Source organism: Gordonia caeni, from assembly GCF_039537105.1.
Lineage (GTDB): Bacteria > Actinomycetota > Actinomycetes > Mycobacteriales > Mycobacteriaceae > Gordonia > Gordonia caeni.
On sequence record NZ_BAAAZW010000002.1, the window covers coordinates 174225 to 289567 of the forward strand.

A 115343-nucleotide genomic window follows, 5' to 3' on the forward strand; every position below is an offset into this window, starting at 1 on the left:
TATGCCCCGGGGACTGATGGTCAGTACACGCCGTTCGTGGTGACTGCGACTGATCCTGAGGGTGCGTCGGCGTCGGTGACGGTCGATCCCGGTGCCGGGATTGTGGCGCCGGTCAATCAGGCTCCGGTTGTCGATGAGTCCAAGGTGGCCGTGGGTGCTCCTGATGCCGAGCACGGTTTGGTGGCTGGCAATGTCACGGATGTGTTCACCGATCCAGAGGGCGGTGATCTGACGTATTCGATCGGTAGTGAGTGGACTGATTCGGGTGAGACGTTCTTCGGGGTGCCGGTGTTTGAGAATGCTGCGACCGGGGAGAAGCTGGCGTTCCGCGGTACCGACGGGATTTTCGTCTATGCCCCGGGGACTGATGGTCAGTACACGCCGTTCGTGGTGACTGCGACTGATCCTGAGGGTGCGTCGGCGTCGGTGACGGTCGATCCCGGTGCCGGGATTGTGCCGACTATCAACTATGAAGTAGATCCGACGATCGAGGGAAACACCCTCACTCTCGTCAGCACGGATGGGGGCGCCCCCATTTCGGTGTCGCTCCCGGGAGACTACGACGATTCGGGATCGTTCTCGGGTCACTTCGGGGAAGACGATAGGTACTACTACGTCACCACCACGGTGTCCGGCGCGAGCGCATTTCATGCCGCCAACTTCTTGTCCGATCAGGACGTTGAGACCCCTGCTGCGGGCACTTGGGTGACGGTTGTCGATCTCCACACTGGCGAGGTCGACCACGTTCATCTGAACGCTCAGCATGGTGACGAGCCCAGAGTTCTCACCTCTCGGAACGGCCAGCACTTTGCGGTGGCCGGAATCCATCCGGGAGGGAGTCAGGCATGGATGGACGGATCGGTCGTCGAGCTCCCTGCAGGCACGAGGGGGGTAAACGCCATTGGTGACAGCGGAAATCTGTACGGGCTTGCGGAGGGTGAACCGGTCACCGGAGTCACCTACGACGGCGATGATCGTCTCATCACTGTAAGCAGCACGCCCTACGCATTCTCGATCGCGGGCCCGGACTCGGACGTCGAGAGGGTGTACGAGGGGGAACTGGCTGGGGTGCTGAGAATCGACCCTGACAGCAACATGACCTATGATTGGCTCGATTACGTGATGCCGGTGGTGATCGGCGATAGCTCTGACGGTCGTGTACTGATTCTTCAGCATCTCAGTGTGTCGGCCGGAAGCGACTCGATAGAGGCGATGAATTCCCGCATTACGCGCATCGTCGTCGGCGCTGATGGCAGTCAGGTGCCGGGGACTGACATCGAACTGTATGACGGGCCGTCTGCCGGCGGCCTTTACGCAGCTGACGAGACCACCTCGATCGCTGCCGCGGTGTTGTCGACTGAGACAGATGGGAACGACGGGATCACCACTTCCACGGTTCGTGTCGTGGACCTGATGTCCGGTGAATACGCCGACTACATCGTCACCGGAGAGGTGACGTCGCTGTCGTTCGACGAGCCCGGGTACGTCACTGCTCATCGTGCGGACAACTCGTCGCAGAATCTGCCGATTCCGACGGCGCCGGAGGTCAACGCCTAACTGACGGCCTCCAGGTAGAAAAAGGTGGGGCGGCTTCGGCCGCCCCACCTTTTTGTGTCACGTCATTCTTCCCCCTCAGCCCAGGCAGCAGCACCCCGAGTTCAGCGTGGGACGCGCAAGTCGGTCAGTTTGGCGTCGGGGTCGACGTCCACGCCGATCCGGTCCCACGGCACCCCGATGGACAGCACCGCGTAGGCGGAGGTGGGGAAGCCGGTGATCTCGGCAGCGCCGTCGAGGGTGAGTGCGGTGCCCGGGAGACCGGGGAAGTGGCCGACCACCAGCACCGTCGATGCGTCGGCGGGGGCATGCGTCCGGATCGCTTCGAGGATGTCCTCGGGCGAGTTTTCGTAGATGTCGTCGGTGAACACGGTCGGGGCGCCGATTCCTGTGCGCTCGAGCGTCTCCCGGGTGCGCTGCGCCGTCGAGCAGATCACGGCGTCGATGTCGAGGCCATGATCTGCGATCCATTGGCCGGCGAGGGCGGCTTGGCGGCGTCCGCGGTCGGCGAGGGGGCGGTCGTGGTCTGCGGCTCCGGCGGGGTACCCGGACTTGCCGTGCCGCAGCAGCACCAGGGTCCGCGGCGCGGTGCTCACGCCGAGCGGGCCTGGCGGACGGAGGTGCCCTGCAGTTCGGCGTTCATCTCGCGCAGCACCCGAGCGGTGTCCCGCCAGGCGGAGGCCTCCTGCATGAAGAAGTCGAAGCGTTCGCTTGTGGCACCGTCGCGGGCTTCCTCAGCGAGTTCGCGCAGCTCGAGGTACTCGTCGTAGCACTGAGTCACGAGGCTGTTGATGCGTTCACCGGCGCAGGCCTGTGCGATCGCGTCGGCCGAGAGCGTCATGAGGCTTTCGAGCTGAGTCCGATACTCCATGCTTTAACGGTAGAGCGTGCCGCCGACAAACCGGGGGAGGCGCACGTGAGTGGTGTCCAGCCCCGGGTGGTGACTTCCCCTGAACCGACTTTGCCGGTTGGCCCCAAATCTGGTGACGGTTTAACAGGTGAATTCGTCGCTCTCGTCGGCCCGACAGCACAAAAATCCTGAGCTGTTCCTGAGAGAAGGTATTGAATGTGACGTACCTCTCACCCGGGTTGAGGCCGGATCAACACCCAGGAGTGACCTCACATGTCGATTCCCAAGAAGCATCGTGCTCGGCTGATCGCTGCGGCTGCTGGTTTCAGCGTCGTGTTCTACGGCGGTCATGGAGTCGCCCAGGCCGAACCGGACGAGCCGACCACATCGATCGTGGACGAGGGTGCCGGTAGCGCCGATCAGGAGAGCGCCGGGGGTACCGGTCTGTCCGGCGATGCGGATGGAACGTCTGATCCGTCGGGCGGCAGCGACGACAGTGCAGTCGGCGCTGACGACGAGGGCGGTGCGGCCGGTGGTTCGGATCCCGGCCAGGCCGGTGTGGGTGGCGATAGCTTTGCCGGGGTCGATGCTGAGGACGAGGACGATCCGTCCGAGCAGAGCGCCGGCGGTGGGCTCGGGACGGTGTTGCCGGATCTGACTGACGGTTCGGGGTCTGCCGGTGAGGGCGGTTCCAGCGGGTCGGGGTCGGGTGAGTCTGCGTTGGATGAGTTGTCGGGTTTGATCGGTGAGTTGACGGCGCCGCCTGCGGGGATTATCACGGCGGATTCTCCGGGTGTGACCTCGACGTCGATCACGCCTGATGGCGGCGAGGCTGTGGACACGTTGGGTGTGGTGCAGACGGTGGGCCTTGCTGAGGAGCCGTCGGGGATTGCCGGGATTTTGCAGGCGATTTTGGGTGGTGCCGGGGGTGAGGGCCTGGTGTTGTTCAATCAGTCTGCGGTGGTGGCGGCGGTGTTGGATCCGCGGCGTCGGTTGGGTGGGCAGTTGTTCGGTGTGCCGGAGGATTTGCGGACGGCGGCGACTCCGGCGGTGGCTGAGCTCAATGCTGGTGATCCGTTGCAGGTGTTGTCGTTGGTGTCGGGTGGTCAGGGGCTGCCGTATATCTTCCAGCAGTTCATTTACGACCCGGTCAACGATATTGGGCAGGCGTGGATCTATTACGCGGCGCCGATCAATCAGGTGATCAACTTCCCGTTCCAGCTGGCACTCGGCCGTGACCTGATCGGCAACGGTGTGAACGGCTACGCCGGTGGTAATACGTCGTTGATCGGGCAGTTCCTGCCCGCCGAGTTGATCGGTGATGCCGGTGACGGCGGCTTCTTGTTCGGTAACGGCGGTGTGGGCGCGGCGGGGCAGGCTGGCGGTATGGCTGGGATGTTCGGTACCGGTGGCGCGGGCGGTGCTGGTGGTGGCGCGGGTGGTACCGGTGGCTGGTTGATGGGTGTGGGTGGTCAGGGTGCGGATGGCACGGCCACCGGCGGTGGTGGTCGTGGCGGTGATGCGGCGGGCTGGATCTTCGGTATCGGCGGTCAGGGCGGTGATGGTTCGGCAGGCGGTGACGGCGGAACCGGTGGTGACACCACGGGTCTGTTCGGGCTCGGGAGCCTGATCGGCGCAGGCGGTAATGGCGGCACCGGTGCGGCCGGCGTCAACGGGGCTGATGGAGCGACGGTGACCGGAGACGGCGTTGACGGCCACGACGGCCTGGACGGCACTGCCGGAGGTGCGGGCGGTGCCGGCGGCAACGGCGGGTGGCTGTTCGGCATCGGCGGCACCGGCGGAGCAGGCGGCCAGGGCGGCTCCGGTGGCGACGGCAGCGACGGCGCCGCCGGTGTGACTCCGGGGCAGGTCGGCGGCAGCGGCGGTTCCGGCGGCACAGGCGGCGATGCCGGTGTCGGCGGTAGCGGCGGGTCCGGCAGTCTTCTTGGCCGATCGGGTAGTGCGGGCTCCAGTTCGAACGCCGGATACGGCGGTAACGGTGGCGCCGGCGGTGCTGGCGCGAACGGTCTTGATGGTGCGATCGCGGGTGCCGACGGCAGTGACGGTGCCGCAGGCGGAACCGGCGGCGACGCAGGCATTGGCGGCCTGAACGCCGACGGCTCGGCCAGCAACTACGACGGAATCGCCGGCGACGGTGGTGCCGGCGGCCACGGCGGCCACGGTCGCGACGGTCTTGACGGTTGGGCTTACGGCGAGAACGGTGGCGCGGGCGGTGACGGCGGTAACGGTGCCGCCGGCGGTGCAGCTGGTGTCGGTGCCGGTGGCACTGACGGCACTGACGGCCGCGGCGGCAACGGTGGTGCCGGTGGTGCCGGTGCTGACGGCCGAAATGGTGACCACGGGTATCCCGCGGGGGTCGCAGGCGAAGACGGCGGTGCCGGCGGCAACGGTGGCGACGGTGGCAACGCCGGTGTGGGCGGTGGCACGGCGGGCGCGGACGGCTCGGCTGGTTCCGGTGGCGCCGGCGGTGTCGGCGGCAACGGTGGCGACGGTGCTGCCGGGTGGGCCTACGGCGAAGACGGTGGTGCTGGCGGTAATGGCGGCACCGGTGGTGCCGGTGGTGTGGCTGGTGTCGGTGCCGGTGGCACTGATGGCGTTGATGGCCGCGGCGGCAACGGTGGATCGGGTGGTGCCGGTGCTGACGGCCGAAATGGTGACCACGGGTATCCCGCGGGTGCCGCAGGCGAAGACGGCGGTGCCGGCGGCAACGGTGGCGACGGTGGCAACGCCGGTGTGGGCGGTGGCACGGAGGGCGCGGACGGCACGGCTGGTTCCGGTGGCGCCGGTGGTGTCGGCGGCAATGGCGGCGACGGTGCTGCCGGGTGGGCTTACGGCGAAGATGGCGGTGCTGGCGGTAATGGCGGCACCGGTGGGGTCGGTGGTCTGGCTGGTGTCGGTGCCGGTGGCACCGATGGTGCTGACGGCGACGGCGGCAACGGTGGATCCGGTGGCGCGGGCGCGGACGGCGCCGATGGCGTTGACGGCTGGGCCTGGGGCGAAGCCGGTGCCGCCGGCGGCGACGGCGGCAGCGGCGGCGCGGGTGGTAACGCCGGCTTGGCCGGTGGAGCGTCGGGTAACGCCGGTAATGCCGGCTACGGCGGAGACGGTGGTCGCGGCGGTGACGGCGGCGACGGCGCCATCGGTGGCAGCAACGTCGATGGTGGTACCGGCGGCGCCGGTGGTAGCGGTGGCAACGCGGGTGCCGGCGGCCTGAACGGCGATGGAACTCCTAGCGATCTCAACGGCACCGCGGGCGCGGGCGGTAACGGCGGAGTCGGCGGAGCGGGTGCGGCCGGCGTTGCCGGAACCCCGACGTCGATCGACGGTGGTGCCGGCGGCGACGGTGGTACCGGCGGTGCTGCCGGGGTCGGCGGGCTGAACGTCGACGGATCCAGCGGTGCCAACGGTCTTGGTGGCGATGGCGGTAGCGGTGGTGCCGGCGGCGTTGGCTACAGCGGTGGCGGCACGACTGTCGCTGGGAGCGGTGGCACAGGAGGTACCGGTGGCAACGGCGGCGCCGGGGTTGGAGGAGTTGGCGGCGGCAACGGCGGGGCCGGCGGTGTTGGCGGCGCCGGCGGTGACGGTGGCGGCGTGAGCGACTGGGTGGTGCCCCAGTCCGGTGGAACCGGTGGAACCGGGGGAACCGGTGGGTACGGCACCGACGGCGGTGCGCACGGTGCGGGTGGCTCTGGTGGGAGCGGTGGTGACGGATACGAATTCGAGGTTCTGAATGGCACTGTGTCCGGCGACTCCGGAGTGGTCGGTGGCCAGGGTGGCGCCGGTGGCTCCGGTAGTGCAGGTACCGCCGCCGCGCCCGGGCTCGGTGGCGGTGGCGGCGGTGGCGGTGGCGGCGCCGCACTCATTGTCGGGAGCGGCGGTGCGGTCGACGGAACTGCGACCGGTGGGGCCGGTGGCCAGGGTGGTGATGCCTCAGACACCGAAACAGGCGGGCATGGAGGTACCGGCGGTGGCGCAGGGATCATCGTGGGAGTGGGGAGCACGGTCAACGGAGACGCAACCGGTGGTGCGGGTGGAGATTCGACCGGCACCGGCACCGGCGGCAACGGCGGCGGCGCCGGATTGGCGGCGGTCAATGGCGGCACAGTCACGACGGCCGGTGCTGCCGGCGGCGACGGCGGTGAGGGAAGCGCTGGCGGTGTAGGTGGCAACGGCGGCGTCGCTGAAGTAATTGCCGATGGTGCGGGCGCGAGTGCTGACGGCACCGCGACAGGTGGCGCGGGCGGTGACGCCGTTGGTGCGGGAAGTGCCGGCGGGGCCGGTGGTGATGCGTGGCTGCAGACATCGGGTGCAAACTCCAGCGCGGCCGGCACTGCGACCGGTGGCGACGGTGGTGACGGTTCCAACGGTGGTACCGGTGGCGATGGTGGCTACGGCCTGGTGATGGCTGTCAATGCTGATTCGTCGTCGTCGGGGACGGCCACCGGTGGCGATGGTGGTGACGCGGATGCTGCTGGCGCCACGGGAGGCGACGGCGGTACGGCCCAGGTCACTGGATTGAACGGCGTGACGACGGGTGGTTCGGCTACCGGAGGTGACGGCGGAAACGGGCTCGGAGGTGACGGTGGCGCCGGCGGTCAGGGCTGGGTCGGCGTGTACGACTACGGCACCCCATCGGGCAGCACCGTCGACGATGCCTCCGCGCAGGGTGGCAATGGCGGTCACGGTGGTCTGAACGACGGTCCTACGCGCGGCGGTGACGGCGGTGCCGGCGGACAGGCGCTGATCGGCGCTGACGGTGGTGGTTCCGCATCGGGGACTGCTCTCGGTGGGGCCGGTGGCGTCGGCGGCAACGCGTCGGGGAGCGATGCAGGTGGCGACGGTGGCAAAGGTGGCAATGGCGAGATCTTTGCTTCCGGTCAGGGGGTTGCCGGAACGACGGCAGGTGGCTCGGCCACCGGTGGCGACGGCGGAGATGCGGTCGGCACCGGCACCGGAGGTGACGGTGCCCGGGGTCGCGTCCTCAGCCAGGCCGGAGGCAGCGCGACCGCTACCGGCGCCGGAGCTGTCGGCGGTGACGGCGGCCGGGGCGAGGATGGCGGTACCGGTGGGGCGGGTGCCGAAGGCCAGGTTCACGCGGGCGGGGTCGGCAGTGAAGCCGCGGGTACCGCGGCCGGCGGCGCGGGAGGTGATGCCACAGGTTCAGGAAGTATCGGCGGCTCCGGCGGTCGTGGTGACGTCGATGCGTCCGCAGCGGGAAGTAGCGCGACCGGCGCTGCCCAGGGTGGCACCGGCGGAGCAGGAACCAACGGCGGCCAGGGCGGAGTCGGCGGCTTCGGCGAGGTCTGGGCCAGCGGCGTCAACAGCACGGCCACGAGCGGTGTCGACGACGATGGCGAGATAGTGCCGTCGGTCGGCGGCGATGGTGGCAACGCCGATGGTGCAGGGAGCGTCGGCGGCAACGGCGGCGCTGGCCGCGTCTGGAGTAGCAGCGAGACCGCGTCGGCGACGGGCGTGGGAACCGGCGGAAACGGCGGTAATGCGACCAACGGTGGCACCGGCGGCAACGGCGCCAACGGCGGTGTGTTCACCTTTGCCGCCGACAGTGCAGCCACCGGTGTCGGTTTCGGCGGCAATGGCGGCAGCGCGAACGGTGCGGCCAGTGTCGGCGGCAACGGCTCAGGTGGATCGGTCCAGGTGGGCTACAGCGGGGGCGGCGCCAACGGTGTGGCCGACGGTGTAGCGGTCGGTGGAGACGGAGGGGACGCGCTCAGTGCCGGAAGCCGGGGTGGAGCCGGCGGGCTAGGCTCGATTCTCGTCGGTGGCGATGCCTATGCCGGTAGCAGTGGTCCGATTCCGACGACCCATGGGCAGGCATCAGGAGAAGCCCGGGGTGGCCGCGGTGGCGACGGAAACAACGGTGGTACGGGTGGTGCCGGGTCGACAGGCCAGATCTATGCCGGTGGCACTTATACAACGGCGACCGGAAAAGCGACCGGCGGCAACGGAGGTCTGGGCGACGGAGACGGGCAAGTCGGCGGTCGCGGCAACAGTGGTGTCGTGGCGACGAACAGACTGTCCTCACCGGGCAGTTCGGCTGATGGCACGGCCACCGGCGGAAAAGGCGGTGTCAACGGTGCCACGGCGGATCCGAGCCTCGGGGAGGGCCTTGGCGGTCAGGGGTCGGTGAACGTCGGTCCTGGCGGAGGGAACATCTACGGTGGCATAGCCACCGGCAGTGATGCTGCCGGGGCGATCAACGGGCAGCAGGGCACGGTCCAGGCCACCGGAGGTACCGTCACGGATAGTTCTGCGATCGCCGGAACCAGCACTGACACTGCGGTGGGCGGTGGTGCAAGAGTGGAGGCAAAGACCGGTGGCACGGTCACCGACAGCCATGCACAAGGTGGAGGCGCCGGTGAAGGCGTGAACGGCGGTACCGGCGGCGCCGGGGGAAGCGCGTCGATCACCGCGTCTGCGGGTGTCGACATCGACGACTCCTCTGCGAGAGGCGGTACCGGTGGCACGGGTACCGGGAGTGGCGCCACCGGCGGAGTCGGCGGCAACGCCTCGCTCACATCGTCGGGCACCGCGATTGGCGGCAATGGCGGCAATGCCTTGGTTCAGGGTTCCGGCGGTGGTCTGGCCGATGACGCGACTGCCACCGGTGGTGCCGGTGGCGCGGGTATCAGCGGCACCGGCGGTAACGGCGGCAACGCTCAGGCCGTCGCCAGCCAACCCGGCAGCGAGGTGAAGGGCGCCGCAACCGGCGGCGCCGGCGGAACGGGAGTCAACGGCGGCCGGGGCGGTAACGGAGGGTTCAGTGAACTGCAGGCCAGTGGGGTTTCCAGCGTGGCGGACGGAACTGCGACCGGCGGTACCGGCGGCATCGCCACCGGTGTCGGCAGCGTCGGTGGTAACGCCGGTGCCGGCCTGATCCGCGCGTACCAGGAAGGTGCTGAAGCAGCGGGCATCGGGCAGGGCGGCCACGGCGGCGCTGCCACCGACGGAGGACGAGGTGGCAATGGCGCCGAGGGCGGGCTCTTTGCCCAGATGAAGGGCAGCACAGCAACGGGTACCGGAATCGGCGGCAACGGCGGCACCGCAGACGGTGCCGGCAGCGTCGGCGGCAACGGCAACGGTGCGGCAGTGCAAGTCGGGTATCAGGGTGGTGGGATCAATGGAACGGCTTCCGGAACCGCGACCGGCGGCAGCGGAGGGTCAGCGACCTCCGGCGGCACGGGCGGCGACGGCGGATACGGAGTAATCCTCGTCGGAACGAACGACGCTGCTGTCGACATCAACGACGGAGGAGAAGCCGGCGGAATCGCCACTGGCGGCAACGGCGGCTCTGGCAGTAATGGCGGCAGGGGCGGCAACGGAGGTCTCGGTCAGGTCTACAGCGCAGGCAGCGACTCGCTCGCACAGGGGGAAGGGCTGGGTGGCGACGGCGGTACCGGTGACGGGCTGGATGCTGGCGGGGCGGCCGTGAAGGGTGGCAATGGTTCTGCCGGCACGGTTCATGCCTGGGGTAAGAACAGCACGGCGGTGGGAGAAGCGCTCGGCGGCAACGGTGGAGCAGGTCAGGGTGGTGTCAACGGTAATGCCGGCGGCGAAGCCAAGATCCGAGCCCATCAGGACAACGATGTGATCGACGACGTCTTCGCCTCGGCCAGTAATGGCGCAACCGGTGCCAGTGGACGTTCCTCGACGATCTATACCAATGGTGGGCAGATCCGCGACAGTGAAGCGATCGCGGGAGAAAGCACGGCCACCAAGGTAGGCGGTAGTGGGAAGATCGAAGCCAACAACGGAGCCGTCGTGTCCGAGGCGATCGTCATAGGCGGATCTGCCGGTGCAGGGCTGAACGCCGGGAATGGTGGTAACGCCAGTCTGACGGCAGACGGAGCAGGCACCGACGTCGAGGGCGTTCGGCTCGAGGGCGGTAACGGTGGTGCCGGCGACGGTGTCGGTTCCACAGCCGGCAATGGCGGTGCGTCGACGCTGAACGCCATGTCGGGGGCGTCCGTCAGCGAAGCGACGGTCCGCGGCGGAGCCGGCGGTGCAAGCAATGCCGGCGGTAAGGGTGCTAATGGCGGCGCCGCCACCCTGACCGCAGATGGTGCAGGTGCGGTAGTCGCCGACGTCACCGCGGACGGCGGATCCGGAGGTTCGGGCACCGGTGTCCATCCCACCTCGAGTGCATTCTCGCAGGGTGGGGTCGGAGGTGCTGCCGCCCTCAATGCCACCGGGCCGGGTGCCAGCATCGTGAGCACCGGTGCAGCCGGCGGCGCGGGTGGAAACGGGGTCGCCACGGCCGCTTCCCATGGAAGGGGTGGCAACGGTGGCGCCGCGACGGTCAGTTCGACGGGGGTGTCCACTCCGGTGGACGTATCGGACGCCACCGGCGGAGCCGGAGGAACCGGCACCGGCAACGGCAATACCACCGGGGCGATGGGTGGACAGTCAGTGACGGTGAACGGGCCTGCCAGCGGCGAGCACCCGGTGGGGCTGAACGGAATCAACAGGCCCTGACCGATCGGGTAACAGCAACCCGGCGAGGCAATAGCCAAGCGCGAGTGCGCGTGGGGCAGTCGTGACAAGCGACTGCCCCACGCGCATTTGCAACGCTGCAGGTGTCGCGGAGCGCCTGGAATGTCCGGAAAACCTCAGAACTGAATAAGAGACGCCTAGGGTGTGACTTACATCTCATCCGCCTGGGGTGGGGTTGCGTGTCCACGCTAGGGGTGTTTTGAGATGTCGACACCGCGTAAGCATCGTGCCCGCCTGATCGCAGCGGCTGCGGGTTTCAGTGTCGTGTTCTACGGCGGTCATGGGGTGGCGCAGGCCGAGCCGGACGGTACGACCACGTCGATTGTGGACGACAGTTCCAGTGGTGCCGGGGAGGCCGGTGGCGGTGACACCGGTGTGCCTGCGGATCTGGGTGGTGGCTCTGACGAGGCGGGTGCCGGTGACGGCAGCGCCGCGGGCGATGGTCCTGGCGTCGGCACTTCCGATTTCAGCGGCGACTCGGATACCGATGGTGGCGCCGCGTCTGATGGTTCGGGTGCCGACCAGGCCGGTGCGGGCGACAACGCTGTCATGGGGGTCGATGGCCAGGACGAGGAGCCGTCCGCTTCGGCGGTCGGGGGTGACGTGGAGTCGGTTCTGCCGGCTCTACCGGGCGATCTGGCCGACGACTCGGAGTCTGCCGGCGGGGGCGGGGCTGGCGCGGCGGGACCGGGTGAGTCTGCGTTAGATGAGTTGTCCGGTCTGATCGGTGAGTTGACGGCGCCGCCTGCGGGGATTATCACGGCGGATTCTCCGGGTGTGACCTCGACGTCGATCACGCCTGATGGCGGCGAGGCTGTGGACACGTTGGGTGTGGTGCAGACGGTGGGCCTTGCTGAGGAGCCGTCGGGTATCGCCGGGATTTTGCAGGCGATTCTGGGTGGCGCCGGGGGCGAGGGGCTGGTGTTGTTCAATCAGGCGGCGGTGGTGGCGGCGGTGCTCGATCCGCGGCGTCGTCTGGGTGGGCAGTTGTTCGGTGCTCCGGAAGATCTGCGTACAGCGGCGGCCCCGGCGGTGGCTGAGCTCAATACCGGTGACCCATTGCAGGTGCTGACCCTGGTGTCCGGTGGTCAGGGGCTGCCGTACATCTTCCAGCAGTTCATCTACGACCCGATCAACGACATCGGGCAGGCGTGGATCTATTACGCGGCGCCGATCAATCAGGTGATCAATATCCCGTTCCGGCTGGCGTTGGGACGGGATCTGATCGGCAATGGTGAGCACGAATACACCAGCGGGAATACGTCGTTGATCGGGCAGTTCTTGCCGGCGGCCTTGATCGGCGATGCCGGTGACGGTGGTTTGTTGTTCGGCAATGGCGGCAGGGGGGCTGCGGGTCAGGCCGGTGGTATGGCCGGGATGTTCGGCACCGGTGGTGACGGGGGCGCCGGTGGCGGTGCGGGTGGTACCGGCGGCTGGTTGATGGGCATCGGGGGTCAGGGTGCGGATGGCACTGACACGGAGGGTGGCGGTCGCGGCGGCGATGCGGCGGGCTGGATCTTCGGTATCGGTGGTCAGGGCGGTAGCGGTTCGGCGGGCGGTGACGGTGGTCGCGGTGGTGACACCACGGGTCTGTTCGGGCTCGGGAGCCTGATCGGCGCCGGCGGGACCGGTGGTGCGGGTATGGCCGGTGTCGACGGGGCTGATGGAGCGACGGTGAACGGAGACGGCGTCAATGGGCTGGCCGGGCAGAACGGAACCGCTGGTGGGCGCGGTGGTGCCGGTGGCAACGGCGGCTTGCTGTTCGGCGTCGGCGGTAACGGAGGTGCCGGCGGTCAAGGTGGTGCCGGTGGTCGTGGCAGTGACGGCAGCGACGGAATCGCTCCCGGTGCCGACGGCGGCAATGGCGGTGCCGGTGGTATGGGAGGTGCCTCGGGGATCGGCGGCGATGCGGGTGCAGGCGGGCTGTTCGGTGGCGCGGGCACAGCCGGTGCGAGCTGGAACTCCGGTGCCGGCGGTGATGGCGGCGCCGGTGGCCGGGGAGCGGCCGGCGCCACGGGAACGCTGGGGTCGCCGACCGGCAGTCAAGGAGGCACCGGCGGTTCCGGCGGTGCGGCGGGTGCCGGTGGACTGAACGCCGGCGGCGACCGCGGACCGAACGGGACCGGCGGAACGGGCGGCGCGGGTGGAGCCGGCGGAGTCGGATTCAGTGGCGGTGTGACGCCGACTGCCGGCAATGGCGGAAGGGGCGGTGACGGCGGGAACGGCGGTGCCGGAATCAACGGCGTCGACGGTGGTGTCGGCGGAACAGGTGGCGCCGGGGGAGGAGGCGGTGATGGCCTGGTGGACAACTACTTGAATTCGCAGGCCGGTGGCGCGGGGGGTGTCGGTGGCGCCGGGGGCTTCGGTATCGACGGGGGTGCACATGGGGACGGCGGCGACGGAGGCGGCGGTGGTGCCGGCAGCGTGGGGGAGGGGCCGGGAGTAGATGACGCTGTGGCCTTAGGTGGCCGGGGCGGGATCGGTGGATCTGGAGGCGGTGCTACTACAGCCGGGCCTGGCCATGGCGGCGGTGGTGGCGGCGGCGGTGGTGGCGCGTCGATCGCCGGAGTTGCTTCCGGGACGGTGGCGGGGACCGTGACCGGCGGTGCGGGCGGAATCGGTGGTGACGGCTCAGATACAGCGGTCGGCGGCCAGGGAGGCACTGGCGGTCGCGCATCCTCCGTCGCTATCGGTAGTGCCGCGCAAACCTCCGGTTCTGTGACCGGGGGTCGGGGTGGTGACGCTGTCGGTACCGGCAATGGTGGCGACGGTGGCGCAGCCGGACTCGTAGCTTCCACTAACTTCCCGGGTGACTTCACCGTGTCGGCCACGGGAGACGGACTGGTCGGGGGTGCCGGTGGCACCGGGACAGACGGTGGTGCCGGTGGGGACGGCGGCTCAGTGAGTGTTAATGGGTTTGTCGAGACGTCCGCCGCCGCGATCGGTGGTGCAGGCGGTGACGCCGTGGGAAGCGGCAGCGTCGGGGGCGATGGCGGAAATGGCACACTCTGGATCTCCAGTTCGGCCAGTACGGGCGGCAAGTTGGCTGACATCGTCCTTCATGGCGGTGCCGGCGGTGGGGGGCTCAACGGTGGCGCAGGTGGCAATGGCGGAGACGCTTCGATCTCCGCGTCTGCCGGCAACCAGATACAGGACAAGACCGCGACCGGTGGGCGCGGTGGTGACGGCGACGGTGCCGGCGCTACCGGTGGTGACGGCGGGGACGCCGAAGCTACCGCGGCCGGGAGCGCGACCGGCGGGGATGGTGGCAATGCCTCGGTGCTGGTCACCGACGGGGCACAAGCTGACGGCTCGACTGCAGCCGGTGGTGCCGGTGGTCAGGGAACGAGTGGGGCCGGTGGAAACGGTGGTGATGCAACTCTGGTGGCCGACGGCACAGGTACCGAAGTGAGTCAGTCACTTGTGCGGGGTGGGGCCGGAGGCACCGGCTATGGTGTCGACTCCGCCGGGGGCGACGGAGGCTCTGCAAGCCTCGCGGCCACGGCGGGGATCGCGGTCGACCGCGCGGATATCTGGGGCGGTCGAGGCGGCGCAGGTAATGGTGGCGGCCAGGGCGGCGATGGCGGTGACGGAGCCCTCGTCGCCGAAGGCGCAGGTGCCGTGGTGGACAGTGTCAATGCCGGCGGAGGTGTCGGTGGAGCGGCCGACGGCACCGGTTCTCGCGGAGGTGACGGTGCGGACGCGACCGTCCAGGCGATCGACGGTGCGCGTGTGACGGGGAGTGTGACGCAGGTGTTCGCGGGTGACGGTGGTTCTGCCGACGCCGGCGGAACCGGCGGAAACGGGGGTGCCGCGAACCTTCTCCTCGCTGGGGCGACTGCAGACACGACTGCCCTCGTCGGGGGCCAGGGCGGGACGGCCGCCGGTACCGATTCCCGCGGCGGCATCGGCGGCGAGGTGACTGTCCAGGCAACGGACGGGGCATTCGTCGAGCGAGGGTTCTCAACCGGGGGTGACGGGGGATCGGGCAGTTCCGGTGGTCGAGGTGGAGGCGGTGGTGCCGCCACCGTGAACGTCTCGGGAGCTGAGTCGACTGCTGCGACCGCCGACGCACGCGGGGGTGACGGCGGAGCCGGGATCGGGGCCGGAACAGAAACGTATTCGGCCGGAGGATCCGGTGGAGTCGCGGTGATCGATGTGAACGGACCGGGAGCACAAGCTGCGCAGGTACTGGCTCGCGGTGGTGGAGGTGGCGATGGCGTCGCCGTATCTGACGTTCACGGAGCGGGCGGTGACGGTGGTGCAGCGACGGTGACGTCCACCGGCCCGGAATCTTCGGTCCTGCTGTCGGACGCGACTGGGGGCCGCGGCGGCATTGGAACAGGCTCTGGTGACGCCATTCCAGAAATGCATGGCGAGGCAGCGACACTGCTCGGCCCCGCGCTCGCTGAAGATGTACTCGGAGAGGACGGGGAGAACCGTCCCTAAAGGGAGGTGCAGGACCGGCGCCGCGCTGTTCACGGTTCGGCGCACGATGACCACAACCCTCGTCGGGCGCGTCCGGCGTACCTAGGGTCCTGAACATGACGACCTCAGAACTGATCGACATCCCCGCCGCGACCGCCGACACCCCGCTCAACGCGATCGCCGCGGCCACCGCGGACGCCGTGGGCAAGAACCCGACGAACGCCGTCGCCGTGTTCGCCGCGGACGGTCTCGCGACCGACGGTGTCGCGTCGGAGATCTCGGCCCGAAAGTTCAGTGTGACCGTCGACGAGCCGGCCACGCTCGGCGGTGCCGACACCGCGCCGAACCCGGTGGAGTACTACCTGGTGGGACTGCTGTCGTGCCAGGTGGTCACCTACCGGTTCTGGGCGCAGCGGCTGGGCATCGTCGTGGACTCGATCAAACTTCACGCTGAAGGCGATCTCGACGTCCGCGGCTTCTTCGGGCTCGACGACGAGGTGCGCCCGGGTTTCACACAGGTGCGCGTGGTGGTGGACGTTCAGGGGCCGGAGACCGCCGACCGCTACGTCGAGTTGCAGCGGGTGGTCGAAGCGCACTGCCCGGTCCTGGATCTCACGGTGAATCCGACGCCGGTGACCAGTGAACTGCGGATCAATCAGGACTGACCTGAACCGTCAGTAGATGGTGACGCCTGCGGACTGCGCGTGCAGCGCGCGGATCTCGTCCAGGAGTTCGGGTGCGGGACCAGCGACGATCAGACTCGGCGCCACCGCATTGATCGGCAACGGGGCCACGGGGGCGTCCGGCAACTCCCACTCGCGGCACCACTGCAGCAGGTGGATCGAGCTGGCGGCGTAGACGATGCGACCCAGCCCCACCCAGGCGTGCGCGGCCGCGCACATCGGGCAGTGTTCGTTGGAGGTGTAGACCATGGCCGCCAGCCGTTGCTCGGGTGTCAGGTTCTCGGCCGCCCAGCGGGCGATCGCGAACTCCGGGTGGCGGGTGTTGTCTCCGCCGGAGACGTGGTTGAAGTCCTCGAACAGGGTGTCGCCGTCGAGCACCAGCAGTGAGCCGAACGGTTCGTCGCCCACCTCCACCGCATGCCGGGCCAGAGTCACGCACCGTCGCAGATACGGGAGATCTTCGGGCGCGGGGTCACGGAGGATCACGAGTCGACCGTATCGCGGTGGCGGCGGCGGTGGTCTCGACTTCGCTCGACCGGCACGACACGCTCGACCGGCACGACACGCTCGACCGGCACGACACGCTCGACCGGCACGACATCGCTCAACCGGATGAGGAGAGGCGGGTAGGGCAGCGGCGGCCGGGTGCGGCCGATAGCCTGAAGAGGATGCATACCTGGGTACCGGCACTCCTTGCCGTGGCAGCGGCAGCGCTGATCGCGACGGGCACCGTGCTGCGCCAGCGGGCCTCCGGGCAGACCGGAGCCATCACCAAGGGATGGTGGCTGGGCGCGGCGGTCGCGATCATCGGATTCAGCTTTCAGGCGTGGGCCCTGGGCCTCGGTTCCATTCTGCTGGTGCAGCCGCTCGTGGTGCTGGCGGTGCTGTTCGCGTTGCCGCTGGAAGCGAAGATCGACAAGCGCAGACCCACGCGTTCGGACTGGGGCTGGGGCGGTGTCCTGGTCGGCTCCGTGGTGCTGTTCCTGGTGATCGCCCGCCCGGTGCCCAGTGACCGTCGTGCGGCACCGGTCCTGATGGCCATCACCGTCACCGTGCTGATCATCGCGCTCATCGCGCTGGTGGTATTCGCCGAACGCTGCCGCAACGCGCACTACCGGTCCCTGCTCTACGGCATCGCCGCCGGTGCCCTGTTCGGTGTGGCCGCGCTGCTCATCAAATCCGTGGCGCTGCACTTCATCGACGATCCGATGAAGTTCATGCAGCACCCCGACATCTACCTGCTGGCCATCGTGCTGGTACTGGCGGTGGTCGCGCAGCAGAGATCCTTCGGCGCGGGCGACATCCAGACGTCGTTCCCGGCCATGAACGTCATCGAACCGGCCGTCTCGATGGGGCTGGCGGTGATCCTGCTCGGGGAGAACCTGCGCGTCGGGATCGGCACCTCGATCTTCCTCGCACTGATCCTTCTGCTGGCCGCGATCGCGGTCGTGAAGCTGGCCCAGCACTCCGCCATTCGCGGAGATGCGAAACCGCGCGACGAGGTCGATCGTCGCGCGGCAGCGTCGCCTCTACAGGCCGGGTAGGTCAGCCTTCGGCGATGACGCTCTTGACGCCGGCAGCCCACTCGGTGGCGGCGGCGGTCGGCTTGATCGTCGACGACGCATCGTGCCGGTGGTGCTCGCCCACCTGCGTGGCGCCCAGCTTGGCCAGCATCTCCGCCATGATCTCGCCGCCGCGGTTGAAGGTGTCGTCGTAGACGCTGTCGCCCATGCCGAAGACGGCGAAGCGCATGCCCGACAGATCCGGCTTCACATCGTCGAGTTCGTCGGCGAACGGCAGTGCGCCCGACGGCAGCTCGCCCTCGCCGTAGGTGGAGCAGACGACCACCAGGAAGTCCTCGGGATCGAGGTCCTCGGCCGCGAACTCGCTCATGTCGTAGATCGACGGATCGAAGTCAGACGCCAGCACGTCGGCGATCGCATCGGCCACGAGCTCCGCGGTGCCGGTCTCTGTGCCGTAAAGAATGACTGCAGCCATGATCGGTGACTCTCCTACCTCGTGGAATGACGAAAATACGGTAGCGTAACCGTTTCGGTTAAGTCGAATCTCCAACAGGGACTTTGTCCCCATAACGCCTGGTAGCGGACGCCCTGAGATGTTGCGCACCCAGGCGAAACGGTGGAGCGTTAGCCGCTAGGCGTGTGATGCACGTCTCGGGGTGCCGGGAGGCGGGATCACGCTTTGACCACGGTTTCGTCAGGTGATTGACGAGATCGCATCGCTGTGGTGCGCTTGCTTGCGCCCACCGAGTGGGGGGCGTTCTTTCGAAGTAGAGGAGGCCCTCCGTGGACTGGGCAAATATGTGGAACGTGCTCTGGTACACCATCGTGATCTTCGCGTTCATCGCGTACCTGATCGTGCTGTTCATGGTCCTGACCGACCTGTTCCGCGATCACACGCTGTCGGTGTGGTGGAAGGTCGTGTGGATCATCTTCCTGGTGATATTCCCGTACCTCACCGCGTTCGCGTACATCGTCTTCCGGGGGCGCGGCATGGCAGAGCGCTCGCAGGCCGCGCAGGTCGCCGCCAACCAGCAGGCGCGCGAGTACATCCGCGAAGCCGCCGGGACGGCGACAGCGGCCGATCAAATCGCGACCGCCAAGTCGCTGCTCGACGCCGGCACCATCACGCAGACCGAGTTCGAGGCGATCAAGGCCAAGGCTCTCGCCTGATCTGTCGTTTCGACGGCCGGGACGCCCGGCGACTCCGTGCGAGTCGCCGGGCGTTCTGCATCTCCGGAGGGCACCGCGCGTCCCTCCTGTCGGTGACGCCGCCCGTCTACAGTGAACGTCAGCGTAGAAGGAAGGGCGACTCATGGCGACGCGCGTCGACAGCTGGATCTGGGGTGTTCGGCTGACCAAGACGCGATCGGCTGCCGGGGCCGCCTGCCGCGGCGGACACGTGCAGGTCAACGGCGTCACCGCGAAGCCGGCGACCACCGTCGGCATCGGCGACGAGGTGCGCGTGCGGATCCACGGGCGCGAACGGATCTTCGAGGTGGTCAAGCTCATCAGCAAACGGACCTCCGCCCCGGCGGCCGCCGAGTGCTACATCGACCGCAGCCCGCCCCCGCCGCCGCGCGAGGTGCTGGCGAGCATTCCGCGCCGCGACCCCGGGGCGGGGCGACCCACCAAACGGGAACGCCGGCAGATCGACCGCCTCCGCGGCGGGACCATGTTGGTCCTGGCGACGGCCGCCGCGCTGGTCCTCGGCGCGTGCGGCGACGGTGCCGACGACCAGGCGGACACCACTGCCACACCGAAGGCCGGGACGGGGCCGTCGTTCGAGCGGTGCGGCGGCCTCACGCTCGAGGACGTCGCCTCGGCCACCACGTTCCAGGGGCTGCAGCTGTTCATCGACAACCCGTCTGTCTGCGAATGGCGGGCCGGTTCCCAGCGCGCCGGGCCGGTGGTGTCGTTCAACTGGTACCGCGGCTCGCCCATCGGCCGCGAACGCGGACACGAGCAGCTGACCCGGGAGAACCCCACCGAAGACATCGAGATCTCCGGATACCCGGGATTCATCGCCAAGCACGAACCCATCTGCGAGGTCGGTGTGCAGTTCGAGAACGACTTCATCGAGATCTCCATCGCCGATCGGCAGACCCTGGGTGCGCAGACCGTGTCCATGACCACCCTCTGCAACGCGGCCAAGGACCTGGCCGCCGCGTCGATCGAGCGTGCCTCGTGAGTCGGGCGGTGCGCCGGCGCGCGGCGGCGGCCGCGGCGGCGGTGGCGGTGCTCCTCGGTGCGACGGCCTGCACCATGACCACCGACGGCACCGCCAAACGAGTGGGCGCCGAAGGCGGGCAGACGGGCAACGTCGACACCAGCCAGTTCGAGGGGCTGCTCACCGAATGCCAGATCCTGACCGAACGCCAGATCGCCGAGGCCGTCGGCGGCACGTTCGCCGACCGCGCCTTCAACGGCGCCATCTGCCGCTGGGTGGTCGGCGGCGGGACGATCATCGACGTCACGCTCGCCTGGTACGAGTGGGGCGACTTCAACCTGGAGAAGCGGACGGCCCAGCGCCTCGGCTTCACCACCGAGAACATTCAGGTGCACAGCCTGGCCGCGTTCACCCAGCGCGATCCGGCGCGGCCGGGCGTGTGCGGCGTGACGGGCAAGTCACCGGGCCGCGGCACCATCACGTGGTGGGTGGAGCCGCACTCGGCGCCGCCCGGCGACCCGTGCCAGGGCGCGATCAAGCTGATGGAGATGGTGCTCGACCGCGCCGGCTGACCTCGTGCGGGCCGGCTGCGGCGAGGCCGGCGGGTGCCGGCGTCAGGGGATCGGGAACACCGAGACCGTCGCCGCGGCCACCAGGTCGTCATCGGACGGAATCATCATCCACACGAACAGGCAGTCGTCGATGCGCTTGCGGCGCAGGGTGATCGGCATGCCCGGGGTGATGGGGCGCAGGTACTCGATCACCAGCCGGTGCGGGCCGTCGATCAGATCCTGGTGGTCGACCAGCTCGTCCTCGATGGCCTCCAGGTAGGCGGCGTTGTTCAGGTGCTTGAACGGATCGAAGTCGGTCGAGCGCAGGATGTGCTCGCGGTCGGGAAGCTCCACCTCTTCGGGGGCCGGTGCCTGCTCGGGATTCATCGACCGCCAGCGCAGCCGGTGCTCGTCGTTCATCTGCGAGAGCATGTCGAACGCAAGATCGGTGATGCGCGAGGGCATCCCCTGCTCGTTGACGTTGATCCAGAACGCTTCGGTCTCGATGTGACCGTTGGGGCGGGGCTCGGGGTTGAAGCGGTTGGTCTTGCCGTCGGCGGTCAGCCGGACGCGCATATTGGTCCAGCGGGTCGACAGCGCCCCGCACCAGCGTTCGGCGTGGAAGTCCGACGGCCAGGTGATCGGCTCGAGGACGTCGATCACGGTCCGCCGCACGATCCAGAACGGATCGGAGTCCCGGAAGTCGGTCGCTTCGATGTTGTCGTTGGCGACGTCCTGCAGGTACCGGGCGAGGGCATCGAGCCGCACGCGCATCTCCTGGTCGACGTCGCCGGTGCGCACCCGGTAGTCCCCTTCGAAGAACCGCGCACCCTCCTTGCGGTCGCCGAGCGGTGAGTACTCGGGCGGCGCCGATGAGGTCGGCTTGCTCGGGGGCATTGGTGGACCTTTCCCTGGGTGGCCGGAAAACCGTTGGTTACGATACTCTCAGGTAGAAAACTAGAACACGTTCTTACACAGTTGGAGTCGAGGAACCGGTCATGGCCCATGTGATCACCAGGCCCTGTTGTAACGATGCCAGTTGCGTCGAGGTATGTCCGGTGAACTGCATTCACCCGACGCCCGACGAACCCGAGTTCCTCACGGCCGAGATGCTGTACATCGATCCGGAGACCTGCATCGACTGCGGCGCCTGTATCGATGAATGTCCCGTCAGCGCGATCCTCCCGGACGATCAGCTCGAACTCAAAGACGAGCCGTATCTGCAGATCAACGCCGACTACTACAAGGACCACGACGTCGACGGCGGCTTCGTCAGTCCGCCGAAGCAACCCAAACTGCCCGCCGACAAGACGCTGGACGTGGCCATCGTCGGCGCCGGTCCGGCCGCTTTCTACGCCGCAGGCGAGCTGGCCAAGCGCGGGCAGATCCGCGTCCACATGTTCGACCGGCTCCCCACCCCCTACGGGCTGGTGCGCGCCGGCGTCGCCCCCGACCACGCCAAGACGAAGGGGGTGGAGGGCACCTTCGCGAGCACCGAGCGCAAGGCGAACTTCACCTATCACCTCAACGTCGACGTCGGCACCCACATCACGCACGACGAGCTGTCGTCGCGGTACGGCGCCATCCTCTACGCGGTGGGCGCCCCGCACGACCGGCGGCTCAACATCCCCGGTGAGGAACTGGCCGGCTCGTTCGCGGCCACCGAGTTCGTCGCCTGGTACAACGGCCACCCCGCCTACACCGACCACACCTTCGACCTGAGCGGCGAGCGTGCGGTGGTGATCGGCAACGGCAACGTCGCCCTCGACGTGGCCCGCATCCTCCTCGAGGACGACGACGTGCTGGGGACCACCGACATCGCCGACCACGCCCTGGCGGCGCTGAGGGAGTCGTCGATCCGCGAGGTGGTGGTACTGGGTCGGCGCGGCATCGAGCACGCCGCCTTCACCAACTCCGAGTTCCTGTCGCTGGGCGACCTGGACGGCATCGACGTCGTCATCGAACCGGAGGAACTCGCCCTGTCCGAGGCGGCGCAGAGCGCGCTCGACGACGACACCCTCGACTCCACCGTCGCCACCAAGATCCGGCTTGCGCGGGAGTTCTCCGAACGCCCGCGCACCGAGGGCAACAAGCGGATCGTCTTCCGTTTCCTGGCCTCGCCGCTGGAGATGGAGGGCGACGGCGCCGTGCAGCGCGTGCACTGCATGCGCAACGAGTACGCCCCCAGCGGTGCGGCCAGCCCCACCTCGGAGACCTTCGAGGTGGACGCGTCGGTGGTGGTGCGGTCGGTGGGCTACCGCGGTCAGCCGATCCCCGGCTTGCCGTTCGACCGCGACCGCAACGTGGTCCCCAACACCGACGCCCGCGTCACCGACGGCCCCGACGGCCCGGTGCTGCCGGGCCTGTACGTGGCCGGATGGATCCGGCGCGGCCCCACCGGCGGCATCGGACGCAACCGGCTGTGCGGCGAGCAGGCCGCGGCCGCGATCATCGCAGACTTCGCAGGCGACGCTCTGGCCGAACCGGAGCTGTCCGCCGACGACGTCGCCGACCTGGTGACCTCGCGCGGTGCCGAGCGCGTCGGCCTGGACGGGTGGAAGCGGATCGATGCCGAGGAGCGAGCCGCAGGGAAGGCAACGGGCCGCCGTAGAGTGAAGCTCGTGACTGTCGACGAACTCGTAGCAACAGCGCGGCGCACCGAGCCCGACGAGGCCGTTGGATGACCCCGGAACCGCCACTGCGGATCGCGCTTCTGTCGTACCGCAGCAAACCCCATTGCGGGGGCCAGGGCGTCTACGTCCGGCATCTCTCGCGCGAACTCGCGCTCCTAGGCCACACCGTCGAGGTGTTCTCCGGGCAGCCGTACCCGGAGCTCGACCAGGCCGCCCTCGACGCCGGTGTGACGCTCACCGAGGTGCCCAGCCTGGACCTCTACGGCGAGCCCGATCCGTTCCGCACGCCGCGGCCGGGGGAGTACCGCGACTGGCTCGACGTCCTGGAAGTGTCCATGATGTGGACCGCCGCTTTCGGGGAGCCGCTCACTTTCAGCCTGCGCGCGGCGCGGCTGCTGAAGGACCGGCGCGACGATTTCGACGTGGTGCACGACAACCAGTGCCTCGGTTACGGCCTGCTGTCGGTGAAGCGGCAGGGCTACCCGATGGTGGCCACCATCCATCACCCGATCACCCGGGACCGGTCGCTGGCCGTGCGAGCGGCCAAGGGCCTCAAGAAGATCACCGCCTGGCGGTGGCATTCGTTCCTGGCCATGCAGGGGCGGGTCGCGCGCCGGATCCCGTCGCTGCTGACGGTGTCCAAGACCAGCGAGGACGACATCCGCGACGCCTTCGGTGTCCGCGAGGGCCGGCTGGCGACCATCCCGCTCGGTGTGGACGTCGACCTGTTCGCCCCGCGCGGGGAACGGATCCCCGGCTCCATCGTGTGCGTCGCCAGCGCCGATGCGCCACTGAAGGGCGTGGCCTACCTGCTGGAGGCTTTCGCCAAGGTGGCCGCGGACCATCCCGTGACGCTGACGCTGGTCTCCAAGCTCGACCCCAACGGGCCGTCGGCCCGGCTGATCGAGAAGCTGTCCATCGGCGACAAGGTCTCCGTGGTCTCCGGGATCGACGACGACCAGCTCGCCGCTCTGCTGGCCAGCGCCGAGATCGCTTGTGTCCCTTCGCTGTACGAGGGCTTCTCGCTGCCTGCTGTGGAAGCGATGAGCTGCGGGACCCCGCTGGTCGCCTCCCGGGCGGGGGCCATCCCCGAGGTGGTCGGCGACGCCGCCCTGCTCGTGGAGCCGCGGGATGCCGAGGGACTTGCCGCTGCGATCCGTTCCCTGCTCGACGACCCCGACCGCGCCGCCCGGCTGGGCGATGCGGGCCGTCGCCGCGTGACCGAGAACTACAGCTGGGCTGCGGTGGCCGCCGCGACCGTCGAGCGCTACCGTGCCGCCATCGCCCAGCAGTCTCCGTCCCTCTCGCCCGTTGAGCCGGGCGGGGAAGCGACCAGTTCGCTCGTTGAGCCGGGCGGGGAAGCGACCAGTTCGCTCGTTGAGCCGGGCGACGAAGGAGCCCGTGTCGAAACGAATGCGGACACGACCCCCCGCGACGACCACAAGGAGAATGCCGCATGCTGACCGTGGACTTCGATCGCCTCGGCGTGGGACCGGGCGTGCGCGCCATCGACATCGGCGCCGGACAGGGACGTCACTCATACGAGATGCTGCGCCGCGGCGCCGAGGTGACCGCCTTCGATCAGAGCGAAAAGGACATGGCAGACGTCGCCGAGATGTTCGGCGCGCTGCAGGTGGCCGGCGAGGCCCCTGAGTACGCCGTCGGCACCACGGAAGTCGGTGACGCGCTTCGCCTTCCGTACGACGACGAGAGCTTCGACGTCGTACTGATGTCGGAGATCCTCGAGCACATCCCGAACGACGAGGCCGCGATCGCCGAGATGGTGCGGATCCTGAAGCCGGGCGGGCTGGCCGCGGTGACGGTGCCCCGCTACTGGCCGGAGAAGATCTGCTGGGCGCTCTCGGACGAGTACCACGAGGTGGAGGGCGGACACGTCCGGATCTACCGTGCCTCCGATCTCGCCGGGAAGCTCGAGGCCGCTGGCCTCGAGGTGACCGGCTCCGATCACGCGCACGCGCTGCACTCCCCGTTCTGGTGGCTCAAGTGCGCGGTCGGCGTCGAGAACGAGAAGAACCCCCTGGTCCGCGGCTACCACAAGATGCTGGTGTGGGACATGATGAGCCAGCCGTGGGTCACCCGGGTGGGCGAACAGCTACTCAATCCTGTCGTCGGCAAGTCCGTCGCGCTGTACCTGCAGAAGCCCGCGGGATGACTGCGTCCCCGGCTGAGCGGACCTCCCCTGTGGGCGAGCGCGGTCGGGAGGCCGTCCGCTATCCGCACGTTCCCGGTGTGCTGGCATCCGTCCAGATCCATGCGACCGGTGCGGCGATCGCACGCATGCAGGAGCAGTCCGGCGCGCTGCCGTGGTTCCCCGGTGGTCAGACCGACCCGTGGGACCACATCGAATCGGCGATGGCGCTCAGCGCCACCGGCTTTCACGCCGAAGCCGAGGCCGCCTACGAATGGTCCTGGCGCACGCAGCGCGAGGACGGGTCGTGGCCGATCAAGACGGTCGTCGGCACCGTCGCCGACCGTGGCATCGACTCCAACTTCTGCGCCTACATCGCCGTCGGCGTGTGGCACCACTTCCTGATCACCGGCGACGGCGCCTTCCTGGAACGCATGTGGCCGACGGTGTGGTCGGCGATCAACCTGGTCTGCAAGTTCCAGCGCGCCGACGGTGCCTTCCGCTGGGGAGCCGACCACGTCACGCACGACATGTTCGACGAGGCCCTGGTGACCGGCAACGCCAGCATCCACCAGGCGCTCGATTGCGCCGTGCGGATCGCCGATGAGATCGGCCGTCCCGAACCCGACTGGGAGACCGCGCTCGCCGACCTCGCGGAGGCCTTCCGGTCGCGCCCCGAGGTCTTCGAGCCGCCGAGCGACCACTCGATGGACTGGTACTACCCGGTCCTGGGCGGTGCGATCCGTGGCCGCCGGGGCGAGGAGATGATCGCCGAACGCTGGGACGAGTTCGTCGTCGACGGTCTCGGCATCCGCTGCGTCGACCACCGTCCGTGGGTGACTGGTGCCGAAACCAGCGAGCTGGCCCTGGCTCTGGAAGCCCTGGGCGACACCGAGGCCGCCATCGGACTGATCGCCTCCATCCAGCACCTGCGCGACCCGGACGGGTCCTACTGGACCGGCCTGGTCTACGACGACGGCAAGCGCTGGCCGGTGGAGAAGAGCTGCTGGACCTCCGCTGCGGTGGTGCTGGCCGCCGACGCCATCAGCCGAGCCACTCCCGGCAACGGCATCTTCCGCGACGTCCGCTCACCGTAGGGGTCGAGTGCCCCTCGCCGGTCGAGTCGCCTCTCGCCGGTCGAGCGAAGTCGAGACCACTCTGAACTGCGATTACGTGCTTCACAAAGCGCTCCTAAGCCGCTGACGCAACATTGTCGGAGGACCGGCGTATCTTCATGAGTACGAACACATGTTCGACCGCATGAGTGGCATCGATCGTCAGGATCGAGCTCGACCGGCGGCGTGAGTGTTCGTACCGCACGACCCGGGGGATACGGGATATGCACGTACAGGAACTGGTCGGTTTCGCCGACAGTCTCTCCGACAATCTGACCGCGCCGCCGCCCGGCGCAGCGGGCACTTCCGGCGGTGGGGCGAGTGCTCGCTGGTCGAGTGCGGTCGAATCCACCACCGACGTCACCCGCCTCATCGGCGCGGCTCGGCCGGTCGACGACGACCGCCACGTACTCGCGCTGATCGCGGCGTTCATCCGGCTGCGCAACGTGGCCGACCACGGCATCGCCGCCGCGGTGGCGATGGCCGAGCAGACAGGGATCCCGACTCGCAAGCATGTGCGCAACGGCGGCACGCTGCTCAAGGAGATGGGGATGGCGCCGTCGGCCGCCTACCGCTCCGCGCGCATCGGCCGGGCCGCCGACGAGGTCCCTGAGGTCACTCGCGGGATGTGCGACGGTGCGGTCTCCGCGGAGTTCGGTGACGCCGTGTGCCGCGGCCTCGCGCTGGTCGGCAAGCGCGTCGACCTGACCGACGGCCAGGCCGCGCAGATCATCCGCTCGCTGATGGTGCAGTCCACGCCGAAAGAGGTGGGCCATCGGGCCCGCGCCTGGGCGATCAGCCTGGCGCCCGAGGGCTCCGCAGACCGCGAGGTGCCGGTCGCCGAAGACGTCGAACTCAACGAGATGACGCTCAACCAGAACGACGAGGGCCGCATCAGTGTGACCCTCGAGCTCGACGTGGTGAGCGGTGAGGAGCTCAGTGCCGCGATCGATCCGCTGACCAGGCCGGTTCCCGAACCCGACGGCTCCAACGATCGCCGGTCGGCCGCACGCCGCCGCGCCGATGCCCTCGCGCAGGTCGTCCGGTCGTATCTGGCCGGCAGTGGGCGCCCCGAGTCCGGTGGGGTGCTCCCGCACGTGACGCTGGTGGTTCCGGTCGGGATCACCCGGAACGGCCGCGTGCTCGCAGACGGCGATGATTCGGTGGTGACGATCCCGGTCGCCGACCTGGACCGGCCGGTCGAGAAGGTTCCGGCGCTCGGCTTCACCGGCCCGGTCAGCGCGCGCACCGCCGAGCTCGTGATGTGCGAGGCGTCGGTGGCCGCCGCGCTGCTCGACGGGGAAGGCGTGCCGCTCAACGTCAGTCGGGAGGAGCGTCTGTTCACCCCGGGCATCCGCAAGGCGCTGATGCTGCGCGACGGCGGCTGCGCCTTCCCCGGGTGCGGGGCGCCGCCGTCGCACTGCGATGCCCACCACGTGGACCACTGGTCCCACGGCGGCGTGACCAGCCTCGCCAACGGCGTGCTCCTCTGTCGCCGGCACCACACCCTCGTGCACCTCGGCGAATGGGTGGTCTACCTGGGGCGCGACGGACACCCGTGGTTCCTGCCGCCGGTCGACGCGCAGGCCCCGAGCAGCCGCCGGGAACCCTTGCGCTCGCACGGTCGGCGCACGCTGAACAACCTGCCCCGCGCGGCCTGAGCCGGTGCGGCTGCGCGGTCCGCAGCCGCCGAGGGTCGTCCACCGAGAACGTCAATGTCGTTGTTCGTCAAGCCTTTCCGCTGACTGACAGCCGAACCCACTAGAACCGATTGACCAGTGCCGGAGCAGTCTTCCGGTGCGATGCGTTGTTTGAGAATTGAATACCTTCCCGCGGCCCGGCCGCGCCCTGCACGCCCGACACGGGGTCGGCCGCGTGTGGTCCGAGGACGCCTGTCGGGCGTCCGGCGCGATCGGCCGGGCCGTGGGGTCCGCCCGGATTCGTCCACCAACTAGACACCTGTCCAGGAAAGTGTCTACTATGCGATGCGAGTCACTTTCATCGCCAACCGGGAGGTTCCGTGGACTTCGGGATCGTGCAGTTCACCAGCGACCGGGGCCTCAAGCCCCAGGTCCTCGCTCCACTGATCGAGCAGGCGGGCTTCGCGTCGTACTTCGTTCCCGAACACGGGCACATCCCCACCAAGCGGGAGGCGGCGCATCCCGGGACGGGGGATTCGTCCCTGCCCGACGACCGCTACCTGCGCACCCTGGATCCGTGGACCACGCTCGCCGCCGCCGCCGCGGTGACCGAACGGATCCGTCTCGCGACGGCCGTGGCGCTGCCGGTGCAGTCCGACCCGATCACGCTGGCCAAGACCATCGCCACGCTCGATCACATCTCCAACGGCCGGGTGAGCCTCGGCGTCGGCTTCGGCTGGAACCTCGACGAGCTCGCCGATCACGGCGTGCCGCCGGGGCGTCGTCGCACGATGCTTCGCGAGTACCTCGAGGCCATGCGCGAACTGTGGACGCAGGACGAGGCGGAGTACCACGGCGAGTTCGTCGAGTTCGGTCCCAGCTGGGCGTGGCCCAAGCCTCCGCAGTCCACCGTCCCGGTACTGGTCGGCGCGGCGGGCAACGAGAAGAACTTCAAGTGGATCACCCGCAGTGCCGACGGCTGGATCACCACGCCGCGCGAGGAGGACATCGAAGGTTCGGTGACTCTCCTGCAACGCATCTGGCGCGACGGTGGGCGCGACGGCGACCCGCAGATCGTCGTCCTGGACTTCAAGCCGATCCCCGAGCGCCTCGAAGCGTGGCGGGAGTTGGGGGTCACCACCGTCCTGTACGGGCTGCCCGACGACACCGTCGAGCGCGCCGGCGGCTACCTGGAGAAGCTGGCCGGCAAACTGCAGTTGCAGGCATGAGCACCCCGCCCACCGCAGCGATCATCGGCGCGGGCATCAGCGGGCTGACCACCGGCAAGATGTTCGCCGACTACGGCGTGCCCTACACCTGCTTCGAGACCTCCGACCGCGTCGGCGGCAACTGGGCGTTCGGCAATCCGAACGGGCACTCGTCGGCGTACCGCTCGCTGCACATCGACACCTCGCGGCACCAGCTGAGCTTCCGCGATTTCCCGATGCCCGACCACTATCCCGACTTCCCGCACCACACCCAGATCAAGCAGTACCTCGACGACTACACCGACGCCTTCGATCTGCGCGAGGCCATCGAGTTCACCAACGGTGTGGAGCAGGCGCACCGCCTCGACGGCGGCGGCTGGGAGTTGACGACGACGCGCGGCGAGCGCCGCCGATTCGATCTGCTGGTGGTGGCCAACGGGCATCACTGGGACCCGCGATGGCCGGACTTCCCCGGCGAGTTCAGCGGCACCGAGATCCACTCGCACCAGTACATCGATCCGCGCGATCCGATCGACTTCGCGGGCAAGTCGATCCTGATCGTCGGACTCGGCAACAGTGCCGCCGACATCGCCGTCGAACTGTCGTCCAAAGCGCTCGACACCCGGGTGACGCTGTCGACCCGGTCGAGCGCGTGGATCGTGCCCAAGTACTTCGCCGGGCAGCCTGCCGACAAGTTCTACAAGACCTCGCCGCACATCCCGTTCGCCTGGCAGCGCAAGTTCGCGCAGGTGATGCAGCCGGTCACCGCAGGCCGTCCCGAGCAGTACGGCCTGCCGACCCCGAATCACAAATTCTTCGAAGCGCATCCCACGCAGTCGGTGGAGCTGCCGTTGCGGCTGGGGTCGGGTGACGTGGTGGCCAAGGGCGACATCGACCGGCTCGACGGCGACACCGTCCACTTCGCCGACGGCACCAGCGACCAGTTCGACGTGATAGTCTACGCCACCGGCTACAACATCACCTTCCCGTTCTTCGACGAAGACCTGATCAGCGCTCCGGACAACCGGATCGACCTGTACAAGCGGATCTTCTATCCGGGCCTGGACGATGTGGTCTTCGCCGGGTTCGCGCAGGCGACGCCGACGCTGTTCCCGTTCGTGGAGGCACAGGCACGCGTGATCGGCGCCTACGCGGTGGGGCAGTATCGGCCGCCGTCGGTCGACACCATGCGGCGGGTGATCGAGGAGGACATGGAGTTCTACACCGGGCACATGCTGCACCGGCCGCGGCACACGCAGCAGCTCGACTACTTTCTGTACGAGCACGATCTGCGTACCAAGGAACTGCCCGCCGGACGTCGCCGCGCGGCACACGCCGGTGGGCGCACCTGGGTGGGGGCCGACCGATGACGCGGCAGGACGTCGACTTCGTCTCGGCAGGGACCCGATGCGCGGGCTGGTTCTTCCCGCCCACGCCCGAGTCGACCTTTGCCAACGACGCCGGCGACGTGCCCGTCGTGGTGATGGCGCACGGCTTCTGTGGCACCAAGGATTCCGGTCTGGAACCGTTCGCCGAGCAGATGGCCGAGGCCGGTCTTGCGGTGTTCGCCTTCGACTTCCGCGGTTTCGGGGAGTCGCGCGGCGAGCCGCGCCAGCGGGTGTCGATGTCCGGTCAGGTGGAGGATTATCACGCGGCGATCACCGCCGCCGTGGCGCAGCCGGGTGTGGATTCGTCGGCCGTCGTCCTCTGGGGTGTGTCCCTGTCCGGCGGACACGTGCTGACCGTGGCGGCCGAGCGCGACGACATCGCGGCGGTGATTTCGATGGCCCCGCTGGTCAGCGGGCTCGCCGCCGGTGTGCACCATTACCCGAGCGTGGGAGCGGTCGCGATGGCGCGGTCGACGGGACGTGCCGTGCGCAGCGCGGTGGGCACCAAGCTCGGCGGCCGGCCGGTACTGATGCCGGTGGTGGGACCGCCGGGCTCACGTGCAGCGCTCACCTCCGACGGCTATCTGGAGAGCTATCTGGCGATCGCCGGACCGTCGTGGCGCAACGAGGTGGACGCGTCCATCGGGCTGGAGCTCGGTGCGTATCGGGCCGACCGTCACGCGGACCGGATCCAGGCGCCGGTGCTGATGCAGATCTGCGACGTCGACCGCGGCGCGCCACCGCACGCCGCCGCCAAGGCGGGCTTCGCCGCCCGCGCCGAGGTCCGCCACTATCCGTGCGACCACTTCGACGTCTTCTCCGGCTTCGACTGGTTCACTCCGGCGGTCACCCACCAGTTGCAGTTCCTGACTCGCCACCTCCGCTGACCCCGGCCGCGCTTGTCGAGCGCTCCGGCTCGCTGGTCGGGCGCACCCTGCTCGCTGGTCGGGCGCACCCTGCTCGCTGGTCGAGCGAAGTCGAGACCACCCACCGAACCTGTGCACAACCGCCCCCGACACCCCGCGACTGTGCAGGATCCTCTCGACCCGACCATCGGCCCGCGGAATGCTCACGGCATGACCGCCTACATGTACATCCTTAAGTGCGCTGACGGCAGCTACTACGTGGGGAGTACCCGAAACCTCGAAGCCCGCGTACGACAGCACGCCATCGGTGCCGGCGCCGAATACACTCGCCGGCGCCTGCCGATCGAGCTGGCTTTCAGCGCCGAGTTCGAAAACGTCGCGGAAGCCCACGGAATGGAGAAGCGAGTGCAGGGGTGGTCGCGGGCGAAGCGTGAGGCGCTCATCCGCGGTGACTTCGCGGCGCTTCACGAGCACGCGCGCCGTCGGAACTCGACTGCCTCCGACCGTCGGAGGTGAATGGTCTCGACTTCGCTCGACCAGCGGATGCAGGGCGCTCGACCAGCGGATGCAGGACGCTCGTGTCAGCTGCTGTGGGGGTCGTGCAGTCGGCGCAGGATACGCAGGGAGCCGGCGGCTCCTTGCTCGCTGAACCTGCCGGAATCCAGTGCCTGCCGATAGATCTCGTACGGCGGCCGGCCGCCGTCGGCGGGGTCGGGGAAGACGTCGTGGATCAGCAGGGCGCCGCCGGGGCGGACCCAGCCCGACCAGCCGTCGTAGTCGTTCTGCGCGGCCTCCATGCTGTGCCCACCGTCGATGAAGACGAAGTCGACCGGGCGGCCCCAGAAACGGGCCGCCAGCGTCGACGGCGCCAGCACGCCCACGACGGTCTGCTCCAGTCCCGCGTCGAACATGGTCCGGCGGAATCGGGCGGATGTGTCCAGGGTGCCGGTGTGCGGGTCGACCAGGGAAGTGTCGTGGTACTCCCAGCCCGGCTGGTGCTCTTCGGAGCCGCGATGGTGGTCGACGGTCGCCAGCACGGCGCCCTCGGACTCGGCGGCGTCGCCCAGAAACACCGTGGACTTGCCGCAGTAGGTGCCGATCTCGACGCCGATGCCCACCGAATCAGGTTCGGAGAGCAGATCTTTCGCCACCTCGTGGAGGGCGAGGGCCTCGTCGAGGGGCATGAAGCCCGGGGCCTCTTCGGCGACGGCGAGTCGTTCGCGAGACGGACCGGAAGTGGCCGTGGCCGGGGGATTGATCATGGTGCCGATCCTATCTCCGCCCCGTCCCGGTCGGACGTAGGGTTGGGGCATGAAGGCACAGGTGTTGATCGCAGAAAACGGCCCTTCGGGTCTCGAGCTCCAGGAAGTCGCGGACCCGGTGCCCGCGCCCGGCCAGGTGGTGGTCGACGTCAAATCGTGCGGCGTCTGCTTCCCCGACCTGCTGATGAGCCAGGGGCTCTACCAGATGCGCGCGCCGCTGCCGTATACGCCGGGCACGGAGGTGGCCGGCGTGGTGCGCACCGCCCCCGACGACTCCGGCTACCGCCCCGGTGACCGCGTTCTGGTGACGTCCTTCCTCGGCGGCTTCGCCGAGCAGGTGGTCGCCGTTCCCGAGATGTTGTTCCCGATCCCCGAGGGCATCAGCTTCGACGAGGGTGCCGCGATGGGCATCAACTTCCAGACCGCCCTGTTCGCCCTGAAGATGCGCGCGCAGACCGCGCCCGGGGAGGTGGTGGCTGTTCTCGGTGCCGCCGGCGGCATCGGCGTCGCCTCGATCCTGGTCGCCAAGGCGATGGGGGCCAAGGTGATCGCCGTGGTGCACCGCACCGGGGCCGAGGAGATGCTGCGCGAGCTCGGCGCGGACGAGGTGGTCCAGCTGACCGACGGCTGGAAAGACCGTGTCCTGGAGGTCTCCGACGGCGGCGTCGACGTCCTGATCGACCCGGTCGGCGGCGAGGTCTTCGACGACGCGCTGCGCACCGTCGCCCCCGACGGACGCTTCGTGGTGATCGGCTTCGCGGCCGGCGGCATCCCGACGGTCAAACTCAACCGTGTGCTGTTCCGCAACATCTCGATCGTCGGCGCCGCCTGGGGCGAGTACATCCGCAAGCACCCGCAGGTCCCGGCTCTGCTGCACGACGAGCTCGTCGAGATGATCGAGGCGGGCATGCGTCCGCCGGTGAACGTCACATACTCCCTGGCAGAGCTGCCGCAGGCGCTCACCGATCTCGCCGAAGGGCGGGTGCGCGGCAAGGCGGTCGTCAAGATCGCGGACTGACTTCCGCGTCCAATGTGACCGATCTTTCCGTTTCATGATCTAGGTCACTAGAACTGGTTACAGTTTGCGGTACCTCATCGACTGAAGGGACCGCATTGTGAATGCATCCATCGACCTCAAACGGGCCGTTCGGTCCACCGTGGCCATCGGCGCTGCCGCCGCTCTGGTCTTCGGTGGACTGACGGCGTGTTCGTCGGACGACGACGAGTCCTCGTCCGCCGGTCCGACCACCACGCTCGCCGACGATCCAGCCACCGGCGACACCATCAAGATCGGCTTCATCGCCCCCGAGGGCGGCCAGGTGTCCCTGCCGAGCGTCCGTGAGGGCGGCGAAGCCGCAGCCAAGTACGTGAATGAGAACGGTGGCGGCATCGGCGGCCACAAGATCGAGCTGGTGGTCTGCAAGCAGCACGAAGAACCCGCCACCGCCACCAAGTGCGCCAACGAAATGGTCGAGAACCAGGTCGCCGCCGTGGTGACCCCGCTCGGCGCACAGGGGGCCGTGATGCTCCCGATCATCGCCGGCGCGGGAATCCCCTACATCGCGCAGGCGCCGGTCTCGCAGGCAGAGATGGTGAACCCGGATGCGTTCATGATCTCCGGCGGCATCGTCGCGGTCCTCGCTGCCGAAGCCGCCACCGCGGCCAAGGACGGCTTGAAGAAGGTCACCGTCCTGATCGGTGACTCGGGCGACGCGGCCGCGTCGGTCAAGGCCCTGGGCGAGCCGATGTTCGCGCAGGCCGGTGTCGAGCTCAAGGTGGTCACCATCCCGGCCGCCACCGCCGACCCGACTCCGCAGATCGCCGCCGGTCTGGCCGACAACCCGGACGCCGTGACCATCCTCGGCGACACCCGCCAGTGCATCCAGGGCATCAAGGCCCTCGAGAGTGCGGCTCCGGACGTGCAGAAGTACCTGATCGCCAGCTGCCTGGATCAGCCGGTCGTCGAGGCCGTGGGCAAGGAGGCGCTGTCCGGCGCCAAGGCCTTCACCACCGTCAACCTGACCTCCGATGACGAGTCGGTGACCCTGTACCGCAGCGTCATGGCGCAGTACGCCCCCGACACCGACCCGCAGGGCCTGGGCTACCTGGGCTACCAGGTCGTCATGTCGGTCGCCGAGGTCGGCGGTTCGCTGCCCGAAGGCGGCGTCGGTCCCGACCAGATGAAGACCGCGCTGCGGACGGCCACCGATGTGCCGGTGCCTGCCGCCCCGGGCCTCACCTTCACCTGCAACGGCCAGGCGATGCCGCAGCTGCCGTCGCTGTGCAGCAAGGCGATGCTGGTCAGCACCGTCGACGATGATCTGAAGTTCACCGACACCGAAGTCGTCAACAACTGATCACACCCTCTGAACGTTCGCCGGGTCGCTGGTGCGGCCCGGCGAACGTTCCCCGGTAGGTCCGCATCGGCACCACTGAACGGCATCTGGACACATGACTGATCATTTGGCCTTCCTCACCCTCGGCCTGGGTAACGGCGCGGTCTTCGCCGCGCTCGGGCTGGCGCTGGTGATGACCTACAAGAGCTCCGGCGTGGTCAACTTCGCCACCGGAGCCATCGCCCTCTACGCGGCCTACACCTACGCCTACCTGCGGCAGGGCGAGTTCCTGAACCCGGTTCCCGGATTCCCGGCCACCATCGACCTGGGCGGGAAGTGGCCGGTGCTGCCGGCGCTGATCGTCGCGGTGCTGGTGGCCGCCCTGCTCGGTGTGGTGCTCTATCTGATCGTCTTCCGGCCGCTGCGCGCGGCGCCCGCACTGGCCAAGGCCGTCGCGGCCATCGGTGTGATGCTGGTGCTGCAGGCGCTGCTGGCCCTGCGGATCGGCGCCGACTCCCCGACGGTGGGCCGGATCTTCCCCAGCGAGACCATCCGCATCGGCGACGTCTCGGTGCCCACCGCCCACTTCTGGCTCGCCGCCGTGATCGTCGGCCTGGCCGTTCTGGCCGCACTGGTCCTGCGCTACACCCGCTTCGGCATCGCCACCGAGGCCGCCGCCGAATCCGAGAAGGGCGCACTGGTCACCGGCCTGTCCCCGGACCGCATCGCCGTCGCCAACTGGGCGCTGTCGTCGGCGACGGCCGGTATCGGCGGTGTGCTGATCGCGCCGATGGTGCCGCTGAACCCGGTCGCCTACACCATGTTCATCGTGCCGGCGCTGGCCGCGGCGCTGGTGGGCAACTTCTCCAGCATCGGCCTGACGGTGGCCGCCGGTCTGCTGATCGGCATGCTCCAGTCGGAGACCACCAAACTGCAGGTCACCTACGAATGGTTCCCCGACGCGGGCGTCGCCGAAGCGGTGCCGCTGCTGCTGATCATCATCTTCCTGCTGGTGCGCGGGCAGCGGCTACCCGGCCGCGGCGCCCTCACCCGCCAGGACCTGGGTCGTTCCCCGCGCCCGAACCACCTGCTGATCGCCACCGTGATCGGTGTCGCCGTCGCCGTCGCTGCACTCTTCGGCACCTCCGGGAGCATGCGCCTGGCCGTGGTGATGAGCCTGATCTACGGCGTCATCGCGCTCTCCCAGGTGGTCGTCACCGGCTACGCCGGCCAGGTCTCGCTGGCGCAGCTCTCTCTCGCCGGTGCCGCGGCCTACTCGCTGTCGCGGTTCTCCACCAGCCTGGACCTGCCGTTCCCGCTGGCGCCCCTGCTGGCCGCCCTGGCGGCGATGGCGATCGGCGTGGTGGTGGGGCTGCCGGCCCTGCGGGTGCGCGGTCTGCCGCTGATGGTCGCGACCCTGGCGCTCGCGGTCTTCCTGGAGGCCTTCTGGTTCCGCAACCCCAGCCTCAACGGCGGTCTGCAGGGCGCGCCCGTCGCCGAGCCGACGCTGTTCGGGCTCGACCTGGGCATCGGCCGCGGCGAAGGCTATCCGCGCATCGCCTTCGGCCTGCTCTGCCTGACTGTGCTGGTGCTGTGCGCGCTCGGCGTCGCCTGGCTGCGGCGCAGCCGGCTGGGCGCGTCGATGCTGGCGGTCCGCGCCAACGAGCGCTCGGCCGCCGCCTCGGGGATCAACGTCGGCGCCACCAAGCTGCTGGCCTTCGCCATCGCGTCGTTCCTGGCCGGTCTCGGCGGCGCGCTGCTGGCGTACCAGCAGACCCTCGCCACCGCCGACACCTACCGCGTCTTCTCCGGCATCGCCCTGTTCGCGGTGTTCTACATCGCCGGTGTCACCTCGGTGTCCGGGGCGCTGCTGGCCGGTGTGCTCGCGCCCGGCGCGGTGCTGTCGTACGTGCTCGACATCGGCGACTACTACCTGCTGATCAGCGGCATCCTGCTGGTGGTCACCGTGGTCGCCAACCCGGACGGCATCATCGGCCAGGTCCAGCGGCTGCCGCGCCCGGCGTTCCTGCGCCGCCCGGCGAAAGCCGGTGCCGCCGAGGACGTTCCGGTCCGCGGTACGCCGGGCGAACCGGCGTCGAGCGAACGCGCGCCGGTCGATGCCTCGGCCGCCCCGGCGCTCACCGTCGACGGCGTCTCGGTGCGCTACGGGCCGGTGGTGGCCGTCGACGACGTCAGCTTCGACCTGCGGCCCGGCGAGATCGTCGGCCTCATCGGCCCCAACGGCGCCGGCAAGACGACCCTGGTCGACGCCATCAGCGGTTTCGCGCCGTCCACCGGCACCATCTCCCTCACCGGCGCCGGACTGGGCGGGCTTCCGCCGCACCGGCGCTCCCGGGCGGGCCTGGGCCGCACCTTCCAGGACATCGAACTGTACGACGAGCTGACCGTCGCCGAGAACGTGACCGTCGGTGTGCGGCGCGACGACCGCAACGCCCCCGCCACCGTCCACCGGGTCCTCGGGCTGCTGGAGATCGGGCACCTGGCGACCGTCGAAGCCGCCGACCTGTCCCAGGGGCAACGGCAGCTGGTGTCGGTGGCGCGCGTGCTCGCGGGCGAACCGCGCGTGGCGCTGCTCGACGAACCGGCCGCCGGCCTCGACTCGGCGGAGAGCCGGTGGCTGGGCGAGCGCCTCGGCGCGGCACGCAGCGGCGGCACCACCATGCTGCTGATCGACCACGACATGGATCTAGTGCTGTCGGTGTGCGACCGGGTGATCGTGCTCGACCTCGGCCGGCTGATCGCCGCCGGGACCCCGGACGAGATCCGCGCGAACGCCGAGGTGATCGCCGCCTATCTCGGTACCCCGGTGACCACTGAAGACGACGGCACCAGAGACGACGGCACCAGAAGCAACGGCACCAGCGAGGAGGTTCAGGCATGAGCGTGCTGGAGGCACTGGCCCTCGACGCCGGCTACCGCAAGGACAGTCCGGTGGTCCGCGGCATCGACCTGGCGGTGGAGCGCGGTGAGATCGTCGCGCTGCTCGGCCCCAACGGCGCCGGGAAGACGACACTGCTGGAGACCTTCGCCGGACTGCTGCCGCGGCTCGACGGTCAGGTGACCGTGGACGACGTCCCCGTCCGTTCCGGCGATCCGCGTGCCGCGGTACGTGCCGGAATGGTGCTGGTGCCCGACGACCGCTCCCTGTTCCGCGGCCTGAGTTGCGAGAAGAACCTCCGCCTGGCGGTGCGTTCGCATCGCCGCTCGGACGTGCGGGCGCGACTGGATCAGGCCCTGGAGTGGTTCCCGGCGCTGGCCAAGCGGATGAAGGTGGACGCCGGACAGGTCTCCGGCGGCGAACAGCAGATGCTGGCGATCTCCCGAGCGCTGCTGCAGCAGCCGAAGGTGCTGCTGATCGACGAGCTCAGCATGGGGCTGGCGCCGGTGATCGTGGAGTCGATCCTGCCGGTGCTGCGCAGCGTCGCGCAGGAGCAGGGCACCGCGATGATCCTGGTGGAACAGCACGTGCGCCTGGCGCTCGAGGCGGCCGACCGTGCCGTGGTCCTGGTGCACGGCAGCATCGCCTTCGAATGCCCGGCCGCCGAGCTCGCTGGAGATCTGCCGCGCCTGGAGCGCGCCTACCTCGGCGAGTCGGCGACCGCCTGACCGGCGAGCGGTTCAGTCGCGCGTTGCCTTGCGGTGCTTCTTGATCACGTCGCCGAACATCATGGTCATCTTGCTGCCCAGCGGCCAGCCGACGTAGTAGCAGAGGAACAGCCCGATCTCGTCGAGTTCCTCGGGCGTCAGCTCGCCGTTGCCCAGGGCGGCGCCGGCCTGCATCTCGGCGATGTCCACGTGACCGCCCGCGGCCAGCGCACCGAGCAGGATCAGCCGGCGGTCGCGGTGGGTGAGCCCCTCGCGGGACCACACCTCGCCGAAGACCTGATCGGCGGTGTGCGCGAAGAAGTCACCGGGCCCGTCGGCCATCTCCCAGCCGTAGACCTCCGACATCATTGCCAGGCCTTTGCGGCGCTGCTCGTTCATGCTTCTCCTCCGTGGTTGTCGGGTTGCTGGTTCCGGTGGGGGACGCCGAGGCCCGCGGCCAGATCGCGCAGGGCCAGTTCGGCCAGCGGCAGGTCGACGCCGAGCTCGCCGCCGAGCGCCAGCGCCAGCCCCAGATCCTTCTCGCCCAGCCCGCGGACGTGGGTGAAGATGTCGTGCCAGAAGTCGTCCGGGTCGATCGGGGCCGTGCTCTCGCGCAGCATGATCGCCCCCGCCCCGCCGGTAATGGCATCGGTGTGCCGGACCACCCGGCCGAGCTTGGCCAGATCGATCCCGGCGGCCTCGGCCAGCCGGGCGGCTTCGGTGGTCGCGGTGAACGAGATGAAGTGAAGCAGGTTGCGCGCCAGCTTCATCCGCGTGCCGGCGCCCACCTGGTCGCCGGCGTGCACCAGCATGTCGCCGGCGAGGGAGAACGGCTCCTTGATCTGCTCGTAGGCGGCGCGCGGACCCCCGACCATGATGGCGAGCCGGCCCTGCTGGGCACCGGCTGCACCGCCGGAGATCGGCGCGTCGAGCACCGTGACACCGCAGTCGGCGCCCGCGGCCGCCAGATCGGCGGCCGTCTCCGGGGAGATGGTGGAGTGCACGGTGATGATGGTGCCCGTCGCGGCCGCCGGCAGCAGCCCGTCGATCACGGTGCGGACCTGGTCGTCGTTCACCACGCAGATGCCGATGACGTCGGCCGCACCGGCGAGGGCCGCGAGATCGGTTGCGGCCGTGGCGCCCTGCTCCACCAGCGACGCCACCGCCTCGGCGTCGAGGTCGAAGACGGTGAGGCCGCCGGGCCAGGCGGCCAGCCGCCCGGCCATGGGAGCGCCGATGTTGCCCAGCCCCACGTAGCCGAGCCGGACCGGGGCGCCGGTGCCGTCCGCGGTCATGAACGGATGACCTGTCCGCCGTCGACGTTGAAGATCTGGCCGGTGATCCAGTCGGCCTCCGGCGACAGCAGGAACAGGCACATGCCGACCAGATCCTCCGGCGTCCCGAATCGTTTGAGCGGCAGACCGTTCACGATGTCCTGCACCATCTCCTTGGGGGTGGTGGTGCGGGTGGCCTCGGTGTCGATGGGGCCGGGGGCGATCGCGTTGACCCGGATGCCCTGGCCGCCGAGCTCGACGGCCAGCTGCTGGGTGAGCCCGTTGATGCCGACCTTCGCCAGCCCGTAGAAGCCGCTGTAGAGCCATGCCGCCGTGGACGACTGGTTGACGATCGCGCTGCCGGAGCTCATGTGCGGGTAGATCGCGCGGGTCACGTTGAGGGCGCCGTCCAGGTTCACGCTCATGAACTTCTTGTAGTAGTCCCACGGCACGGTGATCAGGAAGTCCAGCTGCATGCCGCCGTAGATGGCGGCGTTGTTCACCAGATAGTCCACCGAGCCGTACTTCTCGGTCACGGCGGTGGCCAACGCCTGCGCGGACTCGGGATCGGCGACGTCGGTGTGGACGTACAGACCGCCGATCGACTCGGCGACGGCGGCGCCGGCCTCGTCGTTCACATCGGCGATCACCACATTCGCGCCTTCGGCGGCGAGGGCGCGGGCATAGGCCTCGCCGATGCCGCCGGCGGCACCGGTGACGATCGCAGTCTTGTCGGAGAAACGTTGCATGGGAATGCCTTTCGGTAGGGGGGGGCAACTGGGGGACGGGAAGGTCAGGCGGGCCGTGCGACGGCCTTGGTCTCCAGGTATTCGGCGAAACCGGCGACGCCCATCTCGCGGCCGATACCGGACTGCTTGTAGCCGCCGAACGGGACGTCGGCGGCGTACCAGATGCCGCCGTTGACGCCCATGGTTCCGGTGCGCACACCGTTGACCACGTGGTCGAGCCGCTCCGGATCGGTACCCCACACCTGCCCGGACAGGCCGTAGGGGGAGTCGTTGGCGATCGCGATCGCGTCGTCGTCGCCGTCGTGCGGAAGGATTACCAGCACCGGACCGAAGATCTCCTCCTGCGCCACCCGCGCGGAGTTGTCTAGCCCGGAGATCAGAGTGGGGGAGACGAAGTAGCCGCGCTCGAGGCCCTCGGGCCGGCCGCCGCCGGTCTCGATGGTGCCGCCCTCCTCGACGGCGATGCGCAGGTACTCCTCGACGCGCTCGCGCTGGCGGGCCGAGATCAGCGGTCCGCACACGGTGCCCGGCTTCGTCGGATCGCCTGCGGCCAGGCCGGCCAGCGCGTCGCGGGTGAGGGCGGTGGCCTCGGCCAGCTTCTCCCGCGGAACCACCAGCCGGGTGGTGATGGCGCAGCCCTGACCGGCGTGCGTGACGACGTTGAAGGCGGCCATCGAGCAGGCGGTGGCCAGGTCGGCGTCGTCGAGGACCAGGAAGGCCGACTTGCCGCCCAGTTCCAGGAAGACCTTGGTGAGCGTCTGCGCGGCCGTGGACATCACCGCGCGGCCGGTGGCGGTGGAGCCGGTGAACGAGACCAGGTCCACGCGCGGGTCGGCGGTCAGCTGCTCACCGAGCCGGTGGTCCGTGGAGGTGACGATGTTGATCACGCCGGCGGGGATGTCGGTCTCGGTGGCGATCACCTCGCCCACCAGCGCGGCGCACCAGGGGGTGTCGGGGGCCGGCTTGAGCACCACGGTGCATCCGGCCGCGAGGGCGGGGCCGATCTTGGCGAAGTTGATCTGGTGCGGGAAGTTCCAGGGGGTGATGGCCCCGACGACGCCGACGGCCTCCGAGCGCACCTCGCGATGGTTCTTGATGCCCATCGGTTCGGCCTCGCCCAGATCGACGGTCCAGTCGTAGTTCTCGGCCAGGTCGGCGAAGTAGCCGAGGTCGTCGATAGGACCCTCGAGCTGCGGGCCGTGGGTCAGGAAGGACGGGCAGCCGACCTCGGCGATCGTGAGCTCGCGCAGTTCGTCGACGTGTCCCTTCAGCGCATCGCGGAGCTGGCGCAGACAGCGGGCACGGAAGGCGTGATCGCGGGACCAGTCGGTGGTGTCGAAGGCGCGGCGGGCGGCGGCGATCGCCGCGTCCATATCGGCGGAGGTGGCCTGCGCGGCCTGCCCGATCACCTCCTCGGTCGCGGGGTTGACCACGTCGAAGGTGCCGCCGGATCCGGCGGTCAAGGTGCCGTCGATCAGCAGGCGGGAGGCGGTTTCGGGACGCAAAGGCATGAACTGGAACTCCATCTGGACAGGTGTCTGGACTGTGGTTCAAACCTAGTGTAGCGTCGGTCTCATGTCCAGCAGCACCCTCTCGCAGGAGTCCACCCGCCGCCGCCTCACGCCGCAGCAGGCCGAGACCGTCGCCCGCCTGGCCGACGCGGCCGTCGAGGTACTCAACGCCGACGGCTTCGACGGGCTCACCGTGCGCGCGGTGGCCAAGAAGGCCAGCGTCGCCCCGGCGACCGCCTATACGTACTTCTCGTCCAAGAACCACCTCGTCGCCGAGGTCTTCTGGCGCCGGCTCGCCGCGGGCGTGCCCGAACCCGACCCGGAGCTCGCTCCGATCGAGCGCGTGGCGCAGGTGCTGCGCGGGGTGTCGATGGTGGTCGCCGGCGAAGGCCAGCTCGGCGGCGCCGTGACCGTCGCCCTGCTGGGCGTGGACCCGGACGTGGAACATCTGCGCCTGCGCGTCGGCGGCTTCATCCGCCAGCGCCTGGCGCAGGCCCTCGACGTGGACCCGGCCGATCCCGGGCCCGTCGTCGAAGCACTCGAAATGCTCTACGCCGGTGGCCTGGTGCACGCCGGCATGGGGCACTTGACCTACGAGCAGACTTCGGAGCGGCTGGTCGCCACCGCACGTCTGCTTCTGGAGAACCAGCCCACACTCGACCAGGAGGCATGATGACGGCCGCCGCCGACCGCGGGATGCAGACCTTGATCCCGTTCGACCCCTACTCGTACGACTTCCACGAGGATCCGTACCCCACCTACGAGCGCCTGCGTCGTGAGGCGCCGGTCTACTACAACTCCGACGGCGACTTCTGGGCGCTGTCCCGGCACGCCGACGTGGCCGCCGGCTTCCGCGACAACGTCCGGCTGTCCAACAGCTGGGGCGTCTCGATCGACCCGACGTCGTACAACCCGCACGCCGAGAAGGCGATGAGTTTTCTGGCGATGGACGACCCGCGCCACCTGCGGTTGCGCAAGCTGGTCTCCAAGGGCTTCACGCCGCGCCGCGTCAACGAGCTGACCGGTCGCATCACCGAGCTGACCGCGCAGCACTGGGACAAGTGCCTGCAGATGGGCGAGTTCGACTACATCGCCGACTTCGCCGGTCTGCTGCCGATGGACGTGGTCTCCGAGCTGCTCGGTGTCGGCACCGCCGACCGCGCGCACCTGCGCGTCCAGTCCGACCTGCTGATCCATCGCGAGGAGGGCGTCACCGACGTCCCCGAGGCCGCCATCTACGCCTACCTGGAACTGCACCGCTACTACACCGAGCTGCTGACCGAACGACGCAAGAACCTGGGCGACGACTTGGTCTCCGCGCTGATCGGCGCCGAGATGGTCGGCGACGACGGGGAACTGGCGCGACTCACCGACGACGAGATCATCGGCTTCATGATGCTGATGGTGGTGGCCGGCAACGAGACCACCACCAAGCTGCTGGCCAATTCCGTCTTCTGGGGCAACCGCAACCCGGGCGAGCTGGCGCCGGTCTTCGCCGATCCCGACGAGCAGAACGTGAGCGACTGGGTGGAGGAGACCCTCCGCTACGACACGTCCTCGCAGATGCTGCTGCGCCGAGTGGCCGAAGAAGTCGAGTTCGGCGACTACACCATCGAAGCCGGACAGCGGATCCTGCTGCTGGTCGGCTCGGCGAATCGCGACGAAGAGGTCTTCGGTCCCGACGCCGACGTGTACCGGCTCGGCCGCGATTCGACGCGCGCAATCCTGAGCTTCGGGCTCGGCACCCACTTCTGCCTCGGTGCGCACCTGGCCCGGCTGGAGACCAACATCGGTCTGGCCGAGATGGCCCGCACCGTGAAGAGCTTCGAGATCGACGAAGCCGGCGCCGAACGCGTGCACTCGGTCAACGTCCGCGGCTTCGCCAAGCTGCCGATGAAGGTGCAGGTGCGCTGAATGGCCTTCCTTCCGCATCCCGAACGACGCCCCGTGCTGGTGGCCGGCGCCTCGTCGGGCATCGGTGCGGCGACGGCGCGCTGGTTCGCCGAAGCCGGCTATCCGGTCGCCCTGGCCGCCCGCCGCGTCGACGTGCTCGAGACCCTGGCCGCCGAACTGCGCGCCGGCGGCGCCGAAGCCGTCGCCGTCCCGCTGGACGTGACCGACGACGAGTCGGTGCGCACCTGCGTGGCGCTCGCCGCAGAAGCTCTGGGGGACGTGGAGATCGTCGTCGCCGGCGCCGGGGATCTGGCGATCGGGTTGTCGTACGAGACCAGTCCCGAGGCCTTCAGCGACCAGGTGAACATCCACCTCACCGGCGCCTTCCGCATCTACCGCGCGGTGATCGGCGGCATGATCGACCGCGGCCGCGGGGACATCGTCTTCATCGGCTCCGATGTGGCCAAGCGCCCGCGCCCGTGGTCGTCGGCGTACGTGGCGGCCAAGTCCGGAATCGACGGCCTGGTCACCACCATCGCGATGGAACTGGAGGGCACCGGCGTGCGCGCCGGCGTGGTGCGCCCCGGACAGACGCTCACCGGCATGGGCATGAATCTGGACCAGGCCGACACCGAACGCATGCTCAACGACTGGATCAAGTTCGGGCTGGCCCGCCACGGAAACTTCCTGGGGCCCGAGCACATCGCGCAGGGCATCCACGCCATGGTCACCATGCCGCGCGGGGCGCACCTGCGTGAGCTGGAGATCGAGGCCGAAGGTGCCGTCGCCACGAAAGGAAACATCTGATGACCACTCTGCTCAAGCCGCGGCGCGTGTCCGGCGGCGACGACGAACACGGCCACCTCACCGAGCTCGCCACCGATCCGATCTCGCTGTTCTGGCGAGTCCGCGAAGAGTGCGGCGACGTCGGCATGTTCCAGCTCGCCGACCGCGAGATCGTGCTGGTCTCCGGCGCCGCCGCCAACGAGGAGTTCTTCCGGGCGCCCGACGACCTGCTCGATCAGGCGGCCGCCTACCCGTTCATGACGCCGGTCTTCGGCGAGGGCGTCGTCTTCGACACCAGCCCTGAGCGCCGCAGCGAGATGCTGCACAACCAGGCCCTCAAGGGCGCGCACATGAAGCAGCACGCGGTCACCATCCCCGCCGAGGTGGAGCGGATGATCGCCGACTGGGGCGACGAGGGCGAGATCGACCTGCTGGAGTTCTTCGGCGAGCTGACGCTGTACACGTCGTCGTCGTGCCTCATCGGCCGCAAGTTCCGCGAAGAGCTCGACGGGCACATCGCCGAGCTCTACCACGACCTGGAGAAGGGCACCGACCCCATGGCGTACGTGGACGCGCACGCCGACATCGAGAGCTTCCGCCGCCGCGACGCCGCCCGGGAGGAGCTCGTGGAGTTCATCAGCGGGGTGATGGACGGGCGGATCGCGAGTCCGCCGGCGGACAAGGACGACCGCGACCTGATGGACGTGCTGGTCTCCCTGCGCAACGACGACGGCTCGCTGATGTTCAGTCCGGACACCGTCACCGGGATCTTCATCTCGATGATGTTCGCCGGGCACCACACCACCTCGGGCACCGCGGCGTGGACCCTGCTGGAACTGTTGCGCAACCCGGGCTACCTGGAGCAGGTGGTCGACGAACTCGACGCCATCTACACCCCGGACGACAGCGGCGAACCGGTGGAGTACAGCTTCGCCGCCATGCGGCAGATCCCCAAGCTGGAAGCCTCGCTGAAGGAGGCGCTGCGGCTGCACCCGCCGCTGATCGTCCTGATGCGCGTGGTACAGGAGGACTTCGAGGTGGAGGGCCACGAGGTCAAAGCCGGTCAGACCATCGCCGTCTCCCCGGCCGTCTCCAACCGGCTGCCCGAGGACTTCCCCGAGCCCGACCGCTTCGACCCCGACCGCAACCTGGTGCCGCGCCAGGAGGATCTGGCCAACCGCTGGACGTGGATCCCGTTCGGCGCCGGCCGACACCGCTGCGTCGGTGCACAGTTCGCCGTGATGCAACTCAAAGCCATCTTCTCGGTGCTGCTGCAGAACTACGAGTTCGAGCTGGCGCAGCCGGCCGACTCGTACCACAACGACCACTCGAAGATGGTGGTGCAGCTGGCCAAGCCGTGCAACGTGCGCTACCGCAAGCGAGGCGCGTGATGCGCGTCGAAGTGGACCTGGATCTGTGCCAGGGACATGGGATGTGCGAGATGGAGGCGCCGGACGTCTTCGAGGCGCACCGCGACCACGTGGTGCTCCTGAATCCGAACCCCGACGAATCGCTGCGCGCGGAAGTGACTGCGGCAGTGCAGTACTGCCCGACGCAGGCACTGCGCCTCGTCGAAGACTGACTGAATCCGTTCCCAACAACTGACGAGACATTGGAGATCACGATGACCGAGACCGGATCTTTCGATCGGGCCGAACTGGATGAGATGGTGGAGCGCTGGCTCGCGGCCAACGACGAGGCGGAGCGGGCAGGCGACTGGCGCCCGCTCGCCGAGTTCTACACCGAGGACGCCACCTACGGCTGGAACTACGGGCCGGAGAAGGACTTCATGGCCGTCGGCCGGGACGAGATCCGCGACCTGGCGCTCGGGCAGGAGATGGAAGGCCTGGAGGGATGGACCTACCCGTACCAGGCCTGGGTGATCGACGAGAAGACCGGCGACATGCTGGGCCTGTGGAAGCAGGTCTACGAGGCCACCCGCGAGGACGGGAGTCACTATGCACTCGACGGAATCCAGGGCAGCTGGTTCAAGTACGCCGGCGACTTCCAGTTCTCCTGGCAGCGTGACTTCTTCGACTTCGGGAACGTCACCGCGCTGTTCATCGAGCTGATGAAGGACAAGAAGATGAGCGACGGGATGCTCGCCCGGATCGAGAAGTCCGCGCCCGGTGACCTGCCGGGTTGGTACCCGATCGGCCAGGCACCGGTCGCGCTCTGGTGATCTGACATGACCGACAGCCCCACGCTCGGTCTGGGCTACCCCGATCTGGAGCAGGCGCAGCTGGCAGCCCTGGTCCCGGAGTTGCTCCTGTCCGGGCAGTTGATCGACCGCAGCGGCATGGCGCACCTCATCAGCGCCTTCGGCCGCGAGACCATGACGCGCGTGGCCATCGAGGAATGGATGGCCGCCAGCCCGGTGTACACGCACCGGATGCGCGCCGCCCTCGGCATCGACGGTGACGGCGTGGAGGACATGTTCAAGTGCCTCCAGCTCGACATCGGCGCACCGCCGCAGTTCATGGACTTCCGGTACGAGGTGACCGACCGCAACCACGGTGCCTTCGTGCTGGACCACTGCGGCGCCCTGATGGACGTGGAACCGCTCGGCGACGAGTACGTGACCGCCATGTGCCACGACATCGAGGACCCCACCTTCGATGCGACGGCGATCGCCACCAACCGGCGGGCGCGGATCCGGCCGATCCACCGGCCGCCGCGCACCCCGGCCGACCGGACCCCGCACTGCGCGTGGACGGTCACCATCGAGCCGGACCGCCCGGAGCTGCCGCTGCCCCCCGACGCCGAGCACGTGTTCACCACGCGCGCAGCGACGGTGGAGCTCAGTGCCATCGACCCGGACGACCCCGGCGGGATGACCGACTACCGGGGGCCGCTGGTGCACGATCTGCAGTTCCGCGAGTTCTCGGCGAGTGCGCTGGCCCGGATCGCCGAGGAGGTGGCGCTGGCGCATCATCTGCTGTCCCTGGGCTTCCTGCTGAGCGTGCGGCGCTACGCCGAGAGCGAGGAGCAGGCCCGCGACATCTTCGGCAAACAGCTCACCGGCATCGCGGGCCTGACCGCCGGCCGGTTGCGCGCGGTGCTGGGCCTGTCCGACGACGCCGAGTCCCTGGCGCGGGTGCTGTCGCTGCACCCGATCCTGGGACCGGTCCAGTACACGGGTGCTCGCGTGCACGTCTCCGGCGACGATGTGGAGCTGCGGCTGCCGGCCGACTCGGCGGCGATGATCGACGGCGGGTGGCTGACGCTGCTGACTCCCGACCACCTGGAACCGGTGCAGGCCATGGCCACCGCGGTGGACCCGTACCGCGTCGCCACCGGACGCATGGACGACGGTGACCTGGTGGTGACCTTCGTGCGGGGGGCCGAGGCGCTCCCCGAATCGGGCGAGGTCGCGATCACGCGGTTCTCCTCGGGGTCGGACTTCACCTTCACCGACCGCGGACCGTCCCTGCCGATCACCCCGGTCTGAGCGGGTCGCCGCCTGCGCACCTTCCGCCGGATGTGACCACGGAACGGTCACATCCGGCGGAAGGTCAGCGTGTCCGCGCCTCGCGGCGGCGGGCGACCAGGTCGCGCCAGAAGCGCGCCCCCTCGGCGACGGCCTCGGTGACCGGCCGCGGATGCCAGTCGAGGTCGCGCTCGGCCTTGGCGTGGCTCATCGGGGCCATCACGTGCATCAGGCGCACCGAGTCCAGGCTCAGCTTCTGCGGCGCCCCGGCTCCGGGCAGAGCCCGAGCAGGCGGAAAGACCTGCGGCAGCCGCGTCCACGCGGTGCCGGCGGCCCCGGCCGCATACAGAGCCGGTTTGCCCAGTACCAGCCGGGGCGGCTCGCGATCGACGGCGGCGGCCGCGGTGGCCACCACGTCCCCGAGATCGATGGACCGCTCGGAGACGATGTACCGCTCGCCTGCCACCCCGCGTACCGCGGCGCGGGCGAGCGCGTCGGCGGCGTCGTCGATGCCGACGGCCTCGGCGCGCATGCCCCGCACCGTGAACGGCAACCGGCCCAGCGCGGCCGCGGCGACGAACGAGCCGTGCGGCGTCGGCGCCCAGTCGCCCGGGCCGTACGTGTTGGACACGCACATCGCCACCACCGGCACCCGAGAGTGCTCGGCGTAGCTCAGGGCGAGACGTTCCCCGGCGACCCGGGCCAGCACGTAGTGCGGCGCGCGGTCGGCCCAGTCGAAGCGCTGCGACTCGTCCACCACCGCCCGCCCGGTGCCGCGCCCGATGGTGGCCATGGTGCTGGTGGCCACGAACTTGCGAAGATCGTGGCGGGCGGCCACGTCGAGCACCGAGCGCAGGGCCTCCACGTTGGTGCGGTAGAGCGGCGCCGGATCGGTCAGCCACGCGCGGGTGTCCACAGCGCAGTGAAAGACGGTGTCGCAGCCGGTCATCGCGGCATCGACGGCCGCGGCGTCGAACAGGTCGCCGGTGACGTGCTCGACGTCCATCCCGGCCAGGCTCCGCAGGTCGCTGGTCGGCCGGGTGAGCACACGCACCTGCTCGCCGGCGGCGGCGAGGCGGCGGACCAGGTGTGAGCCGAGGAAGCCGTTGCCGCCGATCACCAGATGCACAGCGCGCTTCTCAGGCCCGGACGTACGACTGGGAGCGCGGCGCCCGCGTCCACAACACGTCCTCGCCCACCTGCAGACCGTCGGACTTCAGGGTCCGCTTGAGGATCTTGTTGGTGGCGGTGGCCGGCAGGTCCTCGGCGATCCGGACGTACGACGGCCACGCCTTCGGCGACAGATCCGGCTGTGCGGCAAGGAATTCGGTCAGCTCGTCCGGGGTGAGAGAGGTGTCGTCGTTGAGCACGACCGCCGCCATCACGGCGTCGCCGACCACCGGATCGGCGGCGGCGTAGACGGCCACCCGGTTGAGTGCCGGCAGCCGCTGCAGGATCCGCTCGATGGGGCCGGCGGCGAGGTTCTCGCCGTCCACACGCATCCAGTCGCCGGTGCGGCCGGCCAGATAGATCCAGCCGTCGTCGTCGGCGTAGGCCAGGTCGCCGGACCAGTACATGCCGTCACGCAGCCGCTCGCCGGTGGAGGCCTCGTCGTTGTAGTAGCCGGTGAACAGGCCGCCGCCGGAGGTGTTCACCAGTTCGCCGATGGCCTCGTCGGCGTTGCTCAGCGCACCTGAGGCGTCGAACTGCGCGCGCGGGCACTCGGTGACCGTCGCCGGGTCGTAGATCGCCACCCCGGGAAAGCCCTTGCCGATCGAACCGGCGGGGGTGCCCGGCTCGCGGGTGATGATGATCGCCAGCTCGGTGGAGCCGAAGCCGTCCCACACCTCGCAGTCGAAACGGCGGGCGAACTCGTCGATGTCCCGGTCGGTGGCCTCGTTGCCGAACGCGGCTCGCAGCGTGGTGTCGGCGTCGCCGGGTTGCTCCGGGGTGGCGAGGATGTAGGCGAGGGGCTTGCCCACGTAGTTCATGTAGGTGACGCCGAAGCGGCGCACGTCGTCGACGAAGGTCGACGCGGAGAACGTGGCGGGCACCATCGCTGCGCCGCCGGCCAGTGCCACGCAGTAGCCGCCGAGGAGGGCGGCGGAGTGGAACAGCGGCATGGACAGGTAGCAGACGTCGTCGGCGGTGACCCCGAAGCGGTCCACCAGCGGCGGCCCGGCGAACGGAATCATCATGTGCGCGAACCGAACCGGCTTGGGATCGCCGCTGGTGCCCGAGGTGAAGATCAGCATGAACGGGTCCATCGCGCCGGGCACCGAACGCGGCTCCAGCGGGCCGGCCGCGCCCAGGCGCTGCGTCCACTCGGGGGAAGAGACGTCGACCACGGTGATCCCGGACAGGTCCAGGCCGTCCAGCAGCGCGCGGTGGCCGGCGTCGGTCAGCAGGATCTGGCAGTCGGCGCGGCGCAGATCTGCGGCCAGGGCCGCACCGCGCCGGGTGTCGTTGACGCCCACCGTCACGTAGCCGCCCAGCGCCCCGGCGGCCAGCGCGATCAGCATGGCCGGGGTGTTGCCCAGGAGCACGCCGACGTGCGCGGGACGGTCCGGGTCGGCGGCTTCCAGGACCGCGGCGGCGGTGCGCCGGGCGTCGGCGATGTACTCGGCCCACGTCCAGGTGCCCTCGTCGGAGATGATCGCGGTGCCGGTGTCGCCGGCCCGCTCTTCCAGCAGTTGCGTCACGGTCTCGGCCATGACTCAAATCTAGAACGTGTTCCAGGTCTATGTGTCCGAATCGGACATCGGGCGGCCGGCGATCAGCGATCGGCGGCCGGTGGCCGGATACCGATCCCGAAGAGCTGCGCCGCGTTGTCGTAGAGGACGGCGCGCAGCCACTCCTCGCCCAGGTCCAGTCGAGCGCAGGCCTGCAGGGCGTGCAGATAGCCGTAGGGGATGTTCGGGAAGTCCGAGCCGAAGAGGATCTTGTCGCCCAGTTCCGCCAGCCGGGGGAGCAGCGACGGCGGATACGGGGCGTCGGCTTCGGAGAAGTCGGTGAAGCTCATCGTCGTGTCCAGCCGCACCTGCGGGTACTGCTCGGCGAGGTCGACGAAGTCTTCGTACTCGGGGGTCCCCATGTGCGCGACGATCAGCGACAGCGACGGGAACCGTTGCAGCAGCGCGCGGATCGGCTCCGGTCCGGTGTGCGTGCCCGGCGCGGGGCCCGAGCCGCAGTGGATGACGATGGGGGTGCCCGAGTCGGCGAGGACGCCCCACACGCCGTCCAGCTGCGGGTCGAGCGGGGAGTACTCGCCGACCTGGATGTGCGACTTGAAGACCCGGGCGCCGGATTCGATTGCCGCGGCGGTGTAATCGGCCGCCCCGGGCTCGGGATAGAAGGTCGCGGTGCGCAGGCAGTCGGGGTGGCGCGCGGCGAAGTCGGCGCCCCAGCCGTTGAGCCACTCCGCCATGCCCGGCTTGTGCGGGTAGATCATCGAGGAGAAGGCGCGCACACCGAACTCGCGCAACGTGGCCACCCGCGTGTCCTCGTCGGCGCGGTAGGCGATCGGCCATTCGCGGCCGATCATCGGGCCCGCCGAGTCGAAGTAGGCCCACACCTTGTCCAGGACGGATTTGGGCATGAAGTGGGTGTGCACGTCGATCAAGCCGTCGAGGCCCACCTGCGCGGTGAAGTCGCGGACCGCTTCGGCCTCGCCGTCGCTGAACGGTGCCGGGCCGGTCTTCTCGTCACACATCGCGATCAGCCCGGGAGTTCGCCGGCGGCGGGAGTGCGTCGCCGGTCGGCAGCTCGAAGCCCTTGGGGGAGATCATGATCGCGTCCGCTTCCACGGTCACGCCGTCGTCGTCGGAGAGGGTGGCGTGGACGAAGGTCTTGCGGCCTTCGCGGCCGGTGACCTCGGCGCGCGCGTTCAGTGCGCCGAGGCGGGTCGGCCGCAGGTACTTGACGGTCAGCGTGCCGGTGAAGCTGGGCAGGCCGTCGGTGCTGGCCGCCTCGCCGACCAGTTGATCGAGCATCAGGGCCGCTACCCCGCCGTGCACGCACCCGCCGGGACCCTCGTACGCGGCGCCGAGCACCATGTCGCATTCGGCCAGACCGGCCGAGCGCGTCACCCGCAGCGGCGGGGCGATCGCATTGCGGGCGCCCACGGCGGCGTTGCCCCAGGGCATGCCGATGAACTCGCGGGTGTACGGCGTGCCGAAACCGCCCGGGCGCTGACGGGTGCGCAGGGAGGCGACCACCTCGTCGATCGTCGCCTTCGCGGCCTGCAGCTCGTCGTCGCTCACCTGCGAGCGGATCACCGCGTCCACCAGGTCGCGTACCGAATCGGTCAGCGGCTCCACCACGGCGAGCCGCCGGTCGATCTCTTCTGGGGTGATGTCCTCGATCCGGAAGTCCACAGATCCGACCATATGCCATGGCGGAACAGCGGAGCGCACGGCGAGTTGATAGGACTTAAGCCATGACGACCCAAGCGCCCACTGATCCCTTCTCCGCCTTCGGTGTGGGCCGGCGCCCCGATTCGGCACTGGCCGAGATGATCCAGCACCTCGGACCGGGCCTGACCGATCACCGGGGGCTGATCGATCTGCCCGCCCTCGCCGTGCTGTTCGACGACATCGGCGGACTCCCGTTCTACTTCGCCGGGCAGGGCTCCTCGGTGCAGGCCCGGCTGTCGATGTCGATGTCCGACCGGCCCGCCGTCGACGAGGTGCTCGAGGCCACCGCCGAACTGGTGATGGACTCCGGGGGGTTCGGAGCCACCGCGGTGAGGATCACCGGTGATCAGGGACGTCCGCTGTGCTTCGGCTCGGCCCGCAACGTCCGCGTGGGCCGCGAGGTGGTCTCCGACGGGGACCACACGGCCATCCCCGAGCCCACCGCGCCGCGCGGGACGGCACCGCCCACCCCGCCCAGCCCCGGGAAGTCGGGCCGGGAGATCGTGCACGCGATCGCCCAGGCCTGGGAGACCATCGGCCCGCTGGGCCAGTTGCTCGGCGGCTCGGTGGACTTCGACGAGGAGGACCGGGTGCTGTTCTCGAGCACCACCGCGCCGTGGATGGGCAACATCATGGGCACCATGCACGGCGGTGTGATCGGGGCCGCGGTGGCCCAGGGGCTCTCGCTCGCGGCGCAGGCCGCGGCCCCGGGCGCCGGCTATCAGCTGATCGACTTCACCGTCGCCTTCCTGCGGTCGCCCGCGGTGGACGGCCGCACCGTGCAGGTCCACACCCGCCCGATCAAGGTGGGGCGGCGGCTCGGAGTGTTCGCCGCGGACCTGTACGACGGCGACGTGCTGCTGGCGTCGGCCACCGCCGACGCACGATTCGACTGACCCCGGCGAGTACGGCGGCCGGGAGGCTCCACAAGCAATAAACAATCAAGCGTGCTTGATTTTTTACGGGACGAGTGTGAAGCTGGTCGCATGGCCCTCATCGACGACCTGGTGTCCGCGCTGGATGCCGAATCGGAGTCCCTCGACGCACTCGTGGCGCCCCTGACGCCGGAGGAGTGGGCCACGCCCACACCGTCGGCCGGGTGGACCATCGCCCACCAGATCGGGCATCTGCTGTGGACCGACCGCGCCTCGCTGCTGGCGATCACCGACGCCGACGGGTTCGCCGCGCAGGTCCAGACCGCCCTGACCGACCCGTCCGGCTTCGTCGACGAGGGCGCGGAGGCGGAGGCGGTGCGCGACCCGCAGGAACTGCTCGCCGACTGGCGGGCGACCCGCGGCCGGCTGGCCGGTGCACTCGCCGCCGTCCCGGACGGCACCAAGCTCCCGTGGTTCGGCCCGCCCATGTCGGCACCCTCGATGGCCACCGCCCGCCTGATGGAGACGTGGGCGCACGGCCTGGACGTCGCCGACGCGCTCGGGGTGCAGCGCGAGGCCACCGACCGGATCCGCAACGTGGTGCACCTGGGGGTGCGCACCCGGAACTTCGCGTACATGGTCAACGCCCTGCCCGCGCCGGAGGCCGAGTTCCGGTGGGAGATCACCGCCCCGTCCGGCGAGCTGTGGACCTGGGGGCCGCAGGACGCGGCGGACGTGGTGCGCGCACCGGCCGTGGACTTCTGCCGGCTGGTCACCCAGCGCAGCCACCCCGACGATCTGAACCTGGAACTGATCGGCGACGAAGCCCGGCGGTGGGCGTCGATCGCGCAGGTCTTCGCCGGACCTAAAGGGCCGGGACGGCCGGCCCGAGGCTGAGCGCCCGGCCGGCGACCACCGCACGAGCAGCAGCACCGCACGAGCAGCACACACGAGCAGCAAAGGACGCGACATGACCGACGTCGTACGGATCGGCAACGCCTCGGGGTTCTACGGGGACCGCTTCGCCGCGGTGCAGGAGATGCTCGAAGGCGGTGACCTCGACTACCTGACCGGCGACTACCTAGCCGAGCTGACCATGCTGATCCTGGGGCGCGACCGGATGAAGGACCCGGCCACCGGCTACGCCAAGACTTTCCTCCGCCAGATGCGCGAGAACCTCGCGCTGGCCCTCGACCGGAAGGTCGCGATCGTCACCAACGCCGGCGGCCTCAACCCGCACGGCCTGGCCGTCGCCCTGCGCGAGCTGGCCGGCGAACTCGGCGTCGACGCGCAGATCGCCTTCGTCTCGGGCGACGACCTCAGCGACCGCGCCGGCGAACTGGGTCTCGGCTCGCCGCTGACCGCCAACGCCTACCTGGGTGCCTTCGGCATCAAGTCCGCACTGACCCGCGGCGCCGACATCGTCGTCACCGGACGCGTCACCGACGCCTCGCTGACCGTCGGACCGGCCGCCGCGGCCTTCGACTGGGGACACCGCGACCTCGATCCGATCGCCGGCGCGGTGATCGCCGGTCACGTGATCGAGTGCGGCGCGCAGGCCACCGGCGGCAACTACTCGTTCTTCACCGAGATCCCGATGGGTCACCTGGGCTTCCCGATCGCCGAGCTCCACCCCGACGGCTCCTCGGTGATCACCAAGCACGAGGGCACCGGCGGCGCGGTGAACCTCGGCACCGTCACCTCGCAGCTGCTGTACGAAGTCCGCGGACCGCGCTACTTCAACCCGGACGCCACCGCGCGACTGGATTCGGTGCAGCTGACGCAGGAGGGCCCCGACCGGGTGGCCATCTCGGCGGCCACGGGCGAGGCGCCCCCGCGAGATCTGAAGGTGTCGCTGAACAACCTCGCCGGTATCCGCAACGAGGTGAACGTGATCCTCACCGGCCTGGACATCGAGGAGAAGGCGGCCCTGTTCACCGAGCAGTTCGAGGCCGCGCTTCCCGAGCGTCCGGCCGAACTGGAATGGACGCTGGTCCGGCACGACCGCCCCGACGCCGACACCGAGGAACAGGCCAGCGCGATCCTGCACTGCGTGGCCCGCGACACCGACCCGAAGAAGGTCGGCCGCCAGTTCTCCAACACCGCGGTCGAATTGGCCCTGGCCAGCTTCCCCGGCTTCTCCCTGACCGCACCTCCCGGGAACGGCTCGCCGTACGGCGTCTTCGAGCCCGGCTACGTGGACGCGGACCTGGTGGAGCACCGCGTCACCCAGCCCGACGGCGTCACCGTTGCGATCGATCCGTCGCCGCTGCGCACCGAACCGGTCGCCGACGACGACGATCCGGCGCCGGCGATCACCGACTGGGGCCCCACGCGAGACCGGCCGCTCGGCGCCGTCGCCGGTGCCCGCAGCGGAGACAAGGGCGGCAGCGCCAACGTCGGACTCTGGGCGCGCAGCGACGACGAGTACGCGTGGCTGGACTCGTTCCTGACCACCGACAAGCTCAAGGAACTGCTGCCCGAGGCGGCCGACCTGGAGGTCCACCGCTACCGGCTGCCGAACCTGCGTGCGATCAACTTCGTCATCGAGGGCCTGCTGGGCCGCGGCGTCGCCGAGAACGTGCGCTTCGATCCGCAGGCCAAGGGACTCGGCGAGTGGCTGCGGTCACGGCACGTCCCGATCCCGGAGCGCTTCGCCTGAGCGGCGGCGCATCCGGTCCACCAACTGCCCGTCCCCGTCAGCAAGGAGACCCGTGCCCATCATGAACCCCGCTTGGGAGACCCCCGAGCGCCGCACCCTGCGCGAGACCGTCGCCGGTTTCGCCGAGCGCCACATCCTTCCGTATCAGGACCAGTGGGAGGGCGAGGGGCTGATCCCGCGCGAGCTGCACCGGCAGGCCGGAGAACTCGGGCTCCTGGGCCTGGCCGTGCCCGAATCGGTGGGCGGCTCCGGCGGCGACGTGATCGACGCGTCCATCCTCAACGAGGAATTGCACTGCCGCGGGGTGGCCGGCGGCGTCTTCGCCTCGCTGTTCACCAACGGCATCGCCCTGCCGCATCTGATCGCGGCCGGCGATCCGGCGCAGATCGACAAGTGGGTGCGTCCCACCCTGGCGGGCGAGAAGATCGGCAGCCTGGCCATCACCGAGCCGAGCGGCGGCAGCGACGTGGGACACCTGCGCACCACCGCGGTGCGCGACGGGGACCACTTCGTGGTCAACGGCGCCAAGACCTTCATCACCTCGGCGGTGCGCGCCGACTTCGTGGTGACCGCGGTGCGCACCGGCGGTCCCGGCGCGGCCGGTGTCTCGCTGTTGGTGGTGGAGAAGGGCGCACCCGGATTCACGGTGGCCCGCAAGCTCGACAAGATGGGCTGGCGGTCGTCGGACACCGCGGAGCTGTCGTTCGCCGACGCCCGCGTTCCGGTGGAGAATCTGGTGGGCGCCGAGAACACCGGCTTCGCGCAGATCGCGCAGGCCTTCGTCACCGAACGCGCCAGCCTCGCCGTACAGGCCTACTCGCAGGCGCAGCGCTGCCTCGATCTGACGCTCGACTGGGTGCGGGACCGCGAGACCTTCGGCAAACCGCTCATCGCCCGCCAGAGCGTGCAGGACACCGTGACCGACATGGCGCGCCGGATCGATGTGGCCCGCGTCTACACCCGGGCGGTGATCGACCGGTACGCCGCCGGGGAGGCCGATCTGGTCGCCGAGGTCTGCTTCGCCAAGAACACCGCCGTCGAGACCGGTGAATGGGTGGCGAACAAGGCCGTCCAGTTGTTCGGCGGCATGGGCTACATGACCGAATCCGAAGTCGAACGCCAGTACCGCGACATGCGGATCATCGGCATCGGCGGCGGCACCAACGAGATCCTCCTCGGCCTGGCGGCGAAACGACTGGGGTACCAGGCGGGGCGGACGCAGCGACGGGAGACCGACCAGTGACCGTTATCCAGAGCAAGATCGACACCTCTTCGGAGGAGTTCACCGCCAACGTCGAGGCGATGAACCAGAAGCTGGCCGAACTCGACCTGGAGTTCCGCAAGGTGCTCGAGGGCGGCGGCGAACGGGCCGTGGCCCGGCACCGCAAGCGCGACAAGCTGCTTCCGCGCGAGCGCATCGAACTGCTCGTCGACGAGGACTCGCCGTTCCTGGAACTGTGCCCGCTGGCCGCCTACGGCTCGCAGTTCGCGGTGGGGGCCTCCGTGGTCGCCGGCATCGGGGTGGTGGAAGGCGTCGAATGCATGATCGTCGCCAACGACCCCACCATCAAGGGCGGTACCTCCAACCCGTGGACGCTCCGGAAGATTCTGCGCTGCAACGACATCGCGATGACCAACCGACTCCCGGTGATCTCCCTGGTGGAGTCCGGCGGCGCCGATCTGCCGACGCAGAAGGAGGTCTTCGTCCCGGGTGGCCGGATGTTCCGCGACCTGACGCGCCTGTCCGCGGCGGGGATCCCGACCATCGCGCTGGTCTTCGGCAACTCCACCGCCGGCGGCGCCTACGTCCCGGGCATGAGCGATCACATCGTGATGATCAAGGAACGCTCCAAGGTGTTCCTGGGCGGTCCGCCGCTGGTCAAGATGGCCACCGGTGAGGAGAGCGACGACGAGGAGCTCGGCGGCGCCGAGATGCACTCCCGTGTCTCGGGTCTGGCCGACTACCTGGCCCATGACGAGCAGGACGCACTGCGTCTGGGCCGCCGCATCGTCGGCCGGCTGAACTGGAAGAAGCAGGGGCCCGAGCCCGCGGCTTCGGCCCCGGCGCCGCGGTACGACGAAGCCGACCTGCTGGGCATCGTGCCGCCGGACCTGAAGGTGCCGTTCGATCCGCGCGAGGTGATCGCCCGCATCGTCGACGACAGCGACTTCGACGAGTTCAAGCCCGAGTACGGCACCTCGCTGTGCACCGGCTGGGCCCGCATCCACGGCTACCCGGTCGGGATCCTGGCCAATGCGCAGGGCGTGCTGTTCAGCGCCGAGGCGCAGAAGGCCACCCAGTTCATCCAGCTCGCCAACCAGGCGAACACCCCGTTGCTGTTCCTGCACAACACCACCGGCTACATGGTCGGCAAGGAGTACGAGCAGGGCGGCATCATCAAGCACGGCGCGATGATGATCAACGCGGTGTCGAACTCGACGGTGCCGCACATCTCCCTCCTGGTGGGGGCGAGCTACGGCGCCGGTCACTACGGCATGTGCGGCCGGGCCTACGACCCCCGGTTCCTGTTCGCCTGGCCCAGCGCCAAGTCCGCCGTGATGGGCGGCGCACAGCTGGCTGGCGTCATCTCGATCGTCTCCCGCGCGGCCACCGAAGCCCGCGGCGGCACCGTCGACGAAGAAGCCGACGCCGGGCTGCGCGCGATGATCGAGGCACAGATCGAGGCCGAGTCCGTCCCGATGTTCCTGTCGGGGATGCTCTACGACGACGGCGTGATCGACCCCCGTGATACGCGCGCCGTCCTCGGCATGTCCCTGTCGAGCATCGCCGGCGCCCCGATCGAGGGCACCGGCAACTTCGGCGTCTTCCGGATGTGAGGAAACCAATGACTGCAGAGAACTCAGTGATCACGTCCGTCCTGGTCGCCAACCGCGGCGAGATCGCCTCCCGCGTCTTCGCGACCTGCCGCGCCATGGGCATCGGCACGGTGGCTGTCTACTCCGATCCCGACGCCGACGCCCCGCATGTGCGTGCTGCCGACGCGGCGGTGCACCTGCCCGGCGCCACTTCGGCACAGACCTACCTGCGCGGCGATCTGGTGATCGCCGCGGCTCGGCGGGCCGGAGCCGATGCCATCCACCCGGGCTACGGATTCCTTTCCGAGAACGCCGAATTCGCCCAGGCCGTCCTCGACGCCGGGCTGATCTGGATCGGTCCGCCGCCGTCGGCCATCACCGCGATGGGCTCCAAGGTGAATGCCAAAGAGGCGATGAAGGCCGCCGGCGTGCCCGTCCTGTCCGACCTGGATCCGTCCGCGGTCACCGAGGCCGACCTGCCGCTGCTGATCAAGGCCTCGGCCGGCGGCGGCGGACGCGGCATGCGGATCGTGCGCGAACTCGGCGAGCTCGACGACGCGGTCGCCGCAGCCCGCCGCGAAGCCGAGTCCGCCTTCGGCGACCCGACCGTCTTCTGCGAGCCGTACATCGAGCGCGGTCACCACATCGAGGTGCAGGTGATGGCCGATCAGCACGGCGGGGTGTGGGCGGTGGGCGAACGCGAATGCTCCATCCAGCGCCGCCACCAGAAGGTGGTCGAAGAGGCCCCGGCCCCGCTCGTGGAGCGGATCGGCGGCGACATGCGGGAGCGCCTGTACGACGCGGCACGCACCGCGGCCTCGTCCATCGGCTACACCGGCGCGGGTACCGTCGAGTTCCTCGCCTCGGCCGACGGCCGGTTCTTCTTCCTGGAGACCAATACCCGTCTGCAGGTGGAACATCCGGTCACCGAACTGACCACCGGCGTCGACCTGGTGCAGTGGCAGCTGCGGGTGGCGCAGGGCGATGCCCTGGACGGACCCGCACCGACGGCGACCGGGCACTCGATCGAGGTGCGGCTCTACGCCGAGGACCCCGCGCACGACTGGCAGCCGCAGTCGGGCACCGTGCACACCATCGACATCGATGCCGACGTGCACTTCGGACCGCTTGCCCGTCCGGGGATCCGGGTCGATTCGTCGATCGCCGCCGGCAGCGAGGTCTCCACGTACTACGACCCGATGCTCGCCAAGGTGATCTCGTGGGCGCCGACCCGCCGCCGTGCGGCCGCGATGCTGGCGCGGGCGCTGTCCGGGGCCAAGATCCACGGCCTGATCACCAACCGCGATCTGCTGGTGAACGTCCTGCGCGAGGAGCAGTACCTCACCGGCGACACCGACACCGCCTACCTCGACACCGTCGGGCTGGCGACGCTCGCCGCGCCCCTGGCCGACGAACGGGCGGTGGCCGTCGCGGCGATCGCCGCGGCCCTGGCCCAGTCGGCGGCCACCCGCGCCGGTGCGGTCACCCTGCGCGGCATCCCGTCGGGCTGGCGCAATCTGCAGTCGGGTCACCAGAGCCGGACCTACGTGACCGCCGGCGGCGACGAGGTGCCCGTGCGGTACCGGATCTCCCGCGGCGCCGTCGAGCTGCCCGGCGCCGAAGGCGTCGAGGCCGTGTCGTGGACCCCTGACGAGACGGTGCTGCTGGTCGACGGGGTCGCCCGGCGCTACGACGTCACCGTCACCGGCGATCAGGTCTTCGTGGACTGGCCGGGCGGTGCGGTGGCCTTCACCCGGGCGCCGCGCTTCGTCGACCCGTCGACGGTGCAGCGGCCCGGGTCGCTGCTGGCGCCGATGCCCGGTGCGGTGATCCGGGTCGCCGTCGCCGAAGGCGACCGGGTGAGCGCCGGCCAGCCGCTGTTGTGGCTGGAAGCGATGAAGATGGAGCACACCATCAGTGCTCCGAGCGACGGCATCGTCACCGTCCTCGCCGTCGAGGAGGGCCGCCAGCTCTCGGTGGGCGACGTGCTCGCCGTCATCTCCGACGAATCCGATGTCCTCGAAGGACAAGACTCCGATGCTGCCGTCGCAGCCGAATAGGAAGTGGAACCGATGACCTTTACAGAATCCGCCGAACGCACCGAACTGCGGGCCGCTGTGTCCGCACTGGGCAGTAAGTACGGCGCCCAGTATTTCCAGGACTGCGCCCGCCAGGGCCGCAAGACCGACGAATTGTGGTCCGAGGCAGGCGAACTCGGGTTCATCGGGGTGAACCTGCCGGAGGAGTACGGCGGCGGCGGCGCCGGCATGTACGAGCTGGCGATCGTGATGGAAGAGCTGGCCGCTGCGGGCGCCGGACTGCTGATGCTGGTGGTCTCCCCAGCCATCTGCGGCAACATCATCGCCCGTTTCGGGACCGACGAGCAGAAGCAGCGCTGGATCCCGGGGTTGGCGGACGGCTCGATCACGATGGCCTTCGGCATCACCGAGCCCGATGCCGGCTCCAACTCGCACATGATCACCACCACCGCCCGCCGGGACGGCGACGAGTGGATCCTGAACGGGCAGAAGGTCTTCATCTCCGGGGTGGACCAGTCCGATGCCGTGCTGATCGTCGCCCGCACCGAGGACGCCAAGACCGGCAAGCTGAAGCCGGCCCTGTTCATCGTGCCGACCGACGCTCCCGGCTTCACCCGGCAGCTGATCGAGATGGAACTGGTGAACCCGGAGAAACAGTTCACGCTGTTCCTCGACGACGTCCGGCTCCCCGCCGACGCCCTGGTCGGTTCCGAGGACGCGGCGCTGAGCCAGCTGTTCGCCGGACTGAACCCCGAGCGCATCATGGCCTCGGCGTCCGCGGTCGGGATGGCCCGGTTCGCACTCGGCAGGGCCGTCGAGTACGTCAACGACCGCACCGTCTGGAAGGCCCCGATCGCCACGCACCAGGCCATCGCGCACCCGCTGGCCAAAGCCAAGATCGACCTGGAGCTGGCCAAGCTGATGATGCAGAAGGCCGCCACCCTGTACGACGAGGGCGACGACTGGGGTGCCGCCGAGCCGGCCAACATGGCCAAGCTGGCCGCCGCCGACGCCGCGGTGGCCGCGGTGGATCAGGCCGTGCACTCGATGGGCGGCAACGGCCTCACCACCGAGTACGGGGTGGCGCCGATGATCGCGCTGTCGCGGATCGCGAAGATCGCACCGGTCAGCCGGGAGATGATCCTCAACTTCGTGGCGCAGACCAGCCTGGGTCTGCCGAAGTCGTACTGAGGTGAGCGACGTGGAGGAACTGGTTCGCACGGCCACCGAGGCCGCCGTCACCAACATCACGCTCGACTCGCCGGCCAACCGCAACGCCCTCAGCAGCACACTCGTGCGGCAGCTGCGGGAGGCCCTCGACGCCGCAGGCGCCGACCCGGACGTGCGTGCCGTGGTGCTGACGCACACCGGCGGAACCTTCTGCGCCGGAGCCGATCTCGGCGAGGCGCTCAACCGGGGGCTGACACCCGAGGAGGCCACCGCGGAGGTCGGGGCGGCCATGTCGCAGCTGATGCGGTCGTTCCTGGAACTGTCCAAGCCGGTGATCGTGGTGCTCGACGGCCATGTGCGCGCGGGCGGTCTGGGACTGGTCGGCGCCGCCGACATCGTCCTCGCCGGTCCGGCCTCCACGTTCGCGCTCACCGAGTCGCGACTGGGCCTGGCGCCGTCCATCATCTCGGTGGTGCTGCTGGCCAAGATGACCGCCCGCGCCGCCGGACGGTACTTCCTGACCGGTGAGACCTTCGACGCCCCCGCCGCGGTGGCGGCCGGGCTGATCACCGCGTCGGCCGATACGGCCGAGGATCTGCAGGCGCAGGTCGATGCGGTGCTCGGCGGCGTGCGCAAGGCCTCCCCGCAGGGGCTGGCGGCGTCCAAGGCGCTCACCACGGCCGCACTGCTGGACGGCTTCGACGAGGCCACCGCCGCGCGGGCCGCCGAATCGATGGCGCTGTTCTCCTCCGAGGAGGCCCGCGAGGGCATGCAGGCGTTCCTGGGAAAGCGTCCGCCGTCCTGGGCGGCGAGCGCGCAATGACCGTCACCGCCCGCGAGCCCCGGCAGGAGCGGTCCCGCCAGACGCGCGAGAGGCTGCTCGCCGCGACCGTCGACATGCTGGCCACCAAGGGGTGGTCGGCGACGACGGTGAGCGCGGTGGCCGAGGCGGCCGGGGTCTCCCGCGGTGCGGCGCAGCATCACTTTCCGACGCGCGAGGATCTGATCACCGCGGTCCTCGAGGCGATGTTCACCGAGATGACCGCGGAGGCGGGGCAGACGCTGGATCAGCTGCCGGCCGGACCCGAGCGCATCGACGCGATCGTCGACCGGGCGGTCTCCATCTACACCGGGGTGCCGTTCAAGGCGGCCCTGCAGGTGTGGGCGGCGGCCGCCTCCGACGAGGCGCTGCGCGAGTTGATCCTGCCGCTGGAGGCCAAGCTGGCCCGCGCTGCGCACAAGCTGACGGTGCAGGGCCTGGATCCGTCCGGGGTGCACGGCGCCACCGCGCACCGCCTGGCCCAGATCACCCTCGACCTGGCCCGCGGTCTCGGTCTGGCCGACACCCTCTCCGACGACTCGGCCCGCCGGGCTCAGGTCACGCAGGCCTGGGTGACCCAGCTGAAACTGGCGCTGCCGGACTGATTCTCGCTGGTCGCTGGTCGCCGAGTTCGTTGGTCGAGCGCAGTGGAGACCGCTTCCTAGAAGGAGCGATCCCAGCGGACGACCGAGCCCATGATGTCGGGGAACTTCTTCTCCGCGTACTTCAGGTAGTCGTCGATGTGGTCGGTCATCTCGGTCATCGAAGCGGGGGAGTCGCCGCGCTCCATGGCCTTGAAGATCGATTCGTGGGCGGCCAGCGTCGCCTTGCGGCGGGCAAGCGGGAAGTCGATGCCGACGATGGTGTTGTTGGTGACCTCCAGCAGTGAATCGGCCAGGTAGCCGAGCAGCGGGTTGTCGGTCGACCACGCGATGATGTCGTGGAACTCTTTGTTGGCCTCTAGGAACAGTTGCCGGTCGCCTTTGAGCGACGACTTCATCTGCTCGACGGTGTTGCCGATCTCGGCGAGCCGCTCGGGGGAGATGTTGGCGGCGGCCACCTGGGTGAGCACCGGCTCGATGGTCAGGCGGGCCTCGAAGATCGAGCGGAGCGGCGCATTGTTCAGCTGCATCAGCAGCACCCACGCGCCGGAGAGGAACGCCGCGGTCGGCTTCTGCAGTACCGGTCCGCCGCGGGGGCCGGGCTTCATGGTCACCACGCCCTGGAACTCCAGGAGCCTCAGCGCCTCGCGGAGAGTTCCGCGGCCGATCTGATACTGCTCCACCATCGCCTTCTCGGACGGCAGCAGGTCGCCCGGGCCGAGGCCGGCGTCCTGCGCTTCCTGGACGATCCGCTGGCTGATGAGGACAGCGGCTTTCGGTGTGCGTCCCGGTGTGGTCATCAAATGCTCCGTCGTCTCCAACCGATGTGGACCCCGGCTGGTACCGGGATCCCCTGTTCCGGTGATCGTCACCCGCGGTCGCCCGTCCGGGCGGGGCGGCGGGGCGCCGACACCCGACGCGTCAGGTTACCCGTTGGTAACGGATCCTGTTCATCATAAGGGTGTTTCACCGTCTCACATGCCGGGACACCCCGACCGCGACGGGAACGAGACCCGCCGGGGCCGCCGACCGGCGAATGATCGGCTCGACCGGCGAATCGGTGGTCAGGGCTGCGCCAGGGTGACCTCGTGCATGTCGATGGTCGCACCGGCCCCGGCGAAGTTCGCCATGTCTGCGGCGCCCTCCTGGCCGATCGGGGACGAGAGTCCTTCGAGGGCGGCGTCTTTCGAGTCGAAGGTGAGCACGCCGGTGACGAAGTGCGTCGGCGCCGACCCGTCGAGCATCTCGCAGACGCCCCACTCGAACGAGCGCACGCCGGGCATGCGTGCGGTGAGCGGCGCGTGCACCGTGCGGTAGTGGTTCAGGAACTGCTCGGGGTCGTCGGGGTGGTTGTAGTTGACGGTGATGCGGAACATGTCCGGCTCACTTTCCGTTCAGGTGGTCGGTGACCGCGGTGGACAGGTACTCGACGCCGGCCGCGGAGCCCGGGAGGATGTTCACGAACTGGAAGAAGCCGTGCATCTGGCCGTCGAACTGCTGCGTGGTGACCGGCACGCCGGCCGCAGCCAGTTTGGCCGCGTAGGCCTCTCCTTCGGCGCGCAGCACGTCGTACTGGGCCAGCAGGATCACTGCGGGCGGCAGTCCCGCCGCCTCGCCCTGTAGCGGGGACACGTCCCAGTTGGCGCGGGTGGCCGGGTCGGGGGTGTAGGTCTCCCAGAACCACACCATCGCCTTGCCGTCGAGCATCAGCTGGTTCTCCGGGGCGCGGTAGCACTCGGTGTCGGTGTCGCTGTCGGTGACCGGGTAGACCAGTGCCTGCAGCGAGATCTCCGGGCCGTTCTCGCGGACGGCGCGCTGGGCGACCACCGCGGCCAGATTCCCGCCGGAGCTGTCGCCGGAGACGATCAGCGGTTGGCCGGCGAAGCGGCCGGCCGCCCAGGTCAGGGCATCCCAGGCGTCGTTCGCGGCCGTCGGGTAGGGATACTCGGGGGCCAGCCGGTACTCGGGAAGCAGGACGGTGCAGCCGGTGCCCGCGGCGATCTGCCGGCCGAGGGTGTCGAACTGGTCGGCGGTGCCGACCATCCATCCGCCGCCGTGGTAGTAGACGATCACGCCGCGCGGGTCGCCCTCCGGGGTGAGCACCCGCACGTTGATCGACTGCCCGTCGGCCGTCGGTACCGCGACGTTCTCGACCGAGGCCATGTCGGGTCCGGGTCCGTACAGCTCGATGAAGCCGTCGTTCATGGTCCGGAGCTCGTCGGGGGTCAGTTCGGTGAGCGGCTTGCCGCCGGCTTCGGCCGCCTGTGCCAGGAAGCCTGCGGTGGCTTGATCGAGTGCCATCTGGTTCTGCTTTCTCTCGGCCGCCCCCTGGAAGGCGGGGTGCCCGCGGGGAGGAGGTGGGAACGGGGGACCGCCGTGGGGGCGGCGATTCAGGCGAATCATATGCATGATAAATGGGGTGTGTCAACCATCACACAGACGCCTGCTCTGTGGGGTAATCTATGCTCATCATTAACCCGTATGGGAGATCTGTCCTGCGCCCTCGGGATGTGGGCGCACCGGAGAACGAGGAGTAGAGATGGCCGAAGCGAGTGCAGTGGAGAAGGTCCTGCAAGGACGCGCCTTCCTGGAGTGTCCGCGCTGGCACCGGGGGAGGCTGTGGGTGTCGGACCTGTACACCGGCGAGGTGCTGTCGCTGACCGGACCGGACGACGTACGGGTCGAGGCGCGGCTCGACGGCCAGCCGTCGGGTCTGGGCTGGCTGCCCGACGGCCGGCTCCTGATCGTCTCCATGGTCGACCAGCGCGTGCTGGTGCGTCGGCGCGATGACGATCCCGAGTCGCTCGACGTGCACGCCGACCTGTCGGCGCTGGCCACCGGCAAGCTCAACGATATGACCGTCGACGGCGACGGGCACGCGTTCGTCTCCACTTTCGGCATGGAGTTCCGGGCCCGCGCACACGTCGACTCCGCGGTGCTGATCCACGTCGCCCCGGACGGTGCGGCCCGGGTGGCGGCCGACGATCTGCTCTTCCCCAACGGCTCGGTGATCCTGACCGCAGGCGACGGCGCACGGACCTTCGTGGTGGCCGAGAGCATGGGCAACCGGCTCACCGCCTTCGATCTGGACGCCGACGGACGGCTGTCCGGGCGGCGGGTCTGGGCGGCCTTCGGCCCGGAGGTGCCGCGGACCTCGGTGCGCGAGGCCATGGCGGCCGCGCAGGTGGCACCGGACGGAATCTGCGCCGGAGCCGACGGCACCATCTGGGTGGCCGACGCGCTGCACGGGCGGGTGATTCAGGTGGCCGAGGGCGGCGCGATCCTGGCCGAGAAGGCCTTTCCCACCGGCGTCTTCGCCTGCGCGGTCGGCGGCGCCGACGGCGACACGCTCTACGCCTGCGCCGCGGAGTCGTCGTCGGAGTCCAAGCGCAAGGTCACCCGCGAGGCGAGTCTGCTGCGCGTCGCACTCTGAGTCGGGGCGTCAGATGCCCGCCGGCCACCGTCGGTGGCCGGCGACCGCGGTGGCCCCGGTGAAGGTCACGAACACCGCCGCCATCGCGATCATCGCCGTCCCGGCGCCGAACGCGGTGGCGGCGATCCCGGTGCTGATGGACAGGATGCCGGTGCACCCGTAACAGACCGAGGCGTATCGGGAGGCCGCGCGGCCCTGCGGAATCGGGGAGAGTCCGGCGGTCACGATCCGCAGCCCGGAGGCGTAGGCGAACCCCTGGCCGGCACCCCAGATCGCGCAGGCGATCAGAATCGCGGGCAGATTCAGCGCCAGCACGCCCGCCGTGCACGACACCGCGCCGACGGCGATCAGCACCAGGACCGGCAGCGGGGGCAGCCGGCGGATCAGCACCGGGGCCAGGCAGGCCGCACCGATCAGCACGGTCGGCGCCAGTGCCGTGGTGAGCACCGTCGACGACGACCACTCCTGCGCGATGATCGTCGGCAGCAGGCCCACCACGATGCCGCCGATGGCCCAGCCGCTGATGCCCAGGCAATAGCCGGCCGCGCGCAGCCGCCTGCTGCGCGCCGGCGTCGCCGATGCCGGTCCGGCGTCCGGGGTCGGCAGGTCCGGCGCGTGTCGGGGGGAGAGCTCTACGGGAACGGCGTCGCCGGACGGATGCAGGGATCGGTGGAGCTCACGGCGATTCCGGATCAGCGCCGTCCCGAGCAGTGCCAGTGCGGTCACCAGCAGCGCGATGTGGACCAGGTAGACGGTCACCGTCGGGCCGGGGAGGTACTGCGCGATCAGCGCGGAGCCGAGCAGGCCGAGGAACGAGCCGATCAGGGTGCCGGTGGCGGCGATGGCCCGGCCGCGCTCGCCGTGGGTGGCCAGCACCAGCGTTGCGGCCGAGCCGGTACCCAGGCCCACCGCGAGGCCGGTGAGGATCCGGCCCACGAAGAGCCAGCCCAGCTGATCGGCGCCCAGTACCAGGGCGACGTCGCCGAGGATCGCGGCGGTGGCCGCCGCCGGCAGCACGCGGCTCGCGTGCCGGCTGAGCGGGCTTCCGGCCACCAACGTGAAGGTCACCACGAGGGCGAAGAGGTAGACGGCGAACAGCGCCGAGACGGTCGCCGTGGTCAGTGCCAGGTCGACGCGATAGATGGGGAACAGGGGCGTCGGGATGTTGGATCCGACGATCAGCAGACCGAAGACCGCCGCCGCGCAGACGCCGGTGCCGGTGAGGCCGCTCCGGCGGGGTGCCGCGAGGGGCGACACCGCCGGGTCGGCGGTGGTGAGGGTCGGTCGGTCACCGGGCACTAGAACGTTCTCCGCAGCATCACCCTTTACATCTATCATGATAATGGTTAGCGTGATTACCGTCACGCTGAATGGGCGGTCGCGAGATGCGTCACGCCGTACCCAAGGAGACAACATGAAGACTGTCGGTGCCCTGATCTGGGAACCCGGAACGCGTTCGGGTTGGAGTGTGGAAGAGATCGAGATCGATCCCCCGAAGAGTCGCGAGGTGAAGATCAAGCTCGCCGCCTCCGGCATCTGCCACAGCGATGACCACGTCGACACCGGCGACATCCCGCTGGACTGGGCGCCGATCATCGGCGGCCACGAGGGCGCCGGAATCATCGAGGAGGTGGGCCCGCATGTCACCGACTTCGAGGTCGGCGACCACGTGGTGCTCTCCTTCATGCCGGCCTGTGGGCACTGTGCGCAGTGCAACGTGGGACGGACCAACATGTGCGTCATGGGCGCCGGGGTCCTGGGTGGCTTCGCTCCCGACGGCACCCACCGCATCCACGCGCGGGGGCAGGGCGTCGGCCCGTTCTCGTACCTGGGCACCTTCTCGCCGTACGTCGTGGTGAACACCGACTCGTGCGTCAAGATCGGCAAGGACATCCCGCTGGACAAGGCGGCGCTGATCGGCTGCGGCGTCCCGACGGGCTGGGGTTCGTCGGTCTACGCCGCCGAGGTGGAGCTCGGTGAGACGGTGGTGGTGATCGGAACCGGCGGCGTCGGCATGAACGCCGTCCAGGGTGCCCGGCACAAGGGAGCCAAGAACATCGTCGCGCTCGATCCGGTGGCGTTCAAGCGCGACCAGGCCAAGCTCTTCGGCGCCACGCACGTGGCCGAGAGCATGGAGCAGGCGGCCTCGCTCGTCTCGGATCTGACCGACGGCCAGGGCGCGGACAAGGTGATCATCACCGTCGACATCGCCTACGGCCACCTGCTGCAGCCGGCGCAGGAGATGGTGCGGCGCGGCGGCACCCTGGTGCTCACCTCGGCGGCCCCGGTCACCCAGCGCGACGTGCCCTTCGATCTGTTCACCTTCGCCATGAGCGGCAAGCGCCTGCAGGGCACCCTGTACGGCACCACCAACGCCCGCCGCGACATCCCGCTGATCGCCGACATGTACCGCCGCGGCGAGTTCAAGCTCGACGAGCTGGTCACCAAGACCTACGAGCTCGAGCAGGTGAACGAGGCCGTGCAGGACATGCGGGACGGCAAGAACATCCGCGGCGTCATCATGTACGACCTGTGACCGGACCGGTTGCCGCAGAACACATCCCGCCATCCGTCGGTACCACGGACCACGTCCCTGAGCACAAGGAGAACTCGCCGATGCGAGCAGACGACATCAACGACATCATCAGCGCCACCCACCGCTATGCACGCGGCCTGGACCTGCACGACCCGGACGAGGCGGCCTCCGCCTTCGCCGAGGACGGCGTGTGGGATGCCACGGCCGTCGGCCTGGAACGGTACGAGGGCTACGAGGCCGTCATCGGGTTCTTCCGCGCCGATGCGGCCGCGGTCGCCCACGGCGTGCACATGATCACCAACCACCTCGTCGAGTTCGACGACGACGATCATGCGCACGGCACCAACTACGTCTACGCCGAGGCGGAGATGAACAACGGTGCCCAGATCAAGGCGATCGCACTCAACCGGGACCGGTACGTCCGGACCCCGGCGGGCTGGCGCATCGCCGAGCGGGTCATCAGCCCGCTGACCACTCCGCAGATGGAGGGGTTCGAGGTCTGATCGACCTTTCCCGCACGGCCGCAGGCGCCTCCCCTCGGGTGTCTCGTGGGCTTCGTCCGGCGCCCGTCGACCCGTGGTCGGCGGGCGCCGCACGCGTCGGCGGGCGAGGTGTGCGACGGTGCCGCGGGCTGTGACGGCGGCGAATTCCGGAAAGCATTGTGATCCATCGCATATCCATGATAATCATTAGGTCAGTACACATCATTTGCTCGTGACGGCCGGGCCGCCGGCCCACGCTCTCTCACATCGGCAAGTTCAGCTCACTAAGGAGAATCGATGTCCCCCACGCGAACGACGAAGGCCCTGCTGGCCTGTCTGACGGCCGTCGCTCTGACCGCCGTGACGGCATGCGGCAGTGGCGGATCGGGAGTCGTCTCCGGCGACGGAATCGCCGAGAACATTCAGATCCAGGCGGTCAACGACCAGACCGGTGCGGTGGCCTACGCCGGTCTCGGCGCCAGCCGGGGCGCGCAGCTGGCCATCGACGAGATCAACGACCAGGGCTTCCTCGGTGACGGCGTCTCGATCTCGATGGGGCAGAGCGACACCGCAGGCAAGATCGACCGGGCCGTCAGCGACATGACCAAGGCGATGTCCGACCCGCAGATCGCGGCCATCCTCGGCCCGACGATGGGGCAGCAGGCCGCGGCCGTCGCCCCGATCGTCAACCAGCGCAAGGTGCCCACCGTCTTCACCCAGTCCGGCGCCGAAGGCGTCGTCACCGGTGACTACACGTTCCGGGCCACCGCGCCGATGGAGAGCTACTACCGGATCGCCACCCAGTGGCTGGCCGACAACGACCTGAAGAAGCTCTCGCTGATCTACAACGCGACCTTCCCGACCTTCGCCATTCTCGGCCAGGACGTGGTGCCCGAACAGGCCAAGGAGCTCGGCCTGGACATCGGGCAATCGCTGCAGACCCAGTCCACCACCCAGGACTTCACCGGCCAGGCCCAGCAGATCGCCTCGGCGAATCCGCAGGCTGTGGTCATGCTGCTCACCGCGCCGCAGTCGGTCACCTTCCTCAAGCAGTTGCGCCAGGCCGGCTACACCGGTCAGGTGGTCGCCACGTCGGTGCAGAGCGCCGGCAACGTGGCCGCTGCCGGCGCGGCCGCCGACGGCCTGGTGTACCCGGTCGACTTCTCGTCGGCCATGGACACCGAGGAAGCCCGGGACTTCGTCGAGGCGTACCAGAGCAAGTACGGCGAGACGCCCGACCCCTACGCCGCCGAGGGCTATGACGCCCTGTGGTGGATGGCGCACGGCATCAAGGCATCCGGCAGCTCCTCGCGCGAGGGCATCCAGCAGGGCATGACGCAGGTGGCCCGCGACGGCTTCACCGGCGCGATGGGCGAGATCAGCTTCGACGGCAACGACATGCGCGTGCCCGGCGTGATGGTGCGCTGGGAGAACGGCGAGGAGTCGCTGATCTCATGACCGCGACCGCCCGCCCTCCGTTCACCGGCCTTCCGCGCCGCCTCCGAAAGCCGGGATCATGCAGGAAGTCCTGAACGCGGCGACCCTCGGGTCGATCTACCTCCTGTTCGCGCTCGGCATGGCGCTCGCCTGGGGAACCATCGGGATCCTCAACTTCGCGCACGGGGCCACCTTCGTCTTCTCCGTGCTGGTGGCCTACTGGATCACCCAGTCCTCGCCGCTGCCGCTGGTGGTGATCCTGCTGGTGGTGATGGCGGTGGGCGCGGCGCTCTCGCTCGCCACCCAGCTGCTGGTCTTCCAGCAGATCGTCAACCGCAGCCGCAGTCACCGCTCCACCGAACTGCGCATCATCATCGCCGGTATCGGGGTATCGGCGATCCCCGTCGCCGTCGCCCAGCGGGCCACCGGCAGCAGCCCCTTCGGCTTCGACACCACCTACCGGTCCCGCGAGTTCAACATCGGCGGCGTGCACCTGAGCACCACGGTGGTGCTCATCCTGCTCGCGGCGATCGGGATCGGTGTCGGGCTGACGCTCTGGCTCAAGCGGTCCCGGCAGGGGCTGGCGCTGCGCGCGATCGGAGTGGACTCGGAGGTGAGCGGCGGCATGGGCGTCAATCGCAGCGCCCTGGCGCTGGGCACCATGGCCGTCTCCGGCGCCCTCGCCGGTCTGGCCGGCGCACTGCTCACCCTGTACCTGGGGGCGATCGCCCCCGAATCGGGAGATCCGCTGCTGATCAAGGCATTCGCGATCATCGTGCTGGGTGGTCTCGGCTCCATGGGCGGTGCGGTGCTCGGCGCCTACATTCTGGCCGGCGCCGAGACGGTGCTGATCCAGCTGCACTTCGGCACCTGGGTGGATGCGGTCTCGTTCGGCCTGATCTTCCTGGTCCTGCTGTTCCGGCCGCAGGGGCTGTTCGGCCGCAAGGAGGTGCGCCGCACATGAGCGTCTGGCTCGACTCCAACACGGTGCTGCTGCAGCAGACCCTCACCACGCTGCTGATGGCGCTGAGCATCCAGATCCCGATGCGGATGGGTGTGTTCTCGTTCGCGGGCATCGGGGCCTTCGGGATCGGCGGCTACGCGTCCGCCGCGGCGATGATCCACCTGGGCTGGGGCACCGTCCCGGCGATCGTCCTGGGCGTGCTGCTCTCCGGCGCCGTCGTCTACGTGCTCGGCCTGGTGATCCAGCGACTGAACGGGCTGTATCTGGGTATGGCCACCATCGCCTTCACGCTGATCGTCGCCGTGGTGGCGGTCAACGGCGGCGACCTGACCGGTGGGGCCTCCGGGCTCTTCGGCGCGCTCGGCGACCTGACGCTGGGTTCGATCTTCCTCGTCGTGCTGGTGGTGGTGGCGCTGACCCAGCTCACCGAATCGGGGAGCCTGGGCCGGCGGATCGACGCCGTGCGCGAGGATCCCGAGCTGGCCAACGCCATGGGCATCGACGTCGGCCGCTACCGCCGGCTCAGCTTCCTGGCCGCCGGCATGGTGGGCGGTCTCTCCGGTGCCATCACCACGCTGCTGCGCAGCACCATCACGCCCGAAGAGGTGAACTTCCACCTGGTGGTGCTCGCGCTGACGGTGATCGTCGTCGGCGGCACCGGCTCCTGGGTGGGCGTGCTGATCGGGTCGGTCATCTTCGTGTGGCTGCCCACCTGGGTCTCGTTCGTCGCCGAATGGGAGCAGTTCATCTACGGCGCCCTGGTGGTGCTCGCGGCGGTCCTGCTGCCCAACGGCATCCTCGGTGTGCTGCGGAACCTGTGGCACCGATTGCGCACGCGGGACACGCGCCCGCCCGACCCGGATGAGGACGCCGGACGAGAACTGCAGGAGGTGGCGGCATCATGAGTGAACCGACCGAACGGGCGGCGTTGCCGCTGCTGGAATTGGACGACGTGGCCGTGCACTTCGGCGGTGTCCGCGCCGTCGACGGCGTCTCCCTGTACCTTCGGGAAGGCCTGATCCACGGGATCCTCGGCGCCAACGGCTCGGGCAAGTCCACGCTGCTGGGGGCGGTCACCCGGCTCAACCCGCTGACCCGCGGCGACCTGCGGTTCGCCGGCCGGTCCTATGCCGGCGTGGCCCCGCACCGGGTGGCGCGACTGGGGGTGGCGCGGACCTTCCAGACCGTCCGGCTGATCGACGACCGGTCGGTGCGCGACAATGTGCTCCTCGGCCTGGACACCGCCACCCGCAGCGCCCGCGCCGGTGCGGGGGCCCGGGTCGACGAGGTGATGGAGCGGGTCGGCATCGCCGGGCTGGGACGCATGCGGCCCAGCGAGCTGTCGTACGGGATGCAGCGGCGCACCGAGATCGCGCGCGCCATCGTGGGTTCCCCGCGGCTGCTGCTCCTGGACGAGCCGACCGCGGGCATGAACACCGACGAGCGCGACGAGATCAGCGCGCTGCTGCGCTCGCTGCAGCGCGAGGGCTACACCCAGCTGCTGGTGGAGCACGACGTGGCGATGATGGTGGACGTCTGCGACTACCTGTTCGCCATGAACTTCGGGAAGCTGATCGCACAGGGGCTGCCCGACGAGGTGGTCCGCGACGACGGTGTGCGCGAGTCCTATCTGGGAAAGCAGGCGCAGTGATGCTGGAAGTGAACGACCTCCGGGTCAGCTACGGCGCGGTGAACGCGGTGCAGGGCGTGACCATGCGGGCCGACGCGGGCCGGGTGACGCTGGTGCTCGGCGCCAATGGCGCCGGGAAGACCACGAGTCTGCGGGCCGTGGCCGGATTCCACCGGCCCAAAGGCGGCGACGTGCTCCTCGGCGGCGACGACCTCGCCGGGCGGCGCGCGCACGTGATGGTTCGGCACGGACTGGTGCTGGTGCCCGAGGGCCGTCGGGTGTTCTCCACCCTGACGGTGGAGGAGAACCTGCGGATGGGCGGTTATCGCGCCCCGCGGTCGCGGATGGCGGCCGCGCTCGACGAGGTCTACGAGCAGTTCCCGATCCTGGCCGAACGCCGAGACATGGCCGCGGGCCTGCTCAGCGGCGGCGAACAGCAGATGCTCGCCTTCGGGCGCGCGGTGATGTCGCAGCCGAAGGTGATCCTGATGGACGAGCCCTCGATGGGCCTGGCGCCGACGATGGTCGAGCGGGTGATGACCCAGGTCCGCGCGATCGCCGACCGGGGGATCGCGGTGCTGATCGTCGAGCAGAACGCCGACGCCGGCCTGGCGATCGCCGACGAGGTCTCGGTGATCACCCGCGGTCGCACCGTGTGGACCGGTCCGGCCGCGCAGGCCAGCCGGGCGGCGGTGCACGCGGTCCTCGGCGAGAGCGCCCTGGATGCGGCCGGTCCGCCGGGGACCGGGGAGGCGCCGTGACCGCGGGAGACCCGGACGGCACCGCGCGGGTGGCCGCCGGCCGCGACATCGAGGATCTGCGCGGGGCCCGGCTGATCGGCGAGGCCCGCGAGCAGTTGCTGCGCGAGCAGACCGAATGCACCTTCTGCTTCACCGACGAGCACGGAGCGCCGGGGGCGGTGATCCTCAGTTTCGTGTGGGACGGGCGGGCCTTCTGGTTCACCAGCGTGGCCGGGCGGGCACAGGTGCGGGCACTCGAGCGCGACCCGAGGGTGTGCATAGTGGTCTCCAGTGCCGGTACCGGCAGCACGGGACGGCAGATGCTCGCCCAGCAGGGGCGGGCGGTGGTCCACCGGGATCCGGCGGCGTGCGGCGAGCAGCTCGCGGCGCTGGCCCACCGGCTGGCGCCGGCCGCGCCCGAGAAGTTCCTGACCCTGCTGGGCAGTCCGGGCCGGCTGCTGATCGAGGTGGAGCCTGCCGCGACGGTGGCCACCCACGACTCCCGGCGGCTGCCAGGCGACGGCCGCGGGGGTCCCCCGCGACCTTCCGTTCACTGAACGGTTCCCTAAATCAATATGCATGATTACTATCAATAGTGATCTGGAATACACATCAGACTTGGAGATTGAGATGAAGCTGCAGGGCAAGATCGCACTGGTCACCGCCGGAGCCTCGGGGATGGGCCGGTCCGGCTCGGAACTGTTCGCCGCCGAGGGTGCGCACGTCATCGTCGTCGACGTCGATGCCGCCGCCGCCGGCGAGGTGGTGGACGGCATCGTCGCCGCCGGCGGGCAGGCCGAGGCCGCGGTGGTGGACGTGCGCGACTTGACCGCGCTCAAGGCGCTGGCCGACGACGTGCAGCAGCGGTTCGGCAAACTCGACATCTTGTACAACAACGTCGGCATCCCCGGTGCGGCGGGCCTGCAGCTGACTCCCGAGGAGTGGGACACCGGCGTGGAGATCAACGCCCGCGCCTCCTTCTTCCTGTCCGGTTACCTGGAGGACGCCCTCAAGGCCTCCGGGAACGCCTCGGTGATCTTCACCAGTTCCACCTCCGGCCTGATCGGCTCGCCGTTCAGCCCCATGTACTCGTTCACCAAGGGCGGCGTGATCGCCCTGGTCCGCTCGATGGCGCTGGCTCTGGCCGCCGACGGTGTCCGGGTCAACGCGATCGCCCCGGGCTCGGTGGAGACCCCCGGCCTGCCGGCCTTCTTCCGGGCCAGCCCGGAGGAGACCGAGAAGCGCAAAGCGGCCTTCTTCGCTCAGATCCCGCTCGGCCGCGCCGCCCAGCCCGAAGAGATCGCGCAGGTCGCACTCTTCCTGGCCAGCGATATGTCCAGCTTCGTCACCGGCGTCACCATCCCCGTCGACGGCGGCCTCACCGCGAAGTAGTCGCCACCGGCCGGTGCACCCGGACCGGTCGGTCCACGCTAGAAAGGACGCTCATGGAGTTCGGATTCCTGCTGGGGGATCAGCCGCTGTCGGTGCCGCCGGAAGAGCACCTCGATCTGCTGCTGCGCAACGTCGAGGCCGGCCAGCGCGCCGGATTCACCCACTTCACCATCGGCCAGCACTTCCTCTACTCGGACTACCGCTGGCTGCAGCCGATCCCGGTGCTGGCGCGGCTGGCCGCCGAGATCGACGACGACGTCCGGATCGGCACCACGGTGCTGGTGGGTCCGCTGGCCCATCCGGTGCAGCTCGCCGAGGATCTGGCGACGCTCGACATCATCACCGGCGGCAAACTGATCGTCGGACTGGGCACCGGCTACCTGGAGCGCGAGTACGCGGCCTTCGACAAGCCGTACAAGAAGCGCTACAGCATGCTCGAAGAGATGATCGAGTTGATGACCGCGCTCTGGACGCAGGAGCGGGTCACCTTCGAGGGCCGCTACTGGCAGGTCGACGACATGCCCACCCACGTCCACCCGGTGCAACGCCCGCGACCGCCGATCTGGCTCGGGGCCATGAAGGAGGTGGGGGTGCGCCGGGCGGCGCGCCACGGTGACGTCTGGACCATCACCCCGCAGCAGACCATCGACCAGGTGGCCGATCTGGTGGACATCTACGTCGCCGAACGCCGGGCGCTGAACCTGCCGTTGCACCGCTTCCCGCTGCGCCGGGAGCTGCAGGTGGCCGACAGCTACGACGAGGCCCTGCACGATTTCGCCGCCGTCGCCCGCGGAAAGTACGTCTCCTACGCCAGCCAGGGGATGGGCCTGCTCGACCAGGAGCGGGTGGAGCGCGAGTTCCTGGAGAACGTCGCCGATCACGTGCTGCTGGGCACCGGTGAGCAAGTGCGCGAACAGATCACGGCGATCGCCCAGCGGCTGCCGGTCGGTCCGCTGCTGATCCGGCCGCACTGGCCGGGCATGGATGCGCAGCAGTCCGCCCGCTACCTCGAGCGGGTCGGCCGCGAGGTGGTCGCGCCGCTGAAGGACCTGCAGAGCGTCGGCTTCGACTGACCGCGCACCCGCCCACGACGACGGCGCCGTCGTTCCCGCCCGCGAAGGCGAGAACGACGGCGCCGGTGTCTGTATCGGTGACCTCGCCGGCGGGCGACTCAGTCGTCGGTGGGCCGCTTGAGCATCAGGCCCGCCCGGTGGGCGATGTGCACCACCTCGTCGCGCTGATTGAGGCCGCGATGCTCGAAGTAGACGATCCCCGAGTCGGTGCGCGACTTGGATTCACGCTTGTCCAGGATGGTGCTCTCGGCGCGGATGGTGTCGCCGTGGAAGACCGGGTTCGGGAAGTCGAACTTGGTGTAGCCGAGATTGCCCAGGGTGGTGCCCATCGTCAGGTCGTAGACGATCATGCCGCCGACCAGGCCCGCCGTGTACAGGCTGTTCATCAGCCGCTGTCCGTGAGGCTGGGTCTTCATGTACTCGGCGTCGAGGTGGATCGGCGCCGGGTTCATGGTGATCGACGTGAAGAGCACGTTGTCGTACTCGGTGACCGTCCGCGACCAGGCGTGCTTGTACTCCTTGCCGATCTCGAATTCTTCGTACCAGAGTCCGGGCATCGTGCTGTCTCCTTCGGGCGGTGGGGATCTTCAGGGGGGGGTGAATCAGGGCTGTCCGCCGTCGACGGTCAGCAGCGAACCGGTGGTGTAGCCGGCCGCCTCGGACGCCAGATACAGTGCGGCGCCGGTGATCTCGGCGGGATCGCCACCGCGGCGCAGGGCGAAGGTCTCCGCGCGCTTGGCGAAGGCCTCCTGATCCCACGCTTTGCTCACGTCGGTGAGGAAGGTGCCGGCGACGATGGCGTTGACCCGCACCGCCGGTCCCAGTGCGTGTGCGAGGGCCACCGTCATCGCGTTGAGGCCGGCCTTGGCGGCGGCGTAGGGCAGGGTGTGCGGGCGCGGGCGCTGCGAGGCGCGGCTGCTGATGGAGATGATCGAGCCGCCGCCGGCCGCGGCCATCCGGGTGCCGGCCACCGTCGACAGCCGGAACGGGCCCTTGAGGTTCACGTCGAAGACCTTGTCCCACAGCGCCTCGGTGATGGTGTCGACACCGTCGTAGAGCGGGGACATGCCGGCGTTGTTCACCAGCACGTCCAGCCGGCCGAACTCCCGGTAGATCGCGTCCACGGTCGGCTCGGCCGCGTCCCAGTCGCCGACGTGGTAGGCCAGCGGCAGGGCGCGTCGGCCGGTGGAGGCGCGGACCTGCTCGGCGGCCTCCTCACAGGATTCGAGCTTGCGGCTCGCGATCACCACGTCGGCGCCGGCCTCGGCGAAGGCCTGCACCATCGCCCGGCCCAGGCCGCGGCTGCCGCCGGTGACGAGGGCGACTTTGCCGCTGAGATCGAAAGGGGTGGAAGTCATCTGGTCTGCCTGTCGGACGGGGAAGGGAGAGGGAAAAGGGTCACTGCGCGTCGCGGCGCTTGGCCGGCGGCGGGAACTGCGGGGCCCGGCCGGCCAGGAAGGCGCCGGCGCCCTCCACCATGTCCGGGCTGCCGATGGCCTGGATCAGCATGCCCAGGCCGTTGCGCATCGAGTCCTGCGCGGCGTTCCACAGGTGGTTGCTGTTGGCCTTGGTGATCTCCAGGTAGCGGGGGCTGAGCGCGGAGATCTCGGCGATCCACTCGCGGGTGCGTCCCCGCAGCTGCTCGTCGTCGACCACCTCGTTCACCAGGCCCATCTCGAAGGCCTGCTCGGCGGTGTAGCGACGGCACAGCATCGCCATCTCGCGGGCACGTTTCTCGCCGATCTGCACCGGCAGCACGTTGGTGGCGCCGAGCACCGGCGACGATCCCACGCGCGGGCCGGTCTGGCCGAAGCTCGCCGAGCGGGCGGCGATCGCGAAGTCGCAGGCGATCACCAGTTCGTTGCCGCCGCCGGCGGCCGGGCCGTTCACCGCGGCGATCACCGGCCGCGGGCACGCCCGGATGCTCTCCAGCAGGCGCAGCGAAGTGGTGAACAGTTCGCGCAGCAGCGCCGGATCGGGGTCGTCCAGTTCGTTCAGGGCGCCGCCCGCGCAGAATCCGCGGCCGGCCCCGGTGATCACCACCGCGTAGGCGTCGGCGGCGCCCTGCACCGCGGCGATGATGTCGTGCGCCATGTCGATGTCGTAGGCGTTGAGCCGGTCGGGTCGATCGAGTTCGATCCAGACCGCCCCGTCCTCGCGGGTCACGTTCACACCGGTCATGCCGGCCTCCTTGTCAGTCGGGTCAGTTGCTGAGCGCGGCGGTCTCGGTCTCGGCGGGCAGGCCGACGGCCGTCCGGGCGGCCACCACGTCGCGGGGCCGGTCCACGCCGAGCCAGGCGGTGAGCGTTCCGGCAGCGTCGATCCACTGCACCGAATCCAGGTCGCCGGCGTCGGTGGTCTGGATCGAGACGGTGTCGCCGGCCCCGTGACGGCCCACGTACTGGATCTTGCGGCCGAACTGGTCGGACCAGAAGTAGGGGGCCGGATCGAAGGCCGGCGGATCCTCGGTCAGCAGGGCTGCGACAGCGGTGGCCGCCGCGGCGCCCGCGTCGTCCCAATGCTCGATCAGCTCGTGGCGGCCGGTGCGCGGCGACCAGCGCTGGGCGGCGTCGCCGAGCGCCACGACGCCGGGGGCGCCGGTGCGGCAACGCTCGTCGGTGAGCACGCCCCGGTCGATCTGAAGGCCCGAGCCGGCGAGCCAGCCGACGGCCGGCCGCACACCGATCCCGGTCACCACCACGTCAGCGGGCAGCGCGGTGCCGTCGGCCAGTTCCACGCCGTCGCGGCGCACCTGCGCCACCGAGGTCCCGCAGCGCAGGTCGATGTCCGACCACCACGGCAGCAGGTGCCGGGCCACCTCAGTGCCCAGGGCGACGCCGAGGGGGACGTCGCCGGCTTCCAGGCAGGTCACCTCGGCGCCGCGGGCGGCGGCGACGGTGGCCACCTCGGCGCCGATCCAGCTGGCGCCGATGAGCACCACGCGGGCGCCGGGCTGCAGGCGCGCGCGCAGGGCGAGGGCATCGTCGAGTGTGCGCAGGGTCAGCTGGGGGCCGTCGCCGGGTACGCGGACCGGGTCGGCGCCGGTGGCCAGCACCAGGCCGTCGTAGGTGAACTCGCCGCCGGTGGTGTGCAGCCGCCGGCCCTCGGTGTCCAGGCCGGTCGCGGCGGTTCCGGTGTGCACGCGGACGCCGAGCTTCTCGGTGTCGAACGGGAGTGCGGTCTGATCGCGTTCCCCGCGCAGCACGTCCTTGGACAGCGGCGGCCGGTCGTAGGGGAGGTGCTCCTCGGCGGTGATCAGCTCGATCGGCCCGGTGAACTTCTTGCGCCGGAGGGTGGAGATGGTGCGTGCCGCGGCCAGGCCGCCGCCGACCACCACGACCGTTCCGTCGGGGGCGATCATCGCGACTTGGTGTAGTGCTCGCCGAACAGGGGGGTGTCGCCCAGCAGCCGCTCGCCCGGGGTGAAGGTCACCGGGATGGAGTGGTAACCGGCGTTGGTGCCCTGGTCCGGGTAGCTGACGACGTTGTCCATGTCGACCACGTAATCGCCGAGCCGGGTGAACACCTGCGTGAAGATCTCGCGGGCGATGCCCTTGGCGATGTACAGGCCGGCGCAGCGGTGCACGCCGACGCCGAAGGCGATGTGCCGGTTGGGCCAGCGGGTGATGTCCACGTTGTCCGGGTCGTCGAACTGCTCGGGGTCGCGGTTGGCTCCCGCCCACGACAGCAGCGCGCGATCGCCCTTGCGCACCGGGCAGCCGTGGAACTCGGTGTCCTCCATGATGGTGCGCGCCAGCGCCTGCGTCGGGGAGAAGACGCGCAGGAACTCCTCCATCGCCACGTCGAGCATCGAGGGGTCCTCGATCAGCTGACGGCGCTCCTCGGGATTCTGGTACAGCCACACCAGGGACTGGGTCACCAGCGAGGCGGTGGTGCCCACGCCGCCGGAGATCACCAGCTCCAGGATGGAGTAGATCTCGTCGTCGTCGAGCTTGCGGCCGTCCACCTCGGCATCGATGAAGTAGGTGGTGATGTCGTCGGCCGGGTTCTCGCGGCGGAAGGCGATGTGCTCGCGCACCGTCTTGGTGACCCAGGGGACCGCCACCTCGGCGGCGTGCTTGTACTCCTCGGAATCGGGGGCGGCCGAGACCAGGGTGTGCATGGCGTCGACGTAGAACTGGTATTCCGAAGGGTCCAGGCCCAGCCAGTCGATCACCACGATGGCCGGGACCGCAGCGACGATCGCCAGGTCGGCCTCGCCGGTCTCGATGAACGAGTCGACGATGCCGGTGACGTAGTGCTCGATCTTCGGTAGGAGCCGCTCGGCGGCCTTGGGGGCGGTCGCCTTGTTGATGATCTTGCGGTACGGCGCCGAGTTCGGCGGATCGATCTCGATCGGGATGTGGAACTCGGTCGGCGCCTTGGGGATGGTCACCGCCAGACCCGGGCCGCCGTATTCGTCGTGCCGGGCCGACGAGAACAGGTCGTCGTTCCGCGAAGCCTCATACACTGAGGCGTAGTCGGACAGCACCCAGAATCCGCCGTAGGCCTCGGTCCAGCCCACCGGAGCCTTCTCGATCAGCTCCCGATAGATCTCCACGTGATTCGCGGTGTGCTCCGCCGAATGGTGATCGAAGTGGATGACGGGGCATCTTTTGTCACTGCTCATCTTGGACTCCTTGTGTGTCCGGGCTCACTGTTGTCTATGATAATAGTTATTATCAGTTCAAGGTCAAGTGTAGAGCGGTTCACCGTGCGGACGACGCGGTTCGGACGAAGGATCGGCTACCGAGAAAGGATGGTGGAGACATGAGGATCCAGGCAGATCAGAGCAAGTGCCAGGGGCACGGATTGTGCCGGATGTCGGCACCGGACGTGTACGACTCCGACGACGAGGGCCAGGTGGTGCTCCGGTTCACCGGCGATATCCCCGCCGAGCTCGAAGACGCCGCGGCGCTGGGCGTGGAATCGTGCCCGGAGGTCGCCCTGTCGATCATCGACGACTGAGCAACGGCAACAGCAACAGCCCGATCCCGGAGCCTCGCCGGCGACAGCCCCGTCCGAGCCGGCTCCGGCCACAGCCCTACTTCATCTCGTCCCTCGCCCGGCTCCGCTCTGCGCTGAGCCGGGCGAGGCGCCTTCTTGCTCGTTCGTTCACCTTGCTCGCTCGTTGAGCCGGGGCGAGGCGTTAGCCGAGGCCGTGTCGAAACGAACGCCCGTGAGTGGTCTCGACTTCGCTCGACCGCCGGGATGCATGCTCGACCGCCGGGATGCATGCTCGACCGCCGGGATGTAGCGCTCGACCGTCGGGGTGCAGTGCTCGACCGGCGAGAGACGGACCCGCGAAACGAGCCGTGGCGCACCTCCGACCGGAGGTGCGCCACGGCTTTGGCTGCTGGAGGACGTCAGCGCATGAGCAGCTTGGTCTCCAGGAAGGCTCCGAGGCCCTCGACGTTGCCCTCACGGCCCAGTCCGGACTGCTTGTACCCGCCGAAGGGCTGGGTGACGCACATGTCCCAGGTGTTGATGCCGATCTGGCCGGTGCGGATCCGGCGGGCGATGGCCTCGGCGGTCGCGTCGTCCTTGGCGTAGACGGCGCCGGACAGTCCGTACTCGGTGCCGTTGGCGATGTCGACGGCCTCGTCGATGGAGTCGTAGGGGATCACCGACACGACCGGACCGAAGATCTCCTCCTTGGCGATCCGCATGTCCGGGGTCACGTCGGCGAAGATGGTCGGCTCCACGTAGCAGCCGCCGTCCAGTCCCTCGGGCACTCCGCCGCCGGTCACCAGTCGGGCGCCCTCGTCCACGCCGATCTTGATGTAATCGAGCACCCGCTCCTGCTGCCGCTTGCTCGACAGCGGTCCGAGCACCGTGGTCTCCTCGCGCGGGTCGCCGACGGTGAGACCGGCGTAGGCCTCCTGCATCGCCGAGACCACCTCGTCCTGGCGGGAGCGTGGGACCAGCACGCGGGTCAGCGCCGCACAGACCTGACCGGAGTTGGCCACCCCGGCGAAGATCAGCGTGGAGAGCACGTCTTCGAGCGGCGCGTCTTCGGTGATGACGGCGGCGGACTTGCCGCCCAGCTCCAGGCTCACCCGGCCGATGCGGTCGGCCACCGAGGCCATGATCTTGCGTCCGGCGGCGGTGCTGCCGGTGAACGACACCTTGTCCACGTCGGGATGGTCCACCAGCTGCTGGCCGAACTCGCGGCCGCCGGTCACCAGGTTCACCACGCCGTCGGGCAGACCGGCGGCCTCGATGGCTTCGGCCAGCAGCATGGTGCTCACCGGCCCCTCGGGGGCGGGCTTGAAGACCACGGTGCAGCCGGCGGCCAGCGCCGGGCCCATCTTGAGCGATCCGGTGGCCACCGGGCCGTTCCACGGGATGATCACCGCGGCGACGCCGACGGGCTCGCGGACCAGCTTGCCGTGGCCGCCGTCGGCCCAGGTGCGGTCCTCTTCGAACTCGAAGCGCTCGTACAGCGTCGACGAATCGCCCCACATCTTGCGGGCGTTGTCGTGGAAGGCGGCCGAGACGGCGGCGGGCGCCCCGATCTCGACGGTGAAGGCCTCCGACATCTCCGGGATGCGCTTGACCACCTCGTCGCCGATGCGCTTGAGATAACCGGCGCGCTCTTGCGGGGACATGCGCGGCCAGGGGCCCTCGTCGAAGGCCTTGCGGGCGGCGGCGACCGCCCGGTTCAGATCTTCGGTGTCGGCCTCGGGGACGGTGGCGATCACGGTGTTGTCGATCGGCGAGACCACCTCGATCACGGAGTCGGAGTGCGGCTCGACCCACGCTCCGTCGATGAACAGCTTGTCGAAACTACGAATGGACATCTGGTGTGCTTTCTGTTGGCGGGGCGGGGATCAGGAACGGACGAAGCCCGCGTAGCCGTTGGCGGCGGACTTCTCGATGGCGTCGCCGTACTCGACGACGCCGGCGGCGTACGGCATGAACAGCTGGGGCTTACCCTCGATGTTGGCGCCGCGGTACCAGGAGCCGGAGTCGCCGTTGGGCCACAGCGTCATCGCGGCGACCTCTTCGACGGTGGCGGCCCACTTCTCCTGGGCGTCCTTCTCGGCTTCGATCATCGTGTAGCCGTTCTCGCGCATGTCGGCGAGCAGCTGGGAGATCCACTCCACGTGCTGTTCGATGGCGGTCACCATGTTGGCCAGCACCGACGGGCTGCCGACGTTGGCGACGATGATCATGTTCGGGAAACCGGCGGTCGCCAGGCCGAGCTGGGTCTTGGCGCCCTCGGTGCCCCAGGCCTCGGCGAGCGACCTGTTGCCGGTGCCGCGGATGTCCATCTTGGTGAACGAACCGGTGAAGGCGTCGAAGCCGGTGGCCAGGACCACGGCGTCGAAGTCCTCGGTGGTGCCGTCGGCCAGTTCGATGCCGGTCTCGGTGAAGGAGGCCAGCGGCGTCTTCTTGACGTCGATCAGGTGGACGTTGGGACGGTTGAAGGTCTCGTAGTAGTCGGTGGCCACGACGGGGCGCTTGGCGCCCAGCGGGTAGCCCTCGGGCTTCAGCGAGTCGGCCACCTCCTGGTCGTCGACGATCTCGGCGATCTTGCTGTGCACGAACTCGACCACCGCGTCGTTGGCGGACTGCTCGAACATCAGGTCGGCGAACGATCCCAGGAAGTTGATGCCGCCGCCTTCCCAGCGCTCCTCGAAGGTCGCACGCAGTTCTTCGGCGTCCACGTCGGCGACGTTCTTCTCGTTGTCGTCGCGGAAGACCCCTGCCGGATGGTTGCGGTTGCGGTCGCGGCGGTCGGCGTACTCGGCCTTCACCGCCTCCAGCTCACCGTCCTGCAGGGGACGGTTGCGCGTGGGGATCACGAAGTTGGGGGTGCGCTGCAGCACCGTCAGGTCGGCGACGGTCTCGGCCAGCGCCGGGATCACCTGGGCACCGGTGGAGCCGGTGCCGACGACGGCCACGTTCTTGCCCGCGAGGTCTTCGCCCTCCGGCCAGTTCCAGGTGCGCAGCACCTCTCCGGTATACCGGTCGAAACCGGGCAGGTCGACCTCCTTCGGGGTGGACAGGCAACCGATCGCCATCAGCAGGTAGCGCGCCCGGTAGACGCGCCCGTCGTCGGTCTCGGCGGTCCACAGTCCCTGGCTCTCGTCCCAGGTGGCCGAGCTGAGCGTGGTGTTGAAGTCGATGTCCTTGCGGAGGTCGAAGCGATCGGCGACGTGCTTGAGGTAGGCGAGGATGTCGCCCTGTGCCGGGTACTTCTCGGTCCAGTCCCATTCCTGCTGGAGGTCCTCGTCCCAGCTGTAGGAGTAGTCCACGCTCTCCACGTCGCAGCGCGCGCCCGGGTAGCGGTTCCAGTACCAGGTGCCGCCCACCTCCGGCGCGGACTCGACCACGTGGACCCGGTGGCCCTCCGAACGCAGGCGGTGCAGCAGGTAGAGGCCGGAGAAGCCGGCGCCGGCGACGAGCACCTCGGTCTCGTGGATGGTCGTGGGTTTCGGGGTCTGGGTCGTCATGGTTCGTTGCTCCTTGCCGTGGGGATCAGTCCGGGTGTCGGCCCGCCGTGACGTCAGTGGTGCACTTCACCGGAACTCTGGACTGTGACGCAAACTATACGCATGGTTATTATGATTGAAAAGGAGTTGGCGGAATTCGGATACTCCGCCGCGCCGGGATCACGCCGAAGATTCGAGAGTCGTGACATCCGCCACAATCTATGCATATGATCGTCCGAGATTAGAGGAAGGGACGCAATCCCCATGGCAGACCCCGAAGACCTCGAAGAACTGATGCTGCACCGTGCCGGCGAACGGCTCCTGATCGAATACCAGGAGCTCGTCGACGCCCGCGACATCGACGGGCTGGCCGGCATCATCGACCCTGATGTGGAGCTGACCAGGCACGACGGCACCGTGTACGGCGCGCAGGCCTTTCTGGACCTGTACCGGCGATTCGCCGCCGAGGACATCACGGTGGCGCACCACATGGCCACCAACATCCAGGTGTCTCGCCGCGACGACGGCTCGGCGGTGGTGCACTCCAAGTTCCTCGCTCTCACCACACACGGCACCGGCGAGGCCCGGCAGATCTGGGGCCGCTACACCGACCGCATCGCCCGCCGCGACGGACGCTGGCGCCTGCTGTCCAAACGGATCGACGTGTCCTCCATGGCGGTGCTCGACCCGCAGATGCTCGCCCCCGGCGGCATCGACACCTTCGGGGCGATCCCGCGATGAGCGAGACCGTCGAGATCCGGTTGCGGCGCCTGGAAGATCGTGCGGCCATCGAAGATCTGGTGCTGCTGTACTTCCACGTGATGGACGAGCGGGACCTGGCCGGCCTGTCCGCCGTGTTCACCGCCGACGCGCATCTGGGATCGGGCGACGGCGTCTTCGACGCGACCGGGCTCGCCGCCCTGGAGGAGATCTACCGGGAACGGTTCGCGGTCCTGGGACCCACCTTCCACTTCTCCCACGGTGTGTTGATCACCCCGGACCCGGACGACCCGGACACCGCCACCGGTGTGCTCACCGGCCACGCCGAACTGGTGCGCAACGGCGAGCCGACGCTGGTGGCCCTGCGCTACCGCGACGTCTACCGACGCACGCCTGCCGGCTGGCGGATCGCCGACCGTGTCATGTCGTACTTCTACTACTGCTCGGCCGAGGAGTACGCGACGGTGCTGGTCTCCGCGGAGCGCAATCGCGCCTACGCCCGGCCCGGGCCCGCCGATTGGCCGACGGTCCTGCGGGCCGAGTCCGGTGGCCGGGCCCCGGACTGGCTGCGCGCCCTCACCGCACCCACCGAGTGACCGCGTGCATTCCCGACCTCCCGTACTTCCGACTTCCCTGTATTTCCGACTTCCCTGTACTTCCGACTTCTAGGAAAGGCGCCGACATGGCACTGCGTGAACGAATCGAAGACCTGGTGAACCGCTACTCCCTGGCGTACGACACCTCCGACCTGGACGAGATGGGACGGATCTTCAGCGACGACGCCGTCTTCCGCATGCGGCTGCCCGACGCCGATCCCGTCGAGTTCGCCGGCAAGGCGGCGATCATGGAATTGATGGCCGGTGCGATGGGCTCGCAGAGCGACCAGCGGCGCCACATCAACTCCAACCTGATCGTGCACCCGGGTGCGGGCGAAGAGATCACCACCACGCACTACCTGACCCTGGTGGGCACCGCGAACGGGGAGATCACGCTGATCACCGCCGGGGTCTACCGGCTCCGGATCGCCGACCGCGACGGCGTCCTGACGCTGCGCGAGCTCGACCTCGAGCTCGACCGGCCCTACTGACCGCGGCGAGGAGAACTCCGATGAATCAAGGACTGATCCCGGCGAAGTGGGCGGCGCTGACCCCCGGCGCGCAGGCCGTGTACGACGCGGCCGGTGACCGCCGTATCGACTGGCGCAACTTCGACGCGATGGTGCGCCGGATGGCCAACGGCCTGCTGGCCCGCGGCCTGGTGAAGGGCGACATCGTCGCCATGCTCTCGCGCAACTGCATCGAATACCAGGCGCTGTACTACGCGGCCGGCCGGGCCGGGCTGGTGACGCAGCCGCTCAACTGGCGGCTGGCGACGCCGGCGCTGGCCGACCTGATCGCCGACGCCAAGCCCAAGGCGGTCATCATCGAGTCGGAGTTCGCCGACGTCGGTGCGCAACTGCAGGGGCTCGTCGACGTTCCGCGCTGGTTCGAGTTCGGGCCCGACGGCGACGGCAGCCTGGAGGCGCTGATCGAGGCGGCCTCCGACGACGAGGTGGCCGGCGTGGATCTGGTGGCGCCGGACGATCCGTTCTTCCTGCTGTACACCGGTGGCACCACCGGCCCGTCCAAGGGGGCGTTGCACAGCCACGCCAGTGCCGCGGCCGGCATGCTGAATCAGACTGTGGCCGAACGTATCGTGCCCACCGACGTCTACATGCTGACCGGGCAGATGTACCACATCCCGATCGTGCTGGCGATGAACTACATGAAGCACGGCTGCCCGCTGGTGCTGATGAACTTCGCGCCCCGGCTGGCGCTGGAATTGATCGAGAACGAACGCGTCTCCGCGTTCCTCGGTGTGACGACGATGCTCAACTGGATGATGGCCGAGAAGGACTTCGCGTCCTTCGACCTGTCCAGCCTGCGCAACCTCCAGTACGGCGGCGGCCCGATGCCGTCCAACATCGTGCGGCAGTCGTTGGAAGCCTTCCCGTGCACCCTGATTCAGGGATACGGGCAGACCGAGGGCACCACGATGACCTTCCTGTCGCAGGAGGATCACACGGCCGCGGTCGCCGGGATCCACAGCGAACGGCTGCGTTCGTGCGGCCGCGAGGGCTTCGTGACGCAGGTCCGGGTGGTCGATCCGCTGACCGGGAAGCCGGTGCCCACCGACAACACCACGCCCGGCGAGATCATCGTGAAGAGCCCGGCCAACATGCTCGGCTACCTCAATCAGCCGGAGCTGACGGCGCGGACCCTCCGGGACGGCTGGATGTGGACCGGCGACGTGGCCACCTGGGACGAGGACCGGTACGTCTTCATCGTCGACCGCGCCAAGGACATGATCATCTCCGGCGGCGAGAACATCTACTCGGTCCAGGTGGAGGAGGCCATCGCCGGCCACTCCGCGGTCCTCGAATGCGCGGTCATCGGCGTCCCGGACGAGACCTGGGGCGAGTCGGTGAAGGGCTTCGTCGTGCTGAAGCCGGGTCAGGAGGCCTCCGAGCAGGAACTGATCGATCAGGCCCGCAAGACCCTCGCCGGGTATCAGAAGCCGCGGTCGATCGAGTTCGTCGACGCCCTTCCGAAGGCGCCGACCGGCAAGATCCTCAAGAGAGAACTGCGTAAGCCGTATTGGGAGGCACACGACCGTGACGTCTGACGTGGACGACTGTTCGGTGGACGACTATTCGGGGCTGGTGGGCCGGGAACTGCCCGGCGGCACCTGCTCGATCGAGCAGTGGAAGGCCTGGCTGATGGCCGATGCGCTCGGCGACGATCCGTGGGCCGGTGGCGTCCACCCGGTGCTCGCCTGGATGACGTCGGTCGGCGGCATGGGCCTGAGCTGGGACGAGTTCTTCGCCTGGTTCGGGGCCACCGCCGCCGACGGTCCGATGTTCGGGGAACACCGCACCGTCTTCCACGGCGAACTCACCTGCGCCGACTACCGGGTGAGCGGCACGATCACCTCGGTCGACCGCAAGTCCGGACGCCGCACGGGCGTCTTCGACGTGGTGGGTTACGAACTGCAGCTGCGGCGCGACGACGAGTTGGTGGCCACCTGCTGGAACTCGCTGATCCTGCCCCGCGGAGGTGCCGCATGAGGCCGGCGAGCGCGGCGACGGCCGTCGGCGACGAAGTCACCGGCCGCGAGATCGTGGTGCGCGCCGAACCGATGAAGACGGTCGCGGCGCTGCTGAACGACCCCAACCCGATCCACTGGGACACCCGCGTGGTGGCCGCCCTCGGCCTGGGCGACGCCCCGGTGAACCAGGGGCCGCTGAACATGGGCTACCTGCAGTCGATGCTGGCGCAGTGGGCCGGCGGCCACGGGCGGCTGCGCGAGTTCCGGGTGCGTTTCGCCGGGAACGTCTTCGCCGGGCAGACCGTCCGGCCGGGCGCGGTGGTCACCGAGATCGTGACCGACGGCGCGCAGCGCGTGGCCGACTGCGAGATCTGGCTGGACGTGGCGGGCGGCGACCGCGTGCTGCACGGGCGGGCGCTGATCGTGCTGCCCGACCCGAACACCGACGATGAGGAGAGGACCGCAGATGGCTGAGTCGGCCGCACGGATCGAGGACGGGGCACTGGAGTTCCAGCTCGCCTACGGCGACTGCGATGCCGTCGGCATCGCCTACTTCGCCATCTACTACCGGTGGATGGAACGCTGCTACACCACCTGGCTGTACTCGCACGGCCTGCGCGGCGGCGAGCTGATCGACGACGTCGGGGTGATGACCGTCGGCCTGAACTCCTCGGCGCGCTACCTGCAGACCGTGCGCGTCTTCGACGCACTGCACTGCCAGGCCGTCGCCGAACGCATCGGCACCACCTCGTACGCCGTCGGATTCGAGTTCACCCGCGACGGCCAGCTGGTGACCAAGGGCGTGATGACCTTCGCCGTCCGCGATCCCGGGTCCTTCGGGAAGGCGCCCATCCCGGAGCCACTGGCGCGCGCGCTGTCCTCCCTGCCGGCACCGAGATTCGCGGTGGAATGAAGGATCTGACGAGCTGGGTACTGGCGCGGACGGCGGTGACCGCGGCGCCCGGCGGCACACCGGACCCGGCCGCCTCCCGCGAATCCCTGCGCGATCTGACCGCGCTGTACGCCATCGCGGTGGACGCCCACGACGTGGCCGCGCTGGAAGCGATGTTCGCCCCTGACGCCGTACTCGACCGCGACGGCGAACGGGCGCACGGCCGCGGCGAGATCCTGGCGCTGCTGCGGGCCTCGATGGACGGCTTCCGCCGCATGCTGCACACCCCGGAGACCCAGGTGGTGCACGTGGACGGGCGTACCGGCGCCGGCATCGCGACCGCGCACGCCGAGCTGGTCACGTCCCGGGGAGTGGTGGTCGCGGCGCACGAGTACGAGGACGCCTTCGCCGTGCACGAGGGCCGGTGGGTGTTCACCGAGCGGAAGATCCGGTTCGTCTACGCCGCCCGGTCCGGCGAGTACGGTGCCACGCTGCCCGACGAGGACCGGGTCCGGCTGCCGGGCGAGCCGCCCCGCGCCATGCGCGGCCGCTGGTTCGCCTGATTCGGAGCCCCCCCGAACCGAAGAATCCCGGAGACCGCGGTCTCCGGGATTCTTGGCTGCGTGGGCGCCGGCGAGTGTCTCAGTGCAGGGCGACCGGCGCCGGGTTGAAGCCCGGCAGGATGGTGTGCCCGGCGTCGATCACGATGTTCTGGCCGGTGACCGCGTAGGACCCGTCGGAGGCCAGCCAGGCGGCGGCGTTGGCGATGGTCTCCGGCGGCAGCGCACCCTGCCCGGCCAGGATGCCGTAGTGCAGTGCGGCCTTGTCGTAGTCGGATCGGTCGGCGCCGGGATGGCCGGCCATCTGGTCGTAGAGTTCCTGAAAGTTGGTCATCGGGGTGTCGATGAGGCCCGGCGCCACCGAGTTGACCCGAATACCGAGCGGGCCCAGCGTCTGCGCAGCGCTGCGCATCAAGCCGAGCACCCCGTGCTTGGCGGCGGTGTAGTGCGCCGCCGACGGATTGCCCATCACCGAGTTCACCGACGTGGTGAGGATGATCGAGCCCGTCTTGCGGTCGATCAGGTGCGGGGTGACGGCCTTCATGGTGCGCCACACGCCCTTGAGATTGACGTCCAGGACGTCGTCCCAGGTCTGCTCGTCCATCTTCCAGAACGGAGCCTGGGTGAAGATTCCGGCGTTGGCGATCAGCACGTCGATCTTGCCGAAGGTCTCGATGCCCTCGGCCACGGCCGCGTCGAGGTCCTCCGACGAGCGGACGTCGGCGATCCGGGTGAGGACCCGGCCGCCGGCCTGCTCCACGAGGCGCCCGGTCTCGGCCAGATCGTCGGCGGTGGCCAGCCGATACCGCACACCGTCGATCGGCCGATCGAGGTCGGTGGCGATCACGTCGGCGCCCTCGCGGGCGGCGGTCACCGCGTGCGCGCGGCCCTGCCCGTGTCCGGCGCCGGTGATGAAGACGACCTTGCCGTCGAGGATTCCCATGGTGTTCTCCTTCGTGTCGAGGGGACGTGCCCCGGCTACAGACCGTTCTTGACCAGCTGGCGGGCGAGGGAGTCGAGGATCACTTCGGTGGAGCCCTCGTAGATGCGGGCCGGGCGCGCGGCCCGGTAGAGGCGTTCGATGTCCGAGCCGCGCACGATGCCGAACCGGCCCATGATCTGCACGCTGCGGTCCACCACCCGCCCGCACGTCTCGGTGGCGACCACCTTGGCCATCGACGACAGGTGCAGGCTGCCGCGCGCATCCCGCGCCGACGCGGCGGCGGCCCGGTAGGTGAGCGAGCGTGCGGCCTCGATGTCGGTCCAGCAGGTGGCCAGGTGTTCGGGGACCGAGCCCAGCTTGGACAGCGGACCGCCGAACTGTTCGCGGGCGTTGGCGTGCTCCAGCGCCAGCGCCAGCGCGCTCTGCGCCATGCCCACCGCGGCGCCGGCCACCGACACCCGGAAGGTGGCCAGGGTGGCCAGTACCAGCGAGAAACCCTGACCGGGTTCGCCGATCCGGTGATCGAGCGGAATCGCGACGTCGGCGAAGATCACGTCGGCCAGCACGTGCGGCGCGATGATCTGGTGGGGGCGCTCGGTGCTCAGCCCGGGGCTGTCGGCGGGCACGAAGAACAGCGAGTAGCCGTCGTCCTCGCGGGCCAGCACGCTGTAGAAGTCGGCGTCGCCGCCGTTGGTGATGAACGACTTGTGCCCGTTCAGCACGATCCGGTCGCCGTCGACCTCCGCGCGGGTGGTCAGCGCCTTCAGGTCCGATCCCACGTGCGGCTCGGTGAGGCACAGCGCGGCGATGGCCTCCAAGCTCGCGACCTTCGGCAGCCACTCGTCGCGCACCGCGTCCGACCCGCCCAGAGCCAGGCCGTAGCTGCCGATGCCCTGCATGGCGAACATCGAGTCCAGATGGGCGCTCTCGGCGGCCAGCTGCTCGCGGACCACCGTCATCGCCAGCGAGTCGACGGCGTCGAAGGTGCCGCCCCACCGGGCGGGCACGGCCAGCGCGGTGAGGCCGGAGGCGGCCAGCCGTGCGCGCACGTCCGGGTCGGTCTCGCTGGCCTCGTCGGCGCGGGCGGCGACGTCCCGGACGCTGACGGCCAGCTCACGGGCGCGGTCCTGCAGGTCGCGGTAGGTCTCCGGCAGGGCGAACAGGTCGGTGGTGGTGTCCGGGCTCATCGTGGCTGAGCTCATTGGGTGTCTCCAGGTGTGGATCGGAAAAGGGGATGTCGGGGTGTCAGTGGGCGATGACGCCGGCGTCGCGGAGGCGGGCCAGAGCATCGCCGTCCAGGTCCAGTCGTTCGGTCAGCACCTGCTCGGTGTGCTCGCCGACGGCCGGGACGCCGTCGTACTCGGGACCGTCGTAGCCGTCCAGGTGCAGCACCGGGCCGGGCATCAGGGTTCCGGCGAGCGTCGGATTGCCGGTGATGCCCACCAGGGTCCGCTCCAGGAAGTGCGGATCGGCCACCACGTCGGCGGCGTCGTTGACCGGCGCCGAAACCACCTCGAACTCTTCGAGGATCGCCAGCACCTCGTCGCGGGGCCGCTGGGCGCACCAGTCGATGACCATCGCCTGCACCTCGTCGTTGTGCTCCAGGCGGGCGGCGTTGGTGGCGTAGCGGGGGTCCTCGATGTCGGCGGCCCGGCCCATCGCGGCGAACAGCCGCGTGGCGATGGCCTGGTTGGAGGCCGCGATCGACAGGAACCTGCCGTCGGCGGCCTCGTAGATGCCGCGCGGAGAGGCGGCGCCGGTGCTGTTGCCGATCCGCTGCTGGACCTCGCCGAGCGCCGTGTACTTGAGGAACATGTCGCCGACGATGAACATCAACGGCTCATAGAGCGCCACGTCGACCACGTCTCCGCGGCCGGTGCGGCTGCGGTTGAACAGCGCCATCGACACGCCCATCGCCGCCGACAGCCCGGCGATGGAGTCGGCGAAACCGAACGGCGGCGAGGTGGGCGGGCTGTCCGGCCAGCCGTTGACGTTCGCGAATCCGCTGGCGGTCTCGGCGACGGTGCCGAAGCCGGGCAGCAACCGGTTGGGACCGGTCTGCCCGAAGCCGGAGACGCGGGCGATCACCAGGCCCGGGTTGATTTCGTGGAGTTGCTCGGGGCTCAGACCCCAGTCCTCCAACCGGCCCGGCCGGAACGACTCGACCAGCACGTCGGCCTGGGCGGCCAACCGCCGCACCAGGTCCCGGCCCTCGTCGGTGCGCAGGTCGATGCCGACCGAGCGTTTGCCGGCGTTGAGCCGGGAGAAGCCCAAGGACAGGCCGTCTTTCTGCGGGATCCACTGGCGGGCGTAGTCGCCGGTCGACGGATCCTCCACCTTGATCACGTCCGCGCCGAAATCGCGGAGCATGCGCCCCGCGGTGGGGGCGGCGTACATGGTGCCCAGTTCCAGGACCCGGACACCGGCCAGCGGCCCCGCAGCGGTCGCAGGGGTACCGGGAGCGGCGGATTCGGTCATCACAGCCTCCACTGGATGTGCTTGGGCTCGAGGTATTCGCGGACGCCCCACTCGCCGAGTTCGCGGCCGACGCCCGAGCGGCCGAAGCCGCCGAAGGGGGCGTCCGGGCGCATGGCGCCGCCGCCGTTGATCCAGACGGTGCCCGCCCGGATCTGCTCGGCGACACGTCGTGCCTCGATCGGGTCGTCGCACCACACGTTGGCGGCCAGGCCGTACGGGGTGTCGTTGGCCAGGCGGATGGCCTCCTCGGTGTCGGCGAACGGCAGGATCACCGCCACCGGCCCGAAGATCTCGTTCTGCACCGCCCGCGCGTCCGGCGGCAGATCACCGAGGAGCACCGGATTGACGAACCAGCCCTTCTCCGGCACCGGCTTGGTCACTTCCAGCAGCTTGCGGCCGCCGGCCGCGACGGACTCGTCGATGAAGCCTTGGACGCTGGCCTGGTGGTCGGGGCGGATCATCGGGCCGATGTTGGTGGCCCGGTCCCACGGATCGCCCACGATCATCTGGTCGAAGGCGCCGGCGCCGGCTTCCAGGAACTCGTCGTACAGGCTCTGGTGCACCAGCAGCCGGGCCAGTGCCGCGCAGCCCTGACCGCCGTTGCGGGACCAGCGCAGATGCATTTCGACGGCGATCTTCTGCACGTCGACGCCCTCGAGGACCAGGCTCGGCGACTTGCCGCCCAGCTCCAGGGTGACGCCGGTGAGGTTCTCGGCGGCCTGCGCCATGATCTTGGCGCCGACACCGTCCGAGCCGGTGAACGAGACCTTGTCCACGCCGCGGTGCGACGACAGCTGTCGGCCCACCTCGACGTCGCCGATGATCACGTTCATCACGCCCGGCGGCAGACCCGACTCCTGGATCAGCTCGGCCATCAGCAGGGTGGTCAGCGGGGTGCGCGGGGACGGCAGCAGCACCACGGTGCAGCCAGCGGCCAGGGCGGCACCGAACTTGAACACCGCCAGGTTGAGCGGGTAGTTGTAGCCGGTGATCGCGGCGACCACGCCCACCGGTTCGTAGCGCACGTCGCTCATCGTCGGGACGGGCTTGTCGAACTCGCCCAGGTGCAGGGTGCGGTCGGTCTTGGCGGCCTCGGCGGCCCACCGCAGATGCTCGTCGACGGCCATCTTGACCTGCAGGTACTCGGCCAGGGCGACGGGGGTGCCCACCTCGTTCACGATGGACGGGAGCAGCCTGTCGGCGGCGCGGTCGAAGGCATCGGCGAGCCGGTGGATGTGGGCGGCGCGCTCGGCCCCGGACAGACCCGCCCAGGCGGGGAAGGCTGCGCGCGCGGCGGCGACGGCCTGATCCACCTGCTCGGCGGAGGCGCCGGCGACGGTGCCGATCACCTCTTCGGTGGCCGGGTTGTACACGTCCCAGACCCCGCCCGCCGGTTCCACGTCTTCACCGCCGATCAGGAGGCTGCGGTTGGGCGGCACCCAGTTCTTGTCGATCGTCGTGGTCTGTGGCTCGGTCATCGAGACGTCCTTCCGGGAAGTGGTGCGCGGGGCGGTGCGCCCGGCATCGGGGGTTGATCAGTCGGCGGCGGGGCCGTCGGTGCGTCGGTGCGCCGCCGCACGGGCCAGCCATTGCGTGGCCTTGTCGTAGTGGGCCTTGTCGATGTGCAGGCCGCGGTAGCGGAGTGCGCCCACGCCCTCGGCGGCGGCCTGCTCATAGGCCGACACCATGCCCTCGTAGAAGGCGATGTCCTCGTCGGACGGGCTGAAGACCTCGTTGACGGTGGCCACGTGCGACGGATGAATGGCGATCATGCCGCGGAAGCCGAGTCGGCGGCCGCGGACGGCGAAGTCCCGCAGACCCTCGAGGTTCTCCAGGTCTTCCCACAGCCCGGTGAGGGCGTGCAGGCCGTGCTCCCGGCAGGCCAGCAGGACGCGGCTGCGCAGATACAGCGTCTCCAGGCCTTCGGGGGTCCACTCGTAGCCGACCTCGCGGGCGATGTCGGCGTGCTCGGCCGACGGGCCGATCATCGCGCCGACCCGCGGGGAGGCACCGGCCACCTCGCGGCAGTTCTGGATGGCTTTCACCGTCTCCACCGGGACGATGTACTCCAGGTCGTCGACGCCGTTGCGGAGCTCGAAATGATCGAGCAGCGCGTCGTACTGGCGCACGTCCACCGCCTCTTCGATCTTGGGCGCGAAGATGCCGGTGAGCCCGGGCACCACGACCGCCTCGAGGTCGCCGCCGGTCAGCCGGGTGGCCAGCGGATTGACCCGGACGAACAAGCCGACACCGGGGTGCTCGGCGCGCAGCCGGCCGATGGTCTGCGCCACCGTCTCGCGCGCGGCCTCCTTCTGCTCGGCGGGCACCGAGTCCTCCAGGTCGAGGACCACGCAGTCGGCGCCGGACGCGACGGCCTTGTCGGCCCAGGCCGGGCGGTGGCCGGGGACGAAGAGGATGGAACGGTAAGGCTGCACGGTGACCTCTTTCGCGGGTGGAATCTACGGCGGGACGGCGGGGCGAATCAGTAGCTGCGGGGCAGGCCCAGCACGTGCTCGGCGGTGTAGTTGAGGACCATCTCCTGGCTGATCGGCGCGATGCGCATCAGCCGGGCTTCGCGGAAGTACCGTTCGACGTGGAACTCCTTGCCGAAGCCGAATCCGCCGTGCACCTGCAGGGCGACGTCGGCGGCGAAGAAGCCGGCCTCGGCGCACAGGTACTTGGCGGCATTGGCCTCGCGGCCGCACGGCAGGCCCTGATCGACCATCCAGGTGGCCTTGTCGAGCACCGCGGCCGCGGCGTCGAGCTTGATGCGGGCCTCGGCGAGCTGGAAGGCGATGCCCTGGTTCTTGCCGATCGGGCGGCCGAAGACCTCGCGCTCGTTGGCGTACTGGACGCCGCGGCGCAGGGCGGCCTCGCCCAGGCCCAGCGCCGCGTTGGCGGAGATGACGCGTTCGGCGTTGAGGCCGCCCAGGATGGTGCGGAAGCCGTGACCGACCTCGCCGACCACGTCCTCGTCGGCGACGAACAGTTCGTCGATGAACAGCTCATTGGTGTCGACGGCGTTGCGTCCCATCTTGGGGATCTCGCGGATCTGCACCTTGTCGCGGTCCATGTCGGCGAACATCAGCGTCATGCCGGCGGTGCGTTTGGCGGATTCGTCACGCGGGCTGGTGCGACACAGCAGCAGCATCTTCTCGGCTTCCTGCGCCTTGGTGATCCACACCTTCTTGCCGGTCACCAGCCAGCCGCCGTCGACCTTGCGGGCGAAGGTCTTGATGTTGGTGGTGTCGGTGCCGGCGTCGGGTTCGGTCACCGCGAACGAGGTGTGCAGTTCGCCGGTCACCACGCGGGGGAGGTACTTGCGCTTCATCTCCTCGCTGCCGTGGTGGATGATCGGCTCGAAGCCGAAGATCCCGATGTGCACGGCGCTGCAGCCGCCCATGCCGGCGCCGGATGCGGAGATCTCGCGCTCGACGATCGCGGCCTCGGTGACGCCCAGTCCGCCGCCGCCGTACTCCTCGGGCACGGTCAGGCCGAGCCAGCCGCCCTCGGCGATGGCGTTGTAGAACTCCCAGGGGAACTCGTGCGAGTCGTCGTGCTCCATCCAGTACTGGTCGGGGAACTTGCTGCACAGGGTCGCGACGGCCTGCCGGATGTCCTCGTGCGTCTGGTCGGTCGAATAGTCCACGGTGATCGTCCTCGTCTACAGGGCTCGTTCGGCGTGCGCGGGCACGGGCACGGGGGGGCTGGCGGCGTCGAAGGTCCCGGGGGGCACGCCCTCGTCGCGGAGGACCGACTTGCGGACCTTCTCCGACGGGGTCTTGGGCAGGTCGTCGACCACGCGGATGTACCGGGGGCGGGCGAAGGCGGGGATGCGGCCGTCGCAGAAGGAGAGGATGTCGGCGGGACTGACCTCCTCGTTCACCACCACGGCAGCGAGCACCTCGTCCTCGCCGGCCTCGACGTCGGCGGGCACACCGATCACCGCGCATTCGCGCACGGCCGGATGCCCGAGGACCACCTGCTCCACCTCGTAGGAGGAGATGTTCTCGCCGCGGCGCCGGAGCGCGTCCTTGTAGCGGTCGACGAAGTAATACCACCCGGCCGCGTCCTGGCGCAGCGCGTCACCGGTGTGGAACCAGAGATTGCGCCACGCTTCGACGGTCTTCTCCGGCATGCCGTAGTAGCCCATACTGCAGATCCACGGTACGCGCGGTCGGACCACCAGCTCGCCGACTTCACCGACCCGCACCTCCTGGTCGGACTCGGGGTCCACCAGGCGGATGTCGAACCAGTCGGAGGCCTGCAGGCCGGCGGCGCCGGCGGGGATGTCCACCCCGTACGGCGACAGGATCGGCGCGGACGTCTCGGTGAGGCCGAAGGCGTTGACGAAGGTCTCGATGCCGTACCGCTCTTTGAAGTCCTCGGCGATGGTCGAGGCGATCGGCGCGGCGTAGATGCAGCGCAGCAGGTTGTCGCGGTCGTTCTCGCGCGGGGGCTGCTTCCAGGCGAAGTCCATCATGACGCCGACGAAGTTGGTCACGGTGACCCCGGAGTCGCGGACGTTGTCGATCCAGCGGCTGGCGCTGAACTTGCGCCGGATCACCGCGCTGGCGCCGGCGACGAGCGCCGGGAAGACCGCCATGAACTGTGCGTTGCCGTGGAACAGGGGAGTGGTGGTGAGGTAGCGGTCGGCGGCGGTGAGCCGGGTCAGCGAGACCACTTCCTGCGCGAAGAAGTACAGCTGCGCGTGCGGCATCGCCACCCCCTTGGAGGGGCCGGTGGTCCCCGAGGTGAAGAAGATCGCGCCGAGGTCCTGCGGCTGCGGGGCGGGGGCGTTCAGTTCGGCCCCGAGCAGCAGCTCGTCCCAGGGGGCGGCCGCGAGGCCCGCGGCCCGCAGCCGGGCGATCGCGCCGGCGCCCGCGCCGTTGTCGATCACCCAGAACTTCTCGATCGCGATGTTCGGGTCCGCCTCGAGGTCCAGGGCCAGGAAGCGGTCGGCGAAGTCGTCGTCGATCACCGCCCATCGGGGAGCGGAGACGGTGAGCTGGTGCCGCAGGAACTCGCCCTCGTAGTTGGTGTTGACGGGTACCTGGACGGTGCCGCCGACGGCGGTGGCCCACCAGCTGAGCACCAGTGACGAGGAGTTCAGCGCCATGATGGCGACCCGGTCGCCCCGGTCGGCGCCGGCGGCGTGCCAGGAGCCGGCGATCTGCTCGGCCGAACGCAGGGCCCCGGCGTAGGTGAGCTCGACCCCTTCCTCCGGGACCAGCAGGCAGGGAGCCTGCGGGGTGGCCGCGGCGTGGGTGCGCAGGACGGTCGCCAACGTCCAGTCCGCGGGGGACGGGAAGTTCGGCGTGATGTCCGTGTAGTGGTTCATGGGTTGAAGATCCTCGTCGTGATCGATGGTCGGCCGGTCAGCGGCGCTGGTCGAAGGAGCGGCCGAGCAACTCGGACACGATCCGGGTGCGCTGCATGGTCGGGGTGCCCCCGGCGAGCGCCCAGCCGTGGGCGTCGCGATGCATCCGTTCCAGACCGAACTCCTCGGTGTAGCCGTTGCCGCCGTGCAGCTGCATCGCCAGATCGGTGACGCGCTTGGCCATCTCGTTGGCGGTGCACTTGGCCAGCGAGACCTGCAGCGGATCGGGAAGGTCGTCGCAGGTCACCACGGCCGAGGCGGCACGCTCGAGCAGCAAGCGGGCGGCCTCGACCTGCAGCGCCATGTCGGCGACGGTCATCTGCACGGCCTGGAATTCGATCAGCGGCTTGCCGAACTGCTCGCGCTCCTGGACGTACTTGATCGTCAGATCCAGGGCGCGCTGGCCCAGCGCCAGGCTCATCGTGGTGTTGCCCAGGCGCTCGATGGAGAAGGTGGTGAACAGCTGCCGGAAGCCGCCCGGGCGCACCACGATGTTCTCGGCCGGGACCTCGACGTCGTCGAAGTAGATGTCCGCCGACGGGATGCCGCGAAAGCCCATCAGCTTCTCGCGGGCGCCGAAGCTGACGCCCGGCCGGTCGGCCTCCACCAGCACCGCCCCGATGCCCTTCGCGCCGGGAACGTCGCTCATCCGGGCATAGACCAGGTAGACGTCGGCCTCGCTGCCGTTGGAGATCCAACGCTTGTTGCCGTTCACCCGGACGGTCTGACCGTCGACGGTGGCGCGGGTGGTCAGGTCGGTGGCCGCCGAGCCGGCGTCGGGCTCGGAAATGGCCACGGCCATGGTGATGTCGCCGGCGATGATCCCGGGCAGGAAACGTTCCTTCTGCTCCGGGGTGCCCAGCCGGGCGACCACCTGGGCCGGGCCGGTGTTGGCCTCGAAGATCTGGAAGGCCGCCGGCCGGCAGTGGTAGGCGAACTGCTCGATGACGGTGAGCGCGTGCGAGATCGGGGCCGCGGAGCCGCCGTACTCCTCGGGCAGGGCGATGCCGAGGAGGCCGAGTGAGCCCAGGAACTGTCGTTCCTCGAGCGGCACCGGGGTGCGCTCGGCATCCCATTGTGCGGCCAGTGGTGCATAGCGTTCCTCGGCGACCTGGGCGGCGAGAGACTTGATCGCCTCCAGATCAGCGGTCTGCTCGGCAACGGAACCGTGCGACATTGTGACCCCTTTCATACATATAGTTATATTAGTAATGCGCGTTGCGTTCGGTCAAAGGTGCGACTGCAGTCACACCATCTGTGGTAAACATAATCATAGATAGCGGGAAGATGCACGCTTAACCGAAAAACTTGGAGGACCGATGCGCGAAGCGGTGATCGTGGACATGGTCCGCACCCCCATGGGGCGCGGACGCGAGGGTGGTGCGCTGGCCGCGGTGCACCCGGTGGATCTGCTGGCCGGGGTGCTGCAGGCGCTGGTCGAACGCACCGGAATCGACCCCGGCCAGGTGGACGACATCCTGATCGGCTGCGTCGGCCAGAACCTGGAGCAGTCGGCCACTCCCGGGCGGCAGGCGGCCCTGGCGGCAGGCTTCCCGGTGACCGTCCCGTCGGTCACCATCGAGCGCAAGTGCGGCTCGGGTCAGCAGGCCCTGGACTTCGCCGTCCAGGGGGTGATGGCCGGCGCGTACGACATCGTCGTCGCCGGCGGCGTCGAATCGATGAGCCGCGTGCCGATGGGCAGCGCCCGCGGCGACGCGGACCCGTTCGGCCCCGGCGTGTCCGCCCGCTACGGGGATCTGGTGGGCCAGGGGGTCGCCGCCGAACTGGTGGCCGACAAGTGGGGACTGAGCCGCAGCGAACTCGACGATTACTCGGCGCGCTCGCACCAGCGGGCGGCCGACGCCGCACACATCGGCGCCTTCGATCGCGAGATCGTGCCGGTGAGCGCCGGCGGCGCCGCGGTGACCGCCGACGAGACCATCCGGCCCGGGACCACCGCGGAGAAGCTGAGCGGCTTGCGCCCGGTGTTCGGCACCGACGCCAACCGGGACCGCTTCGGCCACATCGACTGGAAGGTGACCGCGGGCAACTCCTCGCAGATCACCGACGGCGCCTCGGCGCTGTTGGTGATGAGCGCCGAGAAGGCCGCCGAGCTGTCGTTGCGGCCGCGGGCCCGGGTGGTCGGCTCCGCGGTGCTCGGCGACGATCCGCTCCTGATGCTGACCGCCCCGATACCGGCCACCCGAAAGGTGCTCGACCGCGTGGGGCTGACCGTCGGCGACATCGCCGCCTTCGAGGTCAACGAGGCCTTCGCGGCGGTGCCGCTGGCCTTCCAGCGCGAGCTCGGCGTGGCCGACGAGGTGCTCAACCCCGTCGGCGGGGCCATCGCCCTTGGCCATCCGCTGGGTGCCTCCGGCGCCCGCATCATGACCACGCTGATCAACCACCTCGCCGCCACCGGCGGCCGGTACGGGCTGCAGACCATGTGCGAGGCCGGCGGCATGGCCAACGCCACCGTCGTCGAATGCCTCGGCTGACCATCTGAACCGCACCGTTCGGTCGCACCACGCACGCTCACTAGAAGGGAACAGACAATGCAACTCACCGAGAGTTCGGCCATCGTGACCGGGGGCGCCTCCGGTCTGGGCCTGGCCACCGTCAAACGGCTCGTCGAGGCCGGCGTCCACGTGGTGATCGTGGACCTGCCCACCTCGGCGGGCGCGCAGGTGGCCGCCGACCTCGGCGACCTGGTCCAGTTCGGCCCCGCCGACGTGGCCGATCCGGTCGCCGTGGACGCGGCCCTCGACCTCGCCGAAGCCCGCGCCCCGCTGCGCACCGCGGTGCACTGCGCCGGCCGCGGCGGCACCGTGCGGGTGGTGGAGCGCGACGGCGAACCCGGATCGTTGGAGACCTACACCTCGCTGATCCAGACCAACCTGATCGGCAGCTTCAACGTGCTCCGGCTGGCCGCGGCGCGGATTGTGCGCAACGAACCCGTCGACGGCGAGCGCGGCGTGATCGTGATGACCGCCTCGGTGGCCGCCTGGGAGGGCCAGATCGGCCAGATCCCCTACGCCTCGGCGAAGGCCGGAGTGGTCGGCATGACGCTGGTCGCCGCGCGCGACCTGGCGCGAAAGCTGGTGCGCGTCAACAGCATCGCACCGGGCGTCTTCGACACCCCGATCCTGTCCCGCTTCTCCCAGGACATCCGGGACGGTCTGGCGGCGCAGATTCCGCACCCGGCCCGTCTCGGCGACCCCGACGAGTACGCGCGTCTGGCGATGGCCGTCATCGACAACGCGATGCTCAACGGCGAGGTGATCCGCCTCGACGGCGCGATCCGGATGGGGCCGAAATGACCGTTCACACTCAGACCCGCGGCGGCGTCCTGGTCGTGACCATCGACCGCCCCGAGGTGCGCAACGCCATCGACACCGCCACCGCACAGGCCATCGCCGACGCGATGGATCTGCTCGATCGGACTCCCGATCTCACCGCCGGTGTGCTCACCGGCGCGGGCGGAACCTTCTGCACCGGAATGGACCTCAAGGCCTTCCTGGCCGGCGAACGCCCGTCCATCGAGGGCCGTGGCTTCGCCGGTATCGCCGAGACTCCGCCGGCCAAGCCGGTGATCGCCGCGGTCGAGGGGCACGCGATCGCCGGCGGCTTCGAGATCGTGCTGGCGTGCGACCTCGTCGTCGCCTCGCAGACCGCGGTCTTCGGCCTGCCCGAGGTGAAGCGCGGGCTGCTCGCCGGCGGCGGCGGCCTGCTCCGCCTCCCCGAGCGCGTGCCGTACGCCGTCGGCCTCGAGTGGGCGCTGACCGGAGACTTCGTCAGCGCCGAGCAGGCCCGCGACGCCGGTCTCATCAGCCGTCTCACCGAACCCGGTGAGGCTCTCGACGGGGCGATCGCACTGGCCGAGCGGATCGCGCGCAACGGTCCCCTCGGGGTGCGGGGCACCAAGGAGATCATGACCAATGCGCGCGACTGGTCCAACGACGAGCGCTTCGCGCGGATGTGGGAGATCTACGAGCCGATCCGCTCCTCCGAGGACGCGCGGGAAGGGGCGAGCGCGTTCCGGGAGAAGCGCGACCCGGTGTGGAAGGGACGCTGACGCCATGACCTACGTGATCACCCGGCCGTGCTGCAACGACTCCAGCTGCGTGACCGTCTGCCCGGTGAACTGCATCCACCCCACTCCGGAGGAGCCGGAGTTCGCCACCGCCGAGATGCTGTACATCGATCCGGACACGTGCATCGACTGCGCGGCATGCGTCGATGCCTGCCCGGTCGACGCCATCTTCGCCGACGACGAACTGGAGGAGCACCAGGAACCGTTCCTGCAGATCAACGCCGACTACTACCGCGACCACGACGTCACCGCCGGGGAGCTGCCGACCGTCAAGGCGGTCAAGCTGCCCGACCAGCCACTCGACGTGGCCGTCGTCGGGGCCGGGCCGGCCGCGTTCTACGCGGCGGAGGAACTGGTCCGACATTCGTCGGTGCAGGTGGACGTGTACGACCGGCTGCCCACGCCGTACGGGCTGGTCCGTGCCGGGGTGGCCCCCGACCACGCCGCCACCAAGGGCGTGGACCGGACCTTCGCCTCCACGGCCCGCAAACGGAACTTCCGGTACCTGCTCGACGTCACGGTGGGCGAGCACATCACCCACGACGAACTCGCCGAGCGCTATCACGCGGTGATCTACGCCAGCGGCGCCGCCACCGACAAGCGCCTGGGCATCGACGGCGAGGAACTGCCCGGAGTGCTCTCGGCCACCGACCTGGTGGCCTGGTACAACGGTCATCCCGAGCACGCCGGCGATCGGGTGGACCTGTCGTGCGAGCGGGTGGTGATCATCGGCAACGGCAACGTGGCCCTGGACGCGGCCCGGGTGCTGCTGACCGATCCGGAGGAGCTGGCCGCCACCGACATCGCCGACCATGCGCTGGCGGTGCTGCGCGACTCGGCGGTCCGGGAAGTGACGATCGTGGCGCGCCGCAGCGTCGCGCACGGGGCGTACACCAACTCCGAATTCCTCGCGATCGGGCAGGTGGACGGCGTCGACGTGGTGATCGACCAGGCCGACCTGGCCCTGGACGCGGCCACCGAGAGCGCCTTCGACAGCGGTGACCTCGACAGCACCGTCGCCACCAAGATCCGCCTCGCCCGCGAATATGCGGCCCGACCGGCCGGGGGCGCCGACCGGCGCGTGGTCTTCCGCTACCTCACCACCCCGATCCGGATCGACGGCGACGATCGGGTCACGGGCGTGCGCTGTGTGCGCAACCGGTTCGACGAGTCCGGTGCCGTGGTGCCCGGCGACGAGAGTTTCGTTCTCGAAGCCGGTGCCGTGGTGCGCTCGATCGGCTACCGCGGCGAGCCCGTCGCCGGTCTGCCCTTCGACGAGCAGCGGTCCGTGGTCCTCAACGACCACGGCCGGGTCACCGGTGACGACGGCGATCGCCTGCCGGGCCTGTACGTGGCGGGGTGGCTCAAACGCGGGGCGACCGGCGGGATCGGCAGCAACCGCTTCTGCGGCCAGGAGACCGCCCGCATGCTCATCGACGACCATCTGGCCGGAACACTGCCGGCCCCGTCTCGCTCGCGCGAAGACGTCGTGGAGCTGGTCTCGGGCCGCGGTGCCACACCGATCGACGCCGACGGCTGGCAGCGCATAGACCAGGCCGAACGTCAGGCCGGACGGTCCCAGGGCCGGCCGCGCGTGAAGATGGTGAGTGCACAGGACATGCGGTCGGTGGCCCTGGGCATGCCCGCGATGGGGCCCGCCGACCACTGACTCCTTCGTTCGCCGGTCGAGTCCTCGTCCGCGCGGGGCCGAGACCCCGGCCTGCCGTCTCGGGCGCCGCGACTACGGTGGACGCCATGCGCGTGGTGACCTGGAATGTGAACTCGGTGAAGCCGCGGATCCCGCGGCTGCTCCCGTGGCTCGACGAGCGGCAGCCGGACGTGGTCTGCCTGCAGGAGACCAAGGTGAACGACGAGGCCTTCGCCGCCGAACTCGGCGACGAGCTGGCCGCCCGCGGCTACGAGTTCGCGCACTTCGGCGAAGGCCAGTGGAACGGGGTGGCGCTGCTCAGCAAGGTGGGCCTGGACGACGTCCGCACGAGTTTCCCCGATGCGCCCGGCTTCCCGGACCCGGCCGCCGCGCCCGAGGGCCGGGCCGTCTCCGCGGTCTGTGGCGGCACCCGGATCTGGTCGGTGTACGTGCCGAACGGGCGCGAGGTGGACTCCGACCACTACGGCTATAAGCTCGACTGGCTCAGCAAGCTCCGCGCCGCCGTCGCCCCCGACGCGGCCGACACCATGGTCTGTGGCGATTTCAACATCATCCCGACCGACGCCGACGTCTTCGATCCGGTCGCACTGGCCGGGCACACGCACGTGACGCCGCGCGAGCGCGCCGAACTGACCGGCCTGCTCGACCTGGGCATGCGCGACGTCCAGCGCGAGCACTGGCCGGATGCGCGGATCTACTCCTACTGGGATTATCGCGCCGGGATGTTCCACAAGGACCTCGGCATGCGGATCGACCTGGTCCTGGCGGGCGAGCCGATCGCCGAGCGCGTGCAGGCCGCGTGGGTGGACCGGAAGGCCCGCAAGGGCACCAAGCCGAGCGACCACGCCCCGGTGGTCGTCGACCTGGACACCGCGCCGGACGGGAACGCCGGGCCGATGGTGCCGCCGCCGTCGCGTCCGGCCACGGTGGCGCCCGGCTCGGTGAAGCTGCCGCATTCGGTCGCCGACTGAATACCTGCTGATCGAACTGAACACCAGCTGATCGAACCGAACACCTGCTGATCGAACCGAACACATGCTGATCGAGCGGAGTCGAGATCTCGACTCCGCTCGATCAACACAACAGGTGCGCTCGATCAGCAGGTGCGCTGCGACCCGTGAGTCGAACTACTTGGCGTGGTCGATCACGCCGCGGATGTTCTGTCCGCTGCGCAGATCCTCGTACCCCTGATTCACCTCGTCCAGGGTGTACCGCTGGGTCACCAACTCGTCGAGCTTGAGTTCGCCGGCGTCGTACAGGCGCAACAGCCGAATGATGTCGTACTGCGGATTCATCGAGCCGAACAGGGTGCCCATGATGGTCTTCTGGTTCAGCGTCAGGTCGGTGCCCGACACCTGCACCGTCAGCTCGGCCGGATTGGCCAGGCCGGTGATCACCACACGACCGCCCTTGCCGATGATCGCGGTGGCATTGCTGACCACCTCCTTGTCGACGGTGCCCACCAGAATGAGGGCGGCGTCGGCGCCCTGTCCCCAGGTGAGCTCGTTGACCTTCTCGGCGGCCTCCTCCGCGGTGGCGAAGGCGTGCGTGGCGCCCATCTTCATCGCGGCGTTGCGCTTCATCTCGATCGGATCCACCACGACCACGTACTTGCAGCCCGCGGACACCGCGCCCTGGACGGCGTTGATGCCCAGGCCGCCGATGCCGTAGATCACGGCGGTGTCGCCGGGCCGCAGGTTGCCGGCGTTGACGGCGGTGCCCCAACCGGAGGGGACGCCGCAGCCGACCAGGACCGCCGTCTCCAGCGGCAGCCAGTCGTCGACCTTGACCACTGAATGCTGGGAGATGGTGGAGTACTCGGAGAAGGTGCCGAGCATGCACATGGCGCCGAAGTCTTCACCGTCGGGACCGTGGAAGCGGAAGGTGCCGTCGGGCATGGAGCCCTCGAGGATGGTGGCACCCATGTCGCACAGGTTCTGGCGGCCGGTGGAACAGTAGCGGCAGGTGCCGCAGTTCGGAATGAAGCTGCAGACCACGTGATCGCCCGGCTTCACCTTGGTGACGCCGGGGCCCACCTCTTCGATGATGCCGGAGCCCTCGTGGCCGCCCACGATCGGGTAGCGCGGCGGAAGGTCGCCATCGGTCAGGTGCAGGTCCGAATGACACAGACCGGCGGCGGTGTACTTGATCAGCACCTCGCCGGGGCCGGGCGGGTCCAGTTCGAGTTCCATGATCTTGAACGGCTCGCCCGGGCCGAGCAGTACGGCGGCTTTGGTCTTCATTGTCTTCTCCTTTGAAGGGGGATGGGATAGCGGGGGTGCGGTCTGGGCAGCGGCTCAGAGCGCGATGTTGACGGACTTGACCTGCGTGTAGAGGTCGACGGCGGAGTCGCCGAGTTCACGGCCCCAGCCCGACTGCTTGAAGCCGCCGAAGGGCAGCGCGGTGTCGAAGCCGTTGTACTGGTTCACCCAGACCGAGCCCGCGTTCACCGCGGCCGCGGTGCGATGGGCTTTGGAGAGGTCCTTGGTCCAGATACCGGCGGCCAGGCCGTAGATCGAATCGTTCGCGGCGCGCGCGACGTCCTCCTCGCCGTCGAACGGCAGAGCCGCCACGACGGGTCCGAAGATCTCCTCTTCGACGATCGAGTAGCTGGGCTCGACGTCGACGAACACGGTCGGCTCGATGAAGTAGCCCTGCTCGCCCCAGCGCTTGCCGCCGGTGAGGGCGCGGGCGCCGGCCGACAGGCCCTGCTCGATGTAGCCGCTGACGCGGTCGAACTGCTCCTGGGACACCAGCGGGCCCAGTTCGGTCGCCGGATCAAGGCCGGGGCCGATCTTGGCCTGCGCGGCGGCGTCGGCGACGGCCTGGGTGAAGTCGTCGAAGATCTCCCGCTGCACGAACATGCGGGTGCCGGCGACGCAGCACTGGCCGTGGTTGAACATCCACGCGGCCACCGAGCCGGCCACCGCGGCCTCCAGGTCGGCGTCGGCGTAGATGATGTTCGGGCTTTTGCCACCCAGTTCCAGCGAGACCTTCTTCAGGTTGCCGGTGGCCGCCTGCACGATCTTCTTGCCCACCTCGGTGGACCCGGTGAAGGCCACCTTGTCGACGTCCATGTGCGCGGACAGGGCGGCGCCGGCGTCGCCGAAGCCGGTGACGATGTTGACCACGCCGGGCGGGAAGCCCGCCTCTTCGAACACCTCGCCGAGCAGGAGGGCGCTCAGCGGGGTCTGCTCGGCGGGCTTGAGGACCACCGTGTTGCCGGCGGCCAGCGCCGGTGCCAGCTTCCAGGTGGCCATCAGGATCGGGAAGTTCCACGGGATGATCTGGCCGCAGACGCCCAGCGACTGGCGGCGGGTGTACGCGTGGAACTGGCCGTCGGGGGCGAACGGCATGGACGGGGTGATCGACGAGCCGCTGATCTTGGTGGCCAGCCCGGCGTTGTACCGCCAGACGTCGGCGGACCAGCCGACGTCCACCGCGGTGGCGATCGAGACGGACTTGCCGTTGTCGAGGGCCTCGAGCTGGCCGAAGATCTCCGCGCGCTCGGAGAGGATGTCGCCGACGCGCCAGATCAGCCGTTCACGCTCGTTGGGCTTCATCCGCGACCACGGGCCTTCGTAGGCGGCGCGGGCGGCAGCCACCGCACGGTCGATGTCGGTGGCGTCGCCCTTGGCGACCCGGGTGATCAGGTCGCCGGTGGCCGGGTCGCGAGTCTCGAAGGTCTCGCCGGAGGCGGCGTCGACCCAGGCGCCGCCGATCAGCAGCTGCCGGTCGCGGGAGACGAAGTCGGCCACTGCGGGCAGCAGCGCCGGGTTCAAGGTGGTGGTCATGACATCCTCCTGGGTGGCCTGTCGGGGGACAGGGAGAGCGATTCATCGTGTGATCCGCGCCACTGAGTGGCGTATGTCATTTCTCGCATGCGAGAGGGCCGGTCATCTGTCCGGAAACTGGACACGAGGCGTGGACACCGCTGCACACTCGGCGCTGGGGCGGGGGAGCGGCGGTGCGCGTGGGCCGCAGGGAGTCCCGGGTCCGGGGCTCCAGGGCGGGATCATCGGCTCAGGTCAGCTGCGGATACCGAGGGCGCGGATTCGGGCGTACAGCGTGGTGCGGCTGATGCCGAGGCTCTTGGCGGCGTTGCTCTTGTTGCCGCCGGCGGTCTCCAGCGCCTCCACAATCGCCAGGCGCTCTGCCTGCTCCAGACCGAGCAGCCGGGACGCGCGTGAGGAGCTGCGGTAGCCGTCAGGCAGGTCGGCCACGTCGACGGTCCGGCTGCCGCGCGACTGAGCGTTGTCGGCGGCCTCGCCGAGGACCATCGCCAGTTCGGCCAGATTGCCGGGCCACTCCTGGGACACCAGGGCGTCGGCGGCATCGGTGCCGAGCTCGAACTTCGGTTCGCGCGAGTGCAGCAGCTGCTGCCCGAGCGCGGCCAGTTCGGTGGTGCGCTGGCGCAGCGGGGGCATCGTGGTGCGCCGCCGGCAGCGGGCGATGAGCGCGGAGGCGCTCGGCGACAGCGAGTCGGCCGGCCCGGTCACGATCACGATCGGCGGCTCCGCGGGGGTGCGTGCGCCGATCGCGGTCTGCAGCAGGCGCAGGGCATGGTCGTCGAGCAGGTCGGCGCCGTCGATCACCACTCCCTGTCCGCGGCCGCGGGCCAGCCGCAGCGTCGCCGCCAGATCCAGCGGGGTGCCGTCCAGGAGTGCACCGGGCACGTCGACGACGGTCGCGGCATCCCGCGGCACCACCTGGAAGGCGCGGGTGCTGCGCCCGGTGCCGGGTTCACCGCAGATCGCGACGGTGGTGGCGGTCTGCGCGGCCGGTGGCGGGGTATGGATCAGCTCGGCCGGCGGCAGGTCCTCCAGACGCGGGCGCAGCCGAAAGACGGCGGCATGCGCCACGGTGGGAACCCGGTCGGCGTGGACGTCGACCACCACGCCGGAGACCAGGGTGATCGCCGGCGGCCGGTCGTCCTGTTCCACCAGCAGACGCAGCGTCCCGAAGTCGGCGGGCGCCAGCAGCTGGGCGGCGAGCGCGTTGGAGAGCTGGAGGTCGTCGCCGATGGCGGCCACCGCGGTGTCCCGGCGCTCGGCGGCCTGCTCGAAGGCGGCGATCACCAGGCGGTGGTCGGAGTGCGACCGCGACAGCAGCCGTTCGGCGATGTCGTTCACCACGCCGCGCACCAGCGGCACCGACAGCGGATTGAGGTGGGCGCTGACCTGTGTCATGCACAGGATGCCGGCGACGCGGCGGGTGGACGGGTGGATGATCGGCTGCCCGAAACAGCTCAGCGAACGGAACTGCTCCAGGTAGTGCTCGGCACCGTTGATCACCACGTCGCCCCGCACCTCGGCGGTGGTGCCCAGCGCAGTGGTGCCCATGGCGCCCTCGTGGAAGGCCGCCCCGGAGACCGCGCCGGCGTCGGCGAGCCGGCGTTCCAGCGTGGCATCGGCGGAGACGCGGGCCACCATCCGGCTCTGGTGGTCCACGAGCAGCAGTGCGGTCGGCGTGCCGTTCAGGGTCTCGGCGGCGCGGGCCAGCACCGGACGGGCCGCGTCCAGCAACGGGTCGGCGGACGAGACGTCGGTGAGTACGGGGTCGGGGCGGTCGGTGGGCTCCAAACCGGACGATCGGGCGCGCTGCCAGGATGCCGCGATTACCGATCGTTGGGGCAGCCGAGTGGTCACCCCTCAACTGTGACACGGATTACCCGGTCGTGGCGAGGGGGGTGGCGGGCCCGGATCCAGGCGTGACCTCAGCGATCGTCCCAATAATCGGTACCGGTCGGTCTGGAATGGAACAAGCCCACCGGCCGAGTCGGGGGATGACGGCCGGTGGGCTTGTGAACACTCCGGAGCGCGCGAGCGGCAGCGCTGCGAAGTGCGGTCTATGTGGGTGAGTGGGGCTCGATCACCTGTGTAGAACCAATGCTCGCATCGGGAACAAGAGGTGAACTGTCCGGATTCTGGACACTTTCACTTCGATCGCCTGACACTGTTCTTTGCGGCGAGCACAGTTCCCCGTGCGCGCAGTTCCCAGTGAAGACAGGAGTGACCGGCATGCACCCTGGCCCGCAGACCGCACTCAGGGTGATCGTCGCCCCCGATTCGTTCAAGGGCACCGCCGATGCGGGAGCCGTCGCCGGGGCCCTCGCCGAGGGGTGGCGGCATGTGCGACCAGTCGATCGGGTGACGTTGCTGCCGCAGGCAGACGGCGGCGAGGGCACCCTCGATGCGCTCGCCGTCGCCACCGAGGGCGCGCGATGGCACACCGTCGCCGACGTCTGCGGCCCGGACCATCGGCCGGTCAGTGCGCGATGGCTGGAACTGCCCGGTGGGATCGGGGTGGCCGAACTCGCCGAGTCCAGCGGGCTGCCGATGATGACCGACCTGGATCCGGCGGGCGCTACCTCGCGGGGCCTCGGGGAGGTGATCGCGGCGGCGCTCGACCACGGCGTGCAGGGCCTGGTGATCGGGCTCGGGGGGTCGGCGTCGACCGATGCCGGCGCCGGCGTCCTGGCCGCACTGGGCTTCGAGTTCTTCGACGGGCGGGGAGACCCGGTCGACCCCCGCACCGCCGGCGACCTCGCGCGGATCACCGACGTAGCCTCCGAAAGGGCCCGGTCCCTTCCCCCGGGCGGGGTCGAGGTTCTCACCGACACCTTGGCCCCGCTGACCGGCCCCACGGGGGCCGCTCACACCTTCGGCGCCCAGAAGGGCGCGGATGCCGTGATGCGCGCCGAACTCGACGAGCTCGTCAGTGGTTTCGCCGCAGTCGTCGGCCCGGCCCGTGGCATCGCCGCCGACGAGCCGGGCGCCGGGGCCGCCGGCGGCGTCGGCTTCGCCTTGCGCGCATGGGGCGGCGCCCTGGTGCCGGGCGCACAGCGCATCAACGAACTGAGCCGATTGACCGCCGCGGTGCGCGACGCCGACCTGGTGATCACCGGCGAAGGCCGATTCGATGCCACCTCCGAGACCGGGAAACTGGTCGGTACCGTGCTGGAACTGTGCCGGGCGCACGCGGTCCGCACAGTGGTGATCGCCGGCCAGCTCGCGGCACCCGTCCCCGACCTCGGCATCTCGCTGAGCGAGGTCGCCGGATCGGCGGAGGCCGCCCGGCTCCGGCCCCTCCGGTACGCCCGTGCGGCCGCCGCGCAGATCGCGGCCGGCGTCAGTGACGACTGATCAGGCGGGGTCCGAACGGAGGGTGTCTTCCAGAAAGCGCGGCCGGCAGATCACCCATCCGCCGGCCAGCATCAGCAGGCAGGCCACCACCAACATGAGGAACGGCGCGTCCCAGTCGCCGGTCGCGTCGTGCAGGATGCCGAAGAGCAGCGGTCCGGCGCAGGCGACCAGATAGCCGACGCCCTGTCCGAAGCCCGACAGCGAGGCCGAGCCGGCGCTGGTCCGGGTACGCACGTTGATCAGGGTCAGCGACATGGGGAACGAGCTCACGCCGATACCGGTCAGCAGGACCCACGCCATGGTCCCGTCCAGCGGCGCCCAGCGCAGGCCTGCCAGGCCCGCCAGCATGCAGGCGGCGAAGAGGGCGACGAAGCCGAACGGATTGGCGAAGCGGATGCACAGCCACGGGGCGACGAAGGTCGCCAGGAAGCCGATGCCGGAGAAGGCGGCGACGGCCACGCCGCCCAGGGATTCGCTGCCCCCGGCATCGGTGAGCACCTCCGGGATCCAGGTGAACAGCGAATAGGTCATCAGCGAGGTCATGCCGAACATCAGCATCAGGCCCCACGAGATCGGCGAGCGCCACACCGGCAGCCGCGGCGGGGAGACGTCGTCGGCGCCGTCGGCCACGTGCCTGCGCCGCTGGCGCACCACGCCGATCCAGGGCAGCACCGCCATCAGCGGGATCAGCGCCCACACGGCCAGCGAGACCCGCCAGCCCGCGGCGTCGGCCAGCGGGACCGCGACCGCGGCCGGCACCGTGGTGCCCAGCTGGACGGAGAGGATGTAAAGGGTGGAGACGGCGGCGATCCGGTTGCCGAAGTAGCGCTTCACCAGCGGCGGGATCAGGATGTTACCCAGTCCCATGCCGAACAGGGCCACGCCCGACAGCACCACCAGCGTCGCGGCGTCGTTGGCGACTGCCCGCAGGCTCGTGCCGAGCACGGTGATCACGACGGCGCCCAGCGTCGCGATCTCCAGGCCGAGACGGCGGCCCAGCCCCGGGCCCACCAGACCCGCGATGCCGAACAGCAGCGTCGGCAGCATGCCCAGGACGCCGGTGACCGCGTGCCCGAAGTCCAGGTCGTCGGAGATCCGGCCCAGCAGCGGGGTGAGCGAGGTGACCGCCGACCGCAGCGACAGCGAGAAGATCACGATCGCCGCGAGGACGAGAAGCTTTCCGCGGCGGCCGGAGTCGCGGAGCGTGGGCTGCACGAGCGAGGTCAGGTAGTTGGACACCCCAGCCATGGTGGCACCCGGCGGCGGTACCGGCCAGTCAGCTTCGGCGGCGGTACCCATCCGATCCCGGGTCCGCTCCGAATACCGGGTGTGAACACATCGAACGCTCTTCCGCCCGACTCCTCGGTCGCCGTGATCGGGAGCGGGGTGGCCGGTCTCACAGCGGCCCACCTGCTCTCGGAGCGGCACACCGTCACCCTGTTCGAAGCCGATACCCGCCTCGGCGGCCACGCGCACACCCAGGAGGTGACGACACCGGAGGGTGACGCCGTCGCGGTCGACACCGGGTTCATCGTGCACAACGACCGCACCTATCCGACGCTGCTGCGGTTGTTCGCCGAACTGGGGGTCGCCACCCAGGAGACCGACATGTCGATGTCGGTCCGGTCCGAGAGTTCCGGACTCGAATACGCCGGGGCACTCGGGGTCGGCGGGCTGTTCCCGAGCTGGCGGACGGTGCGGCACGGCCGCTACCTGTGGATGCTCGGCGAGATCAGACGGTTCCACCGCGCGGCCCGCGCGCTGCTCCAGTCGCCCGGGGACGACGAGCCGCTGCACCGCTTCATCCGCCGCGAACGGCTGTCGGACTACCTGGTGGACAACTTCCTGCTGCCGCTGGTCGCCGCCGTGTGGTCGTGCGACGCGCAGACGGCCGCGCAGTATCCCGCGCGGTATCTGTTCACCTTTCTCGACCACCACGGGATGCTGTCGGTGTTCGGTTCACCGACCTGGCGGACCGTGACCGGCGGCTCGCGCACCTATGTCGAGGCCGTCGCCGCCGGTGTCACACTATCGGGCGGCAGCCTGCGCATCGGCGAACCGGTGGACCTGGTGACCGAGAAGGCCGGCGAGGTGACGGTGCGGGCCGGCGGGCGCGCCGACTCCTTCGCCGCGGCGGTGATCGCCACCCATCCGCGGCAGGCGCTGGATCTGCTGGCCGCGCCGACCGCCGCCCAGCGTCGGGTCCTGACCGCCATTGGCTACCGGTCCAAGCATGCGGTGGTGCACACCGATACCTCGCTGCTGCCGCACGCGCGGCGCGCACGGGCCTCCTGGAACTACCAGATCCGGGACGACGGCGGCGAGGTGGCCGTGACCTACGACCTGACCCGGCTCATGCGTCTGCCCCGTCGCGATCACCGGATCCTGGTGACGATGGGCCGGACCGACCTGGTCGCCCAGCCGGCGGTGCTCGCGGAGATGCACTACTCGCATCCCGTCTACGACACCGGGTCGGTGACGGCCCAGCAGTCGCTCGGCGCGATCGACACCGATCGCCTCGCCTTCGCCGGGGCCTACCACGGCTGGGGCTTTCACGAGGACGGGGCGGCGGCCGGTGCGCGCGCCGGATCGCGTTTCGGCGGTCGCTGGCGCGCCGGCGACCCGGCCGTGTCGGCGAGCGAGGTGCACGCATGACGGGCCGGCCGGCGCGATTGGTGTACGCGCGAGTGGGACACCTGCGGAGATCGCCCCTGC

General features: G+C 69.6%; 102 protein-coding genes (1 of these 102 only partly in view). 65 read left to right on the forward strand and 37 right to left on the reverse strand.

The genetic code is table 11. The features are described 5' to 3' along the window. Positions 1-1557 (forward strand): hypothetical protein (locus ABD732_RS03580; RefSeq protein WP_344780672.1); only part of this gene is annotated, 1557 nt, incomplete at its 5' end. Between the two features lie 101 nt (positions 1558-1658). On the opposite strand, the gene ABD732_RS03585 is transcribed toward ABD732_RS03580, so the two are convergent. Next, positions 1659-2150: a SixA phosphatase family protein gene (locus ABD732_RS03585; protein WP_344780673.1), complete on the reverse strand. Its 492-nt coding sequence runs from the start codon at positions 2148-2150 to the stop codon at positions 1659-1661. After that, entirely contained in the window at positions 2147-2425 is a 279-nt protein-coding gene (locus tag ABD732_RS03590) for a hypothetical protein (protein ID WP_344780674.1), read from the reverse strand. The genes ABD732_RS03585 and ABD732_RS03590 overlap by 4 nt, the downstream gene beginning before the upstream one ends. Positions 2426-2677: 252 nt before the next feature. Here ABD732_RS03590 and ABD732_RS03595 point away from each other — a divergent pair, with 252 nt between their 5' ends. From ABD732_RS03595 to ABD732_RS03605, 3 genes are all read left to right on the forward strand, one after another. Continuing rightward, positions 2678-10918 carry a beta strand repeat-containing protein gene (locus tag ABD732_RS03595; RefSeq protein ID WP_344780675.1) on the forward strand — a complete coding sequence of 2747 codons (8241 nt, stop codon included), beginning with the start codon at positions 2678-2680 and terminating at the stop codon, positions 10916-10918. Between the two features lie 222 nt (positions 10919-11140). Next, complete coding sequence (locus ABD732_RS03600; RefSeq protein ID WP_344780676.1) at positions 11141-15385, forward strand: PE family protein; 4245 nt, start codon at positions 11141-11143, stop codon at positions 15383-15385. Between the two features lie 95 nt (positions 15386-15480). Further along, positions 15481-16029 (forward strand): OsmC family protein, encoded by a 549-nt coding sequence (locus ABD732_RS03605; protein WP_344780677.1) that lies wholly within the window; start codon positions 15481-15483, stop codon positions 16027-16029. 9 nt (positions 16030-16038) lie between these two features. Here ABD732_RS03605 and ABD732_RS03610 read toward each other — a convergent pair whose 3' ends face one another. Next, entirely contained in the window at positions 16039-16533 is a 495-nt protein-coding gene (locus ABD732_RS03610; protein WP_344780678.1) for a nucleoside deaminase, read from the reverse strand. 17 nt (positions 16534-16550) lie between these two features. Here ABD732_RS03610 and ABD732_RS03615 point away from each other — a divergent pair, with 17 nt between their 5' ends. Continuing rightward, the gene (locus tag ABD732_RS03615) at positions 16551-17591 is read left to right on the forward strand and encodes a DMT family transporter (RefSeq protein ID WP_344780680.1); all 1041 of its coding nucleotides are present in this window, start codon (positions 16551-16553) and stop codon (positions 17589-17591) included. Between the two features lies 1 nt (position 17592). Here ABD732_RS03615 and ABD732_RS03620 read toward each other — a convergent pair whose 3' ends face one another. Further along, on the reverse strand, positions 17593-18045 hold the full coding sequence (locus ABD732_RS03620; RefSeq protein ID WP_344780682.1) for a flavodoxin domain-containing protein: 453 nt from the start codon (positions 18043-18045) through the stop codon (positions 17593-17595). A 308-nt stretch (positions 18046-18353) separates the two neighbouring features. Here ABD732_RS03620 and ABD732_RS03625 point away from each other — a divergent pair, with 308 nt between their 5' ends. The 3 genes from ABD732_RS03625 to ABD732_RS03635 all read left to right on the forward strand — a co-directional run bounded on the left by ABD732_RS03625 (position 18354) and on the right by ABD732_RS03635 (position 20309). Further along, on the forward strand, positions 18354-18740 hold the full coding sequence (locus ABD732_RS03625; RefSeq protein ID WP_344780684.1) for an SHOCT domain-containing protein: 387 nt from the start codon (positions 18354-18356) through the stop codon (positions 18738-18740). 142 nt (positions 18741-18882) lie between these two features. Further along, entirely contained in the window at positions 18883-19758 is an 876-nt protein-coding gene (locus tag ABD732_RS03630) for a DUF3558 family protein (RefSeq protein WP_344780686.1), read from the forward strand. Beyond that, positions 19755-20309: a DUF3558 domain-containing protein gene (locus ABD732_RS03635; RefSeq protein ID WP_344780688.1), complete on the forward strand. Its 555-nt coding sequence runs from the start codon at positions 19755-19757 to the stop codon at positions 20307-20309. Before ABD732_RS03630 ends, ABD732_RS03635 begins: the two co-directional genes overlap by 4 nt. A 42-nt stretch (positions 20310-20351) precedes the next feature. Here the strand turns inward: ABD732_RS03635 and ABD732_RS03640 are convergent, their stop codons facing one another. Then, the gene (locus ABD732_RS03640) at positions 20352-21185 is read right to left on the reverse strand and encodes an acyl-[acyl-carrier-protein] thioesterase (protein ID WP_344780690.1); all 834 of its coding nucleotides are present in this window, start codon (positions 21183-21185) and stop codon (positions 20352-20354) included. A 101-nt stretch (positions 21186-21286) separates the two neighbouring features. Between ABD732_RS03640 and ABD732_RS03645 the strand changes: the two genes are divergently transcribed. The 9 genes from ABD732_RS03645 (at position 21287) to ABD732_RS03685 (ending at position 31803) form a co-directional block, all read left to right on the forward strand. Further along, positions 21287-22972, forward strand: coding sequence for an FAD-dependent oxidoreductase (locus ABD732_RS03645; RefSeq protein WP_344780692.1), 1686 nt, complete (start codon positions 21287-21289; stop codon positions 22970-22972). Between the two features lie 14 nt (positions 22973-22986). Continuing rightward, positions 22987-24384: a glycosyltransferase family 4 protein gene (locus ABD732_RS03650; protein ID WP_344781262.1), complete on the forward strand. Its 1398-nt coding sequence runs from the start codon at positions 22987-22989 to the stop codon at positions 24382-24384. After that, positions 24378-25094, forward strand: a complete 717-nt coding sequence (locus ABD732_RS03655) for a class I SAM-dependent methyltransferase (protein ID WP_344780694.1) — start codon at positions 24378-24380, stop codon at positions 25092-25094. The genes ABD732_RS03650 and ABD732_RS03655 overlap by 7 nt, the downstream gene beginning before the upstream one ends. Further along, positions 25091-26167, forward strand: coding sequence for a glycoside hydrolase family 15 protein (locus ABD732_RS03660; protein WP_425552973.1), 1077 nt, complete (start codon positions 25091-25093; stop codon positions 26165-26167). Before ABD732_RS03655 ends, ABD732_RS03660 begins: the two co-directional genes overlap by 4 nt. Positions 26168-26409: 242 nt before the next feature. Beyond that, on the forward strand, positions 26410-27846 hold the full coding sequence (locus tag ABD732_RS03665; protein ID WP_344780696.1) for an HNH endonuclease signature motif containing protein: 1437 nt from the start codon (positions 26410-26412) through the stop codon (positions 27844-27846). 359 nt (positions 27847-28205) lie between these two features. Beyond that, positions 28206-29054, forward strand: a complete 849-nt coding sequence (locus ABD732_RS03670) for an LLM class F420-dependent oxidoreductase (RefSeq protein WP_344780698.1) — start codon at positions 28206-28208, stop codon at positions 29052-29054. Next, positions 29051-30403: a flavin-containing monooxygenase gene (locus tag ABD732_RS03675; RefSeq protein ID WP_344780700.1), complete on the forward strand. Its 1353-nt coding sequence runs from the start codon at positions 29051-29053 to the stop codon at positions 30401-30403. The genes ABD732_RS03670 and ABD732_RS03675 overlap by 4 nt, the downstream gene beginning before the upstream one ends. Then, positions 30400-31308 carry an alpha/beta hydrolase gene (locus ABD732_RS03680; protein ID WP_344780702.1) on the forward strand — a complete coding sequence of 303 codons (909 nt, stop codon included), beginning with the start codon at positions 30400-30402 and terminating at the stop codon, positions 31306-31308. The genes ABD732_RS03675 and ABD732_RS03680 overlap by 4 nt, the downstream gene beginning before the upstream one ends. Positions 31309-31497: 189 nt before the next feature. Continuing rightward, complete coding sequence (locus tag ABD732_RS03685) at positions 31498-31803, forward strand: GIY-YIG nuclease family protein (protein ID WP_344780705.1); 306 nt, start codon at positions 31498-31500, stop codon at positions 31801-31803. A gap of 65 nt (positions 31804-31868) precedes the next feature. On the opposite strand, the gene ABD732_RS03690 is transcribed toward ABD732_RS03685, so the two are convergent. After that, positions 31869-32549 (reverse strand): class I SAM-dependent methyltransferase, encoded by a 681-nt coding sequence (locus ABD732_RS03690; protein ID WP_344780707.1) that lies wholly within the window; start codon positions 32547-32549, stop codon positions 31869-31871. Between the two features lie 49 nt (positions 32550-32598). Here ABD732_RS03690 and ABD732_RS03695 point away from each other — a divergent pair, with 49 nt between their 5' ends. The 4 genes from ABD732_RS03695 to ABD732_RS03710 all read left to right on the forward strand — a co-directional run bounded on the left by ABD732_RS03695 (position 32599) and on the right by ABD732_RS03710 (position 38512). Beyond that, positions 32599-33567, forward strand: coding sequence for an NADPH:quinone oxidoreductase family protein (locus ABD732_RS03695; RefSeq protein WP_344780709.1), 969 nt, complete (start codon positions 32599-32601; stop codon positions 33565-33567). A 97-nt stretch (positions 33568-33664) separates the two neighbouring features. Next, positions 33665-34906: an ABC transporter substrate-binding protein gene (locus ABD732_RS03700; RefSeq protein WP_344780711.1), complete on the forward strand. Its 1242-nt coding sequence runs from the start codon at positions 33665-33667 to the stop codon at positions 34904-34906. 94 nt (positions 34907-35000) lie between these two features. Further along, on the forward strand, positions 35001-37787 hold the full coding sequence (locus ABD732_RS03705) for an ABC transporter permease subunit (RefSeq protein ID WP_344780713.1): 2787 nt from the start codon (positions 35001-35003) through the stop codon (positions 37785-37787). Continuing rightward, positions 37784-38512: an ABC transporter ATP-binding protein gene (locus tag ABD732_RS03710; protein WP_344780715.1), complete on the forward strand. Its 729-nt coding sequence runs from the start codon at positions 37784-37786 to the stop codon at positions 38510-38512. Before ABD732_RS03705 ends, ABD732_RS03710 begins: the two co-directional genes overlap by 4 nt. Before the next feature lie 12 nt (positions 38513-38524). Here ABD732_RS03710 and ABD732_RS03715 read toward each other — a convergent pair whose 3' ends face one another. The 4 genes from ABD732_RS03715 to ABD732_RS03730 are packed head-to-tail and all read right to left on the reverse strand — an operon-like array spanning position 38525 to position 42025. Continuing rightward, positions 38525-38890, reverse strand: coding sequence for a carboxymuconolactone decarboxylase family protein (locus ABD732_RS03715; protein WP_344780717.1), 366 nt, complete (start codon positions 38888-38890; stop codon positions 38525-38527). Beyond that, complete coding sequence (locus tag ABD732_RS03720; protein WP_344780719.1) at positions 38887-39786, reverse strand: NAD(P)-dependent oxidoreductase; 900 nt, start codon at positions 39784-39786, stop codon at positions 38887-38889. The genes ABD732_RS03715 and ABD732_RS03720 overlap by 4 nt, the downstream gene beginning before the upstream one ends. Next, complete coding sequence (locus ABD732_RS03725) at positions 39783-40514, reverse strand: SDR family oxidoreductase (protein WP_425552974.1); 732 nt, start codon at positions 40512-40514, stop codon at positions 39783-39785. The genes ABD732_RS03720 and ABD732_RS03725 overlap by 4 nt, the downstream gene beginning before the upstream one ends. 44 nt (positions 40515-40558) lie before the next feature. Further along, entirely contained in the window at positions 40559-42025 is a 1467-nt protein-coding gene (locus ABD732_RS03730; RefSeq protein ID WP_344780721.1) for an aldehyde dehydrogenase, read from the reverse strand. Positions 42026-42089: 64 nt separating this feature from the next. Here ABD732_RS03730 and ABD732_RS03735 point away from each other — a divergent pair, with 64 nt between their 5' ends. The 7 genes from ABD732_RS03735 to ABD732_RS03765 are packed head-to-tail and all read left to right on the forward strand — an operon-like array spanning position 42090 to position 48155. Beyond that, the gene (locus ABD732_RS03735) at positions 42090-42698 is read left to right on the forward strand and encodes a TetR/AcrR family transcriptional regulator (RefSeq protein WP_344780723.1); all 609 of its coding nucleotides are present in this window, start codon (positions 42090-42092) and stop codon (positions 42696-42698) included. Then, positions 42695-43939: a cytochrome P450 gene (locus ABD732_RS03740; protein WP_425552975.1), complete on the forward strand. Its 1245-nt coding sequence runs from the start codon at positions 42695-42697 to the stop codon at positions 43937-43939. Before ABD732_RS03735 ends, ABD732_RS03740 begins: the two co-directional genes overlap by 4 nt. Continuing rightward, on the forward strand, positions 43940-44725 hold the full coding sequence (locus tag ABD732_RS03745; RefSeq protein WP_344780727.1) for an SDR family oxidoreductase: 786 nt from the start codon (positions 43940-43942) through the stop codon (positions 44723-44725). It abuts the gene before it with no gap. Further along, entirely contained in the window at positions 44725-46095 is a 1371-nt protein-coding gene (locus ABD732_RS03750; protein WP_344780729.1) for a cytochrome P450, read from the forward strand. Before ABD732_RS03745 ends, ABD732_RS03750 begins: the two co-directional genes overlap by 1 nt. After that, positions 46095-46286 (forward strand): ferredoxin, encoded by a 192-nt coding sequence (locus ABD732_RS03755; RefSeq protein WP_344780731.1) that lies wholly within the window; start codon positions 46095-46097, stop codon positions 46284-46286. The genes ABD732_RS03750 and ABD732_RS03755 overlap by 1 nt, the downstream gene beginning before the upstream one ends. A gap of 42 nt (positions 46287-46328) precedes the next feature. Beyond that, entirely contained in the window at positions 46329-46886 is a 558-nt protein-coding gene (locus ABD732_RS03760; RefSeq protein ID WP_344780732.1) for a Cif family virulence factor, read from the forward strand. A 6-nt stretch (positions 46887-46892) separates the two neighbouring features. Beyond that, a complete protein-coding gene (locus tag ABD732_RS03765; RefSeq protein ID WP_344780734.1) occupies positions 46893-48155 on the forward strand; it encodes a hypothetical protein in 1263 nt (420 codons plus the stop codon). A 64-nt stretch (positions 48156-48219) separates the two neighbouring features. Here the strand turns inward: ABD732_RS03765 and ABD732_RS03770 are convergent, their stop codons facing one another. From ABD732_RS03770 to ABD732_RS03785, 4 genes are all read right to left on the reverse strand, one after another. After that, the gene (locus tag ABD732_RS03770) at positions 48220-49263 is read right to left on the reverse strand and encodes an NAD-dependent epimerase/dehydratase family protein (protein WP_344780736.1); all 1044 of its coding nucleotides are present in this window, start codon (positions 49261-49263) and stop codon (positions 48220-48222) included. Between the two features lie 10 nt (positions 49264-49273). Next, on the reverse strand, positions 49274-50848 hold the full coding sequence (gene fadD1 / locus ABD732_RS03775; protein WP_344780738.1) for a fatty-acid--CoA ligase FadD1: 1575 nt from the start codon (positions 50846-50848) through the stop codon (positions 49274-49276). 62 nt (positions 50849-50910) lie between these two features. Beyond that, positions 50911-51846: an amidohydrolase family protein gene (locus ABD732_RS03780; RefSeq protein WP_344780739.1), complete on the reverse strand. Its 936-nt coding sequence runs from the start codon at positions 51844-51846 to the stop codon at positions 50911-50913. Further along, positions 51839-52510 carry a PaaI family thioesterase gene (locus ABD732_RS03785; protein WP_344780741.1) on the reverse strand — a complete coding sequence of 224 codons (672 nt, stop codon included), beginning with the start codon at positions 52508-52510 and terminating at the stop codon, positions 51839-51841. The genes ABD732_RS03780 and ABD732_RS03785 overlap by 8 nt, the downstream gene beginning before the upstream one ends. Before the next feature lie 62 nt (positions 52511-52572). Between ABD732_RS03785 and ABD732_RS03790 the strand changes: the two genes are divergently transcribed. The 9 genes from ABD732_RS03790 (at position 52573) to ABD732_RS03830 (ending at position 63537) form a co-directional block, all read left to right on the forward strand. After that, positions 52573-53445 (forward strand): PaaI family thioesterase, encoded by an 873-nt coding sequence (locus tag ABD732_RS03790; RefSeq protein WP_344780743.1) that lies wholly within the window; start codon positions 52573-52575, stop codon positions 53443-53445. A gap of 90 nt (positions 53446-53535) precedes the next feature. Then, positions 53536-54321 (forward strand): TIGR03084 family metal-binding protein, encoded by a 786-nt coding sequence (locus ABD732_RS03795; protein WP_344780745.1) that lies wholly within the window; start codon positions 53536-53538, stop codon positions 54319-54321. Positions 54322-54394: 73 nt separating this feature from the next. Then, the gene (locus ABD732_RS03800; RefSeq protein ID WP_344780747.1) at positions 54395-56086 is read left to right on the forward strand and encodes an acyclic terpene utilization AtuA family protein; all 1692 of its coding nucleotides are present in this window, start codon (positions 54395-54397) and stop codon (positions 56084-56086) included. Between the two features lie 61 nt (positions 56087-56147). Further along, positions 56148-57329 (forward strand): acyl-CoA dehydrogenase family protein, encoded by a 1182-nt coding sequence (locus ABD732_RS03805; RefSeq protein ID WP_425552982.1) that lies wholly within the window; start codon positions 56148-56150, stop codon positions 57327-57329. Beyond that, positions 57326-58924, forward strand: coding sequence for an acyl-CoA carboxylase subunit beta (locus ABD732_RS03810; RefSeq protein ID WP_344780751.1), 1599 nt, complete (start codon positions 57326-57328; stop codon positions 58922-58924). The genes ABD732_RS03805 and ABD732_RS03810 overlap by 4 nt, the downstream gene beginning before the upstream one ends. Positions 58925-58932: 8 nt before the next feature. Next, a complete protein-coding gene (locus ABD732_RS03815; protein ID WP_344780753.1) occupies positions 58933-60963 on the forward strand; it encodes an ATP-binding protein in 2031 nt (676 codons plus the stop codon). A 12-nt stretch (positions 60964-60975) separates the two neighbouring features. Then, the gene (locus tag ABD732_RS03820) at positions 60976-62133 is read left to right on the forward strand and encodes an acyl-CoA dehydrogenase family protein (RefSeq protein ID WP_344780755.1); all 1158 of its coding nucleotides are present in this window, start codon (positions 60976-60978) and stop codon (positions 62131-62133) included. A gap of 1 nt (position 62134) precedes the next feature. Next, positions 62135-62935, forward strand: a complete 801-nt coding sequence (locus ABD732_RS03825) for an enoyl-CoA hydratase family protein (RefSeq protein ID WP_344780757.1) — start codon at positions 62135-62137, stop codon at positions 62933-62935. After that, positions 62932-63537: a TetR/AcrR family transcriptional regulator gene (locus ABD732_RS03830; protein ID WP_344780759.1), complete on the forward strand. Its 606-nt coding sequence runs from the start codon at positions 62932-62934 to the stop codon at positions 63535-63537. Before ABD732_RS03825 ends, ABD732_RS03830 begins: the two co-directional genes overlap by 4 nt. Positions 63538-63593: 56 nt before the next feature. Here ABD732_RS03830 and ABD732_RS03835 read toward each other — a convergent pair whose 3' ends face one another. The 3 genes from ABD732_RS03835 to ABD732_RS03845 all read right to left on the reverse strand — a co-directional run bounded on the left by ABD732_RS03835 (position 63594) and on the right by ABD732_RS03845 (position 65835). Beyond that, positions 63594-64334, reverse strand: coding sequence for a FadR/GntR family transcriptional regulator (locus ABD732_RS03835; RefSeq protein ID WP_344780761.1), 741 nt, complete (start codon positions 64332-64334; stop codon positions 63594-63596). Between the two features lie 264 nt (positions 64335-64598). Continuing rightward, on the reverse strand, positions 64599-64910 hold the full coding sequence (locus tag ABD732_RS03840; protein ID WP_344780763.1) for an EthD family reductase: 312 nt from the start codon (positions 64908-64910) through the stop codon (positions 64599-64601). A 7-nt stretch (positions 64911-64917) separates the two neighbouring features. Continuing rightward, on the reverse strand, positions 64918-65835 hold the full coding sequence (locus ABD732_RS03845; protein WP_344780765.1) for an alpha/beta hydrolase: 918 nt from the start codon (positions 65833-65835) through the stop codon (positions 64918-64920). 238 nt (positions 65836-66073) lie between these two features. On the opposite strand from ABD732_RS03845, the gene ABD732_RS03850 reads away from it, so the two are divergent. Beyond that, positions 66074-66967, forward strand: coding sequence for an SMP-30/gluconolactonase/LRE family protein (locus ABD732_RS03850; RefSeq protein WP_344780767.1), 894 nt, complete (start codon positions 66074-66076; stop codon positions 66965-66967). Between the two features lie 9 nt (positions 66968-66976). On the opposite strand, the gene ABD732_RS03855 is transcribed toward ABD732_RS03850, so the two are convergent. Continuing rightward, on the reverse strand, positions 66977-68266 hold the full coding sequence (locus ABD732_RS03855) for an MFS transporter (RefSeq protein WP_344780769.1): 1290 nt from the start codon (positions 68264-68266) through the stop codon (positions 66977-66979). 115 nt (positions 68267-68381) lie between these two features. On the opposite strand from ABD732_RS03855, the gene ABD732_RS03860 reads away from it, so the two are divergent. From ABD732_RS03860 to ABD732_RS03905, 10 genes are all read left to right on the forward strand, one after another. Next, a complete protein-coding gene (locus tag ABD732_RS03860) occupies positions 68382-69503 on the forward strand; it encodes an NDMA-dependent alcohol dehydrogenase (protein WP_344780771.1) in 1122 nt (373 codons plus the stop codon). Between the two features lie 80 nt (positions 69504-69583). Further along, positions 69584-70006 (forward strand): nuclear transport factor 2 family protein, encoded by a 423-nt coding sequence (locus ABD732_RS03865; protein ID WP_344780773.1) that lies wholly within the window; start codon positions 69584-69586, stop codon positions 70004-70006. Between the two features lie 276 nt (positions 70007-70282). Next, positions 70283-71443 carry an ABC transporter substrate-binding protein gene (locus tag ABD732_RS03870; RefSeq protein ID WP_344780775.1) on the forward strand — a complete coding sequence of 387 codons (1161 nt, stop codon included), beginning with the start codon at positions 70283-70285 and terminating at the stop codon, positions 71441-71443. 58 nt (positions 71444-71501) lie between these two features. Continuing rightward, complete coding sequence (locus ABD732_RS03875; RefSeq protein ID WP_344780777.1) at positions 71502-72386, forward strand: branched-chain amino acid ABC transporter permease; 885 nt, start codon at positions 71502-71504, stop codon at positions 72384-72386. After that, a complete protein-coding gene (locus tag ABD732_RS03880) occupies positions 72383-73291 on the forward strand; it encodes a branched-chain amino acid ABC transporter permease (RefSeq protein WP_344780779.1) in 909 nt (302 codons plus the stop codon). The genes ABD732_RS03875 and ABD732_RS03880 overlap by 4 nt, the downstream gene beginning before the upstream one ends. Then, complete coding sequence (locus ABD732_RS03885) at positions 73288-74037, forward strand: ABC transporter ATP-binding protein (RefSeq protein ID WP_344780781.1); 750 nt, start codon at positions 73288-73290, stop codon at positions 74035-74037. The genes ABD732_RS03880 and ABD732_RS03885 overlap by 4 nt, the downstream gene beginning before the upstream one ends. Further along, positions 74037-74777, forward strand: a complete 741-nt coding sequence (locus ABD732_RS03890; RefSeq protein WP_344780783.1) for an ABC transporter ATP-binding protein — start codon at positions 74037-74039, stop codon at positions 74775-74777. The genes ABD732_RS03885 and ABD732_RS03890 overlap by 1 nt, the downstream gene beginning before the upstream one ends. After that, a complete protein-coding gene (locus tag ABD732_RS03895) occupies positions 74774-75313 on the forward strand; it encodes a pyridoxamine 5'-phosphate oxidase family protein (protein WP_344780784.1) in 540 nt (179 codons plus the stop codon). The genes ABD732_RS03890 and ABD732_RS03895 overlap by 4 nt, the downstream gene beginning before the upstream one ends. Positions 75314-75374: 61 nt before the next feature. Next, entirely contained in the window at positions 75375-76148 is a 774-nt protein-coding gene (locus ABD732_RS03900; RefSeq protein WP_344780786.1) for an SDR family NAD(P)-dependent oxidoreductase, read from the forward strand. A 53-nt stretch (positions 76149-76201) separates the two neighbouring features. Then, the gene (locus ABD732_RS03905) at positions 76202-77221 is read left to right on the forward strand and encodes an LLM class flavin-dependent oxidoreductase (RefSeq protein ID WP_344780788.1); all 1020 of its coding nucleotides are present in this window, start codon (positions 76202-76204) and stop codon (positions 77219-77221) included. A gap of 98 nt (positions 77222-77319) precedes the next feature. Here ABD732_RS03905 and ABD732_RS03910 read toward each other — a convergent pair whose 3' ends face one another. From ABD732_RS03910 to ABD732_RS03930, 5 genes are read right to left on the reverse strand one after another with little or no spacing between them, the layout of a single operon-like run. Beyond that, positions 77320-77778, reverse strand: a complete 459-nt coding sequence (locus tag ABD732_RS03910) for a MaoC family dehydratase (RefSeq protein ID WP_344780790.1) — start codon at positions 77776-77778, stop codon at positions 77320-77322. 45 nt (positions 77779-77823) lie between these two features. Further along, positions 77824-78579 (reverse strand): SDR family NAD(P)-dependent oxidoreductase, encoded by a 756-nt coding sequence (locus tag ABD732_RS03915; RefSeq protein WP_344780792.1) that lies wholly within the window; start codon positions 78577-78579, stop codon positions 77824-77826. A 40-nt stretch (positions 78580-78619) separates the two neighbouring features. Further along, the gene (locus ABD732_RS03920; protein ID WP_344780794.1) at positions 78620-79402 is read right to left on the reverse strand and encodes an enoyl-CoA hydratase/isomerase family protein; all 783 of its coding nucleotides are present in this window, start codon (positions 79400-79402) and stop codon (positions 78620-78622) included. Positions 79403-79424: 22 nt separating this feature from the next. Continuing rightward, complete coding sequence (locus tag ABD732_RS03925; protein WP_344780796.1) at positions 79425-80582, reverse strand: NAD(P)/FAD-dependent oxidoreductase; 1158 nt, start codon at positions 80580-80582, stop codon at positions 79425-79427. After that, positions 80579-81850 carry a cytochrome P450 gene (locus tag ABD732_RS03930; protein ID WP_344780798.1) on the reverse strand — a complete coding sequence of 424 codons (1272 nt, stop codon included), beginning with the start codon at positions 81848-81850 and terminating at the stop codon, positions 80579-80581. The genes ABD732_RS03925 and ABD732_RS03930 overlap by 4 nt, the downstream gene beginning before the upstream one ends. Before the next feature lie 140 nt (positions 81851-81990). On the opposite strand from ABD732_RS03930, the gene ABD732_RS03935 reads away from it, so the two are divergent. Continuing rightward, on the forward strand, positions 81991-82188 hold the full coding sequence (locus ABD732_RS03935) for a ferredoxin (RefSeq protein WP_344780800.1): 198 nt from the start codon (positions 81991-81993) through the stop codon (positions 82186-82188). A 398-nt stretch (positions 82189-82586) separates the two neighbouring features. Here ABD732_RS03935 and ABD732_RS03940 read toward each other — a convergent pair whose 3' ends face one another. Continuing rightward, on the reverse strand, positions 82587-84023 hold the full coding sequence (locus tag ABD732_RS03940) for an aldehyde dehydrogenase (protein WP_344780802.1): 1437 nt from the start codon (positions 84021-84023) through the stop codon (positions 82587-82589). A gap of 30 nt (positions 84024-84053) precedes the next feature. Next, the gene (locus tag ABD732_RS03945) at positions 84054-85682 is read right to left on the reverse strand and encodes a flavin-containing monooxygenase (protein WP_344780804.1); all 1629 of its coding nucleotides are present in this window, start codon (positions 85680-85682) and stop codon (positions 84054-84056) included. Between the two features lie 243 nt (positions 85683-85925). On the opposite strand from ABD732_RS03945, the gene ABD732_RS03950 reads away from it, so the two are divergent. From ABD732_RS03950 to ABD732_RS03985, 8 genes are all read left to right on the forward strand, one after another. Further along, the gene (locus tag ABD732_RS03950; RefSeq protein WP_344780806.1) at positions 85926-86402 is read left to right on the forward strand and encodes a nuclear transport factor 2 family protein; all 477 of its coding nucleotides are present in this window, start codon (positions 85926-85928) and stop codon (positions 86400-86402) included. Continuing rightward, positions 86399-86977 (forward strand): nuclear transport factor 2 family protein, encoded by a 579-nt coding sequence (locus ABD732_RS03955; RefSeq protein WP_344780808.1) that lies wholly within the window; start codon positions 86399-86401, stop codon positions 86975-86977. Before ABD732_RS03950 ends, ABD732_RS03955 begins: the two co-directional genes overlap by 4 nt. Before the next feature lie 86 nt (positions 86978-87063). Then, complete coding sequence (locus ABD732_RS03960) at positions 87064-87468, forward strand: nuclear transport factor 2 family protein (RefSeq protein WP_344780810.1); 405 nt, start codon at positions 87064-87066, stop codon at positions 87466-87468. A gap of 20 nt (positions 87469-87488) precedes the next feature. Continuing rightward, a complete protein-coding gene (locus tag ABD732_RS03965) occupies positions 87489-89045 on the forward strand; it encodes an AMP-binding protein (RefSeq protein WP_344780812.1) in 1557 nt (518 codons plus the stop codon). After that, positions 89035-89487 carry a hypothetical protein gene (locus ABD732_RS03970; protein WP_344780814.1) on the forward strand — a complete coding sequence of 151 codons (453 nt, stop codon included), beginning with the start codon at positions 89035-89037 and terminating at the stop codon, positions 89485-89487. The genes ABD732_RS03965 and ABD732_RS03970 overlap by 11 nt, the downstream gene beginning before the upstream one ends. Further along, entirely contained in the window at positions 89484-89942 is a 459-nt protein-coding gene (locus ABD732_RS03975; RefSeq protein WP_344780816.1) for a MaoC/PaaZ C-terminal domain-containing protein, read from the forward strand. The genes ABD732_RS03970 and ABD732_RS03975 overlap by 4 nt, the downstream gene beginning before the upstream one ends. Further along, the gene (locus ABD732_RS03980) at positions 89935-90381 is read left to right on the forward strand and encodes an acyl-CoA thioesterase (protein ID WP_344780818.1); all 447 of its coding nucleotides are present in this window, start codon (positions 89935-89937) and stop codon (positions 90379-90381) included. The genes ABD732_RS03975 and ABD732_RS03980 overlap by 8 nt, the downstream gene beginning before the upstream one ends. After that, positions 90378-90923 (forward strand): nuclear transport factor 2 family protein, encoded by a 546-nt coding sequence (locus tag ABD732_RS03985; RefSeq protein WP_344780820.1) that lies wholly within the window; start codon positions 90378-90380, stop codon positions 90921-90923. Before ABD732_RS03980 ends, ABD732_RS03985 begins: the two co-directional genes overlap by 4 nt. Before the next feature lie 79 nt (positions 90924-91002). Here ABD732_RS03985 and ABD732_RS03990 read toward each other — a convergent pair whose 3' ends face one another. Genes ABD732_RS03990 through ABD732_RS04025 form a run of 8 tightly spaced genes read right to left on the reverse strand, consistent with a single transcriptional unit; the run spans position 91003 to position 100898 of the window. Then, positions 91003-91863 (reverse strand): mycofactocin-coupled SDR family oxidoreductase, encoded by an 861-nt coding sequence (locus tag ABD732_RS03990; RefSeq protein ID WP_344780821.1) that lies wholly within the window; start codon positions 91861-91863, stop codon positions 91003-91005. Between the two features lie 35 nt (positions 91864-91898). Continuing rightward, positions 91899-93065 (reverse strand): acyl-CoA dehydrogenase family protein, encoded by a 1167-nt coding sequence (locus ABD732_RS03995; RefSeq protein ID WP_344780823.1) that lies wholly within the window; start codon positions 93063-93065, stop codon positions 91899-91901. A 43-nt stretch (positions 93066-93108) separates the two neighbouring features. Next, the gene (locus tag ABD732_RS04000; protein ID WP_344780825.1) at positions 93109-94341 is read right to left on the reverse strand and encodes a CaiB/BaiF CoA transferase family protein; all 1233 of its coding nucleotides are present in this window, start codon (positions 94339-94341) and stop codon (positions 93109-93111) included. Beyond that, complete coding sequence (locus ABD732_RS04005; RefSeq protein WP_344780827.1) at positions 94341-95819, reverse strand: aldehyde dehydrogenase family protein; 1479 nt, start codon at positions 95817-95819, stop codon at positions 94341-94343. The genes ABD732_RS04000 and ABD732_RS04005 overlap by 1 nt, the downstream gene beginning before the upstream one ends. Positions 95820-95876: 57 nt before the next feature. Then, complete coding sequence (locus ABD732_RS04010) at positions 95877-96776, reverse strand: HpcH/HpaI aldolase/citrate lyase family protein (protein ID WP_344780829.1); 900 nt, start codon at positions 96774-96776, stop codon at positions 95877-95879. A 47-nt stretch (positions 96777-96823) separates the two neighbouring features. Beyond that, positions 96824-97990, reverse strand: a complete 1167-nt coding sequence (locus ABD732_RS04015; protein WP_344780831.1) for an acyl-CoA dehydrogenase family protein — start codon at positions 97988-97990, stop codon at positions 96824-96826. Between the two features lie 15 nt (positions 97991-98005). Next, positions 98006-99682 carry an AMP-binding protein gene (locus ABD732_RS04020; RefSeq protein WP_344780833.1) on the reverse strand — a complete coding sequence of 559 codons (1677 nt, stop codon included), beginning with the start codon at positions 99680-99682 and terminating at the stop codon, positions 98006-98008. A 37-nt stretch (positions 99683-99719) separates the two neighbouring features. Further along, on the reverse strand, positions 99720-100898 hold the full coding sequence (locus tag ABD732_RS04025) for an acyl-CoA dehydrogenase family protein (protein ID WP_344780835.1): 1179 nt from the start codon (positions 100896-100898) through the stop codon (positions 99720-99722). 142 nt (positions 100899-101040) lie between these two features. Here ABD732_RS04025 and ABD732_RS04030 point away from each other — a divergent pair, with 142 nt between their 5' ends. The 5 genes from ABD732_RS04030 to ABD732_RS04050 all read left to right on the forward strand — a co-directional run bounded on the left by ABD732_RS04030 (position 101041) and on the right by ABD732_RS04050 (position 106454). Beyond that, on the forward strand, positions 101041-102219 hold the full coding sequence (locus ABD732_RS04030; RefSeq protein WP_344780837.1) for a thiolase family protein: 1179 nt from the start codon (positions 101041-101043) through the stop codon (positions 102217-102219). Between the two features lie 57 nt (positions 102220-102276). Then, positions 102277-103041 (forward strand): SDR family NAD(P)-dependent oxidoreductase, encoded by a 765-nt coding sequence (locus tag ABD732_RS04035; RefSeq protein WP_344780839.1) that lies wholly within the window; start codon positions 102277-102279, stop codon positions 103039-103041. Beyond that, complete coding sequence (locus ABD732_RS04040) at positions 103038-103796, forward strand: crotonase/enoyl-CoA hydratase family protein (RefSeq protein ID WP_344780841.1); 759 nt, start codon at positions 103038-103040, stop codon at positions 103794-103796. Before ABD732_RS04035 ends, ABD732_RS04040 begins: the two co-directional genes overlap by 4 nt. A 4-nt stretch (positions 103797-103800) precedes the next feature. Beyond that, entirely contained in the window at positions 103801-105483 is a 1683-nt protein-coding gene (locus tag ABD732_RS04045) for an FAD-dependent oxidoreductase (protein ID WP_344780843.1), read from the forward strand. Between the two features lie 86 nt (positions 105484-105569). Then, positions 105570-106454 carry an exodeoxyribonuclease III gene (locus ABD732_RS04050; RefSeq protein ID WP_344780845.1) on the forward strand — a complete coding sequence of 295 codons (885 nt, stop codon included), beginning with the start codon at positions 105570-105572 and terminating at the stop codon, positions 106452-106454. Between the two features lie 156 nt (positions 106455-106610). On the opposite strand, the gene ABD732_RS04055 is transcribed toward ABD732_RS04050, so the two are convergent. The 3 genes from ABD732_RS04055 to ABD732_RS04065 all read right to left on the reverse strand — a co-directional run bounded on the left by ABD732_RS04055 (position 106611) and on the right by ABD732_RS04065 (position 111131). Further along, on the reverse strand, positions 106611-107726 hold the full coding sequence (locus ABD732_RS04055; protein WP_344780847.1) for an NDMA-dependent alcohol dehydrogenase: 1116 nt from the start codon (positions 107724-107726) through the stop codon (positions 106611-106613). A 54-nt stretch (positions 107727-107780) separates the two neighbouring features. Further along, positions 107781-109277, reverse strand: coding sequence for an aldehyde dehydrogenase family protein (locus tag ABD732_RS04060; protein WP_344780849.1), 1497 nt, complete (start codon positions 109275-109277; stop codon positions 107781-107783). A gap of 234 nt (positions 109278-109511) precedes the next feature. Continuing rightward, complete coding sequence (locus ABD732_RS04065) at positions 109512-111131, reverse strand: helix-turn-helix domain-containing protein (RefSeq protein WP_344780851.1); 1620 nt, start codon at positions 111129-111131, stop codon at positions 109512-109514. Positions 111132-111503: 372 nt separating this feature from the next. Here ABD732_RS04065 and ABD732_RS04070 point away from each other — a divergent pair, with 372 nt between their 5' ends. Beyond that, positions 111504-112628 (forward strand): glycerate kinase, encoded by a 1125-nt coding sequence (locus ABD732_RS04070; protein ID WP_344780853.1) that lies wholly within the window; start codon positions 111504-111506, stop codon positions 112626-112628. On the opposite strand, the gene ABD732_RS04075 is transcribed toward ABD732_RS04070, so the two are convergent. Further along, a complete protein-coding gene (locus ABD732_RS04075; RefSeq protein ID WP_344780855.1) occupies positions 112629-113876 on the reverse strand; it encodes a CynX/NimT family MFS transporter in 1248 nt (415 codons plus the stop codon). Between the two features lie 81 nt (positions 113877-113957). On the opposite strand from ABD732_RS04075, the gene ABD732_RS04080 reads away from it, so the two are divergent. Together ABD732_RS04080 and ABD732_RS04085 are read left to right on the forward strand one after the other, a co-directional pair. Further along, the gene (locus tag ABD732_RS04080; protein WP_344780857.1) at positions 113958-115283 is read left to right on the forward strand and encodes an NAD(P)/FAD-dependent oxidoreductase; all 1326 of its coding nucleotides are present in this window, start codon (positions 113958-113960) and stop codon (positions 115281-115283) included. After that, positions 115280-115343, forward strand: partial view of a DUF1365 domain-containing protein gene (locus ABD732_RS04085; protein WP_344780859.1) — the 5' end (the start) only. 698 nt of this gene lie beyond the right edge of the window; 64 of the gene's 762 nt are visible here — the first part of the coding sequence; the start codon lies at positions 115280-115282; the stop codon falls past the right edge of the window. Before ABD732_RS04080 ends, ABD732_RS04085 begins: the two co-directional genes overlap by 4 nt.

Excerpts from the sequence above, each read along its gene's own strand:
- ABD732_RS03590 (WP_344780674.1), bottom strand. The coding sequence starts at position 2,425 with ATGGAGTATCGGACTCAGCTCGAAAGCCTCATGACGCTCTCGGCCGAC.
- ABD732_RS03595 (WP_344780675.1), top strand. The coding sequence starts at position 2,678 with ATGTCGATTCCCAAGAAGCATCGTGCTCGGCTGATCGCTGCGGCTGCT.
- ABD732_RS03600 (WP_344780676.1), top strand. The coding sequence starts at position 11,141 with ATGTCGACACCGCGTAAGCATCGTGCCCGCCTGATCGCAGCGGCTGCG.
- ABD732_RS03605 (WP_344780677.1), top strand. The coding sequence starts at position 15,481 with ATGACGACCTCAGAACTGATCGACATCCCCGCCGCGACCGCCGACACC.
- ABD732_RS03620 (WP_344780682.1), bottom strand. The coding sequence starts at position 18,045 with ATGGCTGCAGTCATTCTTTACGGCACAGAGACCGGCACCGCGGAGCTC.
- ABD732_RS03630 (WP_344780686.1), top strand. The coding sequence starts at position 18,883 with ATGGCGACGCGCGTCGACAGCTGGATCTGGGGTGTTCGGCTGACCAAG.
- ABD732_RS03640 (WP_344780690.1), bottom strand. The coding sequence starts at position 21,185 with ATGCCCCCGAGCAAGCCGACCTCATCGGCGCCGCCCGAGTACTCACCG.
- ABD732_RS03645 (WP_344780692.1), top strand. The coding sequence starts at position 21,287 with ATGGCCCATGTGATCACCAGGCCCTGTTGTAACGATGCCAGTTGCGTC.
- ABD732_RS03655 (WP_344780694.1), top strand. The coding sequence starts at position 24,378 with ATGCTGACCGTGGACTTCGATCGCCTCGGCGTGGGACCGGGCGTGCGC.
- ABD732_RS03660 (WP_425552973.1), top strand. The coding sequence starts at position 25,091 with ATGACTGCGTCCCCGGCTGAGCGGACCTCCCCTGTGGGCGAGCGCGGT.
- ABD732_RS03665 (WP_344780696.1), top strand. The coding sequence starts at position 26,410 with ATGCACGTACAGGAACTGGTCGGTTTCGCCGACAGTCTCTCCGACAAT.
- ABD732_RS03675 (WP_344780700.1), top strand. The coding sequence starts at position 29,051 with ATGAGCACCCCGCCCACCGCAGCGATCATCGGCGCGGGCATCAGCGGG.
- ABD732_RS03680 (WP_344780702.1), top strand. The coding sequence starts at position 30,400 with ATGACGCGGCAGGACGTCGACTTCGTCTCGGCAGGGACCCGATGCGCG.
- ABD732_RS03685 (WP_344780705.1), top strand. The coding sequence starts at position 31,498 with ATGACCGCCTACATGTACATCCTTAAGTGCGCTGACGGCAGCTACTAC.
- ABD732_RS03690 (WP_344780707.1), bottom strand. The coding sequence starts at position 32,549 with ATGATCAATCCCCCGGCCACGGCCACTTCCGGTCCGTCTCGCGAACGA.
- ABD732_RS03695 (WP_344780709.1), top strand. The coding sequence starts at position 32,599 with ATGAAGGCACAGGTGTTGATCGCAGAAAACGGCCCTTCGGGTCTCGAG.
- ABD732_RS03705 (WP_344780713.1), top strand. The coding sequence starts at position 35,001 with ATGACTGATCATTTGGCCTTCCTCACCCTCGGCCTGGGTAACGGCGCG.
- ABD732_RS03710 (WP_344780715.1), top strand. The coding sequence starts at position 37,784 with ATGAGCGTGCTGGAGGCACTGGCCCTCGACGCCGGCTACCGCAAGGAC.
- ABD732_RS03715 (WP_344780717.1), bottom strand. The coding sequence starts at position 38,890 with ATGAACGAGCAGCGCCGCAAAGGCCTGGCAATGATGTCGGAGGTCTAC.
- ABD732_RS03720 (WP_344780719.1), bottom strand. The coding sequence starts at position 39,786 with ATGACCGCGGACGGCACCGGCGCCCCGGTCCGGCTCGGCTACGTGGGG.
- ABD732_RS03725 (WP_425552974.1), bottom strand. The coding sequence starts at position 40,514 with ATGCAACGTTTCTCCGACAAGACTGCGATCGTCACCGGTGCCGCCGGC.
- ABD732_RS03730 (WP_344780721.1), bottom strand. The coding sequence starts at position 42,025 with ATGCCTTTGCGTCCCGAAACCGCCTCCCGCCTGCTGATCGACGGCACC.
- ABD732_RS03735 (WP_344780723.1), top strand. The coding sequence starts at position 42,090 with ATGTCCAGCAGCACCCTCTCGCAGGAGTCCACCCGCCGCCGCCTCACG.
- ABD732_RS03740 (WP_425552975.1), top strand. The coding sequence starts at position 42,695 with ATGATGACGGCCGCCGCCGACCGCGGGATGCAGACCTTGATCCCGTTC.
- ABD732_RS03745 (WP_344780727.1), top strand. The coding sequence starts at position 43,940 with ATGGCCTTCCTTCCGCATCCCGAACGACGCCCCGTGCTGGTGGCCGGC.
- ABD732_RS03750 (WP_344780729.1), top strand. The coding sequence starts at position 44,725 with ATGACCACTCTGCTCAAGCCGCGGCGCGTGTCCGGCGGCGACGACGAA.
- ABD732_RS03755 (WP_344780731.1), top strand. The coding sequence starts at position 46,095 with ATGCGCGTCGAAGTGGACCTGGATCTGTGCCAGGGACATGGGATGTGC.
- ABD732_RS03760 (WP_344780732.1), top strand. The coding sequence starts at position 46,329 with ATGACCGAGACCGGATCTTTCGATCGGGCCGAACTGGATGAGATGGTG.
- ABD732_RS03765 (WP_344780734.1), top strand. The coding sequence starts at position 46,893 with ATGACCGACAGCCCCACGCTCGGTCTGGGCTACCCCGATCTGGAGCAG.
- fadD1 (WP_344780738.1), bottom strand. The coding sequence starts at position 50,848 with ATGGCCGAGACCGTGACGCAACTGCTGGAAGAGCGGGCCGGCGACACC.
- ABD732_RS03780 (WP_344780739.1), bottom strand. The coding sequence starts at position 51,846 with ATGTGTGACGAGAAGACCGGCCCGGCACCGTTCAGCGACGGCGAGGCC.
- ABD732_RS03790 (WP_344780743.1), top strand. The coding sequence starts at position 52,573 with ATGACGACCCAAGCGCCCACTGATCCCTTCTCCGCCTTCGGTGTGGGC.
- ABD732_RS03795 (WP_344780745.1), top strand. The coding sequence starts at position 53,536 with ATGGCCCTCATCGACGACCTGGTGTCCGCGCTGGATGCCGAATCGGAG.
- ABD732_RS03800 (WP_344780747.1), top strand. The coding sequence starts at position 54,395 with ATGACCGACGTCGTACGGATCGGCAACGCCTCGGGGTTCTACGGGGAC.
- ABD732_RS03805 (WP_425552982.1), top strand. The coding sequence starts at position 56,148 with ATGAACCCCGCTTGGGAGACCCCCGAGCGCCGCACCCTGCGCGAGACC.
- ABD732_RS03815 (WP_344780753.1), top strand. The coding sequence starts at position 58,933 with ATGACTGCAGAGAACTCAGTGATCACGTCCGTCCTGGTCGCCAACCGC.
- ABD732_RS03820 (WP_344780755.1), top strand. The coding sequence starts at position 60,976 with ATGACCTTTACAGAATCCGCCGAACGCACCGAACTGCGGGCCGCTGTG.
- ABD732_RS03830 (WP_344780759.1), top strand. The coding sequence starts at position 62,932 with ATGACCGTCACCGCCCGCGAGCCCCGGCAGGAGCGGTCCCGCCAGACG.
- ABD732_RS03835 (WP_344780761.1), bottom strand. The coding sequence starts at position 64,334 with ATGACCACACCGGGACGCACACCGAAAGCCGCTGTCCTCATCAGCCAG.
- ABD732_RS03840 (WP_344780763.1), bottom strand. The coding sequence starts at position 64,910 with ATGTTCCGCATCACCGTCAACTACAACCACCCCGACGACCCCGAGCAG.
- ABD732_RS03845 (WP_344780765.1), bottom strand. The coding sequence starts at position 65,835 with ATGGCACTCGATCAAGCCACCGCAGGCTTCCTGGCACAGGCGGCCGAA.
- ABD732_RS03850 (WP_344780767.1), top strand. The coding sequence starts at position 66,074 with ATGGCCGAAGCGAGTGCAGTGGAGAAGGTCCTGCAAGGACGCGCCTTC.
- ABD732_RS03860 (WP_344780771.1), top strand. The coding sequence starts at position 68,382 with ATGAAGACTGTCGGTGCCCTGATCTGGGAACCCGGAACGCGTTCGGGT.
- ABD732_RS03865 (WP_344780773.1), top strand. The coding sequence starts at position 69,584 with ATGCGAGCAGACGACATCAACGACATCATCAGCGCCACCCACCGCTAT.
- ABD732_RS03870 (WP_344780775.1), top strand. The coding sequence starts at position 70,283 with ATGTCCCCCACGCGAACGACGAAGGCCCTGCTGGCCTGTCTGACGGCC.
- ABD732_RS03875 (WP_344780777.1), top strand. The coding sequence starts at position 71,502 with ATGCAGGAAGTCCTGAACGCGGCGACCCTCGGGTCGATCTACCTCCTG.
- ABD732_RS03880 (WP_344780779.1), top strand. The coding sequence starts at position 72,383 with ATGAGCGTCTGGCTCGACTCCAACACGGTGCTGCTGCAGCAGACCCTC.
- ABD732_RS03885 (WP_344780781.1), top strand. The coding sequence starts at position 73,288 with ATGAGTGAACCGACCGAACGGGCGGCGTTGCCGCTGCTGGAATTGGAC.
- ABD732_RS03890 (WP_344780783.1), top strand. The coding sequence starts at position 74,037 with ATGCTGGAAGTGAACGACCTCCGGGTCAGCTACGGCGCGGTGAACGCG.
- ABD732_RS03905 (WP_344780788.1), top strand. The coding sequence starts at position 76,202 with ATGGAGTTCGGATTCCTGCTGGGGGATCAGCCGCTGTCGGTGCCGCCG.
- ABD732_RS03910 (WP_344780790.1), bottom strand. The coding sequence starts at position 77,778 with ATGCCCGGACTCTGGTACGAAGAATTCGAGATCGGCAAGGAGTACAAG.
- ABD732_RS03915 (WP_344780792.1), bottom strand. The coding sequence starts at position 78,579 with ATGACTTCCACCCCTTTCGATCTCAGCGGCAAAGTCGCCCTCGTCACC.
- ABD732_RS03920 (WP_344780794.1), bottom strand. The coding sequence starts at position 79,402 with ATGACCGGTGTGAACGTGACCCGCGAGGACGGGGCGGTCTGGATCGAA.
- ABD732_RS03925 (WP_344780796.1), bottom strand. The coding sequence starts at position 80,582 with ATGATCGCCCCCGACGGAACGGTCGTGGTGGTCGGCGGCGGCCTGGCC.
- ABD732_RS03930 (WP_344780798.1), bottom strand. The coding sequence starts at position 81,850 with ATGAGCAGTGACAAAAGATGCCCCGTCATCCACTTCGATCACCATTCG.
- ABD732_RS03935 (WP_344780800.1), top strand. The coding sequence starts at position 81,991 with ATGAGGATCCAGGCAGATCAGAGCAAGTGCCAGGGGCACGGATTGTGC.
- ABD732_RS03940 (WP_344780802.1), bottom strand. The coding sequence starts at position 84,023 with ATGTCCATTCGTAGTTTCGACAAGCTGTTCATCGACGGAGCGTGGGTC.
- ABD732_RS03945 (WP_344780804.1), bottom strand. The coding sequence starts at position 85,682 with ATGACGACCCAGACCCCGAAACCCACGACCATCCACGAGACCGAGGTG.
- ABD732_RS03950 (WP_344780806.1), top strand. The coding sequence starts at position 85,926 with ATGGCAGACCCCGAAGACCTCGAAGAACTGATGCTGCACCGTGCCGGC.
- ABD732_RS03955 (WP_344780808.1), top strand. The coding sequence starts at position 86,399 with ATGAGCGAGACCGTCGAGATCCGGTTGCGGCGCCTGGAAGATCGTGCG.
- ABD732_RS03960 (WP_344780810.1), top strand. The coding sequence starts at position 87,064 with ATGGCACTGCGTGAACGAATCGAAGACCTGGTGAACCGCTACTCCCTG.
- ABD732_RS03965 (WP_344780812.1), top strand. The coding sequence starts at position 87,489 with ATGAATCAAGGACTGATCCCGGCGAAGTGGGCGGCGCTGACCCCCGGC.
- ABD732_RS03975 (WP_344780816.1), top strand. The coding sequence starts at position 89,484 with ATGAGGCCGGCGAGCGCGGCGACGGCCGTCGGCGACGAAGTCACCGGC.
- ABD732_RS03980 (WP_344780818.1), top strand. The coding sequence starts at position 89,935 with ATGGCTGAGTCGGCCGCACGGATCGAGGACGGGGCACTGGAGTTCCAG.
- ABD732_RS03985 (WP_344780820.1), top strand. The coding sequence starts at position 90,378 with ATGAAGGATCTGACGAGCTGGGTACTGGCGCGGACGGCGGTGACCGCG.
- ABD732_RS03990 (WP_344780821.1), bottom strand. The coding sequence starts at position 91,863 with ATGGGAATCCTCGACGGCAAGGTCGTCTTCATCACCGGCGCCGGACAC.
- ABD732_RS03995 (WP_344780823.1), bottom strand. The coding sequence starts at position 93,065 with ATGAGCTCAGCCACGATGAGCCCGGACACCACCACCGACCTGTTCGCC.
- ABD732_RS04000 (WP_344780825.1), bottom strand. The coding sequence starts at position 94,341 with ATGACCGAATCCGCCGCTCCCGGTACCCCTGCGACCGCTGCGGGGCCG.
- ABD732_RS04005 (WP_344780827.1), bottom strand. The coding sequence starts at position 95,819 with ATGACCGAGCCACAGACCACGACGATCGACAAGAACTGGGTGCCGCCC.
- ABD732_RS04020 (WP_344780833.1), bottom strand. The coding sequence starts at position 99,682 with ATGAACCACTACACGGACATCACGCCGAACTTCCCGTCCCCCGCGGAC.
- ABD732_RS04025 (WP_344780835.1), bottom strand. The coding sequence starts at position 100,898 with ATGTCGCACGGTTCCGTTGCCGAGCAGACCGCTGATCTGGAGGCGATC.
- ABD732_RS04030 (WP_344780837.1), top strand. The coding sequence starts at position 101,041 with ATGCGCGAAGCGGTGATCGTGGACATGGTCCGCACCCCCATGGGGCGC.
- ABD732_RS04035 (WP_344780839.1), top strand. The coding sequence starts at position 102,277 with ATGCAACTCACCGAGAGTTCGGCCATCGTGACCGGGGGCGCCTCCGGT.
- ABD732_RS04040 (WP_344780841.1), top strand. The coding sequence starts at position 103,038 with ATGACCGTTCACACTCAGACCCGCGGCGGCGTCCTGGTCGTGACCATC.
- ABD732_RS04045 (WP_344780843.1), top strand. The coding sequence starts at position 103,801 with ATGACCTACGTGATCACCCGGCCGTGCTGCAACGACTCCAGCTGCGTG.
- ABD732_RS04050 (WP_344780845.1), top strand. The coding sequence starts at position 105,570 with ATGCGCGTGGTGACCTGGAATGTGAACTCGGTGAAGCCGCGGATCCCG.
- ABD732_RS04055 (WP_344780847.1), bottom strand. The coding sequence starts at position 107,726 with ATGAAGACCAAAGCCGCCGTACTGCTCGGCCCGGGCGAGCCGTTCAAG.
- ABD732_RS04060 (WP_344780849.1), bottom strand. The coding sequence starts at position 109,277 with ATGACCACCACCTTGAACCCGGCGCTGCTGCCCGCAGTGGCCGACTTC.
- ABD732_RS04070 (WP_344780853.1), top strand. The coding sequence starts at position 111,504 with ATGCACCCTGGCCCGCAGACCGCACTCAGGGTGATCGTCGCCCCCGAT.
- ABD732_RS04075 (WP_344780855.1), bottom strand. The coding sequence starts at position 113,876 with ATGGCTGGGGTGTCCAACTACCTGACCTCGCTCGTGCAGCCCACGCTC.